The following is a 91,295-nucleotide window of genomic DNA, read 5'->3' as shown; positions in this document are numbered from 1 at the left end:
AAATCGTCACCCCGAAGGGATCGTAATAAGTTGCTTCGTTCGACTTGCATGTGTTAAGCACGCCGCCAGCGTTCATCCTGAGCCAGGATCAAACTCTCATGTTTAATATGTAAGTAACCTAAGTTACTTGAGTTCAATTCCAGGTCAGCATAAAACTGACTTGTTTACTAATAAAGGTTTCGTTTCATTAAGAAACTTAAATGAATTTCAAGGATACATGTTTTATACAAAACTGTATTAATTCAAGGTTTGTTTCACTGTTCAGTTATCAATCTTCGTTTATTTGTTTTGCTCTGTGTGACTTGCTGTCCCTCAGTGCTCGATTATAATATCACCTGTAACTTCACTTGTAAAGCCTTTTTTGAGGATTTTATTAAAGTAAATCTATTCGCCAAAAATCACCTTTTTGTTTGAATTGTGTCAATTGTTCAAACATTTATCAAAACCCGCTAAAAAAGCGGCTTTCACAAGCCGCTTTCCCATTTTTGTTTTCTTATTATCATCTAATCTAAAACAATCCAAATAATTTTTTTTGTATATTCTTCTGTATCCATAGCCTGCAAGGTATAGCCTGTTTCAGCAATAGCAGCTGTGATTTCCTCTTTATCAGGCTCCTCTTCACATATAAAAGTGCTTACACCTTTTGCATATGAACTCTTTACCTTTTTTGCATCAGGAACCACTTTTCTAATCACATCATTAATGTGAGCCTCACACATGCCGCACATCATTCCTTCAATCTTTAAAGTGACTTTTAACATTAATACTTCCTCCTATAATTAATCTATCTAAGAATTACCACATTTTCAAGTAAATTAGACTTTATTCTCTCCTACATGATAAAATATCAGCAACAATTAAATATGTAATAGGAGGATTTCTAAATGAAAGATATCGTTTTAGGAAAAACTGGCATAAAAGTTCCTCAAAATGGTTTTGGTGCATTGCCTATTCAACGTGTTAGCATTGATGAAGCAGTTAGAATTCTTAGAAAAGCTTACGACGGTGGTATGCGATTCTTTGATACTGCAAGAGCATACAGCGACAGCGAAATCAAATTAGGTGAAGCATTTGGAACAGGCTATGTTAAACGTGAAGATATTATTATTGCCACAAAAACAGCAGCAAAAACTCCTGAAGAATTCTGGAAGGATTTAGATACTTCACTAACAAACCTAAAGACCGACTATATCGATATATATCAGTTACATATGATGCCACAGTGTTTTAAACCAGGAGATGGCACCGGGCTTTACGAATGCTTAGTAGAAGCTAAGCGTCAAGGTAAGATTAGACATATTGGCGGTACAGCTCACAAGCTTGGAGTAGCAAAAGAAATCATTGAATCTGGTTTATACGAGACATTACAGTATCCAATGAGCTATTTAGCAACAGACAAAGAAGTGGAGTTAATCCATTTATGCAACAGCCATGATATGGGATTTATATCAATGAAAGGTCTAGCTGGCGGATTAATTACCAATTCAAAAGCTGCTATGGCCTTCATATCTCAATTCGATGGTGCCGTTCCAATTTGGGGTATCCAACGCGAATCCGAATTAGATGAGTGGCTTGCCTTTATGGATAGCACTCCTACCATGGATGACAGTATCAAAGCTTTTATTGAAAAAGAAAGAAAAGAGCTAATGGGTGATTTCTGTAGAGGTTGTGGCTATTGTATGCCTTGTACTGTGGGAATTCAGATTAACCAGTGCAATCGCATGTCTCTTATGCTTAGACGTGCACCAAGTGCAAGTTGGTTAAATGAGTACTGGCAGGCAGAAATGGAAAAAATTAATGATTGCATCGAATGTGGCAAATGCATGACACATTGCCCATACGAATTACAGATTCCAACACTTTTAAGAAAGAACCTCGAAGATTATCATGAAGTTCTTGCAGGAAATAGAAAAGTTCAATAACACTAAAGGCAGCCTAGCATTGCTAGACTGCCTTTTATTAAACACATGTATTAAAGATTCTCACCATTTGATTCGATTACGTTCTTGTACCAATCAAAAGATTTCTTCTTTCTACGAGCAAGATTGCCTGTTCCATCGTCGTATTTTTCTACATAAATGAAACCGTATCTCTTTGCCATTTCACCTGTTGATGCACTAACCAAATCAATACATCCCCATGGTGTGTAGCCCATCAAATCTACACCGTCCTCTACTGCCTTTTTCATTTCTGAAATATGCTTTCTGAGGTAATCAATTCTATAGTCGTCGTTTATTGAACCATCAGCCTCAATCTCGTCCTTTGCTCCAAGTCCATTTTCCACAACCATAAGAGGAATACGATATCTGTCATAGATTTCATTAAGAGAATATCTAAGTCCCTGTGGGTCAATCTGCCATCCCCAATCTGATGATTCAAGGTATGGGTTCTTTCCGCCTGCAATAAGGTTTCCTTCTCCCTTATTTGCCTCTGGATCACCACTGATTACATTTGACATGTAGTAGCTGAATGTATAGAAGTCAACAGTACCCTGCTTAAGAATTTCTGCATCTCCTGGCTCCATTTTGATTGTGATGCCATGCTTGTCCCAAATGCTCTGAGCATATGCTGGATATTCACCACGAACCTGAACATCTGAACAATACCAGTTTACTTCTCTCATATGCTCCTGATTTGCAATAATATCAGCAGGATTGCATGTTGCTGGGTATGATGTTACGAAGCAAATCATGTTACCTAACTTGTACTCAGGATAATTGTCATGGGCATACTTAACTGCAAGTGCTGATGCAACAAACTGATGATGAAGTGCCTGGAATCTCTCCTGTGGCTTATTTGGAACTTCTGTAACAGGACCTGAATATCCCTTGATAGTACCTGTAGATAAAACTGCACCAAGTGGCATTGTACCTGCATTGATTTCGTTGAAAGTTAGCCAATACTTTACCTTTCCTTTATATCTTGCAAAGATAGCCTTGCAATAATTCATAAAGTACTCGATAAGCTCTCTGCCCTCCCATCCGTTGTATTTCTCAACAAGAGCATATGGCAACTCATAATGAGAAATAGTTACAAGTGGCTCAATACCATGCTTTTTGCAGCAATCAAAAACCTTGTCATAGAAAGCAAGACCTGCCTCGTTTGGCTCTGATTCCATTCCTGTAGGGAAAATTCTAGTCCAGTTAATTGATGTACGGAACACCTTGAATCCCATTTCAGCAAAGAGTGCAATATCTTCTTCATAGTGATGATAAAAATCTATTGCCTCATGTGAAGGATAGAGAGTACCCTCTTCGATTTTAGTAGTTACACGCTTTGGAGTTGTGTGGCTTCCATTTGTGCACATATCTGACACAGATGCTCCTTTACCATCTACGTCCCATGCCCCCTCAAACTGGTTTGCGGCTACTGCGCCTCCCCATAAGAAATCTTCTCTAAATGTACTCATTTTAAAGCCTCGCTTTCTAAATATTTCATAAGCCGGGTTGAAGTTAATCCTTCAACCCATTTTTATAACTATAGTAATGTAATAAGTGTATCACCTACTGCAGCTGAAGCAGCATCTGTAGGAATAACGTCATCATACTTTGGTGTATTTGTAATGATAACTGGTGTATCAACAGAGTATCCTTCTGAAGTAATATAATCAATATCAAATTCTAATAAAAGGTCACCCTTCTTAACTTTATCTCCCTGCTTAACCTTTGGTTCAAAGCCTTTACCCTCAAGCTTAACAGTGTCCATACCTACATGGATGATAATTTCTGCACCCTTGTCAGTTGTAATACCGATTGCATGACCTGTTGCAAAGAATGCTGTAATTGTACCATCTGCTGGAGCGTAAACCTTTCCTTCTGATGGAGCAATTGCAATACCCTTGCCCATTGCACCTGAAGAGAATGCTGCATCAGCGATGTCTGATAACTGCTTTAATTCACCTTTGATTGGAGCTACAAGTGTCTCAGCCTGTGCTGAACCTTCAACCTTTACTTCCTTCTTTGCTGGAGCGTCATCCTTGTAGAAAATAAGCTCTGAAAGGAATCCTGCAACTACACATGCTAAAGTAACAACGATTGAGATAATCATACCTCTTGTATCATTTGTAGAAGTATTTACATATGCTGGGTATGCGAATACACCCATACCTGCCATCTGGTATGCCTTTACACCCATTGTACAAAGAACTGCACCTGCAACGCCTGCGATAACACATGTACGGAAGAATGGAGCCTTCTTTGGAAGTGTAAGACCGTAAATAGCTGGCTCAGTAACACCTGCAAGACCAGAAACGAATGCAGCTGGTGCAAGTGACTTAATCTTTTTATCCTTTGTCTTGAGCCAGATACCAAGAACAGCACCTGTCTGAGCAAATGTTGTACCAAGCATAGCTACAAGAATGATATCCTCACCTGATGTTGAAAGGTTTGATAATGCGATTGGTACAAGTGACCAATGAAGACCAAACATAACAAGTATCTGCCAGAAGAAACCAACAACTGCACCCATAAGGATTGGGCTTAATGCATTTAATGTATTGAAGAACAATGCAAGTACGTTAGCAATTGCAGATGCAACTGGTCCAATGATAAAGATTGTTAATACGAATGTTACAAACAATGTGATAAGTGGAACACCGAATAACTTGATTGTATCTGGAACAATTTTCTTAACACACTTGTTTTCAAACCATGCAGCAAATGCTACTGCAAGGATAACAGGAATAACTGATGATGTATAGTTTCCTGAAGGTGGCATTGAAACTGGGATTCCAAATAAGTTTGAAATATCATAATCTCCGCCTGTCAAGTATGGATAAACCATAGCAAGACCAATGAGTAAGCCTTCCATCTCTGGAAGCTTGAACTTCTTTGCTGCTGTCATACCAAGAATTGGTGGTAAGAAGTAGAATGCTGCGTCGCCAAGTGAGTAAAGGAAGTTGTATGTTCCGCCTGCTGCAGACATAACCCCAATTGCTGTAAGAAGAGCAAGTACACCCTTTAAAATACCGCATGCACAAAGCACTCCAAGGAATGGTGTGAACACGCTAGTAATGATGCTAATGAAAGCATTAAATGGATTTTGCTTTCCTGTTGATTCGATTTCATTTCCACCTGCTAATGCAGATTTGCTTTCAAGATGTCCTACGCTGATAACTGCGTCGAATACCTGTGGTACATGATTTCCAATAACTACCATGTACTGACCGCCAGACTGAATTACTGTAACGATTCCGTCTGTCTCTTTTAAAATATCTGTGTTTGCTTTGCTTTCGTCTTTAAGTGAAAATCTGAGTCTTGTTACACAATGTGTAATACTTTGAATGTTGTCTTTTCCGCCCACATTCTGGATAATGATGCGAGCCAAGCCATCATATTTGCTTGCCATAATTTGTTTCTCCTTTTTCTCTTATATACTATACAGCCCCTGCGCACTGGACTGAATATTACCTAATAAAAAAACCCGCACGACAAAACTATAGCCTGATTGACTATATGATTATCGTACGGGTCTAGCCGACTCTAACGCCGTAACCATCCCTGGTTAATCTCTATCTGTTATTCGAGCAATGTGTACTGTAAGGTACAACATTTCTTCGTCTGTAAGCTTTTCTGGATATTTTGATTCCATGTAGCTTTTAATACGTGTGGCACAATTATATGCCTCTGGGAATCTCTCCATAATGATTTCAAAGATTCCTGGATCCTGAGGTTCGTAATAAGCATTACGCTCAGCTCTCTGTAAGAAATATTTCAGATGAGTGATGAATCTTTCATAAGAGAAGGAATCTTCATCCAAATCTTTCTTGTATGTATATTTAACTATGCTGATGATGTCATCGATGATTTCTGGAGCTTCCATAGTGTGATGGATGTTTCCATCTAATTCCGCATTTACGATATGAAGTGCAAAGAAGCCTGCTTCATCTTCTGGAAGTTCAACTCCAAGCTTGTCCTTTATAATTTCAAGGGCATGACATCCTAGGTTGTATTCAACTTTATAATAGTTTTTGATTTCCCACAAAAGCTTGTTTTTTAAAAATGTACCGCTTTTGCTTCGTTCTATAGCAAATCCCAAATGGTCTGTGAGAGTGATGTAAATATTGTTGCAAAGTCTTTTGCCAAGATTATCTGATGCGTATCTAATGATTTCATCAGCAACCTGAATCTGTTCATATGGCAACTCAGAAACCAGCTTTAAGAACTGTTCATTTGCTTTTTCCATTACAAAGGTCTTTTCGATTTTGCTTTCATCAAGCTCATCTCCTGGACGTTTCTGAAAACAAATTCCACAGCCTGTATATATTATTTCATTTCCGTTTTCATCTGATGCCAATGCAGCATTGTTGTTAAGAACTTTTTTAATTTTCATAAATACTCTCTTATAAACAAAAAATGACCGAACCTACCCCACCAAAAATAAAAGTCATACACACGACTCCGGGATATGATTCAGTCTTGCCTGTACGAACATCGAACAGTAACAATCCGAAATTTGTTATGCAACTACTTTACATGGAAATCCCTCTCCTGTAAAGAGCTGCACACAAATTTTGGAGTTTTGCAAAAAAGTGCTTTTGCCTTTTTGTACAAATTCACAATTAAAACACAATTTTATTTAAGGATGGCATTAGCAATGTCGTGTCTCATATATTTATTTTCAAAATCAATCCACTCTGTTGCTTCATATGCTTTTGCTCTAGCCTCTACTAAATCTTTGCCGAGAGCTGTGATACCAAGCACACGTCCACCGTTAGTAACGATTTCTCCCTTGTCATTTTTAGCTGTTCCAGCATGGAAGCAATAATAATCCTTGTTGTTGAACTTTTCGAAACCTGTGATGGGGAATCCCTTTTCGTACTTTACAGGATAACCATCTGATGCAAGAACTACACATACAGCTGCCTCATCTGAAAACTTAAGATCAATCTGATCAAGCTTTCCATCAATACAAGCTTCCATAACATCGATAATATCATTCTGAAGACGTGGAAGGACAACCTGAGCTTCTGGGTCGCCAAATCTAGCATTATACTCAAGAACCTTTGGTCCCTCTTCTGTGAGCATAAGACCAAAGAAAATTACGCCCTTAAACTCTCTTCCCTCAGCCTTCATAGCGTCGACTGTAGGCTGGAAAATATTCTTCTGGCAGAAATCCTCAATTTCCTTTGTGAAGAATGGGGATGGAGAGAAATTACCCATTCCACCAGTGTTAAGCCCTGTATCACCATCGCCTGCACGCTTGTGGTCCTGGGCTGAAGACATGATTTTTACTGTATTACCATCAACAAATGAAAGCACAGAAACCTCACGACCTGTCATGAATTCCTCTACTACCATTGTATTGCCGGCATCACCGAATTTCTTGTCCTGCATGATTTCTGCAACACCTGCAACCGCATCCTCATGTGTCTCACAAATCAGAACACCTTTACCGAGAGCAAGTCCATCTGCCTTAAGTACGATTGGATATTTGCAAGTTTCAAGGTACTTTAAAGCCGCCTCAGGATCTGTGAAGTTCTCATAACCCGCTGTTGGGATATTATATTTTTTCATTAAATCCTTTGAGAAAGCCTTTGAGCCTTCAAGGATAGCAGCATTCTTTCTAGGACCAAAGCAACGAAGGCCAGCTTCCTCAAACTTATCTACGACACCACCTACAAGTGGGTCATCCATGCCAATTATTGTCAAATCAATAGCATTTTCTTTTGCGAAAGCTACAAGCTTATCAAACTCCATCGCTTTAATATCTACGCACTCTGCAAGCTCCGCAATACCAGCATTACCTGGCGCACAGTAAATCTTCTCAACCTTAGAGCTTTTAGAAACAGCAAGCGCAATTGCATGCTCTCTTCCACCGCTACCTACAATTAATACTTTCATTCTTATTCTCCTATTTTTACCTTTCCATCTACCACAGATACACATCCGCGAGCAATTAAATCGATTGCGCGTGGCATAATTATCCACTCAGCCTGCTCCATTACTCGGCGCTGAAGTGTTTCTGGAGTATCATCCTCCATTACCTCTACAGCCTTCTGGAGAATGATTGGGCCAGTATCTGTACCTTCATCCACAAAGTGGCATGTTGCTCCAGTGACTTTTACACCACGTTCAAGAACCCCTTCATGAACCTTCAATCCATAAAAGCCTGTACCGCAAAAACTTGGAATCAAAGATGGATGAATATTAATGATTCTATTTCTGTACTGACGAATCATTTCCTCTGGTATTACAACTAAAAATCCCGCCAATACAACTAGATCTACATTATATGAATTCAATTTCTCCAAAAAAGACTTATTAAATGCTTCTCGACTCTCATAATCCTTAGGCGAAATACAAACCCCTTCGATTCCCGCCTTTGCAGCACGCTCTAAAGCATATGCATTTTTATTGTTAGATATAACAACAGCTATTTCAGTATTATGAATCTCGCCTGAGTTAATCTTATCAATGATTGCCTGGAGGTTTGTGCCACCTCCAGATACGCAAACTGCTATTCTCATTAAACTAAATCTACTCCCTTTTCTCCGTCAACAATCTTACCAACAACATATGGTGTGTCCCCAGCAGAGCGCATAGCTTCCATTGTCTTATCAACGTCAGCTGGATCAACAGCTACAATCATTCCAAGTCCCATATTGTATGTGTTGTACATCATCTGCTCAGAAACATTGCCCTTCTTAGCCATAAGCTTGAAGATTGCAGGAACCTCATAAGAATCCTTCTCTACTACAGCACGCTTTCCTTCTGGAAGCATACGTGGAATATTCTCGTAGAAACCGCCACCTGTAATATGTGAGCAAGCCTTTACTCTAACACCTGCATCCTTTACTGCCTTAAGTGCCTTAACGTAAATACGTGTTGGAGCAATTAAAGCCTCTCCAAGAGTTGTACCAAGCTCATCATAATATGTATCAAGACTTTCCTTTGTCATATCGAAAATCTTACGAACAAGAGAGAAACCATTTGAATGAACACCTGTAGAAGCCATGCCAATAAGTACATCTCCATCCTTAAGTGTTTCACCTGTAATAATATCCTTTTTATCAACAATACCTACTGCAAAACCAGCAAGATCGTATTCCTCCTCAGGCATAAGACCTGGGTGCTCTGCTGTTTCACCACCTACAAGGGCGCAGCCAGACTGCTTGCATCCCTCTGCTACACCGCTAACGATTGTAGCAATCTTTTCAGGGATGTTCTTTCCGCATGCAATATAATCAAGGAAGAAAAGTGGCTCTCCACCTGCACATGCAACATCATTAACACACATTGCAACAGCATCAATTCCGATTGTGTCGTGCTTATCCATTAGAAAAGCAAGCTTTACCTTTGTTCCACAACCATCTGTACCAGACAAAAGAACTGGCTCATCCATGTTTTTAATGGCGCTTAAATCAAATGCTCCTGAAAATCCGCCAAGGCCACCAAGTACCTCTGGTCTCATAGTGCCCTTTACAAACTTCTTCATGAGCTCCACTGACTCATATCCTGCCTCGATATCTACTCCTGAACTCTTGTAATCCATGTTTCTCTCCTTTGTTTCTTGTTCAAAATTTTATAAATAAAAGGAAACCCTTAATTAAAAGAGTTTCCTTCTACATATCTACAAAAATGATTTATAACCGTCAGCTTGAAGCTGCCCATCTTTTTTCTCTACTGACTCTTTCTGCTCTACGATAAAATCGTGGAGTTTGCTTGCAAGGGCAGAGTCCGCCATAGCAAGCATTTTAACTGCAAGGATACCTGCATTTGCGCCACCATTAATTGCAACTGTAGCTACAGGTACACCTGTAGGCATCTGAACAATGGAATAGAGTGAATCTACACCACCAAGGTCGCTAGTCTTCATTGGGATACCAACAACAGGCCCTTCGAATAATGCTGCACACATACCAGGCAAATGTGCTGCCTTGCCTGCTCCAGCGATAATAACCTGAACGCCTCTATCTTTTGCGCCCTTTGCATACTCAAAGAAAACATCTGGCTCACGATGAGCTGAGATAATTCTCATCTCGTAATCTACGCCAAATCTTTCAAGTACCTCTACAGCCTTTGCCATTACCGGCATATCGCTGTCGCTACCCATAACTATACTTACCTTTGCCATTCCATTATCCTCCTAGTTTATATCTCGCCAGTTACATCTACAAGCCTTAGTATCTCTCCACTCGACTAGAATGTCTCGCTTGAGAGATCTAAGAGCTTGTTGATTACTGGCTACTTTACATATCTAATGCCTTGTTGAGCTCTTCGGTACCAGCAACTACAAAGCGACCTTCGCGTATGATTGGAAGCTCACGGCCATCTGCTGTAATAACTGTGATATCCCCTAACTCATAGTAAGGAATTGTAATATCTGTGTGGCAATTAAAATATGCCTTTGAAAAGTCCGTCTTACGAAGTAGTGAGCAAGAATTGTCTCTTGCGATACATTCCTTGCCATCTGGATTGTACATAGGCACATCCTCGGCGTGAGAATAGCATGTATCACCTACTGCAAAGTGTGGACCTGTTTTTTCTGCTATAAGGATTGGAAGCTTATCTGCAATGGAGTATTTCTGTCCCATTACAAAAGCTCTGGTATTTGTTCCGATAGCAAACTCTCCCATAGGAAGTGTTTCATGCTTATGCAGAACATTGTCGTAAATATATTTTTTATTTTCTTCTTCAGTGTCAAAATTGCTACATGTGTATGAAACAATCTTGCCATCTTCAAACTTCATTTCAAGATTGCGGTATCCAAGCTCATTAAGATATACCTGAGTTACATGGAGAACACCATTTGTTCCCTCAAGCTCTGGGCTTGTAAATACCTCACCAACTGGGATATTAACATCTGCAACACAGTTCTCGAAATTAGTCTGGTGCGCAGGGTCATCCAAGTGATGAAGCTTAACTGTAATATCAGTGTGATTGTCTCCACGACCTGTTACGTGAACCTTTTCACCCTGGTCTAATACGTCGATGATGTGCTGCTGGATATTCTTATAAAGCTCATAATCCATTGTGTTAACAGCAACTGTCTCATTAAAGATTTCATTGAAATCCTTACCAATCTCAGGGATGGGATAAGCAATAATTGTAAAGCTACGCTCCTCGCCCTTGATGTATTGATTGTTTATCTGACCATTCTGGCTTGCATAATAAACATTAAGCTCATTTTGCTTGTCAGAGTATACTGCATTTGCATCTCTATTAGCTGGTTCAAATGGAACCTCTCCAAATGTCTCGATGACAGCTGGACCACCATATACTGCAGCAAGCTCCTTGTGCTTTTCAAGAGTGTTCTTTTGAACCTCAAGGAATCTGTCTGCCATGCCCTTATCCCAGTAGTATGCTCTGTCATCCTTGTGATCATACTCGCACTGCTTGTTAGGTACGCTTGAGAAAAGGTTGCGAGATGATGTGCCACCAAATCTAACAGTAGCTGCAAGGCCTGCTTCGTCGAAAAGGCGAATTGCTTCACGAGTCATAAGCTCAAATCCAACCGGAGCATTGACACCAACTGTATCTTTGATAGAAATATCCTTGCCAGTTACCTCAAAGCCTTTGATGTAGCCCTGAACGTAAGTCTGTGCCATAGCCACAACATCTTCGTGTGGAAGGCTACGCAAGTGGGCTGCAATTCCAAGCTCATTTGGTCCGATATACATACCATATTTGTACATATATCTATCATCTGAAAGGTCATCCTCCATAATGATTTTTGTGTAGAAATCATACTCAGGATCAACCATAGAAATAATCTGCTCTGATAAGAACATCTGGCAATAATCATGCTTAAATGAGTAAAGAGCATTTAAAATGCTTTCGCGACGATATTTGTCCTCATCCTCGATTTGGCACTCACCATATAGCTGAAGAAGAAGCTCACAATAGATTGTAAACTTGTCTACTCTTCCAGCAAAAGCCGCCTCGATAATACTTGTAATAGAATAGAATGCTGCCGAAAGAGGCCCACCTATTTCCTCGCCAAGTTTTGCTACTGCGTATGTTGGGCACAAGAAGCTATTCTCATAATTGCTTTCTTCATAAATAGAAAAAATAGTTTTATTGTCTGCCTGACACTGTTCAAGAGTGCGTTCTGCAAGTGTCCCATCGATAGCCTTATTCATAATAGGAAGAACCATCATTACAAATTCAGCCACCTGATTAAAATATGCCTGAAGATTCTCAGGTAATTCTTTATCTTCTTTTATCTGAGATATGCGCTCTGTAGCAAGCTCAAAGCGTTCCATTATATCATCAGATTCTTTATAAAAAGTACTGCTCATATACTAACCTCTAATCAATCCAATAATAAGTGTTGCGATCCAAACTATCATAATAACTGAGCTGATAGCAAGGCATACAATTCTGTATTTAAGCTCCGTCTTAGTCTTCATTTGGCCCACATTGTAAACAAATGCTCCAAAAGCTACGAGAAAGCCTAAAGTTCCAAGGCCACCACCAAGCCAACGAGGTGTCTCGCCTGCCATATAAACTGAGGCGGTAATAATGCCACCATATATAATTAGTGAAATCAACGAAACTCCTGCTGAATACATAGCTTCCATTGGCAATGCTTTTAATTGATTGCCATAGGAGCTTCGTCTGTGAAAACGACTACGTGCCATTTACTGAACTCCATATTCCTTATAATATGCATCGATACGTGCCTTCATATCGTCGTCGATAACGACCTTGCCCTGGCACTCTCTGTTGTAAAGATGCTCTACAACTTCATCCATTGAAACAATTGCGCCTGTCTTGAAACCGTATGTTTCTGCAACTTCATCAAGTGCTGTCTTTGATTTGTCTCCTGAAAGACCAACCTCCTGACGGTTTAAAGAAACCATAAGGCCAACAATTGTAACATCACCCTGAGCTCTAACGATTGGAACTGTTTCTTCCATGCTCTTGCCAGAAGTAGTAACATCCTCAATCATAACAACTCTGTCGCCGTCAGAAATCTTGTAACCAAGAAGTGAGCCCATGTCTGCTCCATGGTCCTTTTCTTCCTTACGATTGCTGCAATATTTGATTTCCTTGCCATAAAGCTTGTAAAACGCTTCAGCTGTGATGACTGCAAGAGGAATACCCTTGTATGCTGGTCCAAAAAGAACATCAAAATCCTCGCCGTAAGCATCGTGAATTGCCTTTGCATAATACTCGCCAAGGCGCATAAGCTGGCTACCTGTAACGTAGGCACCTGCATTCATAAAAAAAGGAGACTTACGCCCGCTCTTCAATGTAAAATCACCGAATTTGAGGACGTCAGACTCCACCATAAACTCTATAAATTGTGACTTGTAGCTTTCCATACATTAATCTCCTATCGAAAACCCAAATATTTTTCAAAAACCTCTCAGATTGTAACATACACAGCCATTCATTTCAATTATATGTTAGAATAAGTCCATGAGAAAAAAAGAACTTGCTTTATTAGTAATTGAACGATTAGAAAAGGAATATCCATATAGCGATTGCACACTGGATTACGATGATGCATGGAAGCTTCTGGTATCAGTACGTCTTGCAGCCCAGTGCACAGATGCAAGGGTCAATGAAATAGTACCTCACCTATACGAAAAGTTTCCTACAATTGATTCGTTAGCAAATGCTGATGTAAAAGATGTGGAAGAAATTGTTCGTCCATGTGGCCTAGGCAAATCAAAAGCCAAGGATATCGTTGCTTGCATGAAAATGCTTCGAGACGTGTATAATTCAAAGGTTCCTGACACTATGGAAGAACTTTTAGCACTACCTGGAGTTGGTAGAAAATCAGCAAATCTCATTTTAGGTGATGTATTTGGCAAACCTGCAATAGTAACTGATACACATGCAATTCGACTTTCTAACAGAATTGGTCTTGTAGATAATGAAAAGGATCCAACTAAGGTAGAGATGGCCCTTAGAAAGATTGTTCCACCAGAGTCTGGGAATGATTTATGCCATAGGCTTGTGGATCATGGCCGTGCAGTTTGTACTGCCAGAACAGCTCCTTACTGTGATAAGTGCTGCTTGGAAGATATTTGCAAAAAACGTATATAATATAAAGAAGCTTTGCTACAAAACTGTAACAAAGCTTCTTTTTTATAATTGAATAGTATATTGTTTTTCAACTGATGTATATCCTCTGTTATCTGCAACCTTAATCCAAACAACATAAGTTCCTGAAACATTAGGATTGTAATTTCCATTTATCTGAATTGAATAATTCCAATTATCAACTTCTGTACCATCACTGTATCTTGCGCCGATAAACTGCTTAAGAGCCTCAGCATCCATTCCAACATATCCGTGAATAATTCCATCACCTGAATCCTGCTTTAAATACTGTGTAGGCACAAGATTCATCCATGGATTATATGCTGCCTCTTCTGTAGGATCATAGCCTATAAGACCTGCATTTACATCAAGCTTAACAGCTGCTGGTCTTCCAAGTGGTCCTGGATTTGCAGCATCATCGTAAACAATTACAGGTGTGCCAGCCTTACAGTTGTCATAAATCCACTTTAAATCACCAACAGCCATACGAACACATCCTTGAGACGCACCCTGACCTAACATATTAAACTGAGTGCCTCTGAGGGAGTTAACTGTAGGCGCAGCATATGGAACTGAATGGAAAAGGATATGTCCATTAAATCTAATAGCATAACGTCCATAGCTATTTCCAAAGAGCTCTCTCCACTCGTAATAATTAGATGTAGTAAAAGAACCTGTTGGAGTATCTTCTATATTTGCTCCAACTGAGCATAAATAAGCCTTTACTGGTATTGTGTACTGCCCCTGTGCGTCAAGAGACATTACTGTAACAACATTGGCTACACGATTAACATATAATGCATATGGGGTAGCAGCTTTTGCTTCAATAGAAGTGCTTCTGATACTAAAGAATAAAGATAAAACTAGTGTGATTGCGATAAAACTTTTTTTGTGTCTGAAAAACATATATAACCTCTCTAAAAAAACATACTTGAGGATTATATGAAGTTTTCAAAAACAAATCAAGCATAAATATTATTTTTTATGAAATTTTTGAATATTGGAAAAATTTATAACAAAAAGATGCCTATAAAATGTGAAAGAGACGCCAGCGGAGCGTCTCTTTCAAAAGGGAGAATAATGTTATGAAAAAATTGTATCTCTCTCGAGATGAGTATATATTAACTGAAAATTTTGTTCAAGTCGTGTAAAAGTTGTGAATTGTCTGTGAATTCTCAAATCTTACTGAATACTCTCTACCTTAATTGTATTTGTGTTACCTACGTTACCATCGATAGGGCCACCTGTAAGAACTACGCGGTCTCCACTCTTAAGGTTAAGCATCTGCTTAGCACGGCCAACTGCATGATAGAACATAACATCAAGTGATGTGAACTTATCAACGAGAACTGGTGTAACACCCCAGCTAAGTGCAAGCTTTCTCCAAACCTTTTTGTCTGTAGTCATAGCGATAACATCTACTGGACAACGGAAACGGCTAACACGCTTTGCTGTGTAACCAGACATTGTGCAAGCAACGATAGCCTTTGCCTCAACGTCGATAGCCATTGAACATGTAGAGTGGCAAACAGCATCTGGAATAGAAGCGATTGCGATGTCATCCTTGTGGAAACGACCATTGTAGTTGATATCGTTCTCTGTAGTCTCTGCGATTTCTGCCATTGTAGCAACAGCCTGTACTGGGAACTTACCCTGAGCTGACTCACCTGAAAGCATGATTGCAGAAGTTCCATCGTATACAGCGTTAGCAACGTCAGAGATTTCAGCACGTGTAGGACGTGGATTTGTAATCATTGACTCAAGCATTTCTGTAGCAGTAACAACTCTCTTACCAAGCTCACGAGCTCTTGTGATAAGCTGCTTCTGAACTGCTGGAAGATTTACAAATGGAATCTCAACACCAAGGTCACCACGAGCAACCATGATACCGTTAGCAATTTCAAGAATCTCATCAACGTTATCAACACCTGGCTGATTCTCGATCTTAGCGATAACTTCAACATCCTTACCACCATTCTCATCAAGGAATGTTCTAAGCTCGATCATATCCTGCTTTGTTGAAACGAATGATGCAGCGATGAAATCGATGTCATTCTCAAGACCGAAAAGGATATCCTTCTTGTCCTGCTCTGAAAGGTATGGGCCTGACATAACCTTGTTAGGGAAGCTCATTGACTTCTTGTTGCTCATAGTACCGCCGGCTGTACACTTTGTAATAACATCGTGGCCTTTGATTTCTGTAACTTCGAAGAATACGATACCGTTGCAAACTGAAAGTACATCACCTACGTTAAGATCCTTGTGAAGATTCTTGTGAGTAACTGATACTCTAGTCTGATCACCTTCAACATCGTCTGTAGTGAAGATGAATGTGTCACCTTCGCTAACTGTAACAGAGCCGTCCTTAAATGTTTTGATACGATACTCTGGTCCCTTTGTGTCAAGTAAGATGGCGATTGGCATGTTAAGCTTTTTGCGGACTTTCTTAACTAAATCCATCTTCATGCCCTGCTCCTCATGGTCACCATGGGAGAAGTTCATTCTTGCTACGTTCATTCCGGCCTTTGCCATAGCTGTAAGAGTTTCCTCATTCATGCTGGCTGGTCCGATTGTACAAATAATCTTTGTCTTTCTCATTCTACAAAACTCCTCTATTTAGACTAAAACTTAGTTAACCTAAAAAATAAAAAAATCCTCTCTATAATAGCATTAATTAAATTTTAAGTAAACATTTATCCTAATCATTTCTTATTATATATTAAAAAAAGTGTCCTGTGAAACTAATAATCACAGAACACTGTTTTTTAACTATTTGTTCATATTTTATGCCATGAGCATACGGAACATGTCAATTACCTGCTCCTTTGTAGCCTCACGAGGGTTTCCAGGGTAGCAAGCATCATTAAGAGCATCTGTTGCAAGCTGGTCTAAATCCTCTTCCTTGATCTTATCAAGAGTCTTTGGAATACCAACATCCTCAGAAAGCTTCTTAACAGCTGCGATAGCTGCATCACGGTACTCATCCTGTGACATGTTATCAACGCCTTCTACTCCCATAGCTCGAGCAACCTCGCGAAGTCTCTCCCCAGTATACTCGCGATTGAATTCCATAGAAATTGGAAGGAACATAGCACATGCTACGCCGTGTGGTGTGTCATAGTGTGCTGAAAGTGTGTGAGCCATTGCATGGTCGATACCAAGACCAACGTTTGAGAAGCCCATACCTGCAATGTACTGGCCAAGTGCCATACCCTCACGGCCTTCCTTTTTGTTTTCAACAGCATCGCGAAGATTCTTTGAAATAAGACGAATAGCCTCGAGATGGAACATATCTGTCATCTCCCATGCTGCCTTTGTTGTATATCCTTCAATTGCATGTGTAAGAGCATCCATACCTGTAGCTGCAGTAAGTCCCTTTGGCATAGAAGACATCATCTCTGGGTCAACAACTGCAACGATTGGCATATCATTTGTATCTACACATACAAACTTTCTTTCCTTTTCAACGTCAGTAATAACGTAATTGATTGTAACCTCTGCTGCTGTACCTGCTGTTGTTGGAACTGCGATAATAGGTACGCATGGGTTCTTTGTAGGTGCAACACCTTCAAGTGAACGAACATCTGCAAACTCTGGGTTTGTAATGATGATACCAATTGCCTTTGATGTGTCCATTGATGATCCGCCACCGATAGCAACAATACAATCTGCACCAGAAGTCTTAAATGCTTCTACACCATTCTTTACATTTTCGATTGTTGGATTTGGTTTAATATCTGAGTATACGCCATAAGGAATACCTGCTTTATCAAGTAAATCTGTAACCTTAGCTGTAACTCCAAATTTAATAAGATCTGGATCTGAAGCAACAAATGCTTTCTTGAAGCCATGAGCCTTAATCTCATTTACTACTTCCTGGATTGCACCAGCACCATGATAAGATGTTGGATTTAAAGAAATTCTGTTAGCCATAACAATACACTCCTTTTTTGTAACAAACATTGTGTTAAAAAAATAACACACCCTACGATTGATATTTTATCATCATAGGGTGTGTCAATATAAGTTACAGATATACGTATGTGTAACATTTTCATAAAATTCACAAATCGCTAAAATAAAGGCTTTCTAAACCAAATCAATCTCTTTGAATAGCTTGTGTAACATATCTGGCATTGCATCTATCATCAAATCAGCCAGCTCTTCCTCAGACTCTTTCATGCCTTTCATAAGCCACTGAACTGTCATGTAAATAGAAGCCTGACAATACATCTCAAGAAGCTTTCTCATATGCTTATCAAGATTCTCACCAGTCTTTTTTCTAATCAAATCACAATAGAACTCGTAAATCATAATAAAGTCATGATCCTTGAGATTGTTCTGGTCGTCCCCCTTAAAGCCTGCTGTAAAGAATAATCTCTCCTGCTTTATGTATGCAAACTTTTTAATAAGGCCTTCGCGAATGGTTTCACCTTGGCCCATTTCTTTAAAGGACTGTTCCAGCAGCCTGTCAAAGTACCAGTTTATCAGGTCGTATTTGTCGATAAAGTTGCGATAAAAGCTTTGTCTCGAAACTCCACATACATCAACTATCTGTTTGACTGTGATGTTTTCAACTGATGTTGTTTTCATGCAGGTTTTCATAGCTTCTGCCAGCTTATACTTGATGTCTGATTTCATAATAAAACCTCCCGCAATCATTCTAAATGACTAAGGGAGCTTTTACAATTATATATGTACTTATGCCAATAGCTTTCGAAACTCCTTTAGCCCTGCCACTTCACCTGCAGCTACCATCTGAGCACCGATGTTGCCAAGGGCTGTGGCCTCTGAAGGACCTGCAACAACTGTTTTTCCTGTAGTTTCTGCTGTGAGCTTATTCAAATATCCAGCCTTTGAGCCACCGCCAACTACATTGATAATATTAAAATATTTGCCTGTAATCTTTTCTACCTCGTAGCAGGCCATTTTGTAACAAACAGCCAAAGACTGATAAATAACCTTTGCCAGCTCTCCTGGTGTTTCAGGAACCTTTTGTCCTTGATTTTTACAGTAATCCTTTACTGCATTAATCATAGAAGCGGGTGCCAAGAAAACTTCAGCATTTGCATCTACTATAGAATCTATATCCGCCGCCTCTGCCATTTCACAAAGCTCAGCAAATGAATATTCCTGTCCTGCTGCAATCAGCTCATTTCTTACCGACTGAATCATCCAAAGTCCCATGATGTTTTTAAGGAAACGGAAACGTCCTTCATAACCACCTTCGTTGGTGAAGTTGGCTTCCATTGCCTCTTTTGTGCATATGGCCTTCATGTTCTCACTACCTAAAAGTGACCATGTACCTGATGAAATATAAAGTACATTGTCGGATGTGTTAGGAACTGCAAATACAGCTGATGCTGTGTCATGAGTAGGTGGAAGCACAACCTTGCAGTCGAATCCCACTTCTGCCTTAACTGAATCAGTAAATGTGCCAATGCATACGCCTGGCTGCTTAATTTCACCAAACAAATCTTTGTTAAAACCTAGCATTTCAATAAGCTCGTAATCCCATTCCTTTGTATCAGGATTTAGAAGCTGTGTTGTAGAGCAATTGGTGTATTCATTCGACTTAACACCAGTCAGTAAATAGTGCAGATAATCTGGTACCATCAAAAAGCTTTTCGCATCCTTAAGATAGCCCGCCTTTTTATCTGCCATAAGCTGATATATGGTATTGAAAATGGCCTTTTGAATTCCAGTGCGCTCATATAGCTTATCCTCAGGAATGATTTTATAAACCTCTTCGTCCATTTCAGATGTTCTGCTATCGCGATATCCAAAACATGGGCGAACCACATTATCATTTCCATCTAATAGAACATAGTCAACGGCCCAGGTATCGATGCCCATTGATGTTGGGATTTTTCCAAGCTCATTGCATTTCTTTAAGCCAATAATTATCTGTCTAAAGAGCTCCTCAATATCCCATCTCTTATGACCATCCACCTCAATCATTCCATTGGAAAATCGATGGATTTCCTCTAAAACCACTTTCCCATCTTCAAGATGGGCAAGCATATGCCTGCCCGAAGATGCCCCAATATCTACCGCTAAATAGTAATTTGCCATTATCTTTCTCCAATAACATCGCTCTTCTTTTCGTATAAGCATTCTTCATTAATCTGAACACCGAATGGTGCATTTAATGCTCTAAACTCATCTGGCTGGATTGTCTGACGCTTCTTGTTTGTCATAGAAAGAACTTTTACAAGTACCTCTGCAGCCTTTTCTACTGTGTGCATAAGACCGAATGCAATATCAAAATCAGTACCGCATACAAACATTCCGTGATGAGCCCAAACAGCTACATCCTTTGTTGCCATGATTTCAGATGTTGCAACTGCAATATCTCTTCCGCCTGGAACCATCCATGGTACTACTCCGATTCCCTGAGAGAATACTATCGGGCACTCTGTTGCCATCTCCCAGATTTCTCTTGTGAAGATTTCATCCTCAAGTGGAAGAACATATGTAAGTGCAATAACATTTGTTGGATGACAATGATATACAACACGAATTTCAGCATCTCTCTTCTTGCAAACCTCAAGGTTCATAAGGTGTGATGGAAGTTCTGATGTTGGTCTGCCACCATTTACGAATCCCCATACGATTCTGTATTTACTACCAGTCTCATCTACTTCAATGATTCCGATAGAATCAGTTGGATCAATAATTACATTTCTAAAATACTTTCCAGAACCTGTAACAAGGAAATACTCTCCTGCTAAATCCTTAACTTCTGTTCCGATTTCTCTCCAATCGCCTGCTACAAACTCTTCCTTTACGCTGTCTACTTCCTCAGGCTTGATTCTATAAGAAAGGTTTCCACCATTGCGCTCATGCCAGCCCTGCTCCCAGCCGTCATTTGCCATTCTCATAAAACCTTCTACAAACTTTGCTTCTAATACTTTCATTTCTATTTCTCCTTTATCTAACTACTACTTCAACTGGTACGTTAAATACCTTTGCAACTTTTTTGATTGTTTCAATATGATGACCAACTGCTGCACCAAAATGATGTGTAGGACCTGTCTCGCTCCATCTGGTTACAAACTCTGCAGCGCTGCAGCTGAATCTTGTACGCATCATTGTGTCGCCGTTCTGAAGAATCTTTCCTTCTTCGTTAACACCCTCAGCAACTACGAACTTGAAGTGACCTTCGCCATCCTGTGTGATACCAAGGTAAGTGATAGGTCCTGTAGGTGGATAGAACTGTGTAAGATATCCGCCGCCTGTCTTACCATGGAACACATCCATCATCTTCATAGTTGGCTTCTTAGCCTGTGAGATTGCTGCATCCCCAGAACCAGAATGTCCAATAAGTGTCACATCATCGTTGAAATCGATAGTGTACATTTCTGCCAGCTGACCTGTGCCAGAGATAGTCTTCAAAATGCTCATTGCCATAGCAACCTTCATATCTCCTTCAACAGCACATGCTGTTCCTTGCTTGATCAACATAGAGAAGGCTGGAATAAGAAGGCTGTCCACCTTACCAGCAATTCCCTTTGCAAATCCATCATAGTGAGATGCTACGAGACCAAGCTGCTCGTCCTTAACCCACTGTTCAAAGGCAACAACGTACTTTGCCATCTCCCAAACTTTATCTACATCTCCACCACCGACAATATCGAATGTATCTAAGATGTCCTCAGCCTTTGCTTTAATAACGGCCTCGTCTGTAATATCATCTGCAATAGCCCAAATCTTTTCCCAGTCAAACTGCTTTGTGTAAAGCCCCATTCTTCTGTAAAGATTTGACTCATCGATATATAAATCCATCATGCCTGGATATGGTCTGCCAATCTGGGCGATGTTTGTATCTCTAAATCTGCGACGGCAATTTGCTGCAAGGCACCACTCACCTATTTCTCTTGCAACATTTTCATCGCCACCTTCTACAACACCAGTGATTACAGCGCTGCGCTTACCATAGCGATTGAGATCTGCCACCATTTCACCAACTGCACCGCAGGCATAGGCCTCTCCAAGCCACTCTGCTGTACCAGCTGTATCATAATCAAGTGCCTTAAGCTTCTGTATATTCACAAGCACTACAGGAACATCTAAATCCTTTACTGCTGGAAGCATGTTGTAGCTTGTAGCATAGGTTAGAAGCTGCATGAAAACTAAATCTACATCTGCTGCTCTAAACTTATCTCCTGCGGCCTGTGACTGCTCCTTTGTTGTAACCACACCGCCATCGATTATTTCTACAGTATCCGGAATTGACTTTTTAAAATCCTCAAACTGCTTTTCAAATTCTGGTACCAACGATGGAAACTGTGGTAAATATGCGCCAAGGGCGATAGAAAACACACCCACTCTTGCTTTTGTTTCTACTAACATCTTAACCCTCCTAGAACTTTATTTGCTCTTTATTTAAGCCTATAATATAATGATTTTATCAATGTAACTAGAACAGCAGATTATATGTTATGGGACCTTATTTGACATTATGAGAAATGATATTTATGAACTTCTAAACCGAATAACAGACGAGGAGAAAATGATTCTTGAAGGGGATACCAGCATTAGAAAAGAGCTGTATACCTCTGAGGATGAATTTGTTGTAGATTCAGGAAAGCTTCTGGCACAAGGAAAGCTAATCGACATTCGACCTCACACCAGATTTGCATATTTCCCTACACATAGACACAACTATATAGAAATGGTTTGTATGCTAAAGGGACAGCTCACTACTCATTTTGTGGATGGCGAAACACTTACACTTCAAGCTGGAGATATCCTACTATTAAACCGTCACGCAAGACATGATATTGAGCCATGCGGTAAAGACGATATTGCAATTAACTTTATTATCTTGCCTGAATTCTTTTCCCGCACTCAAATATTCTATGATAGAAATGATATTTTGAGAGATTTTATCGTAGCATCCCTTTCAGAAAGAAAAAATTACAACGACTATCTTCTGTACCATGCCAAGGGCATACTACCTGTTGAAAATTTATTAGAGAACTTAATTTGGACCCTCACCTATCACAAAAATGATATGAACACTATCGCCATGTCCACAATGGATTTACTTCTGATGAATCTCTGTACTCTATCATCAGACACATTGACCGATATGAGCCGGGGTAGTAACTCAATCACAATTCAAGCCCTTGAATACATTGATACCCATTTTGACAATGGCACACTGGATGAACTGGCTCAGCTGACAGGGTATTCAACCGCATATCTTAGCAGAATTTTGAAACAAAATACCGGCCTGAATTTCAAGCAGCTTCTTCAGCAGCGTCGCCTTCAGGAAGCTGCATACTTTTTAGAAAACACTACTCTTACAACAGAAAAAATCATAAAAAAAATTGGCTACGAAAACTCTGCATATTTCTACAGAATCTTCGAAGCCAAATATGGTCTATCGCCTAAAGAATATAGAATTAGATCAGGGCGATAAGACAGATTTTTTTAACCTATTATAATTCACAAATATAGCTTCCTTGAACTATTACCTCTTCACCATTAGGCTTTATCAATTTTCCGGATAAACCATCAGGCAATTTTACACTATAAAGACATTTATCATCCTCATAGTGCCAACCTACTTTAATAACTCCCTTTTCGGATTTATAAGAGACTTTTGCATATTGTAGCTGTTTGCTTGGTAGTGGATTTAATACTAACTCGTCAAATGTGTATTTTAGCCCACAAACGCCCTCTATCAGCCACTCACAAATTGCTCCATAGCTGTAATGGTTTTGAGATGCTTTTCCATCCCATGTTTCCCAAACGGTTGTAGCGCCTTGATTTACCTCATATAGCCAACTTGGTTTTGTTTCCTGCAAAAGTAGCTTGTAAGCAGTTTCTACATAACCGTTATCGGCAAGCACTTTGCATAAAAAAGGTGTCGATAAAAAGCCTGTATTTAAATGAAAATCCATCTTTTCAACTAAGGCATTTAGTTTTTTAGCATTGATGCAAATATCTTTCTCATCTAAAAGCCCAAAAGCGATTGGCCTTACGTAGTCCTTTTGTCGATCCGATTCAATGATTCCATTTGGAATAAAGCGATGTTGATATGCCTTTTTTGCTCCTTGGCTTATCTTCAAAAATTCTTTTGCATCTTCATGCTTTCCAATGATATCCGCCATTTCAGTTAAGAGCCTCGCAGAGTAGCTTAAATAAGCAGTTGCGACTCCACTCTTACCTTTCATATCTACTCCACTTGCAAATTCTATATCTGGTTCAGCCCATTCTCCATAATCAAGTCCTGATGTAACGTCATAAAAACTGTCTAAACTGCCGCTAAGAAGTTTTTTTATACAGCCTTTTTTAGCTCTTTTTCTGAGAAACATGAGCCACTTTTTCATTGCCTCATAGTTTTCACGAATAATCGACTGCTCACCATATCTCTTATACAAAGTGTGTGTAACAATAATAATTGCATCTCCCCATCCAGCAGATGCAGATAAAAGCTTTCCAAAGAAACTTTCCTCATTGTTTCTTGGTACGATATTTCTAACAGCTCCAGATTTATATTGATTTGCTCTGCAACTTGCCAGCCATTTTTCATAAATTCGTCTACAATCCATTAAATATAGACCAGTATTCACGAAAATCCCTGCGTCACCAGTCCAACCTGCTCTTTCTCTAGTCGGACAATCCGTTGGTATATCGCAGAAATTTCCTTTCATGCTCCACATTGCATTTTTGAACAAAGTATTGAGCTTTTCATTGCTTGACTCAAAGCTTGCTGTTTCTTCCATATCTGAATATACAGCTATTGCCTCAAATTCTGCGTCCTCTAACGAAATATCTGTTTCTATCAAGCAATATCTGAATCCAAAGATAGAAAAATGAGGCTTGTAAGTATTTTTGCCATCATGAGCTGTATACTCAATTCTTTGAAAAATACCACCTTCTTTGTGTCGTTCTCCAGGTTGAAAATTTTCAATAGTAAACTCACCATTTTCATCTAGAGTTTCACCATGAGTCAATATGATTTTTTGACCAGACTTTGCATTAAATGTCATCTGAACATATCCTGCAATATTTTGACCAAAATCTATGACCGTTTTTCCAGATGGAGTTTTTATTTGCTTTCCCTTAAATCTTTCCTTCTCAACAATATGAGGATTATCAGTAAATATTAGATTGTTAAATGAATAGTTCTTCTCGTATACATGTGATTTGTTTTCTTGTACGGTTTTAGAACAATCAATTACTTCTCCCTGACACATGTCCGCAGACACAATTTCAGAATGAGGATAAGTCTCCCATGTATTATCAGTCTTTACAATAATAGTATCTTCTGAAGAAATCCACGCCAAAAGCCCTATATGGGTTCCAAAAAGATTTCTTGCGCCAGTAACACCTGCTGCACTTCGATACCAACCATCTCCAAGCAATACCTTAATAGTATTTTTACCTTCCCTCAAAAGACCTGCAACGTTATACCTTTGAACATATAGTTCCTTTTCATATTCAGAAGTGCCTGGAGCAAAAACAAAGTCTCCTACTCTATGATTATTAATGTATGCCTCATAGCATCCATGAGCTGTGATAAATAGTTCCTCGTTACCATTTATAGTTTTTACATCAAAAGACTTTTCCACCCACTTTGGTCTTTGTCTTTTTTCTGTATCAATTTCCTTTTCTGGTTCTATCCAATGTACTAAGTTCGATTTTAGTATTCCGCTAATGTTCATTAGAATAATTCTCCTGCAAAAATGCTATACTTTTCTCCAAAGATTCAATGGGATTATTGTTGACCCAATTTCTATGGCTCTCAAGAATAATTGCATCAACATTTTTTATACAGTCCAAGCCAAGAATCCTTTTTAATGGCATATTACCATGCCCTAACTCTATCGAATCTGATTTTAGAATTGGAGTAATTGGAACTTTTTTTAATCTTGTCCCTCTATCGTTAATGTGATAAAGAACCAATCGCTCACCCAGTTGTTCCATCAATGGAATAAAATCAACACCAGCTTCTGCAGGCCAATATGAATCAAATTCTACCTTAACCAAATCAGGATCCGTATCCTTAAGTATCATTTCATATGCCGTATATTTATTATCAACCTTCAAAAATTCCACATTATGGTTGTGATATAGTAATTGCAAATCTGATTCATGTAGTCTCGCGCCTACTTTGTCCAATCTTTTTGCTAAAGACTTTACATCATCATAATTACCATAATCAAATCTGTACATTCCAGTTATTACTATTTTGTTTGTGTCTAATTCTCTCGCCTTTGAAATAACTTCATCAATTCTATTTTCCAAACTTCCTAAATCGGCATGAAGACTAGTAGCTTTAAGTCTGCTTTCCTTTAGCATATCGGGCCAATATATATTGGCCCCCTTACCAACCGGCATACCTGCCATTTTTGTAAGTAATCGAACTATAAATGGTGTACTCTCAATCATAAATAGATTCAATTCTATTCCATCGTAACCAACCTGTTTTATTCGTTTCAAAGTACTTAACGTTGTCTTCTCATCTTTACATGCAGATCCAATCATTATCTGTTGCACAGCTAAATTATTCATTACTCTTATTTCACTTTCGCTTTCTGTTCTGCTATCTTTTCCTGAATCCTTACCATTTCTTCTTTAGATATAGGAGAAAGCTTCATTGCAAATAGATTACAAATCCAGCCAATAAGTGGTAATCCAATATAAATAAATATTGTCATATTTTTAATTGCAAGACTTGGTGTATCTGTTGGCTGTGGCATTGTAGATGTATAACCGATTAACGCTATTAGCGAAGTTGCCAAAACTGCTCCAAGTGATGAAAGAATTCTATCAAAAAAGTTATATGTTCCTGTAACAACTGCAGGCATATATTTTCCTGAACGGGCCATTTCATAATCAATCACATCCCCGCTCATAGAAGATGTAGCTGTTGTTACACACATCTTTGCGCCATTAACTAATAATGTAATTACAAAAAATACGGCAGTTGGAAGTATTTCAACAGTCACTTTTCTCATATCAACAATATACATAAATGCTGCCAATAATATTGAAAACGCCATACAAATTCCTGTCCAAAAATAAAGAGCTTCCTTACTACCATGTTTACCTGCATATCTTGCTCCAAAAATTGCAAAAGCAATAGATGGCAACATCGCAACTACATTCAATATTGTTGATAATTGCATATTTCCAATTAAAATACCAAATAGCATTGTGGTAATAATAGATTGACTAGCAGTCTGCTGTGCAAGCTTATCAGTAGCTCCTGCTACAATGTACATCTGCAAAGCCTTGTTTGATTTCAACAGCTTTATCATATCTTTTACTTTTACCTTTTCGCTTGCGCCCCGGCTATCTGTTCCAAAGTTTTCTGGCTTATCAGCCTCTGATATACCAATACAAGCAAGTATCGTAAATACGAATGATATAACAATTGTCACTGTCGCACATGCTGCAAGCATCTCTACTGTATATTCATTATTGTATCTAGGAAGTAAGACAACAGTAAAAAATACAGTCATTATCATTGGTGCGAAATAATTATATACCGTTCCCCACACACCAACGATTGGTCTTTGATTTGGATCATTTGTCATAACAGGTCCAGCTATCATACCTGCAACATTGTTCATTGTGTATCCCACAATGTAAACTAAATACATCATTGTAAACAAAATAATTCCATGGCCTTTTCCTGAGCACCATATATAGAGCATAAAGATTGCCAAACTTTCTAAACCCCAACCTGCCAGCAAGAATAAACGAATTTTTCCATATTTTGTCATAGTCTTATCTATTAACATTGCTATAAATGGATTAATGAACCCGTCAAATATCCTTGTGGCAGTTAATAATACTCCTACAATCGCTGTTGCTATACCATATCCCACATTTGCCACATAACTAGCATAGGTTAAAAGCATATAAAAACACATTGCTCCACCTGAATTTATTGTGGTAAGTGCTATTTGCCAATTCTTTGCTTTTCTATAGATATCCTTTTTTTCTACGTTAGATGTTAAATTTTCTGTCATTATAAACCTCACTACTTTTCCATAAAGCTGCCAAGAACTTTAAGACTCTTTTTTGGTGTTCTTTCCATTGTATTTCTGTCAACTGCTATTAATCCAAAGGTCATTGAAAAGCCCTTTTGCCACTCAAAATTATCTAATAATGACCATGCAAAATAGCCCTTTAATTTAATGCCCTCGGTAATGCAATCATTAAGTCCTGTCAATGCTTCTTTTATAAACTCACATCTTCTTTCATCATCCGATGTTGCTATTCCATTTTCAGTAACGATAATAGTGCCTTTGAATTCTTCAGCACATCTTCTAACAACATTTACTATTCCTGCAGGATAATCCTCATATCCCATCTGTGTTTTAGTTCCTGTTTCAAACGAAGAATTTGCACCATTTTCGTCAAATATCTTTCTTGTATAACACTGAACTCCAAGGAAATCGTCCTTTTCAATATATGGAAGATAGTGTGTAAATTCATCATCCCATGCTTTCTTTGCGTTCTCTTCACCACCATCTACACATTGGATATCATGAAGAGAAAGGGTCAATCCAACCTGTATACTAGGATCAACTGATTTAATTGCATTTCGTGCAGCATTATGGGCTTTCATTACAAGCAAATCTCCTTCTTCACTAGCTTGTGAAACGAAATTTGCTACCTTTCTAGGATCATCTATATTAAATGCTTTTGCTGTTTCCATCATAGACATCATCATCTGTGATTGATTCTGAGAAAGATTTACTCCAACCTGTACTGAGCCTTCCTGATTTTGAATTTCTGACTGCTTAGACATTCTTTCCGTAATATCCTTAATTAAAAAGGCCATCTGAAGACGCATATTTGCTTCGTTAATTGTGCATACATATTTAACTTTACCTGCAACATGTTCTGTTACATATTTGGCATATCTTTCAAAATATCTAACCACATCTGGCGATTCCCAGCCCCCCTTAGTTATTAGCCATGCTGGTGACGAGAAATGATGATAGGTAACTACCGGTTCAATTCCGTTTGCAAGACAGTAGTCAATCACCTTAATATAGTGCTCCATTTCCTTTTCATTCCACTGACCTTCTACAGGCTCAATCCTTGCCCATTCGATGGAAAAACGATATGCATTAAGCCCTGCTTTCTTTAACAAATCGATATCTTCTTCATATCTGTTGTAATGATCTACTGCTGATCCTGATTTTTCTACAAAAACAGAATGTTCAAGATTCTCCATAATCCAATAATCGCTACCTACATTGTTTCCTTCTACCTGATGAGCCGCTGTTGCTGCACCTAACATAAAATCTTTGTTAAATAACATAAATACCTGTCCCCCTTTTGTATTATGGGTTAATTATATTTGACAGCGGGATATACAAATAATAAAATTGTACATATTTTATTAAATTAGTACACTGAACAGGAAGAATACAAATGTCCCACAGATTACAGTTATTAGAATCATTGCAATCTACCATCAATATTCCATTTTGCATATACAATACTCACACCGAAATCTCTTATTTCATTCCAGACATACCTATGCCTAGTTTGATGAAATATGCAGTCTCAAGATTTAATAATGAAGGACACGATATAAATACCCCACTAATTATCATTGAAGAACCATCTATTTTTATTGCCATTTCAAAGCTATCCGATTATAGTTTTTTAATTCTTGGTCCCTGTTTGCCTCAAGAGCATAGTGATGAATTTATAAATCACTTTTTCTTTGGAAAGCCATATAGTAAGGACAAGGAAGCAATTAAGCTAAACATAAAACAAAGCAAGCTTATTTCCATAGAAGAATTAAAAAATGCACTTTGTTTAGCTTACTTTATAAACACCGCCAAAGAGCTGGACAAATCTAATATTTTAGTTGATGAAATAATTGCATCAAAAGAGCCTTTACAAAATCTCCAATCTCTTCTAGAAGTTAATAATCTTGATACCGAGGATAAGAATTACAGTAGCCCTGAATCCATTAATAACGACTTATACTCTTACTTTGCCATGGATGGAATTCCAGTCATGGAAGACTTATTTAAAAAGTTTTCAGAACCAAATCAGTATTCCTTTACGAAAATGTCCTTGGATCACGATCGCCAAACAAAATATGTTTTTATGGTAGTCGCCAACAAGATTTGTCAGGAAGCAATCCGTAGTGGTGTTGGAGAAGATGCTGTAAATGTGATTGCTGAAATAATATGTCAGAGAGTTGACTCAGCGCCAACTTATTTTGATGTGAGACCTTATTATGTAGAACTTATAGCCGCAATCTCAGAAGTTGTAAATAAGCAAGCCACAACAGAAAAAGGTTACTCCCCTATGATTTCAAATTGTGTGTCCTACATCAATTCTCATGTACAAAAAAAACTAACCTTATCGATACTTGCTGGAATTTGTAATGTTTCCGAACGTTGGCTTTCGAAATGCTTTCGAAAAGAGGTCGGTGTATCTATTCCTGATTACATCAATAGTATAAAACTACAGAGAAGTACCCAATTACTGCTTTATTCAAATGCAACAATAGAAGAAATATCGGATTTTTTTAGCTTCTCGAATCAAAGCTATTACACGAAATTATTTAAAGAAAAATATTCCTGTACCCCATTGGAGTACAGGAATAATAAAAATCTAGATAACCCAGCTCACGCCTAGTGTAAGCTGGGTCTTTTTTACCACTTTTTATAATTTCCACTTAGCGCCAGCATAGCAAACATGTAAAGACAATTGTCATAGTATCTTCTATCTCCGGTCCTAAGAGGAGTGTTCCAAAATTCTTCTACTGCTTTGAGGCTCCACTGATTGTCAGAAGCTAAGCTTGCCTGAGCAATGGTGGCAGTGAGTCCCACTGGATGAAGTGCTTTGCCTTCAATAGGTGTTCCGTCTATTGCATATATTCCACGGTTGTTGTCTTCTGGCAGTGTGTAGAAGAAGTTTTGTAGATTGTTTGCTGTATTTCTACTCCACTGTAAAAAGTCTTTGTCTACCGAATCATCTTTTGTCCATTCGTAATTCAAGCCGATATTTGCAATAGTTCTGTAGGCATCACTGTAAAACCAATCATGTCTACCACCAAAATTACCATCATCAGGATATGGTGTTCCATCGTAAAAGCTATACTCTGGAGAAAGTCCAGTTGATGGATGACAGGCTATCTTAAGGAAATCCCTGCTAGCCTGAGCCGCCTTCTTCCAAAACGCCTTATCCTCTGGATAGCAGTTTTCTGCAAACAACTCATAAAAATGAGGCAGATGATATGATGGATCTGTAAACTCCAAGCCTGGCACAAACTTGATTAAGCCTTCATCACTCCACATGTTGTGACCACCGTAAAGCTCTTCGTGATGAATACAGGTTTTCAGAAGTTCCTTAGCCATGTGGCTATAGTCATATATTCCAATCCCATCTCCCCATCTATGGCTCGCAAAAATAAGGGCCATAGCGAAAAATTCTTCACCATCTGGAGCTGGGCCATCAGAATACTTCTCGCCACCTGTCCCAATGGACCAGGCAAAATATCCTTTGTTTTCTCCCTGACTTAAATGCATGTTTGTCATGGCCCAGTTCCAAAGTTGATCAAACTCCTTCTTCTTATCCATCTGAACACAAATCATCATGCCATATGAAATGCCTTCAGTTCTGGTGTCATTGTTTCCTGTATCAACTAGATACCCCATAGTCTGATCATCAGTTGTGTAAAAGAATTTGTCATTGCCATAGAAAATCTCATTAAATGTCTCTTCTACTCTGGCATTTATTTCTTCACCTGTTTTTCCTATTTCTAAAAATACATTTCTCATAATGCCTTTATTCCTTTACGCCTCCAAGTGTTAGTCCTGTTACGAAGTATTTCTGAAGGAATGGATAAATACAAATGATAGGAAGCATTGTGATAATTGTCGCTGCTGCTCTAACGGATGTTGGAGTTACGGAGCCGTTAGAATTCTTCATAGACTCAGCAGACGAGCTTTGGTTGGTTACAGAGGAAAGGAGTTTCATCAATTCGTACTGCAATGTTGTTAAGTCATCACTCATTCTGTTATAGAGCATTGCATCGAACCAAGAGTTCCACTGACCAACAGCTACGAAAAGAGCGACAGTTGCGTACACAGGCTTGCACAGAGGTGATATTATCTTTAGGAAAATTGTTGTATAGCCTGCTCCGTCCAACTGTGCTGACTCTTCCAAACTATCTGGAATACCCTTCATGTAGGTTCTAATAACAAGCATGTTAAAAGCAGAAATCATTCCCGGTATTACATAGACTGCAAAACTGTTAGTCAAGCCAAGTGACTTGTATAGGAGAAAGGTTGGAATAAGTCCGCCATTAACATACATTGTTATTACCCAAAATAAGGATACTTGTTTGGCAAATATAAAATCTTTTCTACTTACGATAAATGCTAAAATCGCATTTGATACTAAAGCTAAAAGTGTTCCAATAATTGTTCTTGCAACAGTGATAAATGCACCTGTAATCAGATTATCCTTCTGAAGTACTGTGGTGTAATTCTTCCAAGTAAATACACGTGGCCATAAATAAATTCCACCTCTTAATGCATCAGTACCGTCGTTCAAAGAAATTGCTAACGTATTCAATACTGGATAAAGAGTTATTACTACGAAAGCAATCATGAAAATTGTATTGAATATTCTAAAGGCCAAATCGGCACCAGAAATCTTCTTTCTCTTTTTCTTATTCATTGCCTAGCCCCCTTAGAATAATCTTTCTTCGCCATGTCGTTTTGCAATTCGGTTACAAATTACAATCAACACTATACTTACTACACTCTTGAAAATACCTGCTGCAGTACCAATTGCATAATCACCTTGGCTGATGCCCCATTTCAATACGTAGATATCGATTGTCTGAGATACATTTACAACAAGACCATTTCCAAGTAAGTACTGAATTTCAAAGCCTGCATTCAATACATTTCCGATATTCATCAGAAGTAAAATCATGATTGTAGGTTTAATTCCTGGTAAAGTAACATGCTTTATTTTCGCCCATCTTCCAGCTCCATCGATTGATGCAGCTTCATATAAAGAAGGATCAATAGCTGTGATTGCTGCCAAATAGATAATGGCGTTCCATCCTGTTTCCTTCCATACATTTGCAAATGCAACGATAGGCCAGAAATATTTTTCGTGGGCAAAAAAGTTGATTGGCTGTTCCACTAAATTAAAGCTTAAAAGCAACTGATTAATAATTCCTGTTCCTGAAAGTGCATCATGAAGAATTCCTGTAACAATAATCCAAGAAAGGAAATGTGGAAGGTAAGAAATTGTTTGAACAACCTTTTTGCCACCTTGGCAGGCAATCTCATTTAGCAAGATTGCAAATAAGATTGCCATGAAAAATGTTACAGCCAAGTTGATAACACCCATTGCAAGGGTATTTCTAATTACTCTCAAAAATGTGACATCAGAGAACAAGCGAATAAATTTATCAAAGCCTATAAACTTGGAATGCAATAGTCCAGTTACTGGTTTGTAATCCTGAAATGCCATTACCCATCCTGCAAGAGGTAGATAATAGAATACAACTCCATATACAACTATTACTGCAGCCCATATCAAAAGTACCTTTTGATGTTTTAATTGTGTTAGGCTAATTGATTTTTTATTCATACTTAGCAGCCTCTTCTATTCTTCTATCAAGCTCTGTCTGCATCTCAGAGAGGAAATCCTCTGGATGACATTCATTGTATGCTTTCATATATTCTTCCCAAGCACTGTCGAAATCGTCAGCCATTACAACCTTTGGAAGATACTGGTGTTTTGTCTCACCCATAAGTGTCCAAGCTGTACCACCTGGTGTTGATGTTGTCATTGAATTTGAGAATGTGTACATTGGATACCATGGTCCTGGTGCTGGAGATGTACCAAGCATTTCAACATATGTCTTCACACCATATGCTGCAAAACAATTTTTTACAGAATCTGAAAGTCCATCATAGAACTCATCTTCCTGACCATCAGGTCTCATAGCATTCTTTCCATCACGGCTAGTGCCTACCCACTGTGGGAAATATGAATATGAGCATAAATGTGATGCCTTGTATGCTGTATCTGACGCATTGTTTCTCATTTCCTGTGTACGAGAGAACATACCATCATCACCTACAACGTAATCAACACCTTCTACACCCCAGAATCTAAGGTCATGTACTTCTTGTCCCAGAAGATCATTTACAAACTGAAGTGCGCCTTCAACATCTTCGCAGCTAGTTGTAATTGCAAGACCTGAAGAAACGTTCAATTCTCCGCCTGAATTGTGCCACTGATTTGTAATGCTTTCATCAATAGTTATTGGTAGAGGAACGTATTGACATCCTTGTGCATCAAGTCCTGCTGACTTAATAGCATCTTCTGCGTTGTATGCAAAATCCCACCACTGGTCAATCATACCAAGAACACGACCTGTAGAAAGCTTTGCGATGTACTCATCATATGTCTGTGTGAATGACTCCTGGTCTACGATTCCCTTCTTGTACTCTTCATTTAACTTCTTGAAATATGCAACAGCTGTATCAGTTGTATTGTAATCGATAATCTTTTGTGTTTCTGGGTCTACGATTACAGAACCATCATTTGGATAACCATCAAGGAACTGTGGTGCATTTTCCAAACAGAAGTATCTCCAGTCATCGCAAAGGATTGTGTAAGGAATATTCTCTGTACCATCTTCCATTGTTGGATTAGCTTCGTTGTATGCTTCAATTAAATCGAAGTACTGATCCATTGTGCGAACTTCTGGATATCCTGCCCACTCAAGCACTCTTGTCTGAATCCAAAAAGCCTCACCGTTTTGTGTACATTCTCTTTCTTCTCCATAGATGTTTGTGAACTGTGGAATCCAGTAAATATGTCCATCATCCTGTCGAATAGCATCCCACTCCTGATCTGTGAAGAATTCCTTAATATTTGGATAGTTGTCAATATAATCATCAAGTGCAACTAATGCTCCAGCTTCATATAACTGAACAGAACCATTACCACCATCAATAAAATCTGGATACTCGCCACCAGCAATAAATGTTCCTACAGCCTCCTCAGCTGTCTGTCCTGTAAGCCAAGTCTCTTTTACCTTGCAACCTGTCTTTTCAGCGATAATCTGCTGAATTTCATTGTCATCATTAATTTCTGTACCTGGAACTGCAAAGAATGCCGTGAATTCTTTGATTCCATCTTCGTTAACTGCTCCGCCATGTCCTGCTGTCTTACCGCATCCAGCCAACATAGAGGTAAGCATTGTAGTAATTAATAATGCACTTACTACTCTTTTTTTCATATAAACCCTCCTTTTATTCGGGAACCTTTCTCCCTCTTTTATGGTATTATTTTAGGAAAAATCACAATTGAAAACATCCGAGAAACTATAGATAAAAGGGGGAGAAACTTTACATTTCTCCCCCTCAAATTTTAGACGGCCATATTCTTTTTATACTTTGTAGGGGTACAACCCTTTGCCTCAATAAACTTATTTACAAAGTAGTCAACATCCTTGTAGCCTACCATTTCAGCAACTTCATATATTTTCATATCGCTTTTGCGAAGTAGCTTTGCAGCCTCATTCAGGCGCTGCTCATTAAGATAATCCTTAAATGAACAGCCATATTTTTTCCTAAAGACCTGACCTAGATACGCTGAATTAATATAATATTTTTCACTAAGTTCTCTAAGGGTTAAATTGCTGGCATAATTTCTTTTGATTTCATCTTCTATCTGACCAAGCACACCCTTGGATACGTTTTTACGAAGCTGAGTTATGTAATCACCATAGGCGTAGGCCATTTTGCAAAGATGAGTCCGGCCACCTCGTCTAATCCCTTCTTCCGATGTGCTTTCCAAAATCATTCTAAGAATTTCTTCCTGATTGACTTCATTATCAAGCTCACTGGCCAAATGTATAAGCTGAAATAATAAGTAATTGATATTTAGATTCATAGTGGATTCAGTGACACCAGTATTTTTCATTTCCTGATAAAACTCATCTACTCTTTTTCTTATTTCGACATGCTCCCCACCTTCGATTGCCTCTATAAGGTTGTCTAGCTGTTTCTTACAAATAAGTATTCCTGTATCAGTGACTTTGTATTCATCTTCGTAATAATAAATATTTTTCTTTTCTCTAAATCCCTGGAGAGAACGAAGCATATTGGCTGTTCCATATGATTTAGATATATTTTTTATGCCAGATACACCTTTTCCCACAAGCATTGTTATTTCAAGATTCGTATTTACGATAAGATAATCATAGAATCGTTTCAAATATTCCTCAGTGGTAAGCTGTAGCTTTTGCCCCATTGAGTCTGTATAGATGAAGCCTATATCATAGGTTTTCTCACTGTCAGAAACATCCATAATACATAAAGCAAAATCATTTTTCAGGAATTCATCAGCTGCCAAATATAGTTTGTTGAGTTGTTCCTTCTTTTCTTCATCAGAATAATCCTCGGATAAGGTAGCAACATCCAACTGCACCTCTACATAACACATATCCTCATCCACATTGATTTTATCTGATATGCATTCAATATTTGTTTTATCGTATTTCCCTCTAAGAAGGGACATAATATTTCTATCAAAATAAGCCTTATCCTTCTTTGCCTTATCCTGAATCTCAATGATTCTTTCCTTGTTCAAATTGGCAATTTTTCTAAGAATAGTAAGTAATTGCTCCCTTTCCACAGGCTTTAAAATATACTCTACACATCCATGCTTTAATGCTTCCTGGGCGTATCCAAACTCCGCATATCCGCTAAGAATCACATAATATATTTCATCATTTAGCTTTCGAACTTCCTTTAAAAGTTCGATTCCATCCATTAGTGGCATTTTAATGTCAGCAATAACAAGATCGACTGGCTGCTTCTTTATGAAATCAAGAGCCTCTTTTCCGTTTACAGCAGTGTAGATTTCATAGCCTTCAGCTTCCCAATCAACTAATACCTTTAGACCTTGTAATATGAACGGCTCATCGTCCACTAACAAAACTTTTAACATTAAATCATCCCCTTTAAATACGTCATTGGAATTGTAATTTGGAATAGAGTTCCCGTACCTATTTCTGACTCCATATCAAACATAACATCATCTTCTGATATCATCTTTAATCTAACGCATGCATTTACAATTCCAACTCTACCTTTCTCCTTTAGCATAGAAATATCGGCATTACGCATATTTTCCAGCAGTTCATTTGCTATATTTTCTGGAATACCACTTCCTGTATCCTCTATTTCTATAATTACATTTTCGCCTTTAACGTATATACGAACAAAAATCCATCCTGGTGTAGTTTTACTTTCAATACCGTGAACAACTGCATTTTCCACAAATGTTACAAGGGTCAGCTTTGGTATCAACAGTTTTCTGCATTCATCCTCAATATCTATTTCAAAAGAAAGCCTATCTCCAAATCTGTATTTTTGAAGTTGTAAATATGCCTCTACAAAATTTAACTCGTTTTCAATTGCTATTATGTCATCGTTCCATTCTGTATATTGGCGTTGTAGCTTTGCTAGATGCTCCACCATTTTAGCTGTTTCCTCTTCCTTTTTTAGAAGAGAATGCATTCGAATACTCTCTAGCGCGTTAAACAAAAAGTGTGGGTTTATCTGGCTATGAAGTGCTATTAACTCTGCATTCTTTCTGGCCACCACAGCTTCCTGCTCTCGCAGTCTGTTTTTCAAATTGGTATGCATTAAACTGCTAACAAACACCGGCAAAGCAATATTTATTACAATTAAAAACAATAGCTGATACCATCGTTTTCTGAACAAATCAATAAAACTGTAATTAGTATCTTTTATTTTGATTTCCAGTTTTTGTCCATAAACTTCACACTCCTGAGAATATGCAATATTTTCCAACAGCTCCTTGTTAGCATATTCCTTGCTTACATTACTGTACTTGCCATTAGACATTAACACTCTTGTATCATCACATATATATGCTTTATATGGATAATTCAGGTTCTCTATGTCATCAACACATTTTGAATAATCTATCTTTATCAGCAATATATTAGGCGAATTATATTTGTAATAGTTTAATCGCTGAAAATAATAAATTGTTCTTTGAATGGCTCCTGTTGGCTTTTTTGTCATTCCAAAATAAAGCCCCTTGTTCAAATGAGATGTCAAAATGTAGTCATACCAGTCTGTTCCAATAGCCTTGGTAATCTTCTGAAATTCAGCTCCATTTGTTATGGTATTGTTATCCAAATATATGCAATATTCCATACCAGACTGACCTGTTACAAGCTTTAAAAGTGTATCATCAAAGAATGTCTGGTAGGCGTTGTAATACTCAAGATTTGATGAGTATTCCTTATGTAAAAACCTATGTACGTAGAGGCTGCTGTATAAAGCATTTCCCAGCTTCGCAGCCTCGTCTACCTGATTAAAGAAAGTGTAATTGATGGCATTTGCTTCATTTTCCATCTGATGAAGAATGGAAGATTTTTCTGAATTATAAATGGACTTGAAAACAAAACCATCTGAAATAATAATTGGAAGCACTACACAAAGGATATACAAAAGGGCCATCTTCCTTTTTATTTCAAGCTTACTAAAAAACCTTTTCATATATCATGCCCTTAATTCTTTGTGTGACTAATCCATTTGAAGCTACATCTGTTATCCGAATCAGCACCATTTGATGAAGTGTACATACCAACTGTGCAGCCAACAAATCCCCCTGCTTCCTCTGTTGTATATGGAATCAAATCAACATCTTCCTTTACAGGCAACTGGCCATTTTCATCAACAATATAAATCTGGCACTTCTGTTCCTTTGCCTTTATTCCAATTTCAACCAATCCATCTGAAACTGGTATTGATTTTATAATTTCTTCTTTGCCAGAAATTACAGTTCTCACGCGGAATTGCTTTCCACTTTCGCCTTTTACAATTTCCATAACTAAATGATTTTCATGGTTTTGGAACAACACAAGGCCACCGCATTCTTTTTCATTCTTAGGTGTAAAATCAATTCCGCAGCTAACAGCAAATGCATAATCCTTCTGACGAATTCCAAGATAAGAAGGGTTACAAATATCCTCGATTCTTTCTGGACGAGTGTAAAGGGTAAGGAATCCTGACTTTTCTGCAAGGGAATAGAAATCCTCACTTCTTCTTTCAATTCCAACTAATCTATCATCCAATTCTTTGCTGTCGAAATGAATAATGTCAGTATACGAGTTTTCCTGGTTGAATCTGTATTCCTCAAATGGAAGTTCAACCTGGTCTGTAAGCTTTCCACCCCCTTGGTTGATAACAGGCCATCCATCTTCCCATGTAACCTTGGCAAGGAATGTTTCTCGGCCCATGCTGCAGTGATTTTTACACTGTCTCGAGGCAAGCATTACTATATAGTAGTTACCGTCTTTGTCATCAACTAAATCTCCGTGACCTGCATAAATAACAGGATAGTTCTTGCCCAGATTTCTATGTGTAAATATTGGATTTCTTGGACAGCCTTCAAACCATTTAAAGAGTTCCTTTGATCTGGCAACTGATATGGCATGCTCTGGACCTGTGCCACCTTCTGCATGAATCAAATAGTAATAACCATCCTTCTTGTAAAGATGAGGACCTTCTGGCCAAATAACATCCTTAACAGCACCCTTCCATATTGCCATAGATGGGCCAATAAGCTTCATAGAATCTAAATCCAGCTCCTGCACCCAGATTTCCCAATCCCCGTTGTATCTAACACCTTCTGGATTTGGTCTGGTTCCAACATAGTAGCAACGATCATCATCGTCAAAGAATAATGATGGATCAATACCTGGACATTCTTTATCACCCAAATAGTATGGATCTGACCATGGTCCTGCTGGGTCCTTTGCTGTAACAAGGAAATTTCCTCCAGCATCCACATTTGTTGTAATCATGTAAAATGTGCCTTTGTGCTCTCTAATTGTTGGAGCAAAAATTCCTCTAGATATTTCACCATGTAATGGAAGCTGACTTTCTCTATCTAACACATGTCCTATCTGCTCCCAATGAGCCAAATCCTTACTGTGGAAAATTGGCACTCCCGGAAAATACACAAAGCTTGAACATACAATATAAAAATCATCACCCACTCTGCATATTGATGGGTCTGGATAAAAGCCCTTTAAAATCGGATTATTAGCAATTGTCATTATCTTCTCCCTAAACAAACTATCCTAGTATTCCACCTGAATAGTTTCCCCTTTCAAATCTATTTCAAATACATCACATTTATTTCCAGTAAGCTCTTCACTTCTACCATCAGGCTGACTTGTTCCAACAGCTATCTTAAACTTGCCTGGCTCTACAATAGCATTTCCCTTTTCATCGATGATTGCAAAATCTCTTGGAGCAAGCTCAAATGAAACTGTCTTTGTCTCCCCTGGTGTAAGTGAGACTCTCATTACTTTTCTCAAAGACCACAATGGAACTCTTGTTGATGCTTCCATGTCCTTGATGTACACCTGAACAACTTCTTTTTGATTCATACTTCCTTGGTTTGTCACATCGATTGTCACTGTAAAATGTTCATCTATGTTGCCTGAAAGCTTATCAATAGCTGCGTTGCCACATTTGATTTCCGAATAGCCCAGTCCATATCCAAATGGATAAAGAGGAGTTCCTTTGAAATATCTATAGGTTCTATTATCCATAGAGTAATCTTTAAAATCAGGCAAATCCTTGTCAGATGCATAGAATGTGACTGGTAGCTTTCCACTTGGACTATCCTGTCCAAACAGTACCTGTGCAATAGCTTTTCCACCTCTTGCTCCAGGATACCAGCATTGCATTATGGCATTTACGTTTTCCTGCGACCAAGACAAGTCAAGTGCTGAACCAGATAAAAGAAGAAGCACAACTGGCTTTCCAACCGCTGTTATCTTTTCCAGTAATTCCTGCTGTAAGCCTGGAAGCTTAAGTCCCTTTTTGTCACCACTACCGAACTCATTTCCAGCGTCACCTTCTTCACCTTCTATTGTGGAATCCAATCCTAAGCACATAACCACAACATCTGAATGCTCTGCAACTGCCATAGCTTCTGCGAAATCATCTCTCGCTTCGCTAAGTACATGCATTCTATCCTTCCAAAGATGAGTTCCATCTGCATGGAATACTCTTACATCATCTCCAACAAATCTCTGGATTCCCTCAAGTGGAGTTATGTATTCAGATGAGATTCCTTCGTAATTTCCAACAAGTGCTATTCTTGAGTTTGAATTAGGACCAATGACTCCTATGGTCTTTAACTTGTCTTTATTCAGTGGCAAGACGCCATCATTCTTTAATAAAACAAAGCTTTCCTTTGCTGCTTCATTAGCTAAATCCTTATGCTCTTTGCATTCCACCACTTCATATGGAATATCATCATATTTACTTTTTCTTTCAGGAAGAGTTCCTAAGCGTAATCGAAGTTCTATCAATCTTTCGACTGCAGTGTTAATCGTCTCCTCTGAAACAAGTCCAGCTTTATATGCATAAATTAACTTTTCATATACACATCCGCAGTTCAAATCGCAGCCGTTATTCACAGCCAATGCTGCCGATTCCACTTCACAGCCTGTTACCTTATGGTTTTCGTGGAAATCACGAATAGCCCAACAGTCAGAAACAACATGTCCTTCAAAGCCCCAGTCATCCCTCAGGATGTCCTTTAGTAAGCGTTTACTTCCACAGGCAGGCTCACCGTTTACTCTATTGTAGGCTCCCATAACGGACTCTACCTTGGCATCCTTCACCAGTCGCTTGAAAGCATACAGGTATGTGTCATACAAATCCTGATCTGATACCCTGGCATCAAAATGATGTCTGTCTGCCTCCGGACCGGAATGAACTGCAAAATGCTTTGCGCAAGCAGCTGCCTTTGGATTATCAAGATCTGGGCCCTGTAATCCTTTTACAAAAGCCATTCCCAACTGGCCAGTAAGATATGGGTCCTCACCATATGTTTCATGGCCTCTGCCCCATCTTGGGTCTCTAAATATATTTACGTTTGGTGCCCAATATGTAAGTCCCTTATAAATATCTCTATCGCCATGCTTAGTGAACTGATTGTATTTAGCTCGACCTTCTGTAGAAGTAGCATCACCAATTTTCTCCACTAGTGCCTCATCAAATGTAGCGCCCAGTCCAATTGCCTGAGGAAAAACTGTTGCATCTCCAGCTCTGGCCACCCCATGCAAAGCCTCATTCCACCAACAATATGCTGGTATCCCCAACCTATCTATAGCTGCTGCGTGATATAGCATCTGACTAGTCTTTTCTTCCATAGTCATTTGCGACACTATTTCTTTAGCACGCTTCATTGTTTCTTGATTCATTTTCATCTTCTCCTTTTGTAATCATTTCTAGCTGAGTGTCAAACTCCTTACTGATGTAGTAAAGAGAGACAGTAGTAACAAGTATCCAAATTCCCAGCCCCCACTGGATATACCATGCACAAATAATATATGGTAAAAAAGTTACTATAAAAATCAGTACCATTCTTGGAATATTAAGTATTGCCATAACTATGGATGCCTTTACCAAATCCTTTGTTGTGGTCTGAAATCTTGCCATAAAAGGAAACATGCAATAAATAATTGACCATACTAAAAATGTAATAACTGCTAGTACCACTCTCATAGGAATAGGCATTGATTTGGCCATTCCAAAGAAAAGGTTGTACCAATCAAAAGCTAAAACCAACAATACTAATAGCTCCACCATCCATACTGGAGTAATCTGTTTGAAATTCAGACAAAATGACTTAAAGAAGCTTTTTACTGCACTTGGTTCTTCTCCCTTAGCTATCTTCATGGAAACATAATATTTAGCAGTAAAAGACGCACCAATTGTGATTATTGGTATAGAACATAGAACACAAAGCAAATTTAATATAATTAAATCCGTCGCCTTCCCTAGAAATTCCATTACCTCGCTGTCCGGTCTTAGGATATTCATAACATTCTCTCCTTTTTTGCAAAAAAATAACTATTCAGCCTAATCTGATATACCCCAGATTATTCTGAATAGTTACATATTATCATTGTAAAAAATATTGTGGCCCTTACTTTTTGTGCCTTTGATGTAAGATTTTTTACATATTATAAATCTCTAGATTTTTCGATACAGATTCGTTCTGCTTCGATAACTGCACTTCTGAATCCTGCTGCCTCAAGAGCTGCGACAGCCTCGATAGTGGTGCCACCTGGAGAACAAACTGCATCCTTGAGAACTCCTGGATGCTCACCAGTTTCAAGAACCATTTTAGCTGAGCCAAGAACTGCCTGCGCTGCAAACTTGTATGCTTGTGTACGAGGCATTCCCTCTGCAACTGCTCCGTCAGCAAGTGCTTCAATGAACATATAAACATAGGCTGGTGAAGAACCGCTAATTCCAACTACTGCATCCTGAAGACGCTCTGGAATAATTTCTGCCTGTCCAAATGCTTCAAAAAGCTTTAATACAGTGGCTGCTTCGTCTTCTGAAACAAGCTCATTAGGGCTAAGAGCACTCATGCCTTCTCCAACAAGTGCTGGAGTATTTGGCATTACTCGGATAAGCTTAAGCTCCTTTCCAAACATGCCAGTAAGACGCTCCAATGACTGTCCAGCAGCAATACTAACAACAAGCTTATCACTGAAATCCATATCCTTGATGCCATCTACAACCTTAGCTAAAAACTGAGGCTTTACAGCAAGAAAGATGATGTCTGCAAATTCTACTGCGTCTCTGTTGTTAGTGCTTGTGTGTACTCCAAACTCATCGCTGATTCTATCAAGTGCGGCCTGGAAAATATCTGTAGCCATAACATCAGTAGCTTCTACCATGCCTGAGGAAATGATTCCTCCCATCATGGCACTACCCATGTTACCTGTTCCAATAAAACCTATCTTCATAAAGAAACCTCCTATTCAGCCTTGGCCAAAATAAGCTTTTCAAGATATGCAATACGAGCACATACTGTAAAGATTTTTGCTGCTTCCTCTAATTCTTCGATTGGTGGAAGAGATGGAGCAAATCTGATGATTGAATCGCCTGGATCCATGTGATATGGGAATGGTGCACCAGCTGGTGTAAGCTTAACGCCTGCCTCTGCTGCCAAATCTACGATACGTGTAGCTGTTCCCTTTGGAGCCTCAAATGTGATGAAGTATCCACCCTTTGGAGAAATCCATGAACCACATCCTGGGCCTGTTAAATCCTCTTCCATTGTCTTGATAACAAGCTCAAACTTAGGACGAAGAATCTTTGCATGTCTTTCCATGTGCTTTGATACAGACTCAACATCCTGGAAATATCTAGCATGACGAAGCATGTTGATTTTGTCGAATCCAATTGTCTGAACTGTAAGTGTCTTTTTGAGCTCCTCACGATTGTTGTGGTTGCATGCGATAGCTGCAATTCCACCACCTGCAAATGTGATTTTAGAAGTAGACGCGAACTCAAATACGAGATTTGGATTGTCTGCTTCCTCGCACTCGTGAAGGATATTTAAAATCTTGCTCTTTTCTTTGTATAAGTGATGTACCGCATATGCGTTATCCCAGAATACTCTGAAGTCCTTTGCTGCTGGCTTAAGATTTGCCATACGTCTAACAACTTCGTCTGAGTATACAATACCCTGAGGATTTGAGTACTTTGGTACGCACCAGATACCCTTGATTGTGTCATCTGCTGCAACAAGTCCCTCAACAACATCCATATCAGGACCATCCTCATTCATAGGGATGTTTATCATATCAAAACCAAAATGCTGTGTGATAGCAAAATGTCTGTCATAACCAGGAACTGGGCAAAGCCATTTAACTCTTTCCAGCTTGCACCATGGTGTGCAGCCATCAAAACCAAACATGTATCCACGAGCAACTGTATCAAACATGATGTTTAATGATGAGTTGCCGCATACGATTACCTGCTCTGGCTGGCAATCCATGATTTCTGCCATAAGATGCTGAGCTTCTACGATGCCTTCCAACTGTCCGTAATTTCTAGTCTCAACACCATTCATGCATTTCATAAGAGACTTTCCATCAAGGATGTCGAAAAGTGGCATAGAAAGATTGAGCTGCTCTACAGATGGCTTTCCACGGCTCATATCAAGCTTTAAGCCCTTTGCCTGCCAAGCAACATACTCTTTTCTAAGTAGCTCCTTCTCTGCTTCAAGTTCTTCGGGTGACATTTCACTGTACTTTTTCATTGTTGGTCCTCTTTCATTTACTTTATTTATTATTTCGTACTTTATCTAAGTACTCATTAATAACTTGTTCATAACCGAGATTTCCTGGTCTGTAAAAATCTCCCCTTTCAAGTCCCTCTGGAAGATATCTCTGGTGTGAGAAATGGTTAGGATAATCGTGAGCATATTCATAACCTATGCCATGTCCTAACTTTCCAGCAGACTTATAGTGTGCATCCTGCAGATGTGTTGGAATTGGTCGCGTGTGGTTGTTTCTCACCTCCTGCATGGCTAAATCAATAGCTCCGTAGGCTGAATTTGATTTAGGTGCACATGCTACGTATGTAGCAGCGTGAGAAAGAATAATCTGACACTCTGGCATACCGATTCGTTCTGTTGCAAGGAATGCGCTGGTAGCAACTACCAGTGCCTGAGGATCAGCATTTCCTACATCCTCTGATGCACAAATACATATACGTCTTGCAATGAATTTGGGATCCTCTCCTGCGTAAAGCATTCGAGCCAAATAATAAACAGCCGCATCTGGATCTGAGCCTCTCATACTCTTTATAAAAGCAGAGATGGTGTCGTAATGATTATCGCCATCTTTGTCGTATTTGATAACTCTACGCTGAATGCATTCACTGGCAACATCTATGGTGATGTGGATTTTTCCATCATCAGATCTGTCTGTAGTGAGAACGCCAAGCTCAATAGCTGTAAGAGCGCTTCTGGCATCGCCATTGGCAATGTCTGCTAAAAACTCTAAAGCGTCATCATCGATAACAGCATCGTAGCTTCCCAGTCCCTTTTCTGAATCTGTTAAAGCTCTGTTGATGAGGTTTTTAATATCCTCTATATCAAGTGGCTTTAGCTCGAAGATGATTGAACGGGAAAGCAAAGCTCCGTTGACCTCGAAGTATGGATTCTCAGTGGTGGCTCCAATAAGAATGATGGTGCCGTCCTCAACGAATGGAAGCAGATAATCCTGCTGGCCCTTATTGAATCTGTGAATCTCATCGATAAATAGAATTGTTTTTTTGCCGTATGCACCAAGTGTCTGTTTGGCTCCCTCAACAACTGCCTCCATGTCCTTTTTGCCGGATGTGGTGGCATTGATGGAAGTAAACTCTGCAGATGTGGTGTGGGCGATTACCTGTGCAAGTGTAGTCTTGCCTGTACCAGGTGGTCCATAAAATATAATAGAAGAAAGCTTGTCCGCCTTAATAGCTCTGTAAAGGAGCTTGTCCTTGCCAATGATGTGCTGCTGACCAACCACTTCATCAAGTGTGGTAGGACGAAGCCTAGCGGCAAGAGGCGATTCTTTTTTCTTTGCTTCCTGTCTCATGTAATCAAATAGATCCATGTAAAACCTTCCTTATCTTGATACTATCGTACGCATCCATAATAGCACATTTGTTCTGTATAGGACAGAGTTTTCACATTTAATCTATACAAAAAAAGTATCAAGAGGTCACTTTACTAAACTAAAGTAATCGCTCTTGATACTATACTATAATTTTTTCAGTATTACAATAAAAAATTTCCGTAGGGCGGACATTTGTCCGTCGCTGGCAATAATCAATTTAGTTTAGATCGTATTTTGTAATGTTAATAACTGCATCCTCATTTGTGTTGAAATAGATGCCATCGCAAGATACATCAGTTGGAAGTGATGCTGTCATAACGTACATTCCATCCTCGAAGAATACTTCCATGCTGTATCTATCCATTACAATTCTAAGCTTGATTGTTTCGCTCTTCCATGGAATATGAGCTCTACGCTGATGCACTATTGCACGTCTTGAACCAGAAAACTTTCTGTCAATCTTTGCAATGTTTTCCTTTGGACGAAGAACGATATCTGTATGATACTTATCATCTGCTGCAATTGAGATAACGAATCTGTCATACATAGCCTGAATATCCTTAGGCTTAACTTCTAATTCTAGATCTAAACATCTGCCATTAATGCCTTCTAATGAAACACCACCTGCAACGCTTTCGCTATCACTGTCTTTGATGTTCTTTGTAGCAGTAATATCGTAATTACGATACTCTACTTTATTAGAACGCATATCTTCTACTTCTTTAATTGGCCACTGGCATAATCTACCATCTCTGATGGAAAGCTCTCTTGGAAGTGACATCTGGCCGAACCATGGCTCTGATCCATCATGGGCCCCCGTTGTATCCCAGTTCTGCATCCAGCCAATCATGACTCTTCTGCCATCTTCTGTGAGAATTGTCTGCATAGCGTAGAAATCAATTCCGTAATCAACTGCCTGAACATTTTCTTCTGTAAATGTATCTGTTGCAGAATCGAAATCACCAATTATGCAGAGGTTACCATTGCCGTTGTGGAATTCAAATCCTTCAGGAAGCATATCCTGTGGACTTGTTAAAAGAACACCTTTGCCTTCTAATTCAAAGAAGTCTGGACATTCCCACATGAGACCATATCTGCGCTCATTCTTTGCAAATATTTTCTCGAACTCCCAGTGAATGCAATCTGCACTCTTAAATAGAAGTAAATGTCCACTTCCATCTGGTGCTCTGTTGGCAACTAAACATCTGTAGCTGCCATCTTCTTTTTTCCAAATCTTTGGATCTCTAAAATCTGTTTTGCTTGACCCCTCAGGGATAAGGTCTGAATTAATAACAGGATTGTTTTCGTATTTCTCGTAATCTAATCCATCACCGACTGCTATACACTGTGTCTGGAACTCTTTCATCTGACCATTTTCAGCTGTTCTTTTCATAACGCCAGTGTAGATAAGAAGATGTCTGCCATCCTCTAGAGTAATGGCACTTCCTGAGAAGACGCCATCCTTGTCGTAGAACTCATCTGGAGCCAAAGCAACTGGAAGAAACTCCCAATGAAGCAAATCAGTACTTGTGGCATGGCCCCAATGCATTGGGCCCCAGTGTGCATCATATGGATGATACTGGTAGAATAAATGATACTTCCCTTCATAATAACTTAATCCATTAGGGTCATTCATCCAACCAACCCTAGGCGACAAATGAAACTTTGGTCTATTCTCCTCAGGTATTAATTTCTCATAGACCTCCTCGTATTTTCTCGCCTCTCTAAGTGTTTGACTGCTCATTGGTATTTCTAATTCCTTCCATGTTTTATTTCTTAATTAGCATAGAAATCATCAAAGTACTTCTGATAGATTTCCAAATATTGATCTAAGCCATAGCTATCAACCTGATCAAGGTATGACTGCCAAGTAGCATCTGTAATACCATCTCTGATAAACTCAGCCTTGCTTGAATTTAAGTATGATACTAAATCTGTCTGGATTGTTGAAAGCTGTTCTGTATCATCAGCTGACATAAATACCTTTGGATATACATACTTGCAGTTCATATCATCTGTGTAGTAGTCCTTAATCCAATCAAGACGATACTGAGCATCATCTGGGCATGTTACATAAACATCATAGTATTCATCTAATATTGCAAGTGGTCCACCTACGCACTCAGCCTCACGAACCTCAACAGGTGAAGCATCACCTAAAGCTGCATGCTTAAGCATTGGCTCGCCGTCTGCATTCTCGCTAAGCTCGAAGATATCGAAATCATCATCCTCGCCGTATGTACCCCAGTTGTTCTGTGGAGACTGGAATGGATCATACATCTGATCTAACCAAGCACATACTAATGCAGGGTTTGAACATACACTTGTTACTACGCAACGTCCTCTATCAAAACCAGAAGTGAATGAACCGTTCTGTGGAGTAACGCTTACTGTATCTGCCTTAAGAGCTGCAAGTGGTACATAGTCCTGAATGTTGTCGATGTTTGCAACATCCCATGAGAAGCATACACCATATCTGTGTGATTTACCCTTTGCAACGTATGTTGACCAATCCTGTGTGAAGCACTCTGGATCGATTAAGCCTTCGCTGTAAAGCTTATGTAACCATTCTACACCATCTCTAAAACCATCTGTAGTTGCAGTACATACAACTTTTCCGTCATCATTTACTGCAATATGCTGACCCATATCTACATCACCGATACCATCGCCGAAACCATTAATCAAAAGGTTGGGATCCTGATCATTTACGATGCAAGACATAGGAATGATGTCACCATCAATATTGAACTCTTTCTGAAGCTCACTTGAGTGCTCCTGGAAAGCTAAAAGAACCTGCTCAAACTCATCTACTGTTGTAGGTGTTTCAAGTCCAAGGAAATCTAACCACTTCTGGTTGATGAATGTCATGTTGTTACCAACAGTCTGGATAGCAGTCTTTTCTGAACCAAGCTGCTCAATCCAAGGCAATGCCCAAATGTGTCCGTTTTCATCTTCGCACATTGTTCGATATTCTGGATACTTCTCGAATACAGCGCTTAAGTTTGGCATGTACTCATCAATGTAATCCTCTACGGGAATGATAACGCCCTGATCAGCGTATCTTAAAAGGTCACTATCACTGAAGCCTGCGTTAAACACGAAATCTGTAAGTGTATTTACATTTGCCATGTTTAATGAAATCTTGTCACCCCACTGATCTGAAGAAATGGCTGTCCATTCAACATGTACATTTGTGTCATCCTCAAGTCTCTTGAAGATTGTACGATTGTTTGGCTCCTCCTCTGTTCCTACTGGATAGCTAGTCATACCTGTGATTGTTACCTTCTCATCCAAAGGAAATGATAGATTTGATACATCTACCTTGTCTGCATTGCTTGCGCTGTTACCCTTTGATCCACAGCCTGTGAATGCTGATGCTGCCATAGTCATTGCAAGAGCGGCTGCTGCGAATCTCTTTACATTTTTCTTCATTTTATCTCCTCCATTTAATATATATAATAGCTGCACGCTACTATTTACCCCTTAACTGAACCAACCATAATTCCAGCATCGAAATACTTCTGGAAGAATGGATACATAACTAAAAGTGGCAAGCTTGAAATAATGATTGTTGAGTATTTTAATAACTCTGCAAGTCTTGCTCTTTCTGCTGTTGACTGCATATCTGCAATCATTCCTGCATCTGGCTGATTCTGAATCAGAATAGCTCTAAGTACCAACTGTAATGGCTGCTTTGAAGCTGTGTTTAAATAAATCATTGCATCGAAGTAGCTGTTCCACATTCCGACGAACTGCCATAAGCAAAGCACCGCAATAACTGGTGTACATACTGGAAGTAGAATCTTGAAGAATAATGTAAGCTCATTTGCTCCATCAACTTCTGCTGCTTCTCTAAGCTCTCCTGGGATTCCTTTATAATATGTACGTGCAATAATCATGTTCCAAACTGAGAAAGCACCTGGAAGAATTACTGCCCACATACTATCAAGAAGACCAAGGTTGCTGATTAACAAATATGTAGGAATCAATCCACCGCCGAAGAACATTGTTATCATAAAGATAACGTTAAATACCTTTTTACCTTTGAAGTCATCCAATGACATTGGGTAGGCACATAGCATTGTAATGGCGACTGATAGGAAGGTAAACAACAACGAATAAATTACGGCATTTCTAAAGCCTACCCAAATCTGTGAATTGGAAATAACTCTTTCATATGCTGTTAATGTCCATTTATCTAAGTCAAATGTGATTCCTTGGTTTTGCAATGTAATTGGATCCATAAATGAAGCAATTACTATGTAAACCATTGGCACGATTATGGCCAATACAAATAATCCTAAAAGTACATATCCAACTAATAAGAATGTTTTATCACCAGCTGAATACTTGGCAAATGTACTTTTCTTCTTTTTCTTATTCTCCATCGTATCCTCCCAATTACAGGCCCTGGCCGTCGTTCATTTTCTCAACAACTTTGTTTACTGATAAAAGTAGGATTAAGTTGATGACTGTGTTGAACAAACCAACCGCTGTTGAATAACTGTAGTTTCCATCCAACAAACCTTTTTTGTATACGTAAGTAGCAATGATTTCTGAAGCACCTAAGTTCAAGTCTGTCTGTAAAGCATATGCCTTTTCAAAACCAATGCTCATTATGTTACCAGCCTGTAAAATGAACTGGATGATTACCATATCTTTAATGGCAGGCCATTCAACTGCCTTAATCTGCTGGAAGATGTTTGCTCCGTCAATCTGAGCTGCTTCCTTTAATTCCTGACTAGCATTTGCAAGTGATGCTGTGTACATGATTGATGCCCAACCAGCACCCTGCCAAATACCACTTATAATGTAGATAGGTCTGAACGCTTCTGGAAGTGTAAGGAAGTTGATTGTTGTATGGAACAACATATTAACTGGTCCTGTTACTGAAAGAAGAATTCTTACCATACCGCAAAGTACAATTACTGATATGAAGTTTGGCATGTATAAAACAAGCTGAATCTTTTGTTTGATCTTGCTGCTCTCTATTCTATTAAGAAGAAGCGCAAGAATGATTGGAACTGGGAAGCCCCATAACAATCCAAATACACTAAGCTTTAATGTATTAACCAGATATGACATGAAATCTGGGGATGATAGGAACTGGCTGAAATATTCAAACCCAACCCATTCACTTCCGAAGAAGCCTTTGAAAGGACTGTACTTTTCAAATGCAATCAAAATACCACCCATCGGCAAATACTTAAAAATGATTGTAAGTAAAAGCGCTGGTCCCAAGAAGAAAACATATAGTCTCCAATGATGTGTCACATACGTAATCGTATTGTGAAATTTGCCTTCCTTTTCCATTTATCCTCCTCATATACACCCAAAACATTTGTGTGCGTTTGCACAACTTGTGTATGAATTTACTATACCATTTTTTACATTTGTGTCAATGCGTTTTTGTTTATTTGTAACATTATTACAATACTCTACTTTTCTTTTTGTAAAAATGGACCATCTCAATTTTTACATTTGACAAATATATTTTTACATTTTATAATTCTATCAACGGATTTAGACAATAAATCCTACAGCGGATTTTTACATAAAATAAATAGGAGAATATAATGGCAAACAAAGTTACAATTCAAGATATTGCCGATGCACTTGGCGTTTCAAGAAACACCGTATCAAAGGCAATCAATAACACTGGCATACTTGCAGATGCCACACGTGAAAAGGTATTAGCGAAGGCTGTTGAAATGGGGTACAAACAGTTTTCATACGCAAATTCAGTTTCCGATATCTTCGGAGGAAGCATAGTAAAGAAACCAGAGCACACTGGTGAAATAGCTCTTTTTACAGGAAGCTTTTTGGATAACTCCCATTTTGCTTCTACTATGTTAGATAAATTCCAGCACGAAATTACAGATTTGGGATATAGCATGTTGATGCATCGTGTTACTCCTGCCAATATTGCTGATATGGTTTTACCAGCCAGCTTTAACAGCGAGCGCACAAAAGGCATCATCTGTGTAGAGATGTTCAATCAGAAATATTGCGAGATGCTTTGCAGTCTTGACATTCCAATGCTATTTGTAGATGCACCAGTTGAAAGCTACAGCAATCAGCTTGAAGCGGATGTGCTTATGATGGATAATTCTGCGGGCTTCTTTAACTTGATTTCTAATATGAAAGAACGCGGTGTTAAAAAGATTGGTTTCGTTGGCCAGGCTAATCACTGCCGCTCTTTCTTTGAACGATATATGGCTTTTAGAAATGCAATGTATTTAAATGGACTTCCAATAGATGAAAAGTTCTGTCTTACAGATATTCATCCACATGGCCCAGAATATTTTGCAAATCTATTTAAAGTCATTTCAGCACTTGATGAGCTTCCAGAATTGCTTATCTGCGCCAACGATTTCATTGCAATAGACATAATCAACTGCCTCAAGGTTATGGGTCTTTCATATCCAAAGGATGTTATGGTTGCAGGCTTTGATGATTCAGCAGAATCAAAGGTTATGACACCAGCCTTAACCACCTGTCACATTCATTCACAGATTATGGGCTTTACTGCTGCCAATCTTTTGGTATCTCGTATCGAACAGCCTGATTTAAACTATCGCACTGTTTATACCGAGACAAACCTTATTTATAGAGAATCTACTAGGGATTAATTAGTAGGAGTTTTTATGAGAAATTTACTTAATTACGACGGTCCGGTTCTGACCTTTCTTACCAAGATTGTCTACAGCGTCTGGCTAAATATACTTTGGTTTATTTGCTGTATACCAATTGTCACAATCGGAGCATCTACAACAGCTTTGTACTACTGCTGTCAAAAGATAGTAAAAGATGAAGAAGGCTATATTACCAAGGCATTCTTTAAAGCTTTTAAGGATGATTTTAAGAAAAGCACTGTTATCGGATTAATTATGACCTTGCTAGGATGCATCATCATCACAGATGGATACATTCTTTATCATCTTTGTTTTACATCAAAGCTTTGGACATTAATCAGTGCTGTACTTATCATAGCCTCTATCGCATATACGATAGTATTGCTTTGGATTTATCCTTTGCATGCCCACTTCGAAAATACGATAATCAACCTATTTAAGAACTCAATTATGCTAGGCATGCGTTTTATTTTTTGCACTGTAATAATGTTTGGCGTATTTCTAATTATGGGATATATCGTATATTACGTTTGCACACCATGTATCATCATGGGTGTTGGCACATGTGCACTTATTAATTCCATGCTAATGAAAAATATTCTGATTCAATGCGAGCTACAAAGCACTGAGAACTATGAAGAACAAAACTAATACATTTTCACAATTAAACAGAAAACAAAAGCTGCAGTACATCATGGATTACTACAAAATCCACATAATAGTCACTGCAGCTATTATTTGTATTCTTTTTTCTATCATAAGAACTGTTCATAAGAATCACGACATAGATTTATATGCGGCCTATGTAAACATCGCCGCAGATGATAGTTTGCTTGAATCTATCGATGATGCGACAGGTCTTAACATTTCTAATTACACAAATCTACTTATCACTGAAGATCCAGCCAGCGACAATCTGGAGTATGCCTATGCATCTTCTATGAAGCTCATGTCTGCAATTAGTGCTGGCAAGCTTGATATCATTGTTGCTGATAGCTACGGCATCGAAATGGCTAATAACGCTGGATATCTTACAAATCCAAAGGATTATTTAGAGTCAAAAAATCCTGCTCTCGCAAACAAATTAGAGAACTATTACATAGAGGATGAAAGCTGTGTTCCATATGCCATCGATTTATCTTACTCTAATTTATTTGTTCAAGCAGGTTTTTCTGAACATCTTTATGTTGGCATCGTCGCCTCTGAGGAGGTTGCCCCAGAGGTTTCCGATTACCTGTTATCAATCAACTGATTTGATATTTACCACTAATCTGCCTCCATCCCAAGCATCGTTGCCTTCTGGATCTATGGCAAATAGTATTACATCGCCTTTCTTTACATCTATTGTTTTATCAAATGTGGCTTCTCTTTCTGAATCAAAGTTTCCAGCTGTTTGATTTTCAAAGTATATCTCCTGGCCGTTGACTCTGATTCTCATGCAGGTTCCTGTAGCATTTTCATCTTCACTATTTGCAAACTTCACATAGCTTCCTGAAATATTGATTGTTCCATCTTCTGCTACTACCCATTTGTACGCTGCATTTCTGCCGTTTCCTGGTTCAACAAAATCTGACTTAAGCTCTGGCTTGCCATCATTGTAGTATCTGTTTGCCCCTGAATCATAGCCTAACTCGCTAAAGTTTGCTCCGTCCCAGTCGCACATTCCATAATACCATCCATCAGAGCCCTGCTCACCAAATGCAGATGCAAGATTAGTATTATTTGTTCTGCCATCTGTTTCAGGTTCATCTGATGGCTCTGGGTCTGTGTTTTCACCTGGATTTTCTGGCTCATCAGGATCATCTGGAGTGTCCGGAGTCTCTGGTTCATCATCATTTCCCGTTCCATCAGAAATCTTGATTTCAAGACGTCCACCGTCATAACTATCGTTGCCCTCAGGATTTACCGCAAATACGATTTCATCTCCTTCATGAACAACATATTCTTCATTGATATCTCTAGTGACTTCGCTTGAGAAGTTTCCTTGAACGCCAATAAACTTCTTTTCCTCACCATTGATAAAGATTCTGATAACTACGCCATCTGCTGCAGGATCATCACTGCTAACAAACTTAGTATATTTTCCTGTTATCTTAATCTTTCCTGTTTCACCTGCAACCCATTTGTATGCAGCGTTCTTACCATTACCTGGTTCAACAAAATCTGCCTTAAGCTCTGGCTTACCATTGTTGTAGTATCTGTTGTTTTCTGTGTCCATTTCAAGCAATTCAAAGTTCTTGCCATCCCAGTCACACATTCCATAATACCAACCATCTGAACCCTGCTCACCGAATGCTTTCTTAAGGTCTGTATTATTTGTTCTGCTCGATGCTGTTTCCTTTGCTTCATAGATGCTAACTGAAAGTCTACCAGCATCATATGCGTTATTTCCTTTTGCTGAGATTACAAATGATACTTTATCGCCTCTATGAATATCCTGCTTGGTGAACATGAAATCGATTTTGTTATCATTTCCATCACCTGCAAATACTGCAACATCCTGCTCAGTTAAAAGCTTATCATTTATGTAAATCTGAATCTTTGTACCATCTGGATAGCTTGGATTTGAATCATTCTGACCAAACTTTACATAATCTCCTAAAATATCAATTTTGCCGTCTGAATAAGCTACCCACTGATAAATGGCTGCTCCATCTTTTCCTGGATGAACGTAATCTTTCTTGATTTCCAGACCTTCATTCTTTCCTGAAAGATATGCTGTACTATCATCATTCATGTAGTGAAGAACCTTTGCATCCTTCAGTGATGTGCCATCTAAGAACCACCATCCATCTGTACCCTGCTCTATTGAATCTATAGCACCGAGCACTGTATTGTTTGTTCTCTTTTTGTCGCCTACTCCAACCTTTGTTGCATTAGCATCTTCAATGTCAATTTCAAGGCGTCCGCCGTCCCAGGCATTGTTCTTATTGCAGCCAATATCAAAAGTAATAACATCTCCAGCTTTAACACTAAGCTTTGAAATATTTATATCTGTCTTGTAGCTTCTGTCCTCACCTCGTGGGCATGCACAGGTTTCATCAAATATATCCTTGCCATTCTTGTAAACCGTTACTACTGTTCCATCAGGCCATGATGCATTTGGATCTTCGTGTCCAAATTTCACATAGGCTCCAGTTATATCAATTTGACCATCCACAGCAACAACCCACTTATACATTGCATGAGCATTGAGACGAGGCTGAACGAAATCCTTCTTAACCTCTAAGCCCTTAAGCTTTCTAGAAGTATAGCCGGTACCATCCTCTGTCTTCTGGCGAAGGACCTCTGCCTTATCTACACTCTTGCCTTCCCAGTAGTACCAACCATTGTTGCCCTGCTCGCCAAAATCTAAAGCAAGATTAGCATAGTTGCTACCACTATTGTTTACCATATCAACAGTTTTTAAATCTGCATCTTCAATTACAAATGTGAAATTACCACCGTCATATGCTGTATTTTCCTTGCCATCTACCATAAGTGTCAGGCAATCTCCTGCTTTTACATTTACACCTTCTACTGACAAATCCTTTGTTACTTCTTTATCTGTAAGAGGTTCAAAATCCTGCTGTTTAAGGATTTCGTTATTCTTCTTGAGATATACTGTTACACCATCTGGCCAATCAGGATTTGCATCCTCATTTTTCAGCTTTGTATAGGTCAATGAAATATCTACTGGACCTGTCTGTGCTGCAACCCATTTTACATTTGCCGATCTGCCTTTGTTAGCTGGCATAATGTAGTCTCTCTTTATTTCAATTCCATCGTTAGTTGTGTATTTATCATTCTCTTTGTAGGTTTCAACATTTACTGCAAAATCTGGATCAAGGTAATATCCTGACTGGAATACCCATCCATTGCTTCCCTGCTTTCCGAAGTCTTCCTGCATAGAAGCGTTATTTGTTCTAGAACCACCAGTATAAGTAACATCCTTATGAGTCTTTCCTGTAAGAGGAGATAAGCCCTTTATTGAAAACTCATATTTTCCTCCATCATAGGCGTTATTATCCTTACCATTTACAACCATTGTGATGAAGTCGTCTTTTTTAACAGACACTTTTTCAACATTTAACGACTTTGTAATCTCTTTTTTAGTATCAGCTTCAAACTCTTCCTGAACTAGAACTTCATCATTGTGATAGATGGTTACTCTAGTACCATCAGGCCAGCTTGGATTCTTATCTTCGTTTTTGAACTTGGTATAAGATGCATCGATTTTGATATCACCAGTCTGAGCAACCTTCCACTTAATTACTGCTGATTTGCCCTTTCCTGTGTTTACAAAATCACGCTTGATTTCCAAATAGCTGCTATCAAAATATCTATCTTCTTCAGTTTCGAAGTTTTGCATGTTATAGGAACCAGTTGGCTCATCACCAAATCCATCCTGATAGAACCATCCGTTTTTGCCCTGCTCGCCGAAATCATATTTTACATCTGCAAAGTTCTGTCTTGTCTCCGATTCATCTATCTGAACATCTGCTTCTGTAGTTGCTCCTGTTCTATCAATGATATTAATATCGAAGCATCCGCCGTCATATGATGAGTTAATTCCTGCATCAACCACAAAATATAGCTTATCTTCTGTAGTTACTTCTAAGTCCTTCTCTCTAAAGGAAATGCTGTTTTCTCCCTTAGCTGGAGCAGCCACCTTCTTGTTGAATAGTTTTTCACCATTCTTGTATACAGATACGACTACACCATCTGGCCATGTTGGATCACCATCGTTTTGCTCAAACTTGGTGTACTTTCCTCTGACCTCAATCTTTCCATCCACTGCTGGCTGCCAGCAAAGCATAGCCTCATCATTTATAGCCGGATGGATGAAATACTGGCTAATTGTAAGATTTGGAGATGTAACATTCATGTATGCTCCATCTTTTTCTGTGGATACAAGCTTGGCATCCTTTACACTTTTGCCGTAAAGATACGTCCAACCATTATTTCCCTGCTTTCCAAAATCCTCCTGAGAGTTTGCATTATTATTCTCTCTTGTGGTATCTACCGAAGCAGTTGGCCCTTTAGCGTTTACATCGTTGATTGCAACATAAAGCGAACCACCATCAAATGCATTGTTCATGTTAGAGTCAACGATAAAGTATAGGCTCTCCAATTCCTCCACAGATAAATCCTTGATTGTTTCCTCTACAACCTCTTCCTTATCTGTGCTTACATCTACTTCGTATCTGCCAATTGCTTCATCGCCCTTGTACACATAAAGTGTGACACCATCTGGATAAGAAGGATTCTTGTCCTTGTTGGCATTCTTTACGTAAGTCAGCTGTACATTTACCTTACCTGTATCTGCAGCTCGCCACTCAAGAATTGGCGCCGTTCCTTCGGCAGTGTGTATAAAGTTTGATTTTATTTCCATGCCCGTTTTACCAAGCTGGAAATATTTTTCCCCATCATAAGACTCAAGTCGTCTAGACTTTACTGGGTCTAGGGCTGAACCATATCTATAAAACCAGCCGTTATTTCCCTGCTCACCAAAATCTGCCACATTAAAGGCATTGTTTGTTCTGCTTGGATCATCCACAAATTCAGGCTCTACGTATTCGTCTGAAAAAAATGAATCCGGCCATCCGCCTCCTAAGGCTATTATCTCATCCTTAATTTCCATAGGATGATTCGTCATTATCACTGCAGCAACCGCAATAGCTGCCGTGGTTCCAGATGCAATCAGCGCCGTTTTTACCTTGTGAGCCAGGATAGCCTGAAGCACCTTACTAATCCCCTCTTTTAACATTATTATCCTCCTACTTACTAATACTCATATTTTCGAATACCACATTAGAATTAACTGAGAAGATTCCCCATTCCATTCCCTGTGATAAATACATGCGAGTTGTAAAAGCCAGCTCATCGTTTACATACATGCAAACAACTCCATCAGAAATAACCATTGATACATGTAGCTCTTTCTCCTTTGACAAATCAAAATCAACATATGATTGAGCGCTTATTTCCATTATGTTGCTGCCGTTGTAAAACTCGATTCTATTATTTGCCCCGTTGAAAATGATATTCAGATTACCTACATTTTCAGTGTTTGTATTGAAGCAAAAGCCAAACATGCCATCAGCATCAAAATCCTTGATGTCTGCCTTTAACAGGTAGCTTCCCATTAGATTCTTGAAGCCCACCATTTCATATTTGTCGCCGCTAAAGGTATAGGTTGTACCGTCTGCTTTCACAGTCTCTGTCATTTTCAGTGGTTCCAAATCAAGTTCATGTATCAGCTTCTTATTAATCTCTGGATTCAAAACTGGTGATAATGTTCCATCATCATTTTGATTCAAAAGATGAGTGACCATATTTCCACCCCAGTCATATTCTCCTGTATCCTGGTGTTCCTTCTTGGTTCCATTCCAGCCTACTACATAAAGATTTTCTCCATCTGTCTCCAATCTTCCTGCGTAGAATCCATTGCAATCAAATGTATCTCTTTCAGGCTTTTCAAATGGACCATCCAAAGAATCTGATACTCGATAGTGAACAACTCTGTTTGGCCACTGATCAGAAAATGCCAAATAGTATTTTCCTTTATATTGAAGAAGCGATGGACACTCCATATTTGAGTCGGTCCCCAAATCATTCTCAAAAAAGACTCCCTCGTCAGTCCATTTGCTCAAATCTTTGGATGTGTATTTTACGATAACTCCCTTATTATCAAAACGAGTGGTTACGAGCATCTCGTAGCATTTGTCATCAGCCGAATAATAAACATATGGATCTCTGAAATCGTCTGTGGAATACTTGCCTGCACCTGTAAATGTATCTGATGGAATCTTTTCCCAGTTTTCAAGGTCCGAACTTGTTGCATGCATCACAGCTTCCTTTGGGTCAAATGTATCATTGTGTCCTGTGTAAAATGCATGATAGATTCCCTTGTCATCTTTAATTACACTTCCTGTACCAAGGGCTATATCCTGACTTTCAATTGTCTCACCATAATTGATTACCACGCCCTTGTCATCATACTCAGTGAAATTAGTAGTCTGAATCAAAGCCCATGGATGATATCCCTGCTTTCCATTTCGCTGATCTGCCAAATAGAAAACATTATATTTTCCATCATCGTAAAAAGGCATTGTGTCACCAATAAACCCTTCTACCGATGCTGGGAACAATTCGTAGTTTTCATATTCTTCTCCCATGTACTTTTCTTCCTCTGCCTCTACTGTTTGATTGCCGCATCCAATCATATTAATTGCCATGATACCGGCCAATGTCACTACTGCTGCTTTTCTCATATTACCTCCCTAAGGTGCATTTGCACTATATCTTGCACCATAAATTTTACATTCATGGTGCATATAAATCAATAATGCTTTGCAAAAGTAACATATTTTTGTGCAAATGTAATTAAATGCACCATCCATTTTGTTAGAATTTACATACTAGACTATTTCAAAATGTTACAATTGACACATTTATCACCTTCAAGTATGATTGATATTAGATTAGATTTAGGAGACTATTATGAGTAAAAGGGTTACTTTACAAGAAATTGCAGACGCTCTTGGATTGTCACGAAATACTGTTTCAAGAGCCCTTAATAATACAGGAAATGTTTCAGAAGAAACACGAAATCAGATATGCCAAACTGCCATTTCAATGGGATATAAGCAATTTAGTATGCCTGATTCAAGAGCCATATACAATGGTGCAGTGAGTGCAAATGTACCTGCTTCAGATGGAAAAACTGAAATTGCGCTATTTACTCATTCCTTCCCTGGCTATTCTCACTCTGGAACCAAGCTTTTAGAAGCATTCCAGCACAAAATCGATAGCCTTGGCTACAAATTAACCATCAACATTATCAGAGATTATGAAATAGACAATCTATGTTTCCCTAGCAATCTCAACATTGATAATATTGCCGGTATTCTATGTATAGAGCTATTTTCTGAAAAGTACAGCGAGTTCTTGTGCAAGCAAAACATACCTCTTCTATTCATAGATAGCCCTATATCCCATCGCTGCGATATCAATGCAGATGTTTTATATATGGAAAATCTATCAAGCTCTTATCACATGCTTGATACTCTGATTAAAAAAGACTGCAAGAATATCTCTTTCGTAGGTGACCGTTTCCACTGCCAATCATTCTTTGAGAGATGGCAAGCATACGTGTCTGTTCTTGCAGATAGAGGAATAAATATAGATACAGCAAACTGCATATTAGAGGATGACAGTTGCCCATATTCAGATGTTATATGGCTTAGTGAACAAATAAAAGCCCTTAAAACCATGCCAGATTTGTTCTTCTGTGCTAACGACTTCTTGGCAATGTCGGTTTTAAAGGCTCTTAGATTATTAGGCAAGGATGCTCCTGCAGATGTAAAGGTGTGTGGCTTTGATGATGCCCCTGAGGCAGCCCTTTTAGAGCCAAGCCTCACAACCGTTAAAATCCATAGCAGTTCTATGGGTTACACAGCTGCAGAAATTCTTCTTTCTAGAATTGCAAATCCTCTTATGCCATATAAGAAAACATACATCGAAACTGATGTTATATACAGGGATTCCACTAAATAAGTGGAATCCTTTATTTTATATATTTTTTGAAGAAAGCAACCTCATCCTGGTTGATTTGTTTTGCCTCTTCAAGATTCATATTGACATGGCACACATGTCCCATGTATTCCTGACCTTCCGTTCCATAAAGCTTCCATTCTGTATCAATCCCCTTGTCCTTAAGAAAATTGTACATAGGCTCTGCATTGTCCTTCAGGAAATCATAGTAGGATGTCATAACATAAGCTGGTGGGAAGTTTTCAGTAATGTGACCTAACACATCAAGCTGTTTCTTTACTTCATCATCGTCTCTTCCAACATACATGTTGTACAAATCCTGAGTAAATTTTTCATTTCCCTTTCCACCTGCTTCAAGGCCAAATTTATACATTCCACAATTGAGAGCAATAGCCCTAACCTTTATTTCCTGTGGAGTACTGAATGGAAATAGCTTTTCATACTCTGGATTTGTGAAGATAGCTGCATAATGGCTGCACATCTGTGCTCCAGCAGAATCGCCTACCAAAAATACATTATTAATATCGATATTGTACTGGGCTGCATTTTTCACCATCCACTGCATCACTTGATTGATTTCACTAAGCTGAGATGGGAACTTAGCCTTAGGTGCCAAATGATAGTTGAAATTCACAACTGTGAATCCAAGGCCTGCAAGATATACACAATAGTGTTTGTAAATCTCCTTTGTGCCGTAGATATATCCACCGCCATGAATACTGACAATTGTTGGTTGAATTTCATTTGTGCCCTTCTTGAAATAAACATCTAAAAGGTTGTATTTATCGCTATTCCCAAGGTAGTTGATGTTTGTTTCAAGCTCGATATCATCTGGTACTGTCAATGTAGAATCCCTCTTTTTGTCCCCCTTTGCTGCCATATACTTAAACATGAAAGTTTGAAATGACATAATACATTATCCTCCTGTGTCTTAACTAAACAGCTTGGTTCCATCTGAATCAATTGTGATAGTTGAACCTTCGCTTATGTCTCCTGCAAGTATGATTTTAGCTGCCATAGTCTCCACATTTTTCTGAATATATCTGCGAAGAGGACGAGCGCCATATACAGGGTCGTAGCCCTGATCAATGACGAACTGCTTTGCTGCTGGAGTAAGTTCGATTTTTAGCTGTCTGTCTTCAAGTCTACCATTCAACTCAGCCATAATCAAATCTACAATTCCGCCGATGTTGCTCTTTGTAAGTGGCTTAAACATGATGATTTCGTCCAGTCGATTTAAAAACTCTGGTCTAAATGAATTTCTCAAATCATTCATTACCAAATCATTTGTCGCTTGGGTGATTTCACCAGTATTTTCATCGATGCCCTCAAGCAAATACTGAGAACCGATGTTGCTGGTTAAAATAATAATTGTATTTTTGAAATCAACTGTACGGCCTTGTGAATCGGTGATTCGGCCATCATCAAGTACCTGCAATAAAACATTGAATACATCTGGATGTGCTTTTTCTACTTCATCAAAAAGCACTACCGAATATGGCTTACGGCGAACTGCCTCAGTAAGCTGACCGCCCTCGTCATATCCTACATATCCTGGAGGTGCTCCTATAAGTCTGCTGACGCTAAACTTTTCCATGTACTCCGACATATCAAGACGAACCATAGCGTTTTCATCGTCAAATAGTGCCTGAGCTAATGTCTTTGCAAGCTCTGTTTTACCAACACCTGTAGGACCAAGGAAAAGGAATGATCCAATTGGCTTGCTTGGGTCCTTTATTCCTGCCTTTGAACGAATTATAGCTTCTGACACAAGCTTTACAGCCTCATCCTGTCCCATAACTCGTTTGTGCAATTTCTCATCAAGATGAAGAGTCTTGCTGCGCTCTGTTTCATTAAGCTTTGCTACAGGAATGCCTGTCCATCTTGAAATAATTCTTGCAATTTCTTCCTCTGAAACATTTTCATGAACCAAGCCTGTATCTCTAGCTTTAAGCTTTTCTTCTGCTTCTGCAAGTCTTGCCTCAAGCTCTGGAAGTTTACCATATTGAAGCTTTGCAGCCTCTTCCAAATCATATTTTTGCTGTGCAACCTTTATCTGGCCCTGCACATCATCAAGCTCTTCTTTGATTTTAGCTACATCCTCAACAAGCTTTTTCTCGTTGTCCCATGCAGCCTTCTTTGTGTTGTATTCATCACGAAGCTCTGACAATTCTTTTTGTAAATCAGCAAGTCTATCTTGTGATAATCTGTCTGTTTCTTTCTTAAGAGCAGCCTCCTCGATTTCCAACTGCATTACCCTTCGATTCATCTCATCCATTTCAGCTGGCATGGAATCTAGCTCTGTCTTAATAAGTGCACAAGCCTCATCCACAAGGTCGATAGCCTTATCTGGAAGGAATCTATCGGAAATGTATCTGTTAGAAAGTGTTGCTGCGCTAACTAATGCACCATCGGTAATCTTTACTCCATGGAATACTTCGTAGCGTTCCTTAAGTCCTCTAAGAATAGAGATTGTGTCTTCAACTGTTGGCTCGTCAACCATTACAGGCTGGAAACGTCTTTCAAGAGCAGCATCTTTTTCAATGTACTCACGGTATTCATCAAGGGTTGTGGCACCGATACAATGAAGCTCGCCACGAGCAAGCATTGGCTTAAGCATGTTTCCTGCATCAAGACCACCATTGCCATTTTTACCAGCGCCAATAATTGTATGAAGCTCATCTATGAAAAGAATGATTTCTCCATCAGAGTTTTTAATCTCATCAAGAACAGCTTTCAACCTTTCCTCAAACTCACCCTGGTATTTGGCACCTGCAATCATTGAGCCAATCTCAAGTGAAAAAACCTTTTTATTCTTAAGTGCTTCAGGCACATCGCCTCTAACAATACGCTGAGCCAAGCCCTCTACAACTGCTGTCTTACCAACACCAGGCTCGCCAATAAGAACTGGATTATTCTTTGTCTTACGGCTAAGAATTCTGATGACATTTCTGATTTCTTCATCACGGCCGATTACAGGATCAAGCTTATTATCTCTAGCTCTTTCTACCAAATCGTATCCATATTTTTCAAGTGTGTCATAGGTTGCTTCTGGATTATCCGTATTTACGGTTTGGTTTCCTCTGACAGTTGCAAGCACTGCAAGGAATGAATCCCTTGTAATATTGAATGCCTTGAAAATATTCTTGATAGGTGTGCTTGGCTTTTTAATCATAGCAAGCATCAAATGCTCAACTGAGACGTAGCTATCACGCATTGATTTAGCTTCGTCCTCAGCATAAGTAAGAACATAATTGAGATGCTGACCTACTCTAAGGTCTCCACCCTGCACCTTTACTCTGGCTTGAAGTGCTGCATCTACAGCATTTTTGAATTGTTCCACATCTATGTCCATCTTGCTAATCAATGATGGAATCAATCCATTTTCCTGGCGTAGCAGCGCCATCAGCAAATGCTCCTGCTCTATCTCCTGATTGCCATAATCCATGGCTATTTTTTCGCATGCATTAATTGCTTCGATTGATTTTTGTGTAAATTTTTGGATGTTCATAATCTCACCTCCACCCGTTATTTATCTTGTAATTATGTTCTAACACAAAAATTAGCACTCGACAAGTCCGAGTGCTAATAATTAATAATTATTTTAGATTTCTTTAGTTTTGTCTATCAAAAGCATTTAGATTGTAATGGATTGAATACATATCTTCTAACCCTTCCACGTCAACAAGACCGCTAATCAGAAGATTGTCGAAAGACTGATATGTACGATGAAGACGATAATCTTCGTAACACATGTAAGCAAAGGCCTCCATCAATGTAGCATTAGGCTTGTAGATAGAATATATATCTATGATATCCGGATTCAGCAAATAAGTTTTTGTACTGATGGAATATGAACGAACTGCAACAATTGGCCTTTCTTTTGTACTGCTTTCATGGAAATATGCAGTCAGTTTATATGCATCAATATTGGCTCCACCGACTACACAGCTACCTAATTCTTCATATACTGGTGGCTGAGGATCAAAATCGTATTGATTTATATTGCTAAGTTCTATAGCACTAGCCAGCTTTTGCAGCTCGTTAAATAAAGTCATATTGCCAATAGTGATGGCTGTATGCTTTGCATAGTCTGTCAAAGATACAAAATCATATTTTTCATTTTCATTAAAGCCTGTTGGCTTAACTGCATCGATAGCAGCATCACTAAAATAATAATCTGGGTAATTGTCTCGAATGTAAGTAAGAAAAGTTTTGAAGTCAGAGAAAGTACAGCGATGTAGGTCAATGTTTTCGATTTCGTCCCGTGTAACTCGCCGGACTTGCTCCTCATCGCTATTAGCTTCAATATGATAATTTAAATGCGTCCTGAATAAAACATCTGTTGTTTCCATAATTATAATCTCCCCTTTTAAAGCATAATAGCACATATAGTGCCATCTGTATATACCCCTACAAAATGTTGTAAGAACTTTATTAAATTATACTAAAATTAAATATTGGGGTTTATACAAGTTTAATATGTTTTAATGTTTAATGTAAGTAAGGCTAGGTCACATCATATGTGGCAAAGCCTCTGGTCAGCATTGGGGGGCTACTGCCTAGGATGAAAAATAAGAAATAGGCAGTAGCTTTTGAGGTCAGTGTGGCGTAACTAGACCACATATGCTAGTGCTGAGTTGATTAGTCTTTGGCTTGCGAAAGTGTTTTTCTTTGAACTGCCTCAAAACAGTAAAAAGACTACTATCTAATCTAGAAAATCTATTTTAGATAGTAGCCTTTTAGAGCTTTTGATAAAGTTACGCCACATTGAATGATTTGAGCTTGAGTTAAACAAGTTATCCTTCAATAGCTATGTATTTTGTTTCATCTTTCTGAGGAATTTCTTCCTTCTTAGGAACGCTTAAAGTAAGAACTCCATCCTTGAATGCTGCATGAATATCTTCCTGTGTGATGTTATCACCTACATAGAAGCTTCTGCTGCAAGAGCCAGTGTAGCGCTCACGGCGGATGTAGTTGCCATCATCGTCCTGACTGTCGTTGTTCTGATTTGTTTCAGCTTTGATTGTAAGATATCCATCTTTCAACTCAGCTTTGATATCTTCCTTGGAGAATCCTGGAAGATTCATATCTACTTGATAACCGTTTTCGGTTTCTTTTACATCTGTAGTCATCATTCTTGAGAAGTCATTGTCGAAATTTCTTCCAAATCCTGTGACACGTGGTACTCCAAAGAAATCATCCATAAAATCATTTGATAAAATACTAGGCATTAACATAATACTTACCTCCTTTTATTTACGGGCTTCTTTGAGCCTGATTGTTAATGTGGTTAAAGAAGAACTTCTTTTGTTCCTCTTTGTGATTATGTTATAAACCTAAAATTAGCACTCGTCAAGTGCGAGTGCTAATAATTTATAATTATTTAATATTTTGTTTATAATTTATCTGACATTTCTAATGCCTTAAGAAAAAAATCCTTAGTGTGGCATAACTTTTTAAGAGACTACTGCCTAAACTAGATTTTGCTAGATTAGGCAGTAGCCTTTTTGGTATTTCAGGACAGATACGATCGAAATACTTTTGTATGCTAAAAACTAATCAACTTAGCAATAAGAATGTCGTCTAGTTACGCCACACTGCCCTTGAAAACTACTGCCTATTTCTTATTTTTTATTCTAGGCAGTAGCCCCCAGTGATGACTTGTGGCTTCGCCACAGTCCAAGTTTTTCAAACCTGCTTGACTAACATTTATCTGCCAAAAGTTATGAAGTCAAGGGAGCGTAGCTCCGAAGGCTTGCCCTTGACTGAAATAACTTGGCAGATATGATGTGTCTAGCAGTTTGAAACATAAAAGAGACCAGACGCAAGTCTGGTCTCGCATTATACAATTTGCAACTACATTTAATTGCTATTTAATTCCTACAAATTCGTAGCCTGCGGCTTCTACTGCAGCCTTAAGATCTGCCTCAGCAACATCTGCTGATGTCTTAAGTGTAACAAGGTTTGCCTCGTGGTTTGCTGTAGCCTCGTCTACTCCGTTGATTTTCTCAAGTGCTTCCTTTACATGTGCTTCGCAGTGAGCGCACATCATTCCATTAACTGTAATTTCCATTGTTGATTTGTCCTCCTTTATTTCTCCAGCTTTTGAATGCTGGCTGTTTACTAATAATTTTTCATGGCCAACTGAGTTCTTTAATGCCTTGTCTCTAGTGTGGTCGTGCATTTTAAATAGATTTAAACGCAATGCATTTGTTACAACGCAGAAGCTTGATAAGCTCATAGCTGCTGCACCAAACATTGGATTCAGAGTCCAGCCGAATGCATGTATATATGCGCCTGCTGCAAGTGGTATTCCAATAACATTGTAGAAGAATGCCCAGAATAGATTCTCGTGAATATTTGTTAAAGTCGCGCGGCTAAGTCTGATTGCTGCTGCAACATCAGAAAGTCTGCTCTTCATAAGAACTACATCTGCCGCATCGATAGCAACATCTGTACCTGCACCAATGGCAATTCCCATATCTGCACGAGTAAGTGCCGGTGCATCATTGATTCCATCTCCTACCATGGCAACCTTGCCATACTGCTGCAATGCTCGGATTACTTCCTCTTTACCATCTGGCTTCACTCCTGCAACAACTTCATCCACACCTGCCTCAGCTGCAATAGCTGCTGCAGTCTTTTCATTGTCACCAGTAAGCATTACCACGTGGATGCCAAGATTCTTAAGATGTGCGATAGCCTCTGGCGAATCTTCCTTTATAACATCTGCAACTGATATGATTCCAAGATACTTGCCATTCTTGGCAAAGAATAATGGAGTCTCGCCCTTTTCAGCTAATCTATCTGCAAGCTCTACTATTTCAGAACCAACATTAGCATGCTGCTTGATAAGCTCTAGGTTACCTCCATAGACTTCCTCTCCATCCAAAATAGCTGTGATCCCATTTCCAGATAGAACCTTAAAGTCTGTAACCTCAGCTGGCTCCATGCCATTTTCCAGGCCATTTTCTACAATGGCTTTAGCTAGCGGATGCTCTGATTTATTTTCTACTGCGAAGGCTACTCGAAGAAGATCTACATCATCCACATCCTCGGCTTCAAAGATACCAACCACCTTTGGTTCACCTTTTGTGATTGTACCTGTTTTATCAAGGGCGACAATCTGCACCTTTCCTGTTTCTTCCAAAGAAACAGCTGTCTTGAACATGATGCCATTCTTGGCACCCATGCCATTTCCTACCATAATGGCAACCGGCGTAGCAAGACCAAGAGCACATGGGCAGCTGATTACAAGAACAGAAATCGCTCTTGCCAACGCATAGCCCACAGGCTGTCCAACAAGCATCCACACTATAAATGTGATTATCGCAATTACGATAACTGTTGGAACAAATACTCCCGAAACCTTGTCCGCGATTTTAGCAATTGGAGCCTTTGTAGCTGCCGCATCACTAACCATCTGAATAATCTGAGAAAGGGTTGTGTCCTTTCCAACTCTTGTGGCTTCGCATACCATATATCCGCTTTCATTGCTTGTAGCTGCTGAAACTGAATCACCAACCGACTTATCTACAGGAATGCTTTCACCTGTAAGGGCAGATTCATTTACTGCACTGCTACCATCCACAACAATTCCATCCACCGGAATATTGTCCCCAGGCTTTACAACAAATCTGTCACCGATTTTGACCTGCTCAATAGGGACTTCTGTTTCCACTCCATCCTTTAATACAACTGCAGTCTTAGCTGCAAGCTTCATCAAATCCTTCAGGGCATTGGTTGTTCTTCCCTTTGAAATAGATTCCAGTAACTTGCCAACTGTAATCAGTGTAAGAATCATAGCCGCTGATTCGAAATAGAACTCCATCATATATTCCATGACTTTGTCCATATCACCAGCAACCATAGCTGATGTCATTGCAAATAAAGCAAATACACTGTAGCCAAATGATGCTGTTGCACCAAGGGCCACAAGAGTGTCCATATTAGGTGCGCCATGAATGAGCCCTCTAAATCCGCTGACAAAAAACTTTTGATTGATAATCATAATCGCGATTGTAAGAAGCATTTCGTACAATCCCATGGCAATATGATTTCCATCCAAAAAACCTGGCAGTGGCCAATCCCAAAGCATGTGCCCCATCGACACATACATAAGAGGAATCAGTAGTATCACTGAAGCGATCAGCCTATTTCTAATCTTTGGAGTCTCTGTGTCAGCAAGCTCATTATCATAATTTGGCACTGAAGCATTTGCTCCTGCAGAACCATCTGCCTTTAAGCTGGCACCATAGCCCGCATTCTCGATAGCCTTTATGATTTCAGCAGAGTCTGCATTTCCCTCAACTCCCATTGAATTCGTTAGAAGGCTAACTGCACAACTGTCCACGCCAGGAACTGCGGATACAGCTTTTTCCACCCTAGCCTGACATGCCGCGCAGCTCATGCCTGTCACATTATATTGTTCCATATAACACCATCCTTATTTCATTAGTTTTTGAAGAACCGTTACAAGCTCGTCTACCACCTCTTCATCACCATTGCGGATGTTGTCTGCAACGCATGTCTTTACATGATTTGCAAGCAGCACCTTGTTGAAGCTGTTAAGAGCTGATGTGATGGCAGAAACCTGCATGAGAATATCTGTGCAATATGCATCCTTCTCAAGCATACTTTCCACCCCGCGAACCTGTCCCTCAATTCTTTTCAGGCGATTCATCAAATCCTTAAATTCTTTATCCTCGCGACTTTTGTGCTTGCCAGAGCAGCAGCATTCGCAAGTTTCCTCTATTAATTCTTCCTTATTTCCCATATTTAACTCCTTTTGTATACCCCCAAGGGGTATCCCCTTCGTTAAGACGATAATATACCCCCATAGGGTATTTGTCAACAATTAAATTTTATACAATGAAAAAGGACCACATCACCTACTGGCAATGCGGTCCCAAAATTATATTTATTTAGTTCTGTCCGTAATAAGCATTTGCTCCGTGCTTACGGTTGAAGTGCTTATCTCTGATGCAATCTGGAGCTGGCTCAACCTTTGGGTTAACCTGCTCTGTGAAGAGTGCCATCTTTGCAACCTCTTCAAGTACTACTGCGTTGTATACTGCCTGGTCTGCATCCTTGCCCCATGTGAATGGGCCATGGTTCTTGCAGATAACGCCTGGCACGTACTTTGTGTTAACGCCACGCTCTTCGAATGTTTCGATGATTACTTTTCCTGTGTTTACTTCGTATGCCTCATCGATTTCTTCTGGAGTAAGGTTTCTTGTACATGGAATAGGACCGCAGAAATAATCTGCATGAGTTGTTCCATATAAAGGAATGTCTCTTCCTGCCTGAGCCCAAGCTACTGCGTATGTAGAATGTGTATGAACCACACCACCGATGTTTTCATACTTTTTATAAAGCTCAACATGTGTAGCAGTATCTGAACTAGGCTTATATTTGCCTTCTACTACCTCACCATTAAGGTTTACAAGTACCATATCCTCTGGCTTAAGCTCGTCGTATTCTACACCTGATGGCTTAATTGCAAATATTCCTGACTCTCTGTCGATTCCAGAAACATTGCCCCAAGTATATGTAACAAGCCCGCGTTTTGGCAACTCCATATTAGCCTCATAAACCTGCTTTTTTAATTCTTCTAACATTATCTCCATTCCTCCACTGCACATGCCTCAGCCTTAAGTGCCTTGCGGTAGTCAACCATCCACTCATCGTAACCCTTTACCATATCAGCATCTGGCTCCATTGTTGTAGATTCCTGACCTGCAAATACGTTTTCATCAAGGTAATCCTGTAACTTCTTGCTCTTGTCTTCGCGAAGAAGATAATTTGCAAGAACAGCCATACCCCAGGCACCACCTTCGCCTGCTGTAGCCATTACAGTGATAGGTGCGTTGAGTGCTGCTGCAAGAACAGACTGGCCAACACCCTTTGTCTTGAAGAATCCGCCATGGCCTGTAATAGACTTGATAGGCACATGCTCTTCCTTAAGAAGAATATCATTACCAATCTTTAATACGCCAAGTGCTCCGTAAAGATTTGAGCGCATGAAGTTTGCAAGACTAAACTTGGCATCTGGCTGTCTTACTACCATTGGACGACCTTCGTTTACATTAACAACAGGCTCGCCACCAAAATAGTTGAATGAAACAACACCACCGCAGTTTGCATCTTCTGTAAGAGCCTTGCGATAAAGTGTTCCATAAATATCGTTCATTGAAACATCCATTCCAAATGCATCTGCGAACTCTTTGAAGATTCCAACCCACGCATTTAAATCGGATGTACAGTTGTTGCAGTGAACCATTGCAACTGCCTCTCCAGTAGGAGTTGTAACCATATCAATTTCCTCATATGGCTTTGATAATGGCTTGTCCAAAACTACCATAGAGAATACTGATGTACCAGCAGATACATTTCCTGTGCCTGCTGAAACTGCATTTGTTGCAACCATACCTGTGCCTGCATCACCTTCTGGTGGAGCAAGTGGGCAGCCTGGCTCAAGCTCTCCTGTTGGATCAAGGAGCTTTGCACCTTCTTCTGTAAGTGTTCCTGCATCATCACCTGCCACAAGAACAGCTGGCATTAAATCTTCTACCTTTGTTGTAACACCATGAGCAGCTGCAAGCTTGTTGAACTTTTCAAGCATTGCTGTGTCGTACTGGCATGTTTTTGAATCGATAGGGAACATACCAGATGCTTCACCAACACCTGCTACCTTCTTGCCTGTCATCTTGAAATGAACGTAGCAAGCAAGTGTCATGAAGTATGCAACATCTTTTACATGTGGCTCCTTGTTAAGGATGCACTGATAATAATGTGAAATACTCCAGCGCTGAGGCATGTTGAAGTTGAGCTCTTTGCTAAGCTCTGCTGCAGCCTCTCCTGTGATAGTATTTCTCCATGTTCTAAATGGAACCAAAAGATTATTATTCTTATCAAATGCAAGATAGCCATGCATCATAGCGGAAAATCCGATGGCACCAATCTTTGTAAGCTTAACATCATATTTGTCGTTTACATCTTTTTTAAGCTTTGCATAGCAATCCTGAAGTCCAGCCCACACTTCATCAAGAGGATATGTCCAGATACCATTATCTAAATGGTTCTCCCATTCATGATCCCCCTGAGCCAAAACCTTATTCTCCTCATCAACGAGTACGGCTTTGATTCTTGTCGAGCCAAACTCAATACCAAGGGCTGTCTTCTTGCCCTCAGCGATTATCTCATTAATATTCATGTATAAATTCCCCCAATACCGTAATAATAGATTATTACATCCCAGTACAAATAGCCTGTAATTCACAAGCTCTACTATTTCTCAAGCGAGATATTCCATCGAGCGGAGAAATCAGTAGGCTTGTGGATGTAACAGGCGAGAGATTACTCTCCGAATACTGCAATGTAATCCTTCTGGAATTTCTCGATGCCAGCAGTTGTAAGTGGATGATTAATCATCTGCTCGATAACATGGTATGGTACTGTTGCGATGTGAGCACCTGCAAGAGCGCAGTCTGTAACGTGAATTGGGTTACGAACTGATGCAGCGATGATTTCTGTGTCATATCCATAGATATCAAAGATTTCTGCGATGTCGCGGATAAGGTCGATACCTGGCATGTTGATATCATCCAATCTTCCAAGGAATGGAGATACATAAGAAGCACCTGCATTAGCTGCAAGAATTGCCTGGTTTGCAGAAAAGATTAATGTAACGTTTGTCTTGATGCCCTCAGCTGAAAGAACCTTTACAGCCTTAAGTCCTTCTGCAGTCATAGGAATCTTTACTACCATGTTTGGATGCATTGCTGCAATCTCACGGCCCTCTTTAATCATACCTTCTGCATCAACAGTTGTTGCCTTTACCTCGCCTGAGATAGGTCCATCTACGATAGATGCGATTTCCTTAAGGATTTCTTCTTGGCTACGTCCACCTTCCTTAGCAATCAAAGATGGGTTTGTAGTAACTCCACAGATTACTCCAAGATCGTTAGCCTTCTTAATGTCCTCAATTTTTCCAGTGTCAACAAATAACTTCATTTTATTTCTCCTTCTTTCTGTGCTGGCAATTTTGCCAATTTCTTCTAGTTTTTAACTACTAAAAGTTTAATGCTTTTAACCTTTGCCTTCAATCAAATTTATGACTTTCTAATGGCAATTTATTTACCGTATACAAGATTTCCAAGTGCAAGATCACGCTTGAAATCACGAATCTTTGTATCCTTATCAATGTATACTGCTTCGATTCCCATTGCTGCAGCCCAGTCGCCCATCTGCTCTGCTGTCAAATCATAAGAGAATGCTGTATGGTGTGCACCACCTGCAAGTAACCAAGCCTCTGTACCTGTGTAGAAATCTGGCTGTGGTGTCCAGAAGTTGATAGCTGTTGGAAGCTTTGGAAGTGGCTTTTCAACCTTCTTACAATCAACATCCTGAATGATAAGACGGAATCTATTTCCAAGGTCGATAAGAGATGTAGCAATACCCTTGCCTTCCTTTGACTGGAATACAAGACGTGCTGGATCTTCTCTGTCGCCCATTGAAAGAGGCTGTACCTTAATCTGAATAGGACCATCAGCAAGTGTTGGACAAACCTCAAGCATGTGAGCCTGGATAATACCTTCCTTACCCTTTACAAGGTTGTATGTGTAATCCTCAAGCATTGAAGTACCCTTAGCATCCTTCATGCCTGTTGTCATAATCTTCATAAGGCGAACCATTGCAGCAACCTTCCAGTCACCTTCAGCGCCAAAGCCATATCCTTTTTCCATAAGTCTCTGGATTGCAAGACCTGGAAGCTGCTGAAGTGCACCAAGATCACCAAAGTGAGTTACGATTGCCTGATAGTTCTTCTCCTCAAGGAATCTTTCAAAACCAAGTTCAATCTGTGCCTGAACAGCAACATGCTTTTTGAATTCCTCTGGGTCTCTACCTTCAAGGCAGATATCATATTTGCTGTAATACTCATCAACAAGAGCATTTGTATCAGACTGAGAAACAGCTGCAACTGCCTCTGCAATTTCATTTACAGGATAAGCATCAACTTCCCATCCGAACTTAAGCTGAGCTTCTACCTTATCACCTTCTGTTACAGCAACATTTCTCATGTTGTCAGCTACTCTCATTACACGAATGTGGCTAGACTCAACAACACCAACTGCTGTACGCATCCAAGAAGCAAGCTTTTCCTGAACCTCAGCATCCTGCCAATATCCAACAATTGTCTTTCTCTCAATACCCATTCTTGAAAGGATGTGAGCGTACTCTCTATCTCCGTGAGCTGCCTGATTCTCATTCATGAAATCCATGTCCATTGTTTCGTATGGAATCTCACGATTATACTGTGTATGAAGATGGCAAAGTGGCTTTCTGAATTCCTGATGTCCAAGTATCCAAGACTTTGCTGGTGAGAATGTATGCATCCATGTGATTACACCTGCACATGTTGGATCATTGTTTGCCTCATTAAATGTACGTCTGATTACCTCGTTTGTAATCATTGTAGGTTTCCATACTACCTCAAAAGGAAGACGTCCCGACTTGTTTAATGTCTCAACAATCTCCTTTGAGTGTGCTGCAACGTGCTCTAAGCACTCGTCTCCATATAAATCCTGAGAACCTGTGCAGAACCAAAACTTGTAGTTAAGCTGTGTTTTCATAAGATTTACCCTCCTCCTAAATCGTTTACCTTATATAAATAAAATACAACTTGTCCAACAATTGGCACAAGTTGTATTTCTTTAATTAAAAATATTATATTTTAGCCATTTATAAGGAGTGTACAAGTTGCATTACTACTGTACAAGTTCTGCCTTTTCTCCACTTCTTTCAATTTCAAGGCTCCAATACATGCTTTTAAACTCTGTAGGAGTGCATCCTTTTTGTAGCTTAAACATTCTAATGAAAGAAGAAATCGACATGAATCCGCAGTTAAGTGCTACATCAGTAACAGAATTTCCCGGTTCAATCAAAAGCTCTGACGCCTTAGCAATACGCTTTTGATTTACGTATTTATAGAAGCTGGTACCTGTAAACTGCTTGAACAGTCTTTCAAAATAGAATTTACTAAAGCCGCTCATATCCGCAACCTCATCCAGCTTCAGATCTTCTGAGCAATGGTTATCTATATAGTCACAGATTTCCACAAACTTGTTGGCATAATCCTCTTTTGACGAAACACTGTAATCGTTTGTCTTAGTAGTTTTGCTAGAATAGTTTTGTCCGATAAGCTTAAACATTTCCAAAATCTTACTATATATACTAAGTTCCGAAAAAGATGTCCCCGCCATGTACTCCTCTTTTATTTCTATCAGCATCTTTACAAGCTGCTCATGAATGCTTGGATATTCCTCCGGAGTGATGATTGCATATGGTGACATAAATGAGATTAAAACCTCGAATTCTCTAAGGAATCTCAGGTATGTAGTGTTTGGTTGAAAGATGATTCTACGACCAGTTTCAGGTGCCTTTATGGCGTGTACACAACCTGGACAAATAATACAGATATCCTTCTCCCTCAAATACACCTCTGAATTTGAAAACTGCATTGTATATCCATTTTCCACTGGCATTACTATTTCAATAGCAGGATGCCAATGCTTTGGATAATCCTCATATTCTCTATTGTCATAAAGCTTAAGTGTGGTGCTTTGCTTATAATGGACGGTTTCAAATATGCCATCTAATGTCTCGATCATTGTAAATTCCCCCTATAGCAACAATTAGCAATAATTCTTGTTTTCAATTTTTGCTCTAATTGTCAAAAAAATCAAGACATTTTTTATTGAATTCAATTTATATTTCTCTGTTTTTGTGCATAATGCACATTTCTACCAAGTCTCATTCATAAACCATATACAAATCACCGATAGAGCGCCGTACCACTATAGCAAGATTTGATAATCAAGAAACAACAATTTATAAGAATGTGAATAATCTGTGTGCTACATTTAGGTTAACAACAACGAAGCAGTTTATTTGGGGTTTTTATAACAAACTGCTATCTAAGAAAAAAAGGAGAAAGGTATGAGAAAAAAATTATTATCAGCAATCTTATCAACAATGATGGTCGCTTCTTTATTTGCAGGTTGCGGCCAATCAGGAAGCTCTAGCTCATCAACATCTGCTGATGGAGTAGAGGAAATCACTTGGATGTTCTGGGATGACTTAAATGCAACTGAGGATCTTATCTCTCTCGGTTACAAAGATGTTATCGACAGATTCAACGCCGACTACGAAGGTCAGTATCACGTAAATGTAGTTACAACAAACCTTGAAGAGTACTACGCAAAGTTAAATGCTCTTGTAGCTGCAGGCGATACACCTGATGTATTCATTGTCAGCCCTGGTCCAAACCTTACCGATTATGTTGAGCCAGGAGTTGCTGCTCCACTTGATGATTATCTTGCACAGGATGGTTGGAAAGATACATTCACAAGCGACGCAGTATTTACACAGCAGACATATGATGGAAAGATTTACGCAGTACCTCTTAACACAGCTGCAGCTTGCTGCTTCTACAACACAGAGATGTTCGAAGATGCTGGTGTAGAAGTTCCTACAAACTGGGATGAAATGCTTACAGCTTGTGACAAGCTTCAGTCAGCTGGTTACACACCAATCACAATCTCAGCTGGTACAGCATGGTGTCTTTCAATGGTAGCTGGTTACCTTTGCGAAGAGGAAGGCGTTGACCTTGCAGCTCTTGCAGATGGTAGTGCTTCTTGGGAAGATGGAAAGCTCGAGTCAGCTGCAACAAAGCTTGTTGAACTTTCTAAGTACTTCCAGCCAACAGCTGCTGGTGATACAAACGATGTAGCTACAGCAAACTTCTACAATGAAGAAGCTGCTATCCTTATTCAGGGTTCATGGGCAATCGCACAGATCAATGGTTCAAACCCAGACTTCGAGTCTAAGTGTGGTGTATTCCAGTTCCCAGGTTGTGACAGATTAATTGCTAAGTCTGATTCACTTGCTATGAGCTCAACAACAGAGCATCCAGAAGCTTGTGCTGCTCTTATGAAGTACTTCACAGACGACACAGCTCAGAAGTACACAGCAGAAGTTGGTGGAAAGATTCCTGTAACAAACGTTGAGTACGATGCATCTAAGGCTCCTGCACAGCTTGCATACGTTATGGATGTATTCTCAAATGCAAAGGGAACATTCGGTTTCTACAACGAGTCAATGCCTACAACTGAGACAGGTTCTCACTTCGATGACACAATGGTTTCTGTATTCCTTGGCGAAATAACCCCTGCTGAGGCAGCTACAGACATGGAAGAATATTACAAGGCAAACTGCAGATAAAAACTAAACTTCTTCTTCATAATCTCATTCTTTTTGGGGCACTTTACTGTGCCCCAATTTTAAAAAAGAAACCAATTCAGACTAACTAATTAATAAGGATATTGTTATGGATAAACTATTAAGAAATAAAAAAGCCATATTCATATTTATGGCGCCAGCATTTATACTTTTTACATTTGTTCTATTTATACCTATTTGTCAGTCAATCTATTATTCATTCTGTGACTACAATGCACTCACTCCTCCTAAATTCATAGGACTTGAGAATTATAAAAACCTTTTACAAGATAAGACTTTAGTAATCGCATTAAAGAACTCATTATTCTTTCTTATCTTCTCTTGTGTAACACAGCTTATTATGGGTCTGTTTCTTGCAGCCCTTCTCACTAATATAGACAAAGGAAGAAACGTTTTTAAAAATATCATTTATTTACCATGCGTTCTTTCTTCTGCAGCATTAGGACTTTTGTGGATGTTCATCTTCAGTCCTAAGCTTGGTATCAACCAATTACTTGCAAAGCTTGGTATCGAAGGCCCTCTGTGGCTCATGGATATAAACGGATTCATAATCCTTCCTATGTGGGTAATCGCTTTCGTAGCCCTTTGGCAATATGTTGGTCAGTCTATGATGCTTTACATGGCCCAGATATCAGGCATTAGTAAGTCTCTTTACGAGGCTAGTTACATTGACGGATGCAACAAGGTCAAAAGTTTTCGTTACATCACACTCCCCCTCATCAGACCTATGGTTGCAACCGCAATGTCACTTAATGCTATTGGTTCATTAAAGTTCTTTGATTTGATTTTCAACATGACTGAAGGTGGACCAAACCACAAAACTGAAGTTCTTGCTACACATCTTTATCAGCAAGGCTTTAAATACTTTAAATACGGTTATGCAAGTGCCATCGGTGTACTCTTACTAATCCTGTGTCTGCTTGTAACAGCTTTCATTAATAAAGTTGTAAAAACCGAGCAGTACGAAATGTAATAGGAGGGTTTAGTAATGAAAAAAATATCAATTCCTAAAATTATTATTTATATATTTTTAGTACTCATGGCTGTGCTTTATCTTGCACCACTTCTTTGGGTATTTAACGTATCTTTTAAAACAAATGCAGAAATATTTACAGCACCATTTGCTTTGCCACAGGCTCCTACCTTTGAAAACTTTACATTTGCCTGGACAGCTGGAAAGCTTGGCATTGCCACATTAAACTCTTTCCTTGTCTGTGTAATCACACTTGCTTTAAGCATGATTATCGGCTCAATGGCTGCTTTTGGAATCGCTAGACTCCGCTGGAAATTTGCAAAGCTTTCACTTACTTATTTCCTTCTTGGAATGATGATTCCTGTTCACTGTGTAATGATTCCTTTATTCACTCGTTTTGCTAAGGTTCATCTCACAAACAGCTTAATCGGATTGGTACTGCCATACTTAACATTTGCACTTCCTGTTACCATATTCATCATGGTAGGCTTCTTCGAAGGTATGCCAAATGAGCTTATTGAAAGTGCTTGTATTGATGGTGCTACCATTTACCAGATTTTCTTTAGAGTATGTCTTCCACTTGGAAAGACAGGTTTATTTGTAACAGGTCTTATGACTTTCATTGCAAACTGGAACGAACTTCTTTTAGCAATGGTATTTATATCAGATGATTTGAAGAAAACCCTGCCAGTTTCACTTTCAAAATTCGTAGGACCTTATAACACTAATTATTCCCAGATGTTTGCTGCAATCATTATCGCTATCGTTCCTACAATAATTGTGTACTGTGCATTCTCTAACCAAATTGTTGATGGATTGACCGCTGGTGCAGTTAAGGGTTAAAGGAGACAAAATGAAAAAACAAAACACACCCCTAGTGACACACATTTTTACAGCAGATCCATCTGCACATGTTTTCAACGACAGAATTTACATTTATCCATCCCATGATATTCCTCATGATGGTGAAGATAACGACAACGGTGATGAATATCAGATGCGTGATTATCACATCTTATCAATGGATGACAAAAGCGATGAGGTTATAGATCACGGCGAAGTTCTACACCAAGACCAGATTCCTTGGGTTAAGGAACAGCTTTGGGCACCTGATGTAGTCTACAAAAATGATACTTACTATTTAGTTTTCCCAGCAAGGGATAAGGATGGAATATTTAAACTTGGAATTGCAGAAAGCAAGAATCCAGAAGGCCCATTTACTCCAAGAAAAGAGCCAATTCCAGGAAGCTTTAGCATTGATCCATGTTCTTTCATCGATGACGATGGAAAGGTTTACATCTACTTTGGCGGTCTTTGGGGCGGTCAGCTTGAGAAATACAGAGAAGGCAGCTTTAATCCTAACGGAACAGAGCCTGAGAAAAACGAGCCAGCTGTATGTCCAAAGGTTGCTGTAATGACAGATGATATGGAAGGCTTCGCTTCTACTCCTGCTGATGTTGTAATTCTTGATGAAAATGGAAAGCCACTTTTAGCCGGAGACGAAGACCGTAGATACTTCGAAGGTCCTTGGATGCACAAATACAATGGAAAATACTACTTCTCTTACTCAACTGGAACAACACATACCATTGCATATGCCATCGGAGATAATCCACTTGGACCATTTAAATATGCAGGCAAAATTCTTGAGCCTGTTATCGGTTGGACAACTCACCACTCAATTGTTGAGTATCATGATAAATGGTATCTCTTCTATCATGATTGTGAGTATTCAAAAGGAATCAACCATCGCCGTTGCGTAAAATACTGCGAACTTACCTACAACGCAGACGGCACTATCCAGACAATAACTCCTCAATATAATTAATCAAAAAAGCTCCTAGCAAATACCGCTAGGAGCTTTTTGTATCTTCTTTTAGTTTTTAAATGAATGAATAGGTGCTGGGATTCTTCCCTGACGATTTACAAAATCAGCACATGAGAATTTGTTAACTGGCATGATTGGAGCATATCCAAAGAGACCACCAAACTCTACTGTATCGCCTACTCCCTTTCCGATTACAGGAATAAGACGAGCTGCTGTTGTCTTTTGATTTACCATACCGAGAGCCATTTCATCAGCAATCATACCCGAGATTGTTGTGGCTGGAGTATCACCAGGGATAGCAATCATATCAAGACCTACAGAACATACGCATGTCATGGCCTCAAGCTTCTCTAGAGTGATTGCACCTGCCTCTACTGAGTTAATCATACCCTGATCCTCTGAAACAGGAATAAAGGCACCAGAAAGACCTCCTACGTATGAGCTAGCCATAACGCCGCCCTTCTTAACCTGATCATTAAGCATAGCAAGAGCTGCTGTTGTACCAGGTGCACCTGCATACTCAAGACCGATTTCACAAAGGATATCTGCTACAGAATCGCCAATAGCTGGTGTTGGAGCAAGTGATAAATCGATGATTCCAAATGGAATGTTAAGACGCTTGCTTGCTTCCTGTGCTACAAGCTGACCAACACGTGTAACCTTGAATGCAGTCTTTTTGATTGTCTCGCAAAGAACTTCGAAGCTTTCACCTCTAACCTGCTCGAGAGCCTTCTTTACAACGCCTGGGCCAGAAACACCTACGTTGATAATAGCATCTGCTTCTGTTACGCCGTGGAAAGCGCCTGCCATGAATGGGTTGTCATCAGGGGCATTACAGAATACTACAAGCTTCATACAATCAACTGAATCTCTGTCCTTTGAACGGTCAGCAACCTGAAGAAGAATATCTCCCATAAGTCTGACAGCATCCATATTAATACCAGTTTTTGTGGAAGCTAAATTAACCGAGCTACAAACTCTTTCTGTTTCGCAAAGAGCCTGTGGAATTGAACGAATAAGTAATTCATCAGCTGTTGTCATTCCCTTTGAAACAAGAGCTGAGTAACCACCAATAAGATTTGCACCAACTGCTGCAGCTGCCTTGTCCATTGTGTGAGCCAAAGTAACAAAGTCCTCTGGTTTCTTGCAAGCTGCACCGCCAATTAAAGCCATTGGTGTAACAGAAATGCGTCTATTTACAATAGGAATACCGTAATCACTTTCAATTTCCTTTGCAACTTTATCTAAGTCCTTAGCAACTGTAGTGATACGGTTGTAAACCTTTTCATTAAGCTTATCTAAATCTGAATCTATACATTCTAAGAGACTGATTCCAATAGTAATAGTACGAACGTCGAGGGTCTGCTCCTCAACCATTTTGTTTGTCTCAAGTACTTCCTGTAGATTAACCATATTCCCTCCTATAATCTGTGCATTGCGTTGAAGATGTCTTCCTTCTGAGCTTTAATCTGAACTCCGATTTCATCTCCAAGCTTTTCCAAATCACACTGAATATCGTCAAAAGCACGTGAGCTTGAATTGATATCTACAATCATCATCATATTGAAGAAGCCTTGAACTATAGTTTGAGTAATATCCAACACATTAACACCGCTCTCTGCCAGATAAGTACAAATACGTGCAATAATACCTACTGTATCTTTGCCAACTACAGTAATAATAACCTTATTCTCCATCTTTTCCTCCTATAGTCCATTATCTACTAGTTATATAACCACCAACTGGGAAACCTCGCTGCGACTTGCAACTGTGATATTGAAATCATTTCCCTTGTATGGAGTGGTTTCATCCATGGTAACTTCGAGTCGGACAGTCTCGTAAGCTAAATCTGGATAGTTATTTTCATGGCTTAAATGCCCTAAAAATACATGTTTAATGTTGTCATTTAAAACCTTGCTTAAAAGCTTACCGCTGGTTTCATTTGACAGATGACCATAATTTCCAAGAATTCTTTGTTTTAAATGATATGGATATGACCCAACTTCTAGCATGTGGATATCGTGATTGGCCTCTAATAGCATAGCATCAAGGCCTGTTAAATTCTCCACAATATTGTTGTCATAATACCCTAAGTCAGTGCAGACTGCAACCTTAGATTTATCATTTTCTATACGATATGCAACTGGATCAGCCGCGTCATGGCTGATGTGGAATGGGTGAATTTTAAGACTACCTAAGACGAAGTCCTCATTGGGCTTGATAACATGAAAAAGAGTGTCATCGATAGCCCCAAGGCTCTTCATAGAACGTATTGCTCTGATGGTACCAGCTGTAGCATAAATTGGGATGTGATATTTACGAGAAATAACACCAAGACCAGAAACATGATCTGAGTGTTCGTGGGTCACAAGAAGACCAGCCATATCGGCTGTGGTGTAATCGTACTGATTCATACCTGCTTCTATGCGTTTTCCAGAAATACCAGCGTCAATCATTACGTGGGTGCTACTGTCACCCACGCAAATGCAATTACCGCTGCTACCACTTGCAATACTAAAAAAATCCATTACTAAAATACTTCCTTACTAACTTTCGCTCCATCTAATTTCGACTTCATCGCCGGCGTTAAGATCCTTAGCATAGCCGCATGGCTGACCATTGACCTTTGTAATAAGCTGTCTGCCGCCGCCTGTACTTGGGTCGAAATTGATGAGATTGTATACATCTACAAAGATGTAATCCCTTTTACCTGCCAAGACCATGTTCTTGCCATTGACCTTGATAGGGATTTCAACGGTTTCGATTTTCATTCTTGTTCGAGCATCCTCTGCTGGTGCCTCAGGTGCTGCTGGAGCTTCGTAATCCTCTGGCAAGCCTTCTGAATCATCAACAAGATAATCTGCTCTGTATGCGATTTGATTTGTAGTTGTCCACTCGATTGCAAAGTTTTCGTATACAAGGGATTCCTTGCTAGATGGACGGTTGTTTACAAGGATTTCGTATCTGTCATCGATTGTAACATCCATAAACTCTGCCAACTGGCCAACTGTGTAGAATGGTCGAGTCTCGATAACATCTCCATCCTTAACTGAATATGTAGGTGGTTCCATAGAACCATTAACCTCAACAAACTTTGGACACTTAACTCTGTGTCCACAAACATTGAAGTATAGATACTCTGTAGTGAACTCTGCCAAATCAGCAATTGTACCACGTCCACCTTCACCAACTGTAGAAGGCACAACTGTAACATCTGCATTAAACTCAAGCGGTGTGTTGATTCCAACTGATTTGCCATTCATAGTAACAACTGCAGATTCCCCCTCTGTACCACGAATCATGCGTGATACGCCATTGACTGTGAAATTGATTTCACGGCCACGTCTTGGGAACAACTGGTCAGCAGAGAAGCCTGCCTGCATAGCTGCATCTACAATTGTAAGCTGTCCATTATCATAAAGCTTCATCATTTCACCGTTGAAGTGAATCATAATGAAGTTGTTCTTTGTCTCGTAGTAATTCAAGCAGATACCGATTGGTGTAACAAGGAGCGAATCCTTTGTGATATCCTCCTGCTCAAATACGATGTTTTTCATAACCTCTTCGCCACGAAGAGCAACACGCTCTGGCACGATTTTAAGATCAGCTGCAAGTGCTTCTGTAAAGCCGTGAATTTTACCGCCACCACCAACAACAAATGCTGCTGATACTGATTTGCCACCGTTAAGCTCTTTAATCTTTTCTGCAACCTCAGAAGCGATTTTCTTCATAACAGGATCTGTAAGCTTCCAAACATCCTCTGATTTGATGGTATGGCTAAGACCCATAATATCCTCGTATGTGATTTCTCCACCTTCGGTAGAAGCGCGCTTAATTTGCTCTGCTGTAGCAAAATCTACAAGGTATTCATGTACCAAAACTTCTGTAAGCTCATCACCAGCCATAGGAATCATGCCATATGCGATGATGCTTCCATCTCTGGTGACACAGATATCGGATGTACCTGCACCAACATCGATAAGGGCAATATTAAGCATTCTGAAGCTCTGTGGGATTGCAACATTGATAGCTGCAATAGGCTCCAATGTAAGGTTGGCAACTGAAAGATCAGCCTTGCCAACAGCTGAATAAAGACCATCAACTACATCCTCTGGAAGGAATGTTACGATTATGTCCTCTCCGATTGTATCGGCCTTGTGGTCCTCAAGGGATGTGAAAACATCTCCGTTTAAGTAATATTTAACAGTAGAATAACCTACACAGAAGAACTTGTATTTATTGTCCTCGTCGCCTTTGATTTCCTTACCAGCCTGCTCGATACCCATCATATCAAGTGTATGTAAATCCTCTCCGGTAACAACTGTTTCCTCTGGAAATTCCAACTCTACGTGAGTTGTGATTGTACGAAGCACACGACCAGCGGCAGCGATACATACTTCTGATAATGTAAGACCTGTCTGTGCTTCAAGGTCCTTTTTCACCTCATCGCAAGTAGCACCTACTCGGCCAATGTCATGAATCTGACCGTCAAGCATAGCTCTGGTATCGTGTTCTCTAAGATTTTGAGCGATAACATGGAATTCATCGCCATCAAGATATCCTACTGTACCAATGACATTTCTGGTACCAATATCAAGTCCAAATACAATATCTTTCTTCTCCATATAAGTTACTCTCCTCGGGAATTATTCGTGAATAATCTGGCGCAACTGAGCAAGTGTTTGCTCCTTTGTGCCACTGTTGTCTATGATTCTGTTGCAGTGAGCTCTGAAGCTCTCCTCACTGCGTTGTGTACTGATTGTTTTTGCGATTCTTTCTTTAGAATATCCGCGAGTCTCCATAAGGCGTTTTTCCCTTACTTCCTGGCTTGCATAGATATACCACATCTCATCCACAAGTTTACCATAACCGCATTCTATGAGCAATGCAGCTTCAAAGAAAAAATACTCTATATTGTGCTTTTCTTTCTCAGCTTCTACTTGATTTAGTACTTCTGTTTGTACTGCTGGATGCACTATTCCATTAACTGCCTCTCGAAGACTGTTGTCAGCAAACATAAACTTTGCCATCTTAGGTCTGTCGATTTCCCCCTGTGGGTCTAAGATGCTCTCTGGCCATGGCAACGCCACCACCTTATCAAAGCACTCCTTACCAGGCCTCATCAACTCTGCAGCAACTAAATCTGCCAACAAGACCTTACAATTAAAGTTTTCCTCTAGTAAAGAGAGCACCGTGCTCTTACCAGCACCGATGCCCCCTGTGATTCCGATAAATTTCATTAATGTGCCTCTGCCCAATTCATTCCGGTTTTCATATCGATTTCCAAATCAACTGCCAGTGAAGCAGCATGCTCCATCTCTTCTGCAACAAGCTTTTCAACCTGTGCCTGCTCGTCCTTGAATGTCTCAATAAGGAGCTCATCATGAACCTGAAGCAATAGCTTTGATTTGAGCTTTTCTTTTAATAATCTGTCATGAACATTTACCATGGCAATCTTGATAATATCTGCAGCTGTTCCCTGGATAGGGGAGTTCATAGCCACTCTCTCACCAAACTGTCTTGTCATAAAGTTTGATGATTTAAGCTCTGGGATAGGACGACGTCTGCCGTACATAGTGGTAACATAGCCCTTTTCATTGCCCTCAGCCTTTAATCCTTCCAAAAATGTGTGCATCTTTGGATATGCCAAGAAGTAATTATCAATGTATTCCTGAGCTTCTTTTCTGCCAACTCCGATGTCCTTTGCAAGACCGAATGCGCTGATTCCATAAACGATTCCGAAGTTTACAGCCTTGGCGCTGCGGCGCTGGATATCTGTAACCTCATCGAATGGAGTGTTAAACACAAGTGAGGCTGTTGAACGGTGAATGTCCTGTCCAGCCTTGAATGCCCCGATAAGATTGTCATCCCCAGACATATGTGCCAATACTCGAAGCTCAATCTGAGAGTAATCCGCATCGATGAATACGCAGCCATCCTTTGGATAAAATACCTTGCGGATTTCACGGCCAAGCTCCATTCTAACTGGGATGTTTTGAAGGTTTGGCTCAGTAGAGCTGATTCGTCCTGTAGCTGTAACTGTCTGCATAAATGTAGAACGAATTCTTCCGTCTGAATCTAAGCAATTTGCAAGGCCATCTGCATATGTGCTCTTAAGCTTTGCAAGCTGTCTGTACTCTAAAATATCGTTGATGATTGGATTTGCAGGAGCAAGCTCTTCAAGAATATCTGCAGCTGTAGAATAGCCAGTTTTAGTCTTCTTGCCACCCTGGATTCCAAGCTTTTCAAACAAAATTACGCCAAGCTGCTTAGGAGAATTGATATTGAACTCCTCGCCAGCCTGCTCATAAATGCTCTTTTCAAGCTCTGTGATACGCACTGCAAGCTTGCTTCCGTATGCTGATAAGGCCTCAGCGTCCATTGCAATACCTGCAATTTCCATATCAAACAATGTGTAAACTAAAGGAAGCTCAATATCCTCGTAGATATGAAGCATTCCCTGGTCTTTAATTTCAGAAATAACCTTTTCATATGAAGCGTAAGCTACATAAGCATTGTAACAAGCGTATGTTGTAATGTGCTCAAGCTCTGAATCGTCTTCTAAGGCTATCTCAAGCTTTTTCTTGCCAAACAAATCTGCCACTGCAGGAATGATTACGCCAAGCATCTCGCTTGCCACGTCATCTGCTGTATATGCATTCTTTGTAGGGTTTAGAAGATATGCTGCCACTGCGACATCGCAGGCAGTAGGGAAAATCTCAGCCTTACCACCATTAGCATCTACCTGTGCTTTTTCCTCTGATGAGAATAGCTGATAGATGATGTGCATCGCATTCTTTAAATCCCAGAAGCAAAGCTTTACGCCTGCCTTGCTGATTTCTACAAGTTTGTGCCCCAAATAATCAGGAGTAATAAAGCCTGCGCAATCAACATAGACAGTCTCGTCTCCTACAGAAAGAGCTACCCCCTTTATAGATTTATCTGCACCAGCCATAATGCTTGCGCCGATAAAGTCTTTTCCACTTTTGCTTAAACCTGCAAAGAAGTTTTCCACATCTGAAAGGTCACTGATGTGCTTAAATGTCTCAGATGTTGTGTCCTGAACCTTTGAAGTATCAGTATTTTCAAATCTTGGAAGAAGCTTTTTAAGCTCATAACGCTTACAGAGAAGATATGCCTCCTCTGTGAATAAGTTTTCAAGCTTTGTAGAGCCTTCCTCAAGCTCGATTGGAGCGTGTACATTAATAGTAGCAAGCTCCTTTGATAAAACTGCTATATCCCATTGAGCAATGAAATTATCAAGGACTTTTCCCTTTTTCATTTCATCCACATGGGCATGGCACTCTTCGATTGAGCCATACTGGGCAATCCACTTTTCAGCTGTCTTTGGACCAACGCCCTCAACGCCAGGAATATTATCGCTGGCATCACCCTGAAGTGCCTTTACATCTATAAACTGCTTTGGTGTAACACCGTATGTTTCCTTAACATCCGCAGCGTAATACTGCTCGATTTCAGTGCCGCCCTTTTTTGTCTTTGGAATTGAAATCTTTACTTTGTCTGTAGCTAGCTGGAGAAGATCTCTATCTCCAGAAACGATAGTTACATCGAATCCCTTTTCCTCACCAATTCTAGAAAGAGTTCCAAGAATATCGTCTGCTTCCCAGCCCTCTAATGTGATTACAGGCACCCCCATGGCTTTAAGCATTTCCTGAATACGAGGAATCTGCTCTTTAAGCTCTGGAAGCATTGGCTTTCTAGTGCCCTTATATGCATCATACATTTTGTGGCGGAATGTTGGAGCTGAAACATCAAATGCAACAGCAAAATTGTCAGGCTTCTCATCATCTATAAACTTGAGCATCATATTCAGGAAGCCAAAAATGGCTCCTGTATGCTCGCCCTGACTATTTGTAAGATCTGGAACACCATAGAATGCACGGTTGGCAATACTATGGCCGTCAATCAATAATAATTTTCCCATTAAATGTCTCTTGTCTCCTTAGCAAGCCAAGCGTATTCCTCGTCGGTTAAGTATGGCTTAAGTGTTTCACGAACAAATGCGTGATATTCATTAAGAGTCTTCTTTTCTGCCTCTGTCATCATCTCTGGGATAACTGGATCAAGGTCGATTGGGCAAACTGTAAGTGACTCGAAGTGACGGAAATCACCGTACTCTGTTGTCTCACCAGCTACACAAAGAAGCTCATTTTCAATTCTGATACCGAAGCCGTCTTCGATGTAAAGACCTGGCTCGTCTGTTGTAATCATTCCAGGCTGAAGCTCTGCAGCATTCTTACCCTGTGGAACTCTCCAACGGAAGTTGTTTGGTCCCTCGTGAACATTAAGGATATGGCCAACACCGTGACCTGTACCGCAACGATAATCAAGTCCCATATCCCAAACTGGGCCACGTGAAAGTACATCAAGGTTTGCTCCTGTAACTCCCTTAGGGAAGTTTGCAGCCATAAGTCTTAAGTGGCAACGAAGAACTACTGTGTAGTACTCCTTCATCTGCTGTGTAAGCTCACCAAGTGCGATTGTTCTAGTGATATCTGTAGTACCTTCAAGGTAGTGGGCTCCTGAATCAACAAGAAGGAATCCTTCTGGCTTAAGTGTTGCTTCTGAACCTGGCTTAGCGCTGTAGTGCATCATTGCAGCGTTTGGACCATATGCTGAAATTGTATTAAATGATAAATCTACAAAGTGCTCCTGCTCGCGACGTCTTGCTTCAAAGTAATCTGAAGCTGTGATTTCTGTCATTGGCTCCTTTGTAATGTTTTCTTTGATGTATTTGATAGCCTTTGTGCAAGCTACACCATCTTTGATATGAGCTAATCTTGTGTTCTTAATTTCTGTCTCGTTCTTAACTGCACGCATAAGCTCTGAAGGGTTCTTGCCATCGATAATCTTTGCTGAGCCCTTTAATGCCTTAACGATGTTGTAGTTAACGATTTCCTGATCAAGAAGGATTCGTCTGTCTGCCATATCAGCGCTCTGCATGTAATGGTAAACCATGTCGTATGGATAAAGCTTAACGCTGTTGTCATTGAGGTAGCTCATAGCCTCCTCTGGCCAATTTGTTGTGTCTGTAAATAAGATTACGCTATCATCTGTTATAAGAAGGAATGAAAGGAAAACTGGTACGTTTGCAATATCATTTCCTCTGAGATTAAGAATATATGCGATATCATAAAGGCTTGTTACTAAATGAGCATCTGCCTTTTTCTTTTTCATCTTTTCGCGAATGCGGTAAATCTTTGCCTGCATGCTCTCACCTGAGAACTCATCCTCAAGTACCCATGTTGTAGCCTTTGGAAGCTCTGGTCTGTCTTCCCAGATAATATCAACTAAATCCTCTGTTGTAGCAAGCTCTCCGCCCTTGTCCTGAGCAATATCAAAATACATTGCTGCATTCTTTGCTGATACGCATCTGCCATCAAATCCAAGACATCCTCCCTCAGGGAAGTTCTTCTCGATAAACTCTTCTACCTCTGGAACCTTTGGCTCACCCATTTTTTCAAGGATAACCTCTGAGCCTGCAATCTGCTTTGCAGCCTGTACAAAGTAGCGTCCATCTGTCCAAAGATGTGCCTCTGTCTTTGTGATGACTGCTGTTCCTGCTGAACCTGTAAAGCCTGTCATAAAGCTACGAGCCTTAAAGTGCTCTCCTACATATTCTGATGAATGAAAGTCATCTGTTGGAATCAGGTAAAGATCGATTCCTCTTTCATTCATTAATTCTCTAAGTTTTGCGATTTTCTCATTTGTTGTCATTATCTTTTTTTCTCCAAATTACTTTTTTCTTTATTGAGCTTTTGCTCTTTATCTTTTATGTCTTCTGATGTTTCATCAGAGATTTTTTCATTTTCCTGCTTGCTTGTATCTATTGTTGTAAGCATGTCAAAGAAGTACTGGCCCTGCTCAGAAAGCTCCTCTTCTTCCCAGTCAGCTGTTTTGTCGCAGTCTGAACTAATCAAAGCAGAACCTTCTGCCTTATTTGAAAGATTCCAGATGCAAGATGAAAGCTGATACTCATCGATAATATCCTGCCATTTAGCAGCTTCCTTTGTATCAACTGAGCCATCACCATCTGCAGAAACAAAACCGTACTCTGAAATGAATACTGGAAGGCCTGCATCTAAAGCGTCTGTAAGTGTATTTCTAGCGCTGGATTTGTGTGTGCCAGCATAGAAATGATATGTGTACATGATGTTGTCATAGTCAAGTGGAGCTTCCATAACTGAATCAAGGTCACTAGACCAGTTTGGAGTACCAACCAAAATAACTGCATCACTATCAACATTTCTGATTACAGGGATTACTTCGTTGGCATATTCACAAATGTCTTCCCATGTAGTGTCACCGTTTGGCTCATTGCAAATCTCGTAGATAACATTTTCGTTGTCTTCGTATTTACGAACCATCTCTCCAAAGAACTGGATAGCCTGAGCTTTATATTCGTTTGGATTGCTGTCGTTTAAGATGTGCCAGTCAATGATGACATACATATCATTTTCTGTTGCAGCTT

71 protein-coding genes and 1 rRNA gene (1 of these 72 only partly in view) are annotated in these 91,295 nt (G+C 39.4%); 12 read left to right on the top strand and 60 right to left on the bottom strand.

Annotated features, from left to right (window positions below; translation table 11 throughout):
• Window positions 1-104, bottom strand: a 16S ribosomal RNA gene (locus BMY66_RS12140); the annotation flags it as partial.
• 399 nt (window positions 105-503) lie between these two features.
• The gene (locus tag BMY66_RS12135) at window positions 504-761 is read right to left on the bottom strand and encodes a heavy-metal-associated domain-containing protein (RefSeq protein ID WP_090395357.1); all 258 of its coding nucleotides are present in this window, start codon (window positions 759-761) and stop codon (window positions 504-506) included.
• A gap of 123 nt (window positions 762-884) precedes the next feature.
• Between BMY66_RS12135 and BMY66_RS12130 the strand changes: the two genes are divergently transcribed.
• The gene (locus tag BMY66_RS12130; RefSeq protein ID WP_090395356.1) at window positions 885-1,922 is read left to right on the top strand and encodes an aldo/keto reductase; all 1,038 of its coding nucleotides are present in this window, start codon (window positions 885-887) and stop codon (window positions 1,920-1,922) included.
• Between the two features lie 50 nt (window positions 1,923-1,972).
• On the opposite strand, the gene BMY66_RS12125 is transcribed toward BMY66_RS12130, so the two are convergent.
• From BMY66_RS12125 to pyrE, 10 genes are all read right to left on the bottom strand, one after another.
• Window positions 1,973-3,409: a glycoside hydrolase family 1 protein gene (locus BMY66_RS12125; protein ID WP_090395355.1), complete on the bottom strand. Its 1,437-nt coding sequence runs from the start codon at window positions 3,407-3,409 to the stop codon at window positions 1,973-1,975.
• Window positions 3,410-3,477: 68 nt separating this feature from the next.
• On the bottom strand, window positions 3,478-5,346 hold the full coding sequence (locus tag BMY66_RS12120) for a beta-glucoside-specific PTS transporter subunit IIABC (RefSeq protein WP_044936095.1): 1,869 nt from the start codon (window positions 5,344-5,346) through the stop codon (window positions 3,478-3,480).
• A 156-nt stretch (window positions 5,347-5,502) separates the two neighbouring features.
• Window positions 5,503-6,330: a BglG family transcription antiterminator LicT gene (gene licT, locus BMY66_RS12115; protein ID WP_090395354.1), complete on the bottom strand. Its 828-nt coding sequence runs from the start codon at window positions 6,328-6,330 to the stop codon at window positions 5,503-5,505.
• 242 nt (window positions 6,331-6,572) lie between these two features.
• Window positions 6,573-7,841 (bottom strand): phosphoribosylamine--glycine ligase, encoded by a 1,269-nt coding sequence (gene purD, locus BMY66_RS12110; protein ID WP_090395353.1) that lies wholly within the window; start codon window positions 7,839-7,841, stop codon window positions 6,573-6,575.
• 2 nt (window positions 7,842-7,843) lie between these two features.
• Window positions 7,844-8,467 (bottom strand): phosphoribosylglycinamide formyltransferase, encoded by a 624-nt coding sequence (gene purN / locus BMY66_RS12105; protein ID WP_090395352.1) that lies wholly within the window; start codon window positions 8,465-8,467, stop codon window positions 7,844-7,846.
• A complete protein-coding gene (purM, locus tag BMY66_RS12100) occupies window positions 8,467-9,492 on the bottom strand; it encodes a phosphoribosylformylglycinamidine cyclo-ligase (RefSeq protein ID WP_033151517.1) in 1,026 nt (341 codons plus the stop codon). Before purM ends, purN begins: the two co-directional genes overlap by 1 nt.
• Window positions 9,493-9,570: 78 nt before the next feature.
• Entirely contained in the window at window positions 9,571-10,074 is a 504-nt protein-coding gene (gene purE / locus BMY66_RS12095) for a 5-(carboxyamino)imidazole ribonucleotide mutase (RefSeq protein WP_074790266.1), read from the bottom strand.
• 115 nt (window positions 10,075-10,189) lie between these two features.
• Window positions 10,190-12,241 (bottom strand): aminopeptidase, encoded by a 2,052-nt coding sequence (locus BMY66_RS12090; RefSeq protein WP_090395351.1) that lies wholly within the window; start codon window positions 12,239-12,241, stop codon window positions 10,190-10,192.
• 3 nt (window positions 12,242-12,244) lie between these two features.
• Window positions 12,245-12,583, bottom strand: coding sequence for a hypothetical protein (locus BMY66_RS12085; protein ID WP_090395350.1), 339 nt, complete (start codon window positions 12,581-12,583; stop codon window positions 12,245-12,247).
• The gene (pyrE, locus tag BMY66_RS12080; RefSeq protein WP_044936070.1) at window positions 12,584-13,270 is read right to left on the bottom strand and encodes an orotate phosphoribosyltransferase; all 687 of its coding nucleotides are present in this window, start codon (window positions 13,268-13,270) and stop codon (window positions 12,584-12,586) included.
• A gap of 97 nt (window positions 13,271-13,367) precedes the next feature.
• Between pyrE and BMY66_RS12075 the strand changes: the two genes are divergently transcribed.
• Window positions 13,368-14,000 (top strand): endonuclease III domain-containing protein, encoded by a 633-nt coding sequence (locus tag BMY66_RS12075; RefSeq protein ID WP_090395349.1) that lies wholly within the window; start codon window positions 13,368-13,370, stop codon window positions 13,998-14,000.
• 42 nt (window positions 14,001-14,042) lie between these two features.
• Here the strand turns inward: BMY66_RS12075 and BMY66_RS12070 are convergent, their stop codons facing one another.
• The 7 genes from BMY66_RS12070 to BMY66_RS12040 all read right to left on the bottom strand — a co-directional run bounded on the left by BMY66_RS12070 (window position 14,043) and on the right by BMY66_RS12040 (window position 22,352).
• Window positions 14,043-14,903: a L,D-transpeptidase gene (locus BMY66_RS12070; protein ID WP_049960312.1), complete on the bottom strand. Its 861-nt coding sequence runs from the start codon at window positions 14,901-14,903 to the stop codon at window positions 14,043-14,045.
• A gap of 276 nt (window positions 14,904-15,179) precedes the next feature.
• Entirely contained in the window at window positions 15,180-16,595 is a 1,416-nt protein-coding gene (gene pyk / locus BMY66_RS12065; protein ID WP_090395348.1) for a pyruvate kinase, read from the bottom strand.
• Between the two features lie 186 nt (window positions 16,596-16,781).
• Window positions 16,782-17,930, bottom strand: a complete 1,149-nt coding sequence (gene fucO, locus BMY66_RS12060) for a lactaldehyde reductase (RefSeq protein ID WP_044936064.1) — start codon at window positions 17,928-17,930, stop codon at window positions 16,782-16,784.
• Window positions 17,931-18,086: 156 nt separating this feature from the next.
• Window positions 18,087-18,638, bottom strand: a complete 552-nt coding sequence (locus BMY66_RS12055) for a TetR/AcrR family transcriptional regulator (protein WP_090395347.1) — start codon at window positions 18,636-18,638, stop codon at window positions 18,087-18,089.
• Between the two features lie 60 nt (window positions 18,639-18,698).
• Window positions 18,699-20,072: a rhamnulokinase gene (gene rhaB, locus BMY66_RS12050; RefSeq protein WP_090395346.1), complete on the bottom strand. Its 1,374-nt coding sequence runs from the start codon at window positions 20,070-20,072 to the stop codon at window positions 18,699-18,701.
• Window positions 20,072-20,917, bottom strand: coding sequence for a rhamnulose-1-phosphate aldolase (rhaD, locus tag BMY66_RS12045; protein ID WP_090395345.1), 846 nt, complete (start codon window positions 20,915-20,917; stop codon window positions 20,072-20,074). Before rhaD ends, rhaB begins: the two co-directional genes overlap by 1 nt.
• 13 nt (window positions 20,918-20,930) lie before the next feature.
• The gene (locus BMY66_RS12040; RefSeq protein ID WP_090395344.1) at window positions 20,931-22,352 is read right to left on the bottom strand and encodes an arabinose isomerase; all 1,422 of its coding nucleotides are present in this window, start codon (window positions 22,350-22,352) and stop codon (window positions 20,931-20,933) included.
• A 109-nt stretch (window positions 22,353-22,461) separates the two neighbouring features.
• Here BMY66_RS12040 and BMY66_RS12035 point away from each other — a divergent pair, with 109 nt between their 5' ends.
• Entirely contained in the window at window positions 22,462-23,427 is a 966-nt protein-coding gene (locus BMY66_RS12035) for an AraC family transcriptional regulator (protein ID WP_090395343.1), read from the top strand.
• Between the two features lie 19 nt (window positions 23,428-23,446).
• Here the strand turns inward: BMY66_RS12035 and BMY66_RS12030 are convergent, their stop codons facing one another.
• The 4 genes from BMY66_RS12030 to BMY66_RS12015 are packed head-to-tail and all read right to left on the bottom strand — an operon-like array spanning window position 23,447 to window position 29,298.
• A complete protein-coding gene (locus tag BMY66_RS12030) occupies window positions 23,447-25,678 on the bottom strand; it encodes a family 78 glycoside hydrolase catalytic domain (protein WP_090395342.1) in 2,232 nt (743 codons plus the stop codon).
• Window positions 25,668-26,528 carry a sugar phosphate isomerase/epimerase family protein gene (locus BMY66_RS12025; RefSeq protein ID WP_044936045.1) on the bottom strand — a complete coding sequence of 287 codons (861 nt, stop codon included), beginning with the start codon at window positions 26,526-26,528 and terminating at the stop codon, window positions 25,668-25,670. Before BMY66_RS12025 ends, BMY66_RS12030 begins: the two co-directional genes overlap by 11 nt.
• Before the next feature lie 5 nt (window positions 26,529-26,533).
• A complete protein-coding gene (locus tag BMY66_RS12020; RefSeq protein WP_090395341.1) occupies window positions 26,534-27,994 on the bottom strand; it encodes an MFS transporter in 1,461 nt (486 codons plus the stop codon).
• An 11-nt stretch (window positions 27,995-28,005) separates the two neighbouring features.
• Window positions 28,006-29,298 carry a glycoside hydrolase family 1 protein gene (locus tag BMY66_RS12015; RefSeq protein WP_090395340.1) on the bottom strand — a complete coding sequence of 431 codons (1,293 nt, stop codon included), beginning with the start codon at window positions 29,296-29,298 and terminating at the stop codon, window positions 28,006-28,008.
• Window positions 29,299-29,411: 113 nt separating this feature from the next.
• On the opposite strand from BMY66_RS12015, the gene BMY66_RS12010 reads away from it, so the two are divergent.
• Window positions 29,412-30,638 (top strand): helix-turn-helix transcriptional regulator, encoded by a 1,227-nt coding sequence (locus BMY66_RS12010; RefSeq protein WP_090395339.1) that lies wholly within the window; start codon window positions 29,412-29,414, stop codon window positions 30,636-30,638.
• Window positions 30,639-30,655: 17 nt separating this feature from the next.
• On the opposite strand, the gene BMY66_RS12005 is transcribed toward BMY66_RS12010, so the two are convergent.
• The 16 genes from BMY66_RS12005 to BMY66_RS11930 form a co-directional block, all read right to left on the bottom strand.
• On the bottom strand, window positions 30,656-31,783 hold the full coding sequence (locus BMY66_RS12005; protein ID WP_090395338.1) for a glycosyl hydrolase family 8: 1,128 nt from the start codon (window positions 31,781-31,783) through the stop codon (window positions 30,656-30,658).
• Window positions 31,784-31,790: 7 nt separating this feature from the next.
• A complete protein-coding gene (locus BMY66_RS12000; protein ID WP_090395337.1) occupies window positions 31,791-32,687 on the bottom strand; it encodes a carbohydrate ABC transporter permease in 897 nt (298 codons plus the stop codon).
• 12 nt (window positions 32,688-32,699) lie between these two features.
• Window positions 32,700-33,617 carry an ABC transporter permease gene (locus BMY66_RS11995; RefSeq protein ID WP_090395336.1) on the bottom strand — a complete coding sequence of 306 codons (918 nt, stop codon included), beginning with the start codon at window positions 33,615-33,617 and terminating at the stop codon, window positions 32,700-32,702.
• Window positions 33,610-35,280 (bottom strand): extracellular solute-binding protein, encoded by a 1,671-nt coding sequence (locus BMY66_RS11990; protein ID WP_090395335.1) that lies wholly within the window; start codon window positions 35,278-35,280, stop codon window positions 33,610-33,612. The genes BMY66_RS11995 and BMY66_RS11990 overlap by 8 nt, the downstream gene beginning before the upstream one ends.
• Window positions 35,281-35,411: 131 nt before the next feature.
• Window positions 35,412-36,995: a response regulator transcription factor gene (locus BMY66_RS11985; RefSeq protein WP_090395334.1), complete on the bottom strand. Its 1,584-nt coding sequence runs from the start codon at window positions 36,993-36,995 to the stop codon at window positions 35,412-35,414.
• The gene (locus BMY66_RS11980) at window positions 36,995-38,581 is read right to left on the bottom strand and encodes a sensor histidine kinase (protein WP_090395333.1); all 1,587 of its coding nucleotides are present in this window, start codon (window positions 38,579-38,581) and stop codon (window positions 36,995-36,997) included. Before BMY66_RS11980 ends, BMY66_RS11985 begins: the two co-directional genes overlap by 1 nt.
• Window positions 38,582-38,592: 11 nt before the next feature.
• On the bottom strand, window positions 38,593-40,146 hold the full coding sequence (locus BMY66_RS11975) for a glycoside hydrolase family 43 protein (RefSeq protein WP_090395332.1): 1,554 nt from the start codon (window positions 40,144-40,146) through the stop codon (window positions 38,593-38,595).
• Between the two features lie 24 nt (window positions 40,147-40,170).
• Window positions 40,171-42,312, bottom strand: coding sequence for a glycoside hydrolase family 3 C-terminal domain-containing protein (locus BMY66_RS11970; RefSeq protein ID WP_090395331.1), 2,142 nt, complete (start codon window positions 42,310-42,312; stop codon window positions 40,171-40,173).
• Window positions 42,284-42,934, bottom strand: coding sequence for a DUF624 domain-containing protein (locus BMY66_RS11965; RefSeq protein ID WP_090395330.1), 651 nt, complete (start codon window positions 42,932-42,934; stop codon window positions 42,284-42,286). The genes BMY66_RS11970 and BMY66_RS11965 overlap by 29 nt, the downstream gene beginning before the upstream one ends.
• A gap of 143 nt (window positions 42,935-43,077) precedes the next feature.
• Entirely contained in the window at window positions 43,078-43,872 is a 795-nt protein-coding gene (proC, locus tag BMY66_RS11960; RefSeq protein WP_044936015.1) for a pyrroline-5-carboxylate reductase, read from the bottom strand.
• 11 nt (window positions 43,873-43,883) lie between these two features.
• Window positions 43,884-45,173, bottom strand: coding sequence for an aspartate aminotransferase type Ic (locus BMY66_RS11955; RefSeq protein WP_044936013.1), 1,290 nt, complete (start codon window positions 45,171-45,173; stop codon window positions 43,884-43,886).
• A gap of 22 nt (window positions 45,174-45,195) precedes the next feature.
• Window positions 45,196-46,518, bottom strand: a complete 1,323-nt coding sequence (locus tag BMY66_RS11950; RefSeq protein ID WP_090395329.1) for a replication-associated recombination protein A — start codon at window positions 46,516-46,518, stop codon at window positions 45,196-45,198.
• A 220-nt stretch (window positions 46,519-46,738) separates the two neighbouring features.
• Window positions 46,739-48,265 (bottom strand): glycoside hydrolase family 32 protein, encoded by a 1,527-nt coding sequence (locus BMY66_RS11945; protein WP_090395328.1) that lies wholly within the window; start codon window positions 48,263-48,265, stop codon window positions 46,739-46,741.
• A 32-nt stretch (window positions 48,266-48,297) separates the two neighbouring features.
• Window positions 48,298-49,956: an ABC transporter substrate-binding protein gene (locus BMY66_RS11940; RefSeq protein WP_044936008.1), complete on the bottom strand. Its 1,659-nt coding sequence runs from the start codon at window positions 49,954-49,956 to the stop codon at window positions 48,298-48,300.
• Window positions 49,957-50,000: 44 nt separating this feature from the next.
• Window positions 50,001-50,912, bottom strand: a complete 912-nt coding sequence (locus BMY66_RS11935) for a carbohydrate ABC transporter permease (protein ID WP_074790207.1) — start codon at window positions 50,910-50,912, stop codon at window positions 50,001-50,003.
• 13 nt (window positions 50,913-50,925) lie between these two features.
• On the bottom strand, window positions 50,926-51,837 hold the full coding sequence (locus BMY66_RS11930) for an ABC transporter permease (protein ID WP_044936003.1): 912 nt from the start codon (window positions 51,835-51,837) through the stop codon (window positions 50,926-50,928).
• Window positions 51,838-52,100: 263 nt separating this feature from the next.
• Here BMY66_RS11930 and BMY66_RS11925 point away from each other — a divergent pair, with 263 nt between their 5' ends.
• The 3 genes from BMY66_RS11925 to BMY66_RS11915 are packed head-to-tail and all read left to right on the top strand — an operon-like array spanning window position 52,101 to window position 54,411.
• Window positions 52,101-53,156, top strand: coding sequence for a LacI family DNA-binding transcriptional regulator (locus BMY66_RS11925; protein ID WP_090395327.1), 1,056 nt, complete (start codon window positions 52,101-52,103; stop codon window positions 53,154-53,156).
• A gap of 15 nt (window positions 53,157-53,171) precedes the next feature.
• Complete coding sequence (locus tag BMY66_RS11920) at window positions 53,172-53,810, top strand: YesL family protein (RefSeq protein ID WP_090395326.1); 639 nt, start codon at window positions 53,172-53,174, stop codon at window positions 53,808-53,810.
• Window positions 53,794-54,411: a hypothetical protein gene (locus BMY66_RS11915; protein WP_090395325.1), complete on the top strand. Its 618-nt coding sequence runs from the start codon at window positions 53,794-53,796 to the stop codon at window positions 54,409-54,411. Before BMY66_RS11920 ends, BMY66_RS11915 begins: the two co-directional genes overlap by 17 nt.
• On the opposite strand, the gene BMY66_RS11910 is transcribed toward BMY66_RS11915, so the two are convergent.
• The gene (locus BMY66_RS11910) at window positions 54,400-58,908 is read right to left on the bottom strand and encodes a hypothetical protein (RefSeq protein ID WP_090395324.1); all 4,509 of its coding nucleotides are present in this window, start codon (window positions 58,906-58,908) and stop codon (window positions 54,400-54,402) included. The two genes, BMY66_RS11915 and BMY66_RS11910, sit on opposite strands and share 12 nt — an antisense overlap.
• 10 nt (window positions 58,909-58,918) lie before the next feature.
• Window positions 58,919-60,415 carry a glycoside hydrolase family 32 protein gene (locus tag BMY66_RS11905; protein ID WP_090395323.1) on the bottom strand — a complete coding sequence of 499 codons (1,497 nt, stop codon included), beginning with the start codon at window positions 60,413-60,415 and terminating at the stop codon, window positions 58,919-58,921.
• A gap of 229 nt (window positions 60,416-60,644) precedes the next feature.
• Here BMY66_RS11905 and BMY66_RS11900 point away from each other — a divergent pair, with 229 nt between their 5' ends.
• Window positions 60,645-61,700, top strand: coding sequence for a LacI family DNA-binding transcriptional regulator (locus BMY66_RS11900; protein ID WP_090395322.1), 1,056 nt, complete (start codon window positions 60,645-60,647; stop codon window positions 61,698-61,700).
• 10 nt (window positions 61,701-61,710) lie between these two features.
• Here the strand turns inward: BMY66_RS11900 and BMY66_RS11895 are convergent, their stop codons facing one another.
• From BMY66_RS11895 to BMY66_RS11845, 11 genes are all read right to left on the bottom strand, one after another.
• The gene (locus BMY66_RS11895; RefSeq protein WP_090395321.1) at window positions 61,711-62,607 is read right to left on the bottom strand and encodes an alpha/beta hydrolase; all 897 of its coding nucleotides are present in this window, start codon (window positions 62,605-62,607) and stop codon (window positions 61,711-61,713) included.
• A 21-nt stretch (window positions 62,608-62,628) separates the two neighbouring features.
• Window positions 62,629-65,208 (bottom strand): ATP-dependent chaperone ClpB, encoded by a 2,580-nt coding sequence (gene clpB, locus BMY66_RS11890; protein WP_090395320.1) that lies wholly within the window; start codon window positions 65,206-65,208, stop codon window positions 62,629-62,631.
• Window positions 65,209-65,311: 103 nt separating this feature from the next.
• Complete coding sequence (locus BMY66_RS11885; protein ID WP_090395319.1) at window positions 65,312-66,052, bottom strand: hypothetical protein; 741 nt, start codon at window positions 66,050-66,052, stop codon at window positions 65,312-65,314.
• 444 nt (window positions 66,053-66,496) lie between these two features.
• Window positions 66,497-66,937 carry an Hsp20/alpha crystallin family protein gene (locus BMY66_RS11880; RefSeq protein WP_090395318.1) on the bottom strand — a complete coding sequence of 147 codons (441 nt, stop codon included), beginning with the start codon at window positions 66,935-66,937 and terminating at the stop codon, window positions 66,497-66,499.
• Window positions 66,938-67,569: 632 nt separating this feature from the next.
• Window positions 67,570-70,134, bottom strand: coding sequence for a heavy metal translocating P-type ATPase (locus tag BMY66_RS11875; RefSeq protein ID WP_090395317.1), 2,565 nt, complete (start codon window positions 70,132-70,134; stop codon window positions 67,570-67,572).
• A 12-nt stretch (window positions 70,135-70,146) separates the two neighbouring features.
• Complete coding sequence (locus tag BMY66_RS11870) at window positions 70,147-70,476, bottom strand: metal-sensing transcriptional repressor (RefSeq protein ID WP_090395316.1); 330 nt, start codon at window positions 70,474-70,476, stop codon at window positions 70,147-70,149.
• 148 nt (window positions 70,477-70,624) lie between these two features.
• Window positions 70,625-71,320, bottom strand: a complete 696-nt coding sequence (locus tag BMY66_RS11865) for an L-ribulose-5-phosphate 4-epimerase (RefSeq protein WP_090395315.1) — start codon at window positions 71,318-71,320, stop codon at window positions 70,625-70,627.
• Window positions 71,320-72,915, bottom strand: coding sequence for a xylulokinase (locus BMY66_RS11860; RefSeq protein ID WP_090395314.1), 1,596 nt, complete (start codon window positions 72,913-72,915; stop codon window positions 71,320-71,322). The genes BMY66_RS11865 and BMY66_RS11860 overlap by 1 nt, the downstream gene beginning before the upstream one ends.
• Window positions 72,916-73,058: 143 nt before the next feature.
• Window positions 73,059-73,715: a fructose-6-phosphate aldolase gene (gene fsa / locus BMY66_RS11855; RefSeq protein ID WP_090395313.1), complete on the bottom strand. Its 657-nt coding sequence runs from the start codon at window positions 73,713-73,715 to the stop codon at window positions 73,059-73,061.
• A gap of 119 nt (window positions 73,716-73,834) precedes the next feature.
• Window positions 73,835-75,334 carry an L-arabinose isomerase gene (araA, locus tag BMY66_RS11850; RefSeq protein WP_044935960.1) on the bottom strand — a complete coding sequence of 500 codons (1,500 nt, stop codon included), beginning with the start codon at window positions 75,332-75,334 and terminating at the stop codon, window positions 73,835-73,837.
• 135 nt (window positions 75,335-75,469) lie between these two features.
• The gene (locus BMY66_RS11845; protein WP_090395312.1) at window positions 75,470-76,372 is read right to left on the bottom strand and encodes an AraC family transcriptional regulator; all 903 of its coding nucleotides are present in this window, start codon (window positions 76,370-76,372) and stop codon (window positions 75,470-75,472) included.
• Window positions 76,373-76,700: 328 nt separating this feature from the next.
• On the opposite strand from BMY66_RS11845, the gene BMY66_RS11840 reads away from it, so the two are divergent.
• From BMY66_RS11840 to BMY66_RS11825, 4 genes are all read left to right on the top strand, one after another.
• Entirely contained in the window at window positions 76,701-77,984 is a 1,284-nt protein-coding gene (locus BMY66_RS11840) for an ABC transporter substrate-binding protein (protein ID WP_090395311.1), read from the top strand.
• A gap of 106 nt (window positions 77,985-78,090) precedes the next feature.
• Window positions 78,091-78,975, top strand: a complete 885-nt coding sequence (locus tag BMY66_RS11835; protein WP_074790157.1) for a carbohydrate ABC transporter permease — start codon at window positions 78,091-78,093, stop codon at window positions 78,973-78,975.
• A 15-nt stretch (window positions 78,976-78,990) separates the two neighbouring features.
• Entirely contained in the window at window positions 78,991-79,818 is an 828-nt protein-coding gene (locus BMY66_RS11830) for a carbohydrate ABC transporter permease (protein WP_074790155.1), read from the top strand.
• A 10-nt stretch (window positions 79,819-79,828) separates the two neighbouring features.
• Window positions 79,829-80,803 (top strand): glycoside hydrolase family 43 protein, encoded by a 975-nt coding sequence (locus BMY66_RS11825; RefSeq protein WP_033151569.1) that lies wholly within the window; start codon window positions 79,829-79,831, stop codon window positions 80,801-80,803.
• 48 nt (window positions 80,804-80,851) lie between these two features.
• Here the strand turns inward: BMY66_RS11825 and BMY66_RS11820 are convergent, their stop codons facing one another.
• The 8 genes in view from BMY66_RS11820 to BMY66_RS11785 are tightly spaced (at most 30 nt apart) and all read right to left on the bottom strand, a layout consistent with a single transcriptional unit that may run on beyond the window.
• Window positions 80,852-82,216 (bottom strand): PFL family protein, encoded by a 1,365-nt coding sequence (locus BMY66_RS11820; protein WP_074790153.1) that lies wholly within the window; start codon window positions 82,214-82,216, stop codon window positions 80,852-80,854.
• A gap of 8 nt (window positions 82,217-82,224) precedes the next feature.
• Window positions 82,225-82,500 (bottom strand): ACT domain-containing protein, encoded by a 276-nt coding sequence (locus BMY66_RS11815; RefSeq protein WP_033151571.1) that lies wholly within the window; start codon window positions 82,498-82,500, stop codon window positions 82,225-82,227.
• Between the two features lie 30 nt (window positions 82,501-82,530).
• Entirely contained in the window at window positions 82,531-83,331 is an 801-nt protein-coding gene (locus BMY66_RS11810; protein ID WP_090395310.1) for an MBL fold metallo-hydrolase, read from the bottom strand.
• Window positions 83,332-83,349: 18 nt separating this feature from the next.
• Window positions 83,350-85,428, bottom strand: coding sequence for a cell division FtsA domain-containing protein (locus tag BMY66_RS11805; protein WP_090395309.1), 2,079 nt, complete (start codon window positions 85,426-85,428; stop codon window positions 83,350-83,352).
• A 21-nt stretch (window positions 85,429-85,449) separates the two neighbouring features.
• A complete protein-coding gene (coaE, locus tag BMY66_RS11800) occupies window positions 85,450-86,043 on the bottom strand; it encodes a dephospho-CoA kinase (protein ID WP_090395308.1) in 594 nt (197 codons plus the stop codon).
• The gene (gene polA / locus BMY66_RS11795) at window positions 86,043-88,748 is read right to left on the bottom strand and encodes a DNA polymerase I (protein ID WP_090395307.1); all 2,706 of its coding nucleotides are present in this window, start codon (window positions 88,746-88,748) and stop codon (window positions 86,043-86,045) included. The genes coaE and polA overlap by 1 nt, the downstream gene beginning before the upstream one ends.
• Window positions 88,748-90,541: an aminopeptidase P family protein gene (locus BMY66_RS11790; RefSeq protein ID WP_090395306.1), complete on the bottom strand. Its 1,794-nt coding sequence runs from the start codon at window positions 90,539-90,541 to the stop codon at window positions 88,748-88,750. Before BMY66_RS11790 ends, polA begins: the two co-directional genes overlap by 1 nt.
• On the bottom strand, window positions 90,541-91,295 hold the 3' portion of the coding sequence (locus tag BMY66_RS11785) for a glycoside hydrolase family 5 protein (protein WP_090395305.1). 565 nt of this gene lie beyond the right edge of the window; only the last 755 of its 1,320 coding nucleotides appear in the window; the start codon falls outside the window, past its right edge; the stop codon is at window positions 90,541-90,543. The genes BMY66_RS11790 and BMY66_RS11785 overlap by 1 nt, the downstream gene beginning before the upstream one ends.

This window comes from Pseudobutyrivibrio sp. C4 (assembly GCF_900111635.1).
Lineage (GTDB): Bacteria > Bacillota > Clostridia > Lachnospirales > Lachnospiraceae > Pseudobutyrivibrio > Pseudobutyrivibrio ruminis.
The sequence above is the reverse complement of the archived record's forward strand: the minus strand, read 5'-3'. Positions and strand labels throughout refer to the sequence as shown.

Coding starts and splice junctions, on each gene's coding strand:
- BMY66_RS12135 (WP_090395357.1), bottom strand. CDS start 761: ATGTTAAAAGTCACTTTAAAGATTGAAGGAATGATGTGCGGCATGTGT.
- BMY66_RS12130 (WP_090395356.1), top strand. CDS start 885: ATGAAAGATATCGTTTTAGGAAAAACTGGCATAAAAGTTCCTCAAAAT.
- BMY66_RS12125 (WP_090395355.1), bottom strand. CDS start 3,409: ATGAGTACATTTAGAGAAGATTTCTTATGGGGAGGCGCAGTAGCCGCA.
- BMY66_RS12120 (WP_044936095.1), bottom strand. CDS start 5,346: ATGGCAAGCAAATATGATGGCTTGGCTCGCATCATTATCCAGAATGTG.
- licT (WP_090395354.1), bottom strand. CDS start 6,330: ATGAAAATTAAAAAAGTTCTTAACAACAATGCTGCATTGGCATCAGAT.
- purD (WP_090395353.1), bottom strand. CDS start 7,841: ATGAAAGTATTAATTGTAGGTAGCGGTGGAAGAGAGCATGCAATTGCG.
- purN (WP_090395352.1), bottom strand. CDS start 8,467: ATGAGAATAGCAGTTTGCGTATCTGGAGGTGGCACAAACCTCCAGGCA.
- purM (WP_033151517.1), bottom strand. CDS start 9,492: ATGGATTACAAGAGTTCAGGAGTAGATATCGAGGCAGGATATGAGTCA.
- purE (WP_074790266.1), bottom strand. CDS start 10,074: ATGGCAAAGGTAAGTATAGTTATGGGTAGCGACAGCGATATGCCGGTA.
- BMY66_RS12090 (WP_090395351.1), bottom strand. CDS start 12,241: ATGAGCAGTACTTTTTATAAAGAATCTGATGATATAATGGAACGCTTT.
- BMY66_RS12085 (WP_090395350.1), bottom strand. CDS start 12,583: ATGGCACGTAGTCGTTTTCACAGACGAAGCTCCTATGGCAATCAATTA.
- pyrE (WP_044936070.1), bottom strand. CDS start 13,270: ATGGAAAGCTACAAGTCACAATTTATAGAGTTTATGGTGGAGTCTGAC.
- BMY66_RS12075 (WP_090395349.1), top strand. CDS start 13,368: ATGAGAAAAAAAGAACTTGCTTTATTAGTAATTGAACGATTAGAAAAG.
- BMY66_RS12070 (WP_049960312.1), bottom strand. CDS start 14,903: ATGTTTTTCAGACACAAAAAAAGTTTTATCGCAATCACACTAGTTTTA.
- pyk (WP_090395348.1), bottom strand. CDS start 16,595: ATGAGAAAGACAAAGATTATTTGTACAATCGGACCAGCCAGCATGAAT.
- fucO (WP_044936064.1), bottom strand. CDS start 17,930: ATGGCTAACAGAATTTCTTTAAATCCAACATCTTATCATGGTGCTGGT.
- BMY66_RS12055 (WP_090395347.1), bottom strand. CDS start 18,638: ATGAAATCAGACATCAAGTATAAGCTGGCAGAAGCTATGAAAACCTGC.
- rhaB (WP_090395346.1), bottom strand. CDS start 20,072: ATGGCAAATTACTATTTAGCGGTAGATATTGGGGCATCTTCGGGCAGG.
- rhaD (WP_090395345.1), bottom strand. CDS start 20,917: ATGAAAGTATTAGAAGCAAAGTTTGTAGAAGGTTTTATGAGAATGGCA.
- BMY66_RS12040 (WP_090395344.1), bottom strand. CDS start 22,352: ATGTTAGTAGAAACAAAAGCAAGAGTGGGTGTGTTTTCTATCGCCCTT.
- BMY66_RS12035 (WP_090395343.1), top strand. CDS start 22,462: ATGAGAAATGATATTTATGAACTTCTAAACCGAATAACAGACGAGGAG.
- BMY66_RS12030 (WP_090395342.1), bottom strand. CDS start 25,678: ATGAACATTAGCGGAATACTAAAATCGAACTTAGTACATTGGATAGAA.
- BMY66_RS12025 (WP_044936045.1), bottom strand. CDS start 26,528: ATGAATAATTTAGCTGTGCAACAGATAATGATTGGATCTGCATGTAAA.
- BMY66_RS12020 (WP_090395341.1), bottom strand. CDS start 27,994: ATGACAGAAAATTTAACATCTAACGTAGAAAAAAAGGATATCTATAGA.
- BMY66_RS12015 (WP_090395340.1), bottom strand. CDS start 29,298: ATGTTATTTAACAAAGATTTTATGTTAGGTGCAGCAACAGCGGCTCAT.
- BMY66_RS12010 (WP_090395339.1), top strand. CDS start 29,412: ATGTCCCACAGATTACAGTTATTAGAATCATTGCAATCTACCATCAAT.
- BMY66_RS12005 (WP_090395338.1), bottom strand. CDS start 31,783: ATGAGAAATGTATTTTTAGAAATAGGAAAAACAGGTGAAGAAATAAAT.
- BMY66_RS12000 (WP_090395337.1), bottom strand. CDS start 32,687: ATGAATAAGAAAAAGAGAAAGAAGATTTCTGGTGCCGATTTGGCCTTT.
- BMY66_RS11995 (WP_090395336.1), bottom strand. CDS start 33,617: ATGAATAAAAAATCAATTAGCCTAACACAATTAAAACATCAAAAGGTA.
- BMY66_RS11990 (WP_090395335.1), bottom strand. CDS start 35,280: ATGAAAAAAAGAGTAGTAAGTGCATTATTAATTACTACAATGCTTACC.
- BMY66_RS11985 (WP_090395334.1), bottom strand. CDS start 36,995: ATGTTAAAAGTTTTGTTAGTGGACGATGAGCCGTTCATATTACAAGGT.
- BMY66_RS11980 (WP_090395333.1), bottom strand. CDS start 38,581: ATGAAAAGGTTTTTTAGTAAGCTTGAAATAAAAAGGAAGATGGCCCTT.
- BMY66_RS11975 (WP_090395332.1), bottom strand. CDS start 40,146: ATGACAATTGCTAATAATCCGATTTTAAAGGGCTTTTATCCAGACCCA.
- BMY66_RS11970 (WP_090395331.1), bottom strand. CDS start 42,312: ATGAATCAAGAAACAATGAAGCGTGCTAAAGAAATAGTGTCGCAAATG.
- BMY66_RS11965 (WP_090395330.1), bottom strand. CDS start 42,934: ATGAATATCCTAAGACCGGACAGCGAGGTAATGGAATTTCTAGGGAAG.
- proC (WP_044936015.1), bottom strand. CDS start 43,872: ATGAAGATAGGTTTTATTGGAACAGGTAACATGGGTAGTGCCATGATG.
- BMY66_RS11955 (WP_044936013.1), bottom strand. CDS start 45,173: ATGAAAAAGTACAGTGAAATGTCACCCGAAGAACTTGAAGCAGAGAAG.
- BMY66_RS11950 (WP_090395329.1), bottom strand. CDS start 46,518: ATGGATCTATTTGATTACATGAGACAGGAAGCAAAGAAAAAAGAATCG.
- BMY66_RS11945 (WP_090395328.1), bottom strand. CDS start 48,265: ATGAGCAGTCAAACACTTAGAGAGGCGAGAAAATACGAGGAGGTCTAT.
- BMY66_RS11940 (WP_044936008.1), bottom strand. CDS start 49,956: ATGAAGAAAAATGTAAAGAGATTCGCAGCAGCCGCTCTTGCAATGACT.
- BMY66_RS11935 (WP_074790207.1), bottom strand. CDS start 50,912: ATGGAGAATAAGAAAAAGAAGAAAAGTACATTTGCCAAGTATTCAGCT.
- BMY66_RS11930 (WP_044936003.1), bottom strand. CDS start 51,837: ATGGAAAAGGAAGGCAAATTTCACAATACGATTACGTATGTGACACAT.
- BMY66_RS11925 (WP_090395327.1), top strand. CDS start 52,101: ATGGCAAACAAAGTTACAATTCAAGATATTGCCGATGCACTTGGCGTT.
- BMY66_RS11920 (WP_090395326.1), top strand. CDS start 53,172: ATGAGAAATTTACTTAATTACGACGGTCCGGTTCTGACCTTTCTTACC.
- BMY66_RS11915 (WP_090395325.1), top strand. CDS start 53,794: ATGAAGAACAAAACTAATACATTTTCACAATTAAACAGAAAACAAAAG.
- BMY66_RS11910 (WP_090395324.1), bottom strand. CDS start 58,908: ATGTTAAAAGAGGGGATTAGTAAGGTGCTTCAGGCTATCCTGGCTCAC.
- BMY66_RS11905 (WP_090395323.1), bottom strand. CDS start 60,415: ATGAGAAAAGCAGCAGTAGTGACATTGGCCGGTATCATGGCAATTAAT.
- BMY66_RS11900 (WP_090395322.1), top strand. CDS start 60,645: ATGAGTAAAAGGGTTACTTTACAAGAAATTGCAGACGCTCTTGGATTG.
- BMY66_RS11895 (WP_090395321.1), bottom strand. CDS start 62,607: ATGTCATTTCAAACTTTCATGTTTAAGTATATGGCAGCAAAGGGGGAC.
- clpB (WP_090395320.1), bottom strand. CDS start 65,208: ATGAACATCCAAAAATTTACACAAAAATCAATCGAAGCAATTAATGCA.
- BMY66_RS11885 (WP_090395319.1), bottom strand. CDS start 66,052: ATGGAAACAACAGATGTTTTATTCAGGACGCATTTAAATTATCATATT.
- BMY66_RS11880 (WP_090395318.1), bottom strand. CDS start 66,937: ATGTTAATGCCTAGTATTTTATCAAATGATTTTATGGATGATTTCTTT.
- BMY66_RS11875 (WP_090395317.1), bottom strand. CDS start 70,134: ATGGAACAATATAATGTGACAGGCATGAGCTGCGCGGCATGTCAGGCT.
- BMY66_RS11870 (WP_090395316.1), bottom strand. CDS start 70,476: ATGGGAAATAAGGAAGAATTAATAGAGGAAACTTGCGAATGCTGCTGC.
- BMY66_RS11865 (WP_090395315.1), bottom strand. CDS start 71,320: ATGTTAGAAGAATTAAAAAAGCAGGTTTATGAGGCTAATATGGAGTTG.
- BMY66_RS11860 (WP_090395314.1), bottom strand. CDS start 72,915: ATGAATATTAATGAGATAATCGCTGAGGGCAAGAAGACAGCCCTTGGT.
- fsa (WP_090395313.1), bottom strand. CDS start 73,715: ATGAAGTTATTTGTTGACACTGGAAAAATTGAGGACATTAAGAAGGCT.
- araA (WP_044935960.1), bottom strand. CDS start 75,334: ATGAAAACACAGCTTAACTACAAGTTTTGGTTCTGCACAGGTTCTCAG.
- BMY66_RS11845 (WP_090395312.1), bottom strand. CDS start 76,372: ATGATCGAGACATTAGATGGCATATTTGAAACCGTCCATTATAAGCAA.
- BMY66_RS11840 (WP_090395311.1), top strand. CDS start 76,701: ATGAGAAAAAAATTATTATCAGCAATCTTATCAACAATGATGGTCGCT.
- BMY66_RS11835 (WP_074790157.1), top strand. CDS start 78,091: ATGGATAAACTATTAAGAAATAAAAAAGCCATATTCATATTTATGGCG.
- BMY66_RS11830 (WP_074790155.1), top strand. CDS start 78,991: ATGAAAAAAATATCAATTCCTAAAATTATTATTTATATATTTTTAGTA.
- BMY66_RS11825 (WP_033151569.1), top strand. CDS start 79,829: ATGAAAAAACAAAACACACCCCTAGTGACACACATTTTTACAGCAGAT.
- BMY66_RS11820 (WP_074790153.1), bottom strand. CDS start 82,216: ATGGTTAATCTACAGGAAGTACTTGAGACAAACAAAATGGTTGAGGAG.
- BMY66_RS11815 (WP_033151571.1), bottom strand. CDS start 82,500: ATGGAGAATAAGGTTATTATTACTGTAGTTGGCAAAGATACAGTAGGT.
- BMY66_RS11810 (WP_090395310.1), bottom strand. CDS start 83,331: ATGGATTTTTTTAGTATTGCAAGTGGTAGCAGCGGTAATTGCATTTGC.
- BMY66_RS11805 (WP_090395309.1), bottom strand. CDS start 85,428: ATGGAGAAGAAAGATATTGTATTTGGACTTGATATTGGTACCAGAAAT.
- coaE (WP_090395308.1), bottom strand. CDS start 86,043: ATGAAATTTATCGGAATCACAGGGGGCATCGGTGCTGGTAAGAGCACG.
- polA (WP_090395307.1), bottom strand. CDS start 88,748: ATGGGAAAATTATTATTGATTGACGGCCATAGTATTGCCAACCGTGCA.
- BMY66_RS11790 (WP_090395306.1), bottom strand. CDS start 90,541: ATGACAACAAATGAGAAAATCGCAAAACTTAGAGAATTAATGAATGAA.